General features: G+C 31.7%; 106 protein-coding genes, 1 pseudogene and 2 riboswitches. Of the genes and pseudogenes, 91 read left to right on the top strand and 16 right to left on the bottom strand.

The window, feature by feature from the left end; translation table 11 throughout:
- Positions 1-105 precede the first annotated feature (105 nt).
- Positions 106-981, top strand: coding sequence for an SDR family oxidoreductase (locus tag ACJDU8_RS04020; protein WP_406790867.1), 876 nt, complete (start codon positions 106-108; stop codon positions 979-981).
- A 222-nt stretch (positions 982-1,203) separates the two neighbouring features.
- Here the strand turns inward: ACJDU8_RS04020 and ACJDU8_RS04015 are convergent, their stop codons facing one another.
- From ACJDU8_RS04015 to ACJDU8_RS04005, 3 genes are read right to left on the bottom strand one after another with little or no spacing between them, the layout of a single operon-like run.
- Positions 1,204-1,776: a manganese catalase family protein gene (locus ACJDU8_RS04015; protein ID WP_406790866.1), complete on the bottom strand. Its 573-nt coding sequence runs from the start codon at positions 1,774-1,776 to the stop codon at positions 1,204-1,206.
- Positions 1,777-1,779: 3 nt separating this feature from the next.
- Positions 1,780-2,043, bottom strand: coding sequence for a spore coat protein CotJB (locus ACJDU8_RS04010; protein WP_406790865.1), 264 nt, complete (start codon positions 2,041-2,043; stop codon positions 1,780-1,782).
- A gap of 12 nt (positions 2,044-2,055) precedes the next feature.
- Positions 2,056-2,370 carry a spore coat associated protein CotJA gene (locus ACJDU8_RS04005; protein WP_406790864.1) on the bottom strand — a complete coding sequence of 105 codons (315 nt, stop codon included), beginning with the start codon at positions 2,368-2,370 and terminating at the stop codon, positions 2,056-2,058.
- Positions 2,371-2,659: 289 nt separating this feature from the next.
- Between ACJDU8_RS04005 and ACJDU8_RS04000 the strand changes: the two genes are divergently transcribed.
- Entirely contained in the window at positions 2,660-3,148 is a 489-nt protein-coding gene (locus tag ACJDU8_RS04000) for a spore coat protein (RefSeq protein ID WP_406790863.1), read from the top strand.
- A 73-nt stretch (positions 3,149-3,221) separates the two neighbouring features.
- On the opposite strand, the gene ACJDU8_RS03995 is transcribed toward ACJDU8_RS04000, so the two are convergent.
- Entirely contained in the window at positions 3,222-4,001 is a 780-nt protein-coding gene (locus tag ACJDU8_RS03995) for a lecithin retinol acyltransferase family protein (protein ID WP_406790862.1), read from the bottom strand.
- Positions 4,002-4,159: 158 nt separating this feature from the next.
- Complete coding sequence (locus tag ACJDU8_RS03990) at positions 4,160-4,729, bottom strand: hypothetical protein (protein ID WP_406790861.1); 570 nt, start codon at positions 4,727-4,729, stop codon at positions 4,160-4,162.
- Between the two features lie 162 nt (positions 4,730-4,891).
- On the opposite strand from ACJDU8_RS03990, the gene ACJDU8_RS03985 reads away from it, so the two are divergent.
- Both ACJDU8_RS03985 and ACJDU8_RS03980 read left to right on the top strand, forming a co-directional pair.
- The gene (locus ACJDU8_RS03985) at positions 4,892-5,587 is read left to right on the top strand and encodes a DUF2953 domain-containing protein (RefSeq protein ID WP_406790860.1); all 696 of its coding nucleotides are present in this window, start codon (positions 4,892-4,894) and stop codon (positions 5,585-5,587) included.
- A 4-nt stretch (positions 5,588-5,591) separates the two neighbouring features.
- Positions 5,592-5,948 carry a GerW family sporulation protein gene (locus ACJDU8_RS03980; RefSeq protein ID WP_406790859.1) on the top strand — a complete coding sequence of 119 codons (357 nt, stop codon included), beginning with the start codon at positions 5,592-5,594 and terminating at the stop codon, positions 5,946-5,948.
- A 154-nt stretch (positions 5,949-6,102) separates the two neighbouring features.
- On the opposite strand, the gene ACJDU8_RS03975 is transcribed toward ACJDU8_RS03980, so the two are convergent.
- Together ACJDU8_RS03975 and ACJDU8_RS03970 are read right to left on the bottom strand one after the other, a co-directional pair.
- A complete protein-coding gene (locus ACJDU8_RS03975) occupies positions 6,103-6,780 on the bottom strand; it encodes a response regulator transcription factor (protein ID WP_406790858.1) in 678 nt (225 codons plus the stop codon).
- A 308-nt stretch (positions 6,781-7,088) separates the two neighbouring features.
- Positions 7,089-7,490, bottom strand: coding sequence for a hypothetical protein (locus tag ACJDU8_RS03970; RefSeq protein ID WP_406790857.1), 402 nt, complete (start codon positions 7,488-7,490; stop codon positions 7,089-7,091).
- 331 nt (positions 7,491-7,821) lie between these two features.
- Between ACJDU8_RS03970 and ACJDU8_RS03965 the strand changes: the two genes are divergently transcribed.
- Positions 7,822-9,282, top strand: coding sequence for an aminoacyl-histidine dipeptidase (locus ACJDU8_RS03965; RefSeq protein ID WP_406790856.1), 1,461 nt, complete (start codon positions 7,822-7,824; stop codon positions 9,280-9,282).
- Positions 9,283-9,347: 65 nt separating this feature from the next.
- On the top strand, positions 9,348-9,779 hold the full coding sequence (locus ACJDU8_RS03960; protein WP_406790855.1) for a hypothetical protein: 432 nt from the start codon (positions 9,348-9,350) through the stop codon (positions 9,777-9,779).
- A 98-nt stretch (positions 9,780-9,877) separates the two neighbouring features.
- On the opposite strand, the gene ACJDU8_RS03955 is transcribed toward ACJDU8_RS03960, so the two are convergent.
- Positions 9,878-11,194, bottom strand: a complete 1,317-nt coding sequence (locus tag ACJDU8_RS03955) for an aminotransferase class V-fold PLP-dependent enzyme (RefSeq protein WP_406790854.1) — start codon at positions 11,192-11,194, stop codon at positions 9,878-9,880.
- A 289-nt stretch (positions 11,195-11,483) separates the two neighbouring features.
- Here ACJDU8_RS03955 and dhaL point away from each other — a divergent pair, with 289 nt between their 5' ends.
- A complete protein-coding gene (gene dhaL, locus ACJDU8_RS03950) occupies positions 11,484-12,137 on the top strand; it encodes a dihydroxyacetone kinase subunit DhaL (protein WP_406790853.1) in 654 nt (217 codons plus the stop codon).
- 40 nt (positions 12,138-12,177) lie between these two features.
- Positions 12,178-12,570, top strand: a complete 393-nt coding sequence (dhaM, locus tag ACJDU8_RS03945) for a dihydroxyacetone kinase phosphoryl donor subunit DhaM (RefSeq protein ID WP_406790852.1) — start codon at positions 12,178-12,180, stop codon at positions 12,568-12,570.
- Between the two features lie 109 nt (positions 12,571-12,679).
- On the opposite strand, the gene aspD is transcribed toward dhaM, so the two are convergent.
- Positions 12,680-14,311, bottom strand: coding sequence for an aspartate 4-decarboxylase (aspD, locus tag ACJDU8_RS03940; protein ID WP_406790851.1), 1,632 nt, complete (start codon positions 14,309-14,311; stop codon positions 12,680-12,682).
- A gap of 165 nt (positions 14,312-14,476) precedes the next feature.
- Here aspD and sdaAB point away from each other — a divergent pair, with 165 nt between their 5' ends.
- Positions 14,477-15,160, top strand: coding sequence for an L-serine ammonia-lyase, iron-sulfur-dependent subunit beta (gene sdaAB / locus ACJDU8_RS03935; RefSeq protein WP_406790932.1), 684 nt, complete (start codon positions 14,477-14,479; stop codon positions 15,158-15,160).
- A 3-nt stretch (positions 15,161-15,163) separates the two neighbouring features.
- Positions 15,164-16,036 (top strand): L-serine ammonia-lyase, iron-sulfur-dependent, subunit alpha, encoded by an 873-nt coding sequence (sdaAA, locus tag ACJDU8_RS03930; protein ID WP_406790850.1) that lies wholly within the window; start codon positions 15,164-15,166, stop codon positions 16,034-16,036.
- A gap of 144 nt (positions 16,037-16,180) precedes the next feature.
- Here sdaAA and ACJDU8_RS03925 read toward each other — a convergent pair whose 3' ends face one another.
- Positions 16,181-16,384, bottom strand: coding sequence for a cold-shock protein (locus ACJDU8_RS03925; protein ID WP_406790849.1), 204 nt, complete (start codon positions 16,382-16,384; stop codon positions 16,181-16,183).
- A gap of 309 nt (positions 16,385-16,693) precedes the next feature.
- Between ACJDU8_RS03925 and ACJDU8_RS03920 the strand changes: the two genes are divergently transcribed.
- The 5 genes from ACJDU8_RS03920 (at position 16,694) to ACJDU8_RS03900 (ending at position 25,526) form a co-directional block, all read left to right on the top strand.
- On the top strand, positions 16,694-17,899 hold the full coding sequence (locus ACJDU8_RS03920; RefSeq protein ID WP_406790848.1) for an MFS transporter: 1,206 nt from the start codon (positions 16,694-16,696) through the stop codon (positions 17,897-17,899).
- Between the two features lie 147 nt (positions 17,900-18,046).
- Positions 18,047-19,537 (top strand): threonine synthase, encoded by a 1,491-nt coding sequence (gene thrC / locus ACJDU8_RS03915; RefSeq protein ID WP_406790847.1) that lies wholly within the window; start codon positions 18,047-18,049, stop codon positions 19,535-19,537.
- A gap of 566 nt (positions 19,538-20,103) precedes the next feature.
- Positions 20,104-21,168: a sensor domain-containing diguanylate cyclase gene (locus tag ACJDU8_RS03910; RefSeq protein ID WP_406790846.1), complete on the top strand. Its 1,065-nt coding sequence runs from the start codon at positions 20,104-20,106 to the stop codon at positions 21,166-21,168.
- A 28-nt stretch (positions 21,169-21,196) separates the two neighbouring features.
- Entirely contained in the window at positions 21,197-24,922 is a 3,726-nt protein-coding gene (gene addA / locus ACJDU8_RS03905) for a helicase-exonuclease AddAB subunit AddA (RefSeq protein WP_406790845.1), read from the top strand.
- Positions 24,923-25,403: 481 nt separating this feature from the next.
- Positions 25,404-25,526 (top strand): hypothetical protein, encoded by a 123-nt coding sequence (locus ACJDU8_RS03900; RefSeq protein ID WP_406790844.1) that lies wholly within the window; start codon positions 25,404-25,406, stop codon positions 25,524-25,526.
- Positions 25,527-25,570: 44 nt separating this feature from the next.
- Here ACJDU8_RS03900 and ACJDU8_RS03895 read toward each other — a convergent pair whose 3' ends face one another.
- The 3 genes from ACJDU8_RS03895 to ACJDU8_RS03885 all read right to left on the bottom strand — a co-directional run bounded on the left by ACJDU8_RS03895 (position 25,571) and on the right by ACJDU8_RS03885 (position 30,287).
- The gene (locus ACJDU8_RS03895) at positions 25,571-26,209 is read right to left on the bottom strand and encodes an amino acid ABC transporter permease (RefSeq protein ID WP_406790843.1); all 639 of its coding nucleotides are present in this window, start codon (positions 26,207-26,209) and stop codon (positions 25,571-25,573) included.
- 20 nt (positions 26,210-26,229) lie between these two features.
- Complete coding sequence (locus ACJDU8_RS03890) at positions 26,230-27,036, bottom strand: amino acid ABC transporter substrate-binding protein (protein ID WP_406790842.1); 807 nt, start codon at positions 27,034-27,036, stop codon at positions 26,230-26,232.
- Between the two features lie 188 nt (positions 27,037-27,224).
- Positions 27,225-30,287, bottom strand: coding sequence for an insulinase family protein (locus ACJDU8_RS03885; RefSeq protein WP_406790841.1), 3,063 nt, complete (start codon positions 30,285-30,287; stop codon positions 27,225-27,227).
- Positions 30,288-30,860: 573 nt separating this feature from the next.
- Here ACJDU8_RS03885 and ACJDU8_RS03880 point away from each other — a divergent pair.
- From ACJDU8_RS03880 to ACJDU8_RS03625, 52 genes and pseudogenes are all read left to right on the top strand, one after another.
- Positions 30,861-32,108: a helix-turn-helix domain-containing protein gene (locus ACJDU8_RS03880; protein ID WP_406790840.1), complete on the top strand. Its 1,248-nt coding sequence runs from the start codon at positions 30,861-30,863 to the stop codon at positions 32,106-32,108.
- 320 nt (positions 32,109-32,428) lie between these two features.
- A complete protein-coding gene (locus tag ACJDU8_RS03875; RefSeq protein WP_406790839.1) occupies positions 32,429-33,502 on the top strand; it encodes a uroporphyrinogen decarboxylase family protein in 1,074 nt (357 codons plus the stop codon).
- Positions 33,503-33,546: 44 nt separating this feature from the next.
- The gene (locus ACJDU8_RS03870) at positions 33,547-34,221 is read left to right on the top strand and encodes a corrinoid protein (protein WP_406790838.1); all 675 of its coding nucleotides are present in this window, start codon (positions 33,547-33,549) and stop codon (positions 34,219-34,221) included.
- 30 nt (positions 34,222-34,251) lie between these two features.
- On the top strand, positions 34,252-35,274 hold the full coding sequence (locus tag ACJDU8_RS03865; protein ID WP_406790837.1) for a uroporphyrinogen decarboxylase family protein: 1,023 nt from the start codon (positions 34,252-34,254) through the stop codon (positions 35,272-35,274).
- A 5-nt stretch (positions 35,275-35,279) separates the two neighbouring features.
- Positions 35,280-36,950 (top strand): ASKHA domain-containing protein, encoded by a 1,671-nt coding sequence (locus ACJDU8_RS03860; RefSeq protein ID WP_406790836.1) that lies wholly within the window; start codon positions 35,280-35,282, stop codon positions 36,948-36,950.
- Positions 36,951-37,080: 130 nt separating this feature from the next.
- A complete protein-coding gene (locus ACJDU8_RS03855; protein ID WP_406790835.1) occupies positions 37,081-37,740 on the top strand; it encodes a corrinoid protein in 660 nt (219 codons plus the stop codon).
- 5 nt (positions 37,741-37,745) lie between these two features.
- Positions 37,746-39,137 (top strand): annotated as a pseudogene (locus ACJDU8_RS03850) (monomethylamine:corrinoid methyltransferase).
- Between the two features lie 416 nt (positions 39,138-39,553).
- Positions 39,554-41,500: an ASKHA domain-containing protein gene (locus ACJDU8_RS03845; protein ID WP_406790834.1), complete on the top strand. Its 1,947-nt coding sequence runs from the start codon at positions 39,554-39,556 to the stop codon at positions 41,498-41,500.
- 22 nt (positions 41,501-41,522) lie between these two features.
- On the top strand, positions 41,523-42,359 hold the full coding sequence (pylSc, locus tag ACJDU8_RS03840; RefSeq protein WP_406790833.1) for a pyrrolysine--tRNA(Pyl) ligase large subunit: 837 nt from the start codon (positions 41,523-41,525) through the stop codon (positions 42,357-42,359).
- A 45-nt stretch (positions 42,360-42,404) separates the two neighbouring features.
- Positions 42,405-43,472 carry a methylornithine synthase PylB gene (pylB, locus tag ACJDU8_RS03835; protein ID WP_406790832.1) on the top strand — a complete coding sequence of 356 codons (1,068 nt, stop codon included), beginning with the start codon at positions 42,405-42,407 and terminating at the stop codon, positions 43,470-43,472.
- 26 nt (positions 43,473-43,498) lie between these two features.
- Positions 43,499-44,656 carry a 3-methylornithine--L-lysine ligase PylC gene (gene pylC, locus ACJDU8_RS03830; protein ID WP_406790831.1) on the top strand — a complete coding sequence of 386 codons (1,158 nt, stop codon included), beginning with the start codon at positions 43,499-43,501 and terminating at the stop codon, positions 44,654-44,656.
- Between the two features lie 10 nt (positions 44,657-44,666).
- A complete protein-coding gene (gene pylD / locus ACJDU8_RS03825) occupies positions 44,667-45,521 on the top strand; it encodes a 3-methylornithyl-N6-L-lysine dehydrogenase PylD (protein WP_406790830.1) in 855 nt (284 codons plus the stop codon).
- A 49-nt stretch (positions 45,522-45,570) separates the two neighbouring features.
- The gene (pylSn, locus tag ACJDU8_RS03820; RefSeq protein ID WP_406790829.1) at positions 45,571-45,924 is read left to right on the top strand and encodes a pyrrolysine--tRNA(Pyl) ligase small subunit; all 354 of its coding nucleotides are present in this window, start codon (positions 45,571-45,573) and stop codon (positions 45,922-45,924) included.
- 149 nt (positions 45,925-46,073) lie between these two features.
- Positions 46,074-46,730: a corrinoid protein gene (locus ACJDU8_RS03815; protein ID WP_406790828.1), complete on the top strand. Its 657-nt coding sequence runs from the start codon at positions 46,074-46,076 to the stop codon at positions 46,728-46,730.
- Positions 46,731-46,757: 27 nt separating this feature from the next.
- On the top strand, positions 46,758-47,648 hold the full coding sequence (locus ACJDU8_RS03810) for a uroporphyrinogen decarboxylase family protein (protein WP_406790827.1): 891 nt from the start codon (positions 46,758-46,760) through the stop codon (positions 47,646-47,648).
- A 623-nt stretch (positions 47,649-48,271) separates the two neighbouring features.
- Positions 48,272-48,952 (top strand): corrinoid protein, encoded by a 681-nt coding sequence (locus ACJDU8_RS03805; protein WP_406790826.1) that lies wholly within the window; start codon positions 48,272-48,274, stop codon positions 48,950-48,952.
- A 25-nt stretch (positions 48,953-48,977) separates the two neighbouring features.
- Positions 48,978-50,045, top strand: coding sequence for a uroporphyrinogen decarboxylase family protein (locus ACJDU8_RS03800; RefSeq protein ID WP_406790825.1), 1,068 nt, complete (start codon positions 48,978-48,980; stop codon positions 50,043-50,045).
- 134 nt (positions 50,046-50,179) lie between these two features.
- Positions 50,180-51,133 (top strand): CobW family GTP-binding protein, encoded by a 954-nt coding sequence (locus ACJDU8_RS03795; protein ID WP_406790824.1) that lies wholly within the window; start codon positions 50,180-50,182, stop codon positions 51,131-51,133.
- 93 nt (positions 51,134-51,226) lie between these two features.
- Positions 51,227-51,895, top strand: coding sequence for a DUF1638 domain-containing protein (locus ACJDU8_RS03790; protein WP_406790823.1), 669 nt, complete (start codon positions 51,227-51,229; stop codon positions 51,893-51,895).
- Between the two features lie 36 nt (positions 51,896-51,931).
- A complete protein-coding gene (locus ACJDU8_RS03785) occupies positions 51,932-52,954 on the top strand; it encodes a uroporphyrinogen decarboxylase family protein (RefSeq protein WP_406790822.1) in 1,023 nt (340 codons plus the stop codon).
- Positions 52,955-52,957: 3 nt separating this feature from the next.
- Positions 52,958-54,628 carry an ASKHA domain-containing protein gene (locus ACJDU8_RS03780; RefSeq protein ID WP_406790821.1) on the top strand — a complete coding sequence of 557 codons (1,671 nt, stop codon included), beginning with the start codon at positions 52,958-52,960 and terminating at the stop codon, positions 54,626-54,628.
- Between the two features lie 21 nt (positions 54,629-54,649).
- Positions 54,650-55,726 (top strand): uroporphyrinogen decarboxylase family protein, encoded by a 1,077-nt coding sequence (locus ACJDU8_RS03775; protein ID WP_406790820.1) that lies wholly within the window; start codon positions 54,650-54,652, stop codon positions 55,724-55,726.
- A gap of 38 nt (positions 55,727-55,764) precedes the next feature.
- Positions 55,765-56,607, top strand: coding sequence for an ATP-binding protein (locus tag ACJDU8_RS03770; RefSeq protein ID WP_406790819.1), 843 nt, complete (start codon positions 55,765-55,767; stop codon positions 56,605-56,607).
- Between the two features lie 429 nt (positions 56,608-57,036).
- Positions 57,037-57,219: riboswitch (cobalamin riboswitch) on the top strand.
- Positions 57,220-57,379: 160 nt separating this feature from the next.
- The gene (locus ACJDU8_RS03765) at positions 57,380-58,120 is read left to right on the top strand and encodes an energy-coupling factor ABC transporter permease (protein WP_406790818.1); all 741 of its coding nucleotides are present in this window, start codon (positions 57,380-57,382) and stop codon (positions 58,118-58,120) included.
- A gap of 5 nt (positions 58,121-58,125) precedes the next feature.
- Complete coding sequence (locus ACJDU8_RS03760; RefSeq protein WP_406790817.1) at positions 58,126-58,449, top strand: energy-coupling factor ABC transporter substrate-binding protein; 324 nt, start codon at positions 58,126-58,128, stop codon at positions 58,447-58,449.
- Positions 58,446-59,234, top strand: coding sequence for a cobalt ECF transporter T component CbiQ (gene cbiQ / locus ACJDU8_RS03755; RefSeq protein WP_406790816.1), 789 nt, complete (start codon positions 58,446-58,448; stop codon positions 59,232-59,234). Before ACJDU8_RS03760 ends, cbiQ begins: the two co-directional genes overlap by 4 nt.
- A complete protein-coding gene (locus ACJDU8_RS03750; protein ID WP_406790815.1) occupies positions 59,234-60,088 on the top strand; it encodes an energy-coupling factor ABC transporter ATP-binding protein in 855 nt (284 codons plus the stop codon). The genes cbiQ and ACJDU8_RS03750 overlap by 1 nt, the downstream gene beginning before the upstream one ends.
- A 4-nt stretch (positions 60,089-60,092) precedes the next feature.
- Complete coding sequence (hemB, locus tag ACJDU8_RS03745; RefSeq protein WP_406790814.1) at positions 60,093-61,058, top strand: porphobilinogen synthase; 966 nt, start codon at positions 60,093-60,095, stop codon at positions 61,056-61,058.
- A 37-nt stretch (positions 61,059-61,095) separates the two neighbouring features.
- Complete coding sequence (locus ACJDU8_RS03740; RefSeq protein WP_406790813.1) at positions 61,096-62,163, top strand: pyridoxal phosphate-dependent aminotransferase; 1,068 nt, start codon at positions 61,096-61,098, stop codon at positions 62,161-62,163.
- Positions 62,164-62,215: 52 nt separating this feature from the next.
- A complete protein-coding gene (locus tag ACJDU8_RS03735; protein ID WP_406790812.1) occupies positions 62,216-62,755 on the top strand; it encodes a cob(I)yrinic acid a,c-diamide adenosyltransferase in 540 nt (179 codons plus the stop codon).
- Positions 62,756-62,758: 3 nt separating this feature from the next.
- Positions 62,759-63,781: a cobalt-precorrin 5A hydrolase gene (gene cbiG, locus ACJDU8_RS03730; RefSeq protein ID WP_406790811.1), complete on the top strand. Its 1,023-nt coding sequence runs from the start codon at positions 62,759-62,761 to the stop codon at positions 63,779-63,781.
- A gap of 40 nt (positions 63,782-63,821) precedes the next feature.
- A complete protein-coding gene (locus ACJDU8_RS03725; RefSeq protein ID WP_406790810.1) occupies positions 63,822-64,703 on the top strand; it encodes a GHMP family kinase ATP-binding protein in 882 nt (293 codons plus the stop codon).
- An 11-nt stretch (positions 64,704-64,714) separates the two neighbouring features.
- The gene (cobT, locus tag ACJDU8_RS03720; protein ID WP_406790809.1) at positions 64,715-65,773 is read left to right on the top strand and encodes a nicotinate-nucleotide--dimethylbenzimidazole phosphoribosyltransferase; all 1,059 of its coding nucleotides are present in this window, start codon (positions 64,715-64,717) and stop codon (positions 65,771-65,773) included.
- Between the two features lie 39 nt (positions 65,774-65,812).
- On the top strand, positions 65,813-67,012 hold the full coding sequence (hemA, locus tag ACJDU8_RS03715) for a glutamyl-tRNA reductase (RefSeq protein ID WP_406790808.1): 1,200 nt from the start codon (positions 65,813-65,815) through the stop codon (positions 67,010-67,012).
- Positions 67,013-67,050: 38 nt separating this feature from the next.
- A complete protein-coding gene (gene hemC / locus ACJDU8_RS03710) occupies positions 67,051-67,920 on the top strand; it encodes a hydroxymethylbilane synthase (RefSeq protein ID WP_406790807.1) in 870 nt (289 codons plus the stop codon).
- A 174-nt stretch (positions 67,921-68,094) separates the two neighbouring features.
- Positions 68,095-69,567 (top strand): uroporphyrinogen-III C-methyltransferase, encoded by a 1,473-nt coding sequence (cobA, locus tag ACJDU8_RS03705; protein ID WP_406790806.1) that lies wholly within the window; start codon positions 68,095-68,097, stop codon positions 69,565-69,567.
- Positions 69,568-69,578: 11 nt separating this feature from the next.
- Entirely contained in the window at positions 69,579-70,442 is an 864-nt protein-coding gene (locus ACJDU8_RS03700; RefSeq protein WP_406790805.1) for a sirohydrochlorin cobaltochelatase, read from the top strand.
- Positions 70,427-71,926, top strand: coding sequence for a cobyric acid synthase (locus tag ACJDU8_RS03695; protein ID WP_406790804.1), 1,500 nt, complete (start codon positions 70,427-70,429; stop codon positions 71,924-71,926). The genes ACJDU8_RS03700 and ACJDU8_RS03695 overlap by 16 nt, the downstream gene beginning before the upstream one ends.
- Positions 71,927-71,930: 4 nt before the next feature.
- Complete coding sequence (locus tag ACJDU8_RS03690) at positions 71,931-73,241, top strand: cobyrinic acid a,c-diamide synthase CobB (RefSeq protein ID WP_406790803.1); 1,311 nt, start codon at positions 71,931-71,933, stop codon at positions 73,239-73,241.
- Between the two features lie 32 nt (positions 73,242-73,273).
- Complete coding sequence (locus ACJDU8_RS03685; protein ID WP_406790802.1) at positions 73,274-73,903, top strand: precorrin-8X methylmutase; 630 nt, start codon at positions 73,274-73,276, stop codon at positions 73,901-73,903.
- A gap of 11 nt (positions 73,904-73,914) precedes the next feature.
- Complete coding sequence (cbiD, locus tag ACJDU8_RS03680) at positions 73,915-74,994, top strand: cobalt-precorrin-5B (C(1))-methyltransferase CbiD (protein ID WP_406790801.1); 1,080 nt, start codon at positions 73,915-73,917, stop codon at positions 74,992-74,994.
- 13 nt (positions 74,995-75,007) lie between these two features.
- Positions 75,008-75,622: a precorrin-6y C5,15-methyltransferase (decarboxylating) subunit CbiE gene (gene cbiE / locus ACJDU8_RS03675; RefSeq protein WP_406790931.1), complete on the top strand. Its 615-nt coding sequence runs from the start codon at positions 75,008-75,010 to the stop codon at positions 75,620-75,622.
- Complete coding sequence (cbiT, locus tag ACJDU8_RS03670) at positions 75,619-76,179, top strand: precorrin-6Y C5,15-methyltransferase (decarboxylating) subunit CbiT (RefSeq protein ID WP_406790800.1); 561 nt, start codon at positions 75,619-75,621, stop codon at positions 76,177-76,179. Before cbiE ends, cbiT begins: the two co-directional genes overlap by 4 nt.
- A gap of 13 nt (positions 76,180-76,192) precedes the next feature.
- A complete protein-coding gene (locus ACJDU8_RS03665) occupies positions 76,193-76,858 on the top strand; it encodes a cobalt-factor II C(20)-methyltransferase (protein ID WP_406790799.1) in 666 nt (221 codons plus the stop codon).
- Between the two features lie 15 nt (positions 76,859-76,873).
- Positions 76,874-77,629 (top strand): precorrin-4 C(11)-methyltransferase, encoded by a 756-nt coding sequence (cobM, locus tag ACJDU8_RS03660; protein WP_406790798.1) that lies wholly within the window; start codon positions 76,874-76,876, stop codon positions 77,627-77,629.
- A complete protein-coding gene (locus ACJDU8_RS03655) occupies positions 77,626-78,414 on the top strand; it encodes a cobalt-precorrin-6A reductase (RefSeq protein ID WP_406790797.1) in 789 nt (262 codons plus the stop codon). The genes cobM and ACJDU8_RS03655 overlap by 4 nt, the downstream gene beginning before the upstream one ends.
- Positions 78,415-78,427: 13 nt before the next feature.
- Positions 78,428-79,147, top strand: a complete 720-nt coding sequence (gene cobJ / locus ACJDU8_RS03650; protein ID WP_406790796.1) for a precorrin-3B C(17)-methyltransferase — start codon at positions 78,428-78,430, stop codon at positions 79,145-79,147.
- Between the two features lie 42 nt (positions 79,148-79,189).
- Entirely contained in the window at positions 79,190-79,747 is a 558-nt protein-coding gene (gene cobU / locus ACJDU8_RS03645; protein ID WP_406790795.1) for a bifunctional adenosylcobinamide kinase/adenosylcobinamide-phosphate guanylyltransferase, read from the top strand.
- A 39-nt stretch (positions 79,748-79,786) separates the two neighbouring features.
- The gene (cobS, locus tag ACJDU8_RS03640) at positions 79,787-80,551 is read left to right on the top strand and encodes an adenosylcobinamide-GDP ribazoletransferase (RefSeq protein ID WP_406790794.1); all 765 of its coding nucleotides are present in this window, start codon (positions 79,787-79,789) and stop codon (positions 80,549-80,551) included.
- Entirely contained in the window at positions 80,551-81,129 is a 579-nt protein-coding gene (cobC, locus tag ACJDU8_RS03635) for an alpha-ribazole phosphatase (RefSeq protein ID WP_406790793.1), read from the top strand. The genes cobS and cobC overlap by 1 nt, the downstream gene beginning before the upstream one ends.
- A gap of 442 nt (positions 81,130-81,571) precedes the next feature.
- Positions 81,572-82,717 (top strand): iron-containing alcohol dehydrogenase, encoded by a 1,146-nt coding sequence (locus ACJDU8_RS03630; RefSeq protein ID WP_406790792.1) that lies wholly within the window; start codon positions 81,572-81,574, stop codon positions 82,715-82,717.
- Positions 82,718-82,843: 126 nt separating this feature from the next.
- Positions 82,844-84,493, top strand: coding sequence for a M20/M25/M40 family metallo-hydrolase (locus tag ACJDU8_RS03625; RefSeq protein WP_406790791.1), 1,650 nt, complete (start codon positions 82,844-82,846; stop codon positions 84,491-84,493).
- Here the strand turns inward: ACJDU8_RS03625 and ACJDU8_RS03620 are convergent.
- The 3 genes from ACJDU8_RS03620 to hisC all read right to left on the bottom strand — a co-directional run bounded on the left by ACJDU8_RS03620 (position 84,482) and on the right by hisC (position 89,927).
- On the bottom strand, positions 84,482-87,568 hold the full coding sequence (locus ACJDU8_RS03620) for a YfhO family protein (protein ID WP_406790790.1): 3,087 nt from the start codon (positions 87,566-87,568) through the stop codon (positions 84,482-84,484). The two genes, ACJDU8_RS03625 and ACJDU8_RS03620, sit on opposite strands and share 12 nt — an antisense overlap.
- Positions 87,558-88,532, bottom strand: coding sequence for a glycosyltransferase family 2 protein (locus ACJDU8_RS03615; RefSeq protein WP_406790789.1), 975 nt, complete (start codon positions 88,530-88,532; stop codon positions 87,558-87,560). The genes ACJDU8_RS03620 and ACJDU8_RS03615 overlap by 11 nt, the downstream gene beginning before the upstream one ends.
- Before the next feature lie 324 nt (positions 88,533-88,856).
- Entirely contained in the window at positions 88,857-89,927 is a 1,071-nt protein-coding gene (gene hisC, locus ACJDU8_RS03610; RefSeq protein ID WP_406790788.1) for a histidinol-phosphate transaminase, read from the bottom strand.
- A 943-nt stretch (positions 89,928-90,870) separates the two neighbouring features.
- A riboswitch (cyclic di-GMP riboswitch) is annotated at positions 90,871-90,956 on the top strand.
- A gap of 86 nt (positions 90,957-91,042) precedes the next feature.
- On the opposite strand from hisC, the gene ACJDU8_RS03605 reads away from it, so the two are divergent.
- The 24 genes from ACJDU8_RS03605 to ACJDU8_RS03490 form a co-directional block, all read left to right on the top strand.
- Positions 91,043-91,705: a LuxR C-terminal-related transcriptional regulator gene (locus ACJDU8_RS03605; protein WP_406790787.1), complete on the top strand. Its 663-nt coding sequence runs from the start codon at positions 91,043-91,045 to the stop codon at positions 91,703-91,705.
- 344 nt (positions 91,706-92,049) lie between these two features.
- A complete protein-coding gene (locus tag ACJDU8_RS03600) occupies positions 92,050-92,406 on the top strand; it encodes a DUF5658 family protein (RefSeq protein WP_406790786.1) in 357 nt (118 codons plus the stop codon).
- A gap of 30 nt (positions 92,407-92,436) precedes the next feature.
- The gene (locus ACJDU8_RS03595) at positions 92,437-93,099 is read left to right on the top strand and encodes a sugar transferase (protein ID WP_406790785.1); all 663 of its coding nucleotides are present in this window, start codon (positions 92,437-92,439) and stop codon (positions 93,097-93,099) included.
- A 264-nt stretch (positions 93,100-93,363) separates the two neighbouring features.
- Positions 93,364-93,990, top strand: a complete 627-nt coding sequence (locus ACJDU8_RS03590; protein WP_406790784.1) for a response regulator transcription factor — start codon at positions 93,364-93,366, stop codon at positions 93,988-93,990.
- 14 nt (positions 93,991-94,004) lie between these two features.
- Entirely contained in the window at positions 94,005-94,733 is a 729-nt protein-coding gene (locus ACJDU8_RS03585; RefSeq protein ID WP_406790783.1) for a YveK family protein, read from the top strand.
- 16 nt (positions 94,734-94,749) lie between these two features.
- Positions 94,750-95,511 (top strand): CpsD/CapB family tyrosine-protein kinase, encoded by a 762-nt coding sequence (locus ACJDU8_RS03580; protein ID WP_406790782.1) that lies wholly within the window; start codon positions 94,750-94,752, stop codon positions 95,509-95,511.
- 36 nt (positions 95,512-95,547) lie between these two features.
- The gene (gene gmd, locus ACJDU8_RS03575) at positions 95,548-96,633 is read left to right on the top strand and encodes a GDP-mannose 4,6-dehydratase (RefSeq protein ID WP_406790781.1); all 1,086 of its coding nucleotides are present in this window, start codon (positions 95,548-95,550) and stop codon (positions 96,631-96,633) included.
- 45 nt (positions 96,634-96,678) lie between these two features.
- A complete protein-coding gene (locus ACJDU8_RS03570; RefSeq protein ID WP_406790780.1) occupies positions 96,679-97,620 on the top strand; it encodes a GDP-L-fucose synthase family protein in 942 nt (313 codons plus the stop codon).
- A gap of 248 nt (positions 97,621-97,868) precedes the next feature.
- Positions 97,869-99,011: a glycosyltransferase family 4 protein gene (locus tag ACJDU8_RS03565; RefSeq protein WP_406790930.1), complete on the top strand. Its 1,143-nt coding sequence runs from the start codon at positions 97,869-97,871 to the stop codon at positions 99,009-99,011.
- A 17-nt stretch (positions 99,012-99,028) separates the two neighbouring features.
- Positions 99,029-100,231, top strand: coding sequence for a glycosyltransferase family 4 protein (locus ACJDU8_RS03560; protein WP_406790779.1), 1,203 nt, complete (start codon positions 99,029-99,031; stop codon positions 100,229-100,231).
- A 19-nt stretch (positions 100,232-100,250) separates the two neighbouring features.
- The gene (locus ACJDU8_RS03555; protein WP_406790778.1) at positions 100,251-100,970 is read left to right on the top strand and encodes an acyltransferase; all 720 of its coding nucleotides are present in this window, start codon (positions 100,251-100,253) and stop codon (positions 100,968-100,970) included.
- A gap of 35 nt (positions 100,971-101,005) precedes the next feature.
- Positions 101,006-102,025, top strand: coding sequence for a radical SAM protein (locus tag ACJDU8_RS03550; protein WP_406790777.1), 1,020 nt, complete (start codon positions 101,006-101,008; stop codon positions 102,023-102,025).
- A 21-nt stretch (positions 102,026-102,046) separates the two neighbouring features.
- On the top strand, positions 102,047-103,069 hold the full coding sequence (locus tag ACJDU8_RS03545; protein WP_406790776.1) for a glycosyltransferase: 1,023 nt from the start codon (positions 102,047-102,049) through the stop codon (positions 103,067-103,069).
- A gap of 18 nt (positions 103,070-103,087) precedes the next feature.
- On the top strand, positions 103,088-103,798 hold the full coding sequence (locus tag ACJDU8_RS03540) for a nucleoside/nucleotide kinase family protein (RefSeq protein ID WP_406790775.1): 711 nt from the start codon (positions 103,088-103,090) through the stop codon (positions 103,796-103,798).
- A gap of 73 nt (positions 103,799-103,871) precedes the next feature.
- Complete coding sequence (locus tag ACJDU8_RS03535) at positions 103,872-105,284, top strand: alkaline phosphatase family protein (RefSeq protein WP_406790774.1); 1,413 nt, start codon at positions 103,872-103,874, stop codon at positions 105,282-105,284.
- Between the two features lie 24 nt (positions 105,285-105,308).
- A complete protein-coding gene (locus ACJDU8_RS03530; protein WP_406790773.1) occupies positions 105,309-106,385 on the top strand; it encodes a glycosyltransferase in 1,077 nt (358 codons plus the stop codon).
- Positions 106,386-106,466: 81 nt separating this feature from the next.
- Positions 106,467-107,435, top strand: coding sequence for a glycosyltransferase (locus tag ACJDU8_RS03525; protein WP_406790772.1), 969 nt, complete (start codon positions 106,467-106,469; stop codon positions 107,433-107,435).
- Positions 107,436-107,464: 29 nt separating this feature from the next.
- Positions 107,465-108,610 (top strand): hypothetical protein, encoded by a 1,146-nt coding sequence (locus ACJDU8_RS03520; RefSeq protein ID WP_406790771.1) that lies wholly within the window; start codon positions 107,465-107,467, stop codon positions 108,608-108,610.
- Positions 108,611-108,761: 151 nt separating this feature from the next.
- Positions 108,762-109,748, top strand: a complete 987-nt coding sequence (locus tag ACJDU8_RS03515) for a hypothetical protein (RefSeq protein ID WP_406790770.1) — start codon at positions 108,762-108,764, stop codon at positions 109,746-109,748.
- Between the two features lie 14 nt (positions 109,749-109,762).
- Positions 109,763-110,971 (top strand): protoporphyrinogen/coproporphyrinogen oxidase, encoded by a 1,209-nt coding sequence (locus tag ACJDU8_RS03510; protein WP_406790769.1) that lies wholly within the window; start codon positions 109,763-109,765, stop codon positions 110,969-110,971.
- Between the two features lie 16 nt (positions 110,972-110,987).
- Positions 110,988-112,469: an oligosaccharide flippase family protein gene (locus tag ACJDU8_RS03505; protein WP_406790768.1), complete on the top strand. Its 1,482-nt coding sequence runs from the start codon at positions 110,988-110,990 to the stop codon at positions 112,467-112,469.
- Between the two features lie 88 nt (positions 112,470-112,557).
- On the top strand, positions 112,558-114,354 hold the full coding sequence (locus ACJDU8_RS03500) for a discoidin domain-containing protein (RefSeq protein WP_406790767.1): 1,797 nt from the start codon (positions 112,558-112,560) through the stop codon (positions 114,352-114,354).
- A 259-nt stretch (positions 114,355-114,613) separates the two neighbouring features.
- On the top strand, positions 114,614-114,943 hold the full coding sequence (locus ACJDU8_RS03495; protein WP_406790766.1) for a transposase: 330 nt from the start codon (positions 114,614-114,616) through the stop codon (positions 114,941-114,943).
- Positions 114,944-115,143: 200 nt separating this feature from the next.
- On the top strand, positions 115,144-115,343 hold a 200-nt coding region (locus tag ACJDU8_RS03490; RefSeq protein ID WP_406790765.1), incomplete at its 3' end, for a helix-turn-helix domain-containing protein.

The following is a 115,343-nucleotide window of genomic DNA, read 5'->3' as shown; positions in this document are numbered from 1 at the left end:
TAAAATTATTTAGAAATTAATGGTTTAGGATATTTGATGAATTATAATTTCTATAGTTATCCATACTATTGTTAATTGATTTTAAAGTAGTAGGAGGATTATAATATGAATAATAAATTTTACTTGAACTTTCCCAAATCTGTTCCAGAACAGAAACAAAATAGACATCCAGGAATCGAATCTGAGATGAATCCAATACCTATATTTGAAAGTCCAGATTACATAGGAACTGGTAAGCTAAAAGATAAAGTTGTATTAATCACAGGGGGAGACAGCGGCATAGGAAAAGCGGTTGCTGTGGCTTTTGCAAAGGAAGGTGCCAATTTGGCAATAGTTTATTATGATGAACACAATGATGCAGAAGATACAAAAAAGGTTATTGAAGCCAATGGAAGACAATGTTTATTGCTGTCGGGGGACATTTCAGATAACAATTTCTGTAATATCGCCGTTAAAAAGACCATAGATAAGTTTAATAAGATAGATGTGTTGGTAAATAATGCTGCAGTACAATTTACGCAGAATAGTATTGAGGATATAACAAATGAACAATTGGAGAGAACTTTTAGGACAAATATATTTAGTATGTTTTATCTTACAAGGGCTGTTTTACCTTATTTTAAACCGGGCTGTTCTATAATAAATACATCATCTATAACTGCTTACAATGGTAATGAAACACTTTTGGACTATTCTTGTACGAAAGGTGCAATAGTATCTTTTACCCGTTCTATGGCCTTGTCTTTGATAGACAGAAATATAAGGGTAAATGCAGTGGCACCAGGACCGGTTTGGACACCGCTTATTCCATCTTCCTTTAGTCCTCAAAAGGTAGGCAAATTTGGCTTAAATAGCCCTATAAAAAGACCTGCTCAGCCAGTAGAGGTAGCACCGGCTTATGTATTTCTTGCCTCACCGGATGCTTCTTATATTACAGGTGAAATTATACATGTAAATGGCGGGGAATTTATAGGGGGGTAAATTTTATTATAGTTAAGAGTTAAGAATTAAAAGTGAAAAGTTACGGAGGATTTTTCTCCACTTTGTTACGAAAAATCTTAGATTTGTTATTTATTCAAATATAAGAATTATTAAAGCTTTGCTTTAATAATTCTATATTTTAAATTTTCGGGAGTGTTAACGGAAGAAAATTATCCGTAACTCTTAATTCATAACTCATAACTTTTAATTCTTAATAGTTATTTAGAAGCACTTTTTAGTATCCATAAGATCCTGGACCTGTACAAGAGCTTCTCCAAAACGTTGAAAATGGACAATTTCTCTTGCCCATAAAAATTTTAAAACATCTTTTATGTCGGCATCGTCTGTCAATTTTATTAAGTGTTCATAAGTTGTTCTGGCTTTTTGTTCTGCAGCCATATCTTCATGGAGATCTGTTATAGGATCTGCAGTAGCTTGAATATATGCAGCTGTCCATGGAACACCGTTAGCATCTGTAGGAAAAGTAGCCCGGCCATGTTGGGTATAGTGGGAAGCTAGTCCTGCTTCTTTAAGTTCATCTATAGTAGCATCTTCTAATAATTGATATATCATTGTAGATATAATTTCAACATGAGCTAGTTCTTCAGTTCCTATATCTGTAAGTAATCCTTTAGTTTTACCAGTAGGCATGGTATAACGCTGGTTTAAATATCTAAGGGCAGCACCTAATTCTCCGTCTGGACCGCCGTATTGAGCAACCAAATATTTTGCCATTTGTATATCCTTACATTTAATTTTTACAGGATGTTGTAACTTTTTTTCATAAATCCACATACGTCAAACCTCCTCTATGTCAGATTCCCAAGGCCAGGGTTCATTTGTCCATGTCCAAGGGTACTGGCTTTGAGAAAATCCAAAGTTAAATAGAGCACCAAAGTTTAATTCATATTCTCTTATTAGGTGCATAAGTTGTTTTGAAAGAGTGTTAAAGTCTGACAATGCTTTTTTATTATCGGGAAAGTTGTCTAAAAATAGATTTAAATCTAATGTAGCAAATTCTAGTTGGCGAATTTTATCTAATAATTTTTCGCGAGTATCCATATTTACTTCCTCCTACTTCAAATTTTTATTGTCTTTATTATCTTCATCTTCAGGATAAGGTATGACAAGATTTGGGAATACGGTTCCTTTTTTTAGTGCAACGTTTAAAGGAAGTAAACCTATATATGGTTGCATAGGAACATATGCTCTTGCCAACTGTTTATTTGAAGTATTAGGAAGGACAGGAGAGCGCATAAATTCTGGATTTAAACAGGGAATAAATCTTGAATACAATATTTTCACCTCGTATATTCTCTCTACAATGATAATATATTCACAGCCCTGGATTGTGTTAACGTAAATTTGGTCTTTAAAAAATTTATTCATATAGAGGTTTTAAATATGCTGGTTTAATGATATAATCATGTTAAATGATAATTATATTGGTAATTAGTAAATTAAGTTTATGTAAACTCCCATCAAATGGTTTTACTATATAATTTGTGTACCCTCCAATTTATATATTTATGTGTATCGGGAGTTTACATAGATCTTTCTATAATATTATACGATTAAGAAACTTTTATGGCTTCAAATAAAATTATATTTTTATTTGAAGTATTTTTTATGTATAAATTTGTTTTAAGTATACATAATAATCTTGGAGGTGTTTTTTATGTCTATAAATTTAACCAATTCAGTAAGTTTGAGTAATAAGGAGAGGGCATTATTAGAAGATCAGAAAAGTCATGAAGCTATATGTGTACAAAAGTATACCAACTATGCCAATCAGGCAAAGGATTCTCAACTAAAGCAGCTATTTTTAAATAATGCTTCCATTGAGCGGGAACATGTAAATAGCATTAACTCCATCTTGCAGGGTCAGGTACCTGATACAAATAACAAGCAAAGTGCAGCTGCAAATCCAAGTATGAATAATTTTTCTAGTTCGTTACCAGCAGGTAGCCAGGTTTCTGATGCGGAAATGTGTAAGGATATGCTTATGACAGAAAAGTATATTTCGGGTACATATGATACTTCTATATTTGAATTTAAGGATACAAATGTCCGGGATGTATTAAATCATATACAAAAGGAAGAACAACAGCATGGAGACTCTATTTACAAATATATGGAAAGTAAAGGACTATATAGTATTCAGTAAAAGGGTTATTAAAATTTAAAGCAGTGATTTGATTAAGAGTTATGGAAGACATTTTTCCATAACTCTTAGTTTTTTATTGTAGATTTATTCCCATAGCTGTAAACATTTTTACTTGCACTAATTCTTTTTCAGATAGATTTTCCAGTTGAAGGGATTCTGAATTACCAGTCTTAGCCCAAATTACAAAGTGTTCACAGTTGTTTTGCAGTAGATTATAGCTTTTTTCTCCAAGTCTTGTTTCTGCTCTTTTTACAGTTTCATATGAGTTAAATTCTACAGTGCCTTTTATATTTAAAATAAAGTAATTTTTTTCTTTAAAATAAGGTTCCATATCTGTTTCCTGTATTTCTGCATCTTTTGCATTGCCTGTACTACTGCAATAATGGATGACTTTATTATTTCCTACATATATGCCATAGTGGTCATATTCATATCCCATAAACCTACCGGTAGTTCCTATTATATCTCCATATTCAGGTTTCCTTATACTTTTTGATAGTGTAATTGAATTACCTGTTTTTACTTTAAAATACAGTGTGTCATTTTTATTTATGGTAATCAAAATTTTGCTATTTTCATAAAATCCATCTATGGGTGGATTTATCATTAGAGTTTTACCGCTGGCACTTAAGAAAACATAAGTATCGATGTTGTTGTTATTTTCGTCTTTTATGGAAATATTTTTTAAAGCATTATCATTCTGTGTAATTTTATTATTTAAAGGTATTTGAATTTCACTGTATTTATAAATATTTGTTATTTTACTTTGAAATACATGAATTCTATATATTACAAGTACAGTTGTGATTATTAACAGGACTGATGCTAATTTTATAAAGAAATATTTACCCATTTTCAACCCCTAATTTTTTAAAGTATGATTTTCCCTTTGAGGGTAATACAAATAAGATTATTATAATTTCATAATAATTAAACATGTAATCCCTCCTTGAAGTTTATATGTTATAATGACTTTATATAGCTAAATATTACCTATAGGTTATGTATATTTTATGGTACAATTAGTTTTATTTTATTTGCTACAAGTTTTCCTTCATCATATTGTATATATACATTGGCATAGATATCATTTACTGCGGAGTATATTATATTATTACCTTTTAGTTTTGTTATTTTGTACCTGGCTATTTTCTCGTATTTTGGACTCTCTTTTTTAGTGGATATTACTTCTACAGAGTTACTGCCAAAATCTAGAAGATTTTGCGATTTAATATCTCCTATATTGACAACATAAGTTTTAACATTATTAGTTACTGTCTCTTTTATATACTGATCTTTATTGGAGGAGGAAATTGGGGCTAAGTTTTTAGTTTCTATAATTTTATCAATAATGCCTACTTCTTTAGGGCCTATAAGCCATATTGAAAGTGGAAGAATAAATAACAAAAATATAGACATTATACACATTAACATTATATTTACAATCATCTTTTTTATCCAATATTCTAATATCTGTTTTTCACTAAGGTTTTTAGTTTTTATTTTTTTATTTTGTCTGGAAAACAAAAATGCACCCAATAGAATATTTAAAGTTCCTGATAAGTATAAGAAAAAAAGCATAATTTACCCCCTTTAAAGTAAACTTCATATAAATTTTAGCAGAAACTAGCTTAAAAATATATATAATTGCTTAACTTTTTAAGAGGTATGATATGTTAATGAATAGATGAAAAAGCTCTAGAAATAATATTATGCCAGATTAGAGAAGGAGGTATATCTGTTTTGATTGTTTTGAAGATAATAGGAAGTATAATATTGCTATTTATAATATTTTTAATTCTTATAATAATTAGCAATATAAAATATAAAATTAAACTGATTTATGTAGAATATAAAATTAACTATAATATAAAAGTAAACGCGCTTTTGAATATTATTTCTATAACTGGAAAGGGTAATGATGAAAATATAGAATTATTTATAAAATTGGTATTCTTGAAAAAGAAATTAAAAATAAATTATAAAGAAAACAAGTGTGACAAAAAATTTATTAAAAGTAAATATAAAGAAGAGTATAACACAGATGAATCATCTTTTGATATACTAAATGGAATTAAGAAGGTTTATACATATAAAGATTATTTAATAAAAGTTATTTCAATAATTAAACCTGAACATGTAAATATGGAAGGAATTTATGGATTCGAAGATCCTTACATAACAGGAATATTTAGTGGATTTATTTCAGCCACTTCCTTAATTTTTCCTGGGAATTCTATAAGATTAAGTCCTAATTTTTCTGAGAAATTTTTTGACTTACATATAAAAGTTAATGGAAAATTAAAAATTATGACTTTAATTCTTTTAATATTTAAATTGCTTATACTTGATATATATAGAAATATGATAAGTAAATTAAAAATGAAATTTACAGGAAGATCTAAAACCAGAAAAAATAAATTAGCGAAGGTGAGGTAATCATATGAGTGTTAAAGAAAATACAGAAGTGTTATTTTCAAAATTAGAAAATTTTTTTAAAACAGAAACTGTTGTGGGTAACCCAATAAGTATAGAAGGCATTACTCTGGTGCCATTTATAACTGTTACCTTTGGATGTGGAACTGGTGGAGGACAAGGTTCTAATTCTCAAAATAAGCAGGAAGGTTTAGGTTCAGGCCTGGGAGCAGGTGCAAAAATAAGTCCAGATGCAGTACTTGTAATAAAGGGTGATATGATTAAAATGATTCCTATAAGAGATAAGGCTAATGTTGAAAAACTTATAGAATTGGTACCCGAAATAATCGGTAGAATAAGTAAAAGTAAAGGAAAAGATAAATAAGTGACCCTAAGGTTCAGATGAAGAAAAGTATTTCTCATAAGTAAACTTCACCTGAACCTTAGAATAACTTGATATTTATCATAAATTTGGATATTTAATTATAAAGCTTACACCGTTTGTTCTATTTACTGCTATGATTTTGCCTTAAATACTTTCATTGACTGTTGACCAATTTATAGCCATATCCATATATTGTTTCTATAGTTAATTTATCTACTTTTTTTCTAAGCCTTCTTACGGTATCATCTACTACCCGGTTAGAACCAAAATAGTTGTTACCCCAAACATTTGTTAAAATTTGTTCTCTTAAAATCAAACTATTCTTGTTCTCAGCAAGATAGCTTAATAATTCAAATTCTTTATTGGTAAGTCTCAGTTCTTGGTTTTTAAACAAAACTATTCTTTGTTTCTTATTAATAAGATATTCTCCAATTTGTATGCTTAAATTTTGTGTTATATTAGTATTACCATAAATTTTTGCCATAAGGTTATTAGTCCGTATAACTAATTCTCTGGGCAAAAATGGTTTTGGTAAATAATCATCACTGCCAAGTTCTAACCCCACTACTCTATCAAATTCTTCATTTCTTGCAGATATAAATATGACAGGTGTATCTTTGTTATTTTGCTTTATGTATTTAATTAATACATATCCATTTATATCGGGGAGCATTATATCCAGAATCCAGAGATCCGGCATGTCTTTTATTCTGTTTTTCGCACAGTTTCCATCAGAAAAAGTAGTTACATCATAGCCTTCATTTTTAAGGTACTTCTCAAGTAAAATGTTTAAGTTATATTCATCCTCAACCAAATATATCTTTTTAGACAATTTTATCACCTCAACTTAAATTAGTATTATAGCTGAGTAAAATTCTAAGGCTTTTATTTTCATAGGTTCATAATACTTATAAAAGGTGAATATTGTTAAACTATATGAATATTTCCCTATATTAAAATCATATAGTTATAAATAAAAGTTAGAGAGAAGTTCTTTTATTAACTTCCCCCTAGCTTTTTGTATGCTTTTTGAACAAAACATATAAATATATAAAGTAGTATTTAACTGAAATTTATACATTTACTTAAAATTTTTACTATTTTAATAGATGAGTGTATTATATTTTCTATGGTATAAATTTATTTAGAGGGATTATGCGGTTTTATATTATGTGCTGGTACTTGCCAGCTAGGTCCCCAACCACTAAATGCATTTAAAATGGACACTGCCTGATTTTGTGTTATACTTCCTGCGGCTACTAAAGCATCTAATTGAGCCTTAAAAGTTTCTCTTGTTGTTATTTTATTATTATAATACAGGTTCAATATTATATTTTCTTGGCTTGGACTTATACTTCCTGCTGCTGCTAGACCATCTAATTTAGTTTTAAAGTTTTCAAAAGAATAATGAGATTTATAGACTATATTAGTCTTAACATTATTAGCAGGAGATGCATGTACTGTTGTAGCAATCCCTGTATTTACCAGTAGCGGCACTGTAAGCACTAAAGCTGAAAGCAATTTGTATTTCATTTTTAACATTTGTAATACCTCCTAATTTTTTACCATATGATATGTGGTAAATTGTTTTATTTAACTGTTCCTTTAAAAAAATTATAACTAATGATTATGGGTATAGTATCAAATAGTCATGTGAAATTTGTGTAATTTGATATGCTATATAATTATGGAATAGTTTTTTCTAAGTGATATAATGTAGTTATACTATTACTATATAGTATATATTTCAATTTTATATGAAGGCTATCAGTGCTAAGACACCCCCATTTTTAAAAAAATTGGAGGACCTTCACTTAAGTCTAAGAAGAACTTGATAAAATAATTATCAGTACTCTAGGAAAGGATGATTAATATGATTAGAGTATTACAAGATATTGAACCAGCTGAAGTATTTAAATACTTTGAGGAACTTAGCAGCATACCCAGGGAATCGGGAAATGAAAAAGAAATAAGTGATTATTTAGTTTCTTTTGCAAAACGACATAATTTAGAAGTTATACAGGATAAGGCATTAAATGTAGTTATAAAGAAAAAAGGAACTAAAGGATATGAAAATAGTCCAGGGGTAATATTGCAGGGACATATGGATATGGTATGTGAAAAAAATGTAGGAGTAGAACATGATTTTACTAAAGATCTGTTAAAATTAAGAGTAGTAGATGACATGATATATGCAGCAGGTACAACACTTGGGGGAGATGATGGCATAGCAATTGCAATGGGTCTTGCTATTCTGGCTTCCAAAGATATACCTCATCCTCCAGTGGAATTACTGGCTACTACCTCTGAAGAAACAGGCATGAATGGGGCTATTGCCTTGGATCCTAAAAATATAACGGGGAGAATTCTTGTAAATATAGATTCAGAGGAAGAAGGAGTATTACTTGTAGGATGTGCCGGAGGGTGTTCAGCTAAAGTAAATATCCCTATAAAATGGGATAATATAAATGAAGATGATAAAGCTTTTTTAATTAAAATTACAGGGTTAAAAGGTGGTCATTCTGGTTCAGAAATACACAAGGAGAGGGCAAATGCAAATAAGCTGATGGGTAGGCTGCTTAAAAATTTAACAACTAAAATAGATTTTAAAATAGGCTCAATAGGAGGAGGTTCCAAACATAATGTTATAGCTTGTGAGTCGGAAGCTATTATATTAGTAAACTCTAAATATAATTCTACAGTAAAAGATATTATATCAAATTTAGAAAATGTGCTAAAAGATGAGTTTAGGGCATCAGATCCAGGCTTAAAAATAGAATTGAAAACTGTAACGGAATTACCGCAAAAAGTCATGTCCTATAATACTACGGGAAATGTAATTAATTTTATCTATTTAATTCCCAATGGAGTTCAGAGCATGAGCATGAATATAGAAGGACTTGTAGAAAGTTCATTAAATTTAGGCACAGTTGTAATTAAAGAAGATAGTGTAGAATTTATAAGTTCAATAAGAAGCTCTGTAAGAAGTTTGAGAGATAATATATTTAATATTATAGCCACTATAGGAAGTTTTATAGAGGCTAAAGTAGAAGTTGAATCAAGTTACCCAGAATGGAAATATAAGTCTTATTCCAAAATAAGAGAAATTATGGTAGAGGTATATGAGAAATTATTTGGAGAGAAACCAGTAATAAGTGCAATTCACGCGGGACTTGAATGTGGAATTTTTGAAGAAAAATTTAATGGTCAGTTGGATATGGTTTCCTTAGGACCAGATATTTTTGATATTCACAGTCCTAATGAACATTTAAGTATACCTTCTACACAGAGAACATGGAAGTATTTATTAGAGATATTAAAAAATCTTAGATAAAATTTTATATAAAAGATCATTGAATGTAGAATCTATACAAACTATTGTGAGGGATAGTGTTTATAATGAATAACAAAAGTTTAAATTTTAATATTAAAGTGCTGCTTTTTACAGCAGTTTTGGTTACAGCATATTTTTATATAGATAAGCTGGAAATTATTGCGTTGCTTCCTCTAGCGTTATGTATATATGATGGATATTATATATTTTCTAAAGTTAAGAATAGGGATGGACTTAAAGTATCTTTTTTTATAACTACTGCATTAGCATTAATTTTTATGATTCACACTGTAGTGACATATGGAACTTCAAATCCAGTTCCAATAGTTATTATATTTATTATGACCAATGTGTTTTTTATATATAATTTGATACTATATTTTTACAAGAAACATAGTAAAATAAGTCTTATATGTATATTTTTAGGCTGGATTATATGTGATAGTACTCCAATACTTATGTTGTTTATATTATCTGCAGGGCTTTCTAGTAGATGATTAGTATTACAAAATTATAACATAGGTCAAGTAATTTTAAGGTTCAGATGGAGCTTGCCTATAAGGAATGCTCTTCTCCACCTGACCTTAACATAACTTTATTTTTTAATTTTATTTTTATTTTTAATTATCTCTTCTAAAATATTTATTAAAATATTTACTTCGTTATAAGTATTATATAATCCAAAACTTAACCTAACTATGCCAGGTCGGAAATCATTATAATGATATTTAAAATAATTTATTTCATCTGGAGAGATTTTTAAAAGTCTTTGGACATATGGTTGGGCACAAAAGCACCCGCTTCGTACTGAAATACCTCCTAAATCTGAAAGGAGTTTTGCAGTTGTTTCGTGGTGAATTCCTTTTATGTTAAAAGGTAGGATAGCCACTTTACTGCAGTTTGGTTTTGTATCTCCGTAAAAAATAATATCTGGAAGTCTAAGCATTTTACTCAAGGCATAGTTATAGATCTGCATTTCTCTTTTATCTATGGTATTCATTCCTAGTTTATTTAGAATTTTTATTGCGGCAGTAAGAGCTACAACTCCCAGTACATTAGGTGTTCCAGCTTCATTTTTTTCAGGAGGATCAGCCCAGAGTATATAGTCATCTGTTACTAACCTTATTGTACCACCCCCACTGTATTCCGGGCTCACATTGTGGAAAGTTTTTTTGGGGCCTATCAATACACCTGTTCCAAAAGGGGCGTACATTTTATGGGCAGAAAAAGCTAGGTAGTCGATAGATTCTTCTTTTGAGGGGCCTTTCATATATATAGGACAATGAGGTACAATTTGTGCACCATCAACAAGAATTTGTGCTCCAAAGCTATGGGTAATTTTCGCTATTTCATGTATTGGATTTTTATATCCAGTTACGTTAGAGGCAGCGGTTACACATACAAGTTTAATTTTACCATTATACTTTTTCAATTTGTATTCTAAATCCGATAAGTTTAATTTTCCAAGCTCGTCCAATTCTACATAATTTACTTTAAATTTATGTCTCCAGGGTAAATCATTGGAATGATGTTCCATCCTGGTAGTTAGTATAACTGGATCTTTGTATAGGTAATTAAAAATGTAAGCTAACTTATTTATAGCTTCTGTAGTATTTTTTACATAAATTACTGCATTTTCTTTACTATCGCAGTGGACAAAATCACATATAATATTTCTGGACATCTCGTAAGTTTCAGAGGATAATTTAGATTTAAAACCAGTTCCTCTATGGATTGAGGAGTAATATGGTGAAAAATCATTTATTTTTTTTAAGACATAATTAAAAGGAGGAGTAGTAGCTGCATTATCAAAATTTATGGCAGTTACCAGTTTGCCATTTTGTAAAGGAATTTTTGTATCTACGCCGGTGATAAGTCTTCTGAAGATATAATCTATTTCACCATAGGACAATTAAAATCACTTCCTGTTAGCTTTATTATAATTAAGTAAAAGCGCTTTTGCAGGTGTAATGACATACTTTTACTTTTATTTATATTATGTAGCTGTAATTGTAAATGTACCAAATTATTTTTTAATTTTATGAATAAAATATTGCACATTTTTTATATTTCCTATATATTATATGTAATATATATAAAGAGTATAGAATGCTGATAGGTAAAATGTAACTGTAAACGATAACGTAGCTGCTAAAGTAAATATTTATATAAAATATAAATGTAGAAGGAGATACATATATATGAGCATAAATGTAGTACAAGTAAGAGAAATAATAAATAGTATGGCCACATTAATAAATGAAAATGTAGATTATTTGACTGAATTAGATGCAGCTATAGGAGATGGAGACCATGGATTGAATTTGGACAAGGGATTTACAGCGGTGAAGAGAAAGTTAAAAGACAAGGATCTGAGTGATATAGGATATATTTTAAAAAAGACTGGAATGATTTTAGTATCAAATACAGGAGGGGCTTCTGGGTCTCTTTATGGTACAGCTTTTATAAGGGCGGGTATGGCAGTAGAAGGGAAACAGACTGTAAATATAAATGATTTTTTGAAAATGTTGGAACAAGCCTTAGCTGGAATTAAAATGAGGGGAAAAGGAAGAATTGGAGGTAAGACTATGATAGATGCCATAGAACCAGCGGTGAATTCTTTGAGATGTTCCATAAGTAAAGGATTAGATAGTGTACAATCCCTCGAAAAGGCAAAAAATGCTGCATTTAAAGGTGTGAACAGTACTAAAAGTATAATTTGTAAAAATGGAAAAGCTAGTTATTTAGGAAATAAAAGTATAGGATATCCAGATCCGGGGGCAGCTTCCAGCTATCTTATACTTAATACTATATATGAAGAAGTTAAGAAAATGTGTGAGACAGGAAAGAGTTAATGTAGGTTTATTAAATTTATTATGCCAAGGAGGTATTTTTATGGTTGGAGTTGTAATCGTATCACACAGTAGTGAAATTGCCAATGGAGTAAAAAACCTGGTTGAACAAATATCACCAGGCAGCAGTGTTGCAGCTGCTGGAGGTACAAAGGATGGCAGACTTGGCACTGATGCATGTAAAATAAAGAGTGCTATAGAAAAGGTCTACAGTGAAGATGGAGTACTAATATTATTTGATCTAGGTAGTGCATACATGAATGCAGAGATGGCAATTGAATTTTTAGAACCCAAAATGCAATCTAGAGTACAAATAATAAATGGGGCACTTGTAGAGTCGTCATTGATAGCTGTGGTAGATGCCAGTATAGGTAAGAGTATAGAAGAAATAAAAGAACACTTAAAGTCTATGTGCATTAACAAAATGCCTTCATAAAAAAATAGAGTGTGTCAGATAATACTTATTTAAGTAGATTCCTATAATAGTATAGCTATCTAAGAATCTACTTTCTTGTTTTATCCGAACGGCTACTATTGTAGGTTATTTATTTTTGACCATCTTTCCAATGTTTTACATAATATTTTAAAATATTGTGGAGCACATCACCTATTTTAGAATAGGAATTATCATCTAAGTTTGCTAAGGAGATTCTTATAGACCATTCTGGTGCATAAAATCCTGCACCACCCAGTAGTACTATAGAAGATTTTTCTGCCAATTTAAAAAGAACATCTACTGGTTTATAATTTTTCTTTAAGTATTCTCCAAATTCTTTGCCATAATGGTGTTCTGACCATTCAAGTAAATCGAATTCAGCATAATAAGAGGCATCATACTCATCTTTTTTTAGTTCTATTTCCAGTCCGTGAAATAACAATTTTTTTCGTCTTCGACAAATACTCTTTGTCAAATTTCTATACTTCTTTTCTCTATCTATTAGGTCGAAAACTGCAAAAAAAGCCATTTGTACTTGTTGTGGGGTAGAAAGGCCTGCAGTATGTTCAAGTGCCACTTGACGGCTATCAGCTACAATTCTGTCGATGAAGTTGATTTCTTCTGGATTGATTGAAAGGGCCTCGTAGCGTTTTTTCAGGGATTTCTTTTTATCTTCTGGCAGTGATTTTAAAAGTTTATCAAATACATTATCTTTATGAAGAGCTATTGTTCCTAAACGCCAACCAGTTACTCCAAAGTATTTCGAAAAAGAATAGACTCCTATGGAATTAGAAGGTAAAATTGATACTATGGAATGAAAATTATCTACAAAAGTTCCATATACATCATCAGAAATTATCATTAAATTAGGATTATGTTTCTTAACGATCTGTACTAAGTGTTCCATAGACTCAGGTTTCATGGCCACTGAAGGCGGATTGCTGGGATTAACTAAAAATAAAGCTTTAATAGTTGTATCACACAGTTTTTCTAATTCGGTTTTAGGATATTGCCAGGTGTGAGTGCCGTCTTCCAAGGATTCAGATGCCATAATCTTAATTGGATTAAAATTATATCTGGGTATAGTAGGAATTTCAAGATAGGGAGTAAAAATTGGAGTCATAAGTGCAATTTTATCTCCCTGATGCAGCAATTCATTAGCTATTAAAGAGTCAAATATGTAACACATTGCCGCAGTAGCACCTTCTACTGCAAATAATTTAAACTCCATGGAAGGATCTTTAATATTGTATATTTCTTCAATTAAATATTGATGAACTATTTTTTCTACATGAGTTAACATTCTATCAGGGGTAGGGTAATTGTCTCCTATAATTCCATCTGCCAGTTCATAGATCCAATCTTCAGCGTTGAATCCTTGAGAATGGATGCCATAACTTATAATATTTTTAAGTAATTCTATTCCAGGAGCATTCTTGTGATTTTCTACATACGTGTAGAATCTTTTATCAATGCCTTCTTTCTTTGGCATTCCTCCTAAGTCATTCTGGTTCCAGGATATTCTAGATTCCTCTGAGGCAAACTGTCCGAAGGTAAAAAAGGCTTCTCTAGGTGTAATTGCTACCCAATTAGGATTACCTCTTCCGGCATCTAGAAGGGTGCGAACACTTTTTTTCTTTTGATTTTTAGCAAGATCAATTAGTTTATCTTTTAGTTCGAAAGGGCTAATTTTGCCATAAATACGTTGTAATTCTAACAGTTGAATATTTTTACTATTCATAGTTAATCCTCCCTATATAATTTTTTCAATAATTATGTTATAATTATAAAATTTATGGTGTGTAAATTTATGATGCAATATTCTAATTTTTAATATAATAATAGTATTTGTTTTAATGTATATATTTTATAATATAAAATTGTTGTAAAGGATTGGTGTTAATTGATGAGGGAATATGGTGTTTTTGATATTTTAGGACCTATAATGATAGGGCCTTCAAGTTCCCACACAGCAGGGGCTGCAAGACTAGGTAAGATTGCGGAAGTTATTGCGGGAGGTAAAATTTTAAAGGTACAATTTTTACTTCATGGTTCTTTTGCAAAAACCTATAAAGGTCATGGTACCGATAAAGCGCTAGTTGCTGGAATACTAGGTATGAACCCCTGGGATGAAAATTTGAGAAACTCCATAGAAATAGCAAAAGAAAAAGGGATTGATATAGAATTTATAGAAAAAGATTTGGGAAATGTACATCCAAATACAGTTAAATTTATTATAACCAAAGATAATGGTGAAGTATCAGAAATAATGGGTTCATCTATAGGCGGGGGAAATGTGGTGATAAATGAAGTAGATAAGGATAAAATAGAATTTACAGGAATTTATCCTACTATATTGATAAATCATTTAGATATGCCAGGTATGGTTGCCAGAGTATCGGAAATACTTTATAGATATAAAATAAACATAGCTTTTATGAGAGTATATAGAAAAAGTATAAAAGGCTCCAGGGCAGCTATGGTATTTGAAGTAGACGATTTTGTTTTACAAGATGTGATAGATGAAATAGGTAAAGTACCTAATATATATAAGGTAAGTGCTATAAATCCTGTAGATGAGGAGGAATAATATATGGTTAATACAGGTAGTGAATTGATAGAGATCTGCAATAAAAAACACATGAAAATATGGGAATATATAGTGGAAGAAGAGATGAAATCTGAAAATAAGGGCAGGGAAGAAGTTTTAAAAGGTATGAGAAAAAATTTTTATGTAATGAAAGATTCTGCAGAGCATGGATTAAATCATAAAATGAAATCTATCAGTGGACTTACAGGAGGAGATGCCTATATATTAAATGGATATTATGAAAGGGGCGAAACCCTAACAGGTAAATTTATGGTAAAAGCTATGGCAAGAGCCTTATCTTGTTCAGAGGTAAATGCTGCCATGGGAAAAATAGTGGCAGCACCCACAGCAGGTTCTTGTGGCATAATTCCTGCAGCAATAATAACTGCAGGAGAAAGACTGAACAAAGATGAGGAAGAATTAATTAGGGCTTTATTTACTGCTGCTGGAGTAGGAGTAATAATAGCTAAAAATGCCAGTATGTCAGGAGCAGAAGGTGGATGTCAGGCGGAATGCGGATCTGCAGCTGCTATGGCAGCGGCAGGAATAGTGGAAATGATGGGTGGTACTCCAGAACAAGCATTGGATGCTGGTGCCATAGTAATAAAAAATATAATGGGGTTAGTTTGCGATCCGGTGGCTGGCCTCGTAGAAATTCCTTGTGCTAAGAGAAATGTATCAGGAACTGTAAACGCCTTAACTACAGCAGATATGGTTATGGCAGGAATTTGCAGTAAGATTCCATTTGATGATACGGTTTTGGCTATGTATAAAGTTGGCAGGCAGATTCCATGTGAACTCAGAGAAACAGCCCTTGGAGGACTTGCAGCTACAGAAACAGGTCTTAAATTGAAGGAAAAAGTAATGGGAAAATAGTACATAAGTGTTTTTTTATAATAGTATATTTTAAATAATAACTTTAAAAGTTACTCTATGAAAATGAAAAACCACCTTTTAAAATAAAGGTGGTTAAAATATTCTGTTCATTTATGTTAAGATGTTTTAACATTGTAAAATATATTATAGTTTTACAACATTAGCAGCTTGAAGACCTTTTGGTCCTTCTTCAACATCAAATTGAACTTTCTGACCTTCTTCCAAATTTTTTCTTGGTTCATTGCTCTGGATTGCAGTGAAGTGTACGAAAACATCATTTTCGCCTGGGACTTCAATAAATCCGAATCCTTTTTCAGAGTTAAACCATTTTACTGTTCCTGTTTTCATTTATTATCCTCCTAAGATAAAACACTTATAATTGATATATCTTAATTTTGTATATCGGTGTTTATTAATTATTGATTATATTAGTATACCATAAAGAAATAAAATTAACAATGTATTTTAAGTATTTATTTCTATTATTATTATTTATCGAGAACATTATACATTAAATTTATGATATAATCAAAATAAATTTTGTGAACATCTATCCGAGTGTTACCAGTGCTAGTACGCTCATATTTTTTTAAGTGGGAGATAAGCACTGTTGTGTGCCTGGACCTTAGGAGAACTTGATTGGAGGAATGAGCATTTGTGGAAAAACCTTTTATGAGACATAAAAAAACATGTAATAAAAATATAGATTCCGGACTTGTTTGGATTATGGCTATAATCTGTGGAATAACAGTGGCAAACTTATATTATAATCAGCCCTTACTTGGTGATTTATCCCGAAGTTTTAATGTATCTACAAAAACTATAGGTTTGGTATCTACATTTACCCAAATAGGCTATGGAATGGGAATGTTTTTTATAATACCATTGGGAGATATTGTAGAAAGAAAAGGAATGATTTTGAAACTGTTATTGGCTTCTGCAGTATCTTTAGTATTATTTGGTGTCTGCGGCAGTTTTAGATCTCTTCTAGGGTTTAGCTTTTTAGTTGGATTTACAACAGTAATTCCCCAGGTTATAGTGCCTTTTGCAGCAGAACTTTCTCCACCTAAGAAGAGAGGAAAGGTATTAGGAACTGTTTTAAGTGGACTTTTAGCAGGTATTTTATTGGCCCGTACTGTAAGCGGCTTTATAGGTTCTTTCTTAGGGTGGAGAAGTATGTATTATATTGCAGCTGTACTTATGGTTATTTTATATATAGGAGTAATTAAATTTTTACCTAAAAGCCAGCCTGCATCTAAAGAATCTTATAAAAATATAATGATTTCTTTAAAGGATATAATTAAAAAAGAGCCATTGCTTAGAGAAGCGTCTTTAAGTGGGGCTATGATGTTTGGAGCTTTTAGTATATTTTGGACAACTATCATATTTTTTTTGGAATCTTCAAGCTATAATATGGGAAGTGAAACTGCAGGATTGTTTAGTTTAATTGGAATAGCCGGGATAATTGCAGCTCCTGTTATAGGAAATTTTAGCGATAAAAGAGGAACTAAGTTTGCTGTGGGACTTTCTATTTTTTTTGCTACAATGGGCTTTGTAGTATTTCTTATATTTGGCTATACAATTATAGGGCTTATATTTGGATTGATATTATTAGATCTTGGTACTCAGTCGGGTCAGGTTTCAAATCAAACCCGTGTACACAGCCTCTCACCGGAGGTTAGAAATAGATTAAATACAATTTTTATGGTTGCTTATTTTATAGGGGGAGCCATGGGATCTTTTGTAGGAACTTACAGCTGGAATTTATATGGCTGGCCAGGTGTTTGTATATCAGGATTAATTTTTTTATTTATAGCTGTAATCAACCATATAATTACCATAAAGCATATAAATTCACATTAATATATTTTAATTATAATTTTCAAGTTATATGTCATATGTTATTATATATTTATTAATACCATAAATGATATAGGTAAAGATTAATAAATTTGTGCTTGAATAAATGTGTTAATATATGGTGTTACAATTTTAGAAGGAGTGATATATTTGAAGGAGATTTATTACAATAGTACTAGAGGTTTAAATAAAGATTTTACTGCATCCAGAGCCATATTAAACGGAATATCAGAAGACGGGGGATTATTTATTCCAGATACTATACCTTTTATAAATGAAGAGGATTTAAAAAAATTTAAAGATATGACTTATAAAGAATTAGCTTTATGTATAATTGGAAAATTTTTTACAGACTTTAGTAAAGACGAATTAAAGGAATGTATAGATTTAGCTTATGATAATAAATTTGAATCGAATAAAATAGTTCCTGTAAAAAAAGTGGGAAATGTGTTTTATTTAGAATTATTCCATGGCCCAACTTTGGCTTTTAAAGACATGGCATTGTGTCTTCTTCCCCATTTAATGAAGACAGCTTCAAAAAAGCAGGATTTACATAAAGAAATAGTAATACTTACTGCCACTTCTGGAGATACTGGAAAGGCTGCTTTAGAAGGCTTTGCAAATGTAGAGGGAACTAAAATAGTGGTGTTTTTTCCAGAACAAGGAGTAAGTAATATCCAGAAAAAGCAGATGGTTACTCAACAAGGGGAAAATACAAAGGTTGTAGGCATAAGAGGAAATTTTGATGATGCCCAAAGTGAAGTAAAGAAAATCTTTAATGATCATGAGTTAAAGGAGGAGTTGAATCAGAAATCCTATATGTTTTCTTCTGCAAATTCCATAAACATTGGAAGGCTTATACCTCAAGTAGTGTATTATTTCTATGGATATATGGAACTTTTAAGAAGAGGAGAAATAGAATTTGGAGATAAGGTAAATTTTTCAGTTCCTACAGGAAATTTTGGTAATATACTTGCAGCCTATTATGCCAAGAAGATGGGACTTCCTATTAATAAGCTAATATGTGCTTCAAATGAGAACAAGGTACTTTATGATTTCTTTAAAAGTGGAACTTATGACAGTGAAAGGGAATTTGTGGTAACTATATCTCCTTCTATGGATATACTCATATCCAGTAATCTTGAAAGACTTATATATGATATAAGTGGCAGGAATGCGTCAGTTGTAAATGAGTTAATGAGTAATTTAAATTCACGCAATAAATATACAGTTAGAGAAAATATGAAAGATGAATTGAAAATATTTTATGGTGGTTTTGCAAGTGAGGCAGAAACACTTCAATCTATAAAGGATACTTTTAATACACATCAGTATCTTATGGATACTCATACTTCCGTTGCGTATTCGGTTTATAAGAATTATTTGAAAGATACTTCTGATGATACAAAAACTATAATAGTTTCTACTGCAAGTCCGTTTAAATTTACCAAATCTGTAATGAGCGCCTTGGATAAAAAATATAGTTTTATGGAAGATCTAGAACTTATAGAAATAATGAGTAAAATTGCAGAAGTTAAAATTCCAGGACCTATAAGAAAGTTGAAAGAAAGTAAAGTTATTCATAATACAGTATGTGAAAGAAAAGAGATGAGAGAAGAAATTAGAAAATTTTTGCTATAGCATATTGTATGTCAAGTGATTCTTAAATTTAGGTGGAGGTTGCTTATAAGGAATGCTTTTCTTCACCTAAAAATATTTCCATTCAAATATTACATTACAAATACTCTATCAATTTAATATAAAAAAGCTATTATGTATCTATAATAAGTAGTATAATAGGAAACTAGGAGGTGTAATTGAAATATAAATTTGATTTTATTATACATAAACGGTAATTAGTAATATTTATAAATGTTAGGCTATTCAAAGTAATTTGAAGGATGTTACATATAATTATAAGGAAAAATTTTCTTGTAATTATGTACTTTTATAAGTATAATTATAAAAATATATATTAATTTTTATTAGTATGTAACTTGTTTCAGGTATCCTTATTTTAAGAAAAATAAAATCTTCTGTCTTTCATTTGTTGTTTATTTTTTAATATATTAATGAAAGTAGGGAAGATTTTTCACACAATTGTATTAATTATTCCATGGCCCAATTTATAAAAAATATTTTATGTGTTATAAGAATATTTTTTAATAAACTATAAATATAAATAGTTTTAAATAGAGGAGAATTTTATGTTAGTGTCATTATTAGAGAAATATAATCAACTAAAGTGTGATTATGAAGGTTATCAAAAAGTGGCTGAAGAAACTATACAAAGGCAAAATGCAAAAATTGTAGAGTTGGATAAAAAGCTAGATATGTTGTCTCTAATAGTTGAGATAAGTCAATATATAAACAAATGCCTTGGTAGTGGGGAGATACTTTCTAAAATACATGATATAATGATAGGAATTTTAGGAGTGACCTATTCTACTGTGTATATTTTAGAAAATAGAAAGCTTAAATTAAAGTGTACCAATTTAATTAGTACAAAACATCATAAAAGTATAAATGATTACAATAATAAATTAGTGCACAATCCGGATATTAAATTAGTCAATTCTTTTGACAATATATGTAAAGGTGGTAATATTCAAATCCATTCTGCCATATTCATGCCAATATATTTAAAGCAAAGTCTTCTTGGGGCAATCATAGTAGAACATAATATATATAATTATTTAAATGAAGAACATATTAAGCTTTTAACTGCACTTAGCAATCAAATTGCCATATGTATAGAAAATAATAGACTTTATAATAAGATAAAAGAGAATTCTCAAAAAGATTTTTTAACAGGTCTATTTACTAGAAATTACTTTTTTTCTGTTATAAAAGAAAAAATAAATAACTGCGGTAGTGGTTTTGCCATTATAATGGTGGATATAGATAACTTTAAAAGGTTTAATGATACCTTTGGTCATCAATATGGGGATGTAGTGCTTAAAAGTGTAAGTGGTATTATAAAAAGCAGCCTTAGAAAAGAAGATTTGGTGGCTAGGTACGGTGGTGAAGAAATTATAATATACATGTATGATATTAAAGGAACCTTAGATGTTTATAATAGAATGACCACTATAAGAAAGAATATAGAAAATAGGGTTATAGAGTATAATGAGAACTCGTCTCATGTTACGGTTTCTATGGGAATAAGTATATCTCATAATAAAGACGAGGATATTGAAGCTATGATAAGGAAGGCGGATACGAATTTATATAAAGCAAAAAATACTGGGAAAAATCAGGTAGTATGCTAATAATTATAGAATCAGGCAAGGTGATAATGTGAATACAAAGTGGACAGAGACTCAGAGAAAAGCTATTTTTACTCAAAATTCCAACTTGTTAGTAGCAGCAGGAGCAGGAACCGGTAAAACCGCGGTGTTAGTGGAAAGGATACTACAAAAAGTAACAAGTAGCGATTCAGAAGTGGATATAGATAAATTGCTGGTGGTTACATTTACAAATGCAGCAGCCTCTGAAATGAAAGAAAGAATAGCAGAGGCACTTTCTAAATTATTGGAATTAAACTGTACTTCTAAAAATCTTCAAAGACAGCTTGCACTGTTGAACCAATCTAATATAATGACTATACATTCCTTTTGTCTTAAAGTTATAAAAAATAATTTTCATATGATAGATTTAGATCCTAATTTCAGAATATGTGACAGCACAGAATCTAAGTTATTAAAGCAAGATGTTGTTTTAGAACTTTTTGAAGAAAAGTATGAGGAAGAAGATTTAGAATTTTTAGATTTGGTAGATGGATATGGCGGAAAAAATGATACTAAGCTTCAAAATACCGTACTTTCTCTATATGAATTTTCACAGGGCAGTCCATGGCCTAAAAAGTGGCTGCAAGAGGCTTTGGAAGATTTCAACGTAGGGGATGATTTTGATTTTGGATATACTAAATGGGCCAGTGTGCTGGTTCGCAATATAAATGTAGAACTTAAAGGGTGTAAGGATAAAATGGAAAATATCCTGAAGACAATTGAAAATGTGGAAGGATTGACATATTATTTAGAGCCTTTTAAAAATGATATTGAAAATATAAACAGGCTAATAAGTACTAATTCATGGAATGAAATGAGAGATGAATTTATTAAACTAAGTTTTGATAAACTCTCTTCTAAAAGGGTAGACTCTTCATTAAAGGAGTATAGGGAAAAAGCTAAAAATACAAGAGATGAAGTAAAAAAGAAATTAACTAGTATAAGAGAAGATATACTGGTATGTACGAACAATATATATGAAAATATGAAAGAAGTATATCCTATAATGAAATGTTTAATTTCCCTTGTTCTCAATTTTTATAAAAAATATCATGAGAAGAAAATGGAAAGGAATATGGTTGATTTTAACGATATAGAGCATTTTTGTCTTAGAATATTAGCCAGTGTAGATGAATTTGGCAATATAATTCCCTCAGAAGCTGCTTTAGAATATAGAGAATATTTTGAAGAAATATTCATAGATGAATATCAAGACAGCAATGAAGTTCAAGAAGCTATAATGAATATGATAAGCAGAAAAGATAAATATGTAAATTTGTTTATGGTGGGAGATGTAAAACAAAGTATATACAGATTTAGACAGGCAAAGCCGGAATTGTTTTTACAAAAGTATAATACTTATTCTGAAGAAGAAGGTAGTAAGAATAAAAAAATAAAACTATCTGAAAATTTTAGAAGTAGAAAAGAAGTAATAGATGCCATAAATTATATATTTAAGCAAATAATGTGTGAAGAAATAGGAGAACTTAATTATGGTGAGGAGGAATGTTTAAAAAGTTCAGCTGATTATGTTCTTTGTGAAGAAAATTGCGGCGGAGATGTGGAACTTCATATAGTGGATAAAAAGGAAAGTGAAGATAAGTTAGAAAGAGATGAAGATGAGGAAGAGCTGCTGGATATTATCCAGGTAGAAGCACGATTAGTGGCAGAAAAAATAAATGAATTGGTAAATCCTCCATCTAAATGTGATGGTTTTAAGGTATATGATAAAGTTATAGATAGCTATAGGTCTGTAATGTATAAAGATATAGTGGTATTAATGCGTGCTACTCAAAAATGGGCGCCTACTTTTGTAGAAGAACTGAACAACTCTGGAATACCTGTATTTGCAGATACATCTGTGGGATATTTCCAAACTATTGAAATAAAAACTATAATATCTCTTCTTGAAATAATAGATAATCCTCAGCAGGATATTCCTTTTGTAGCGGTACTTCGTTCTCCAATAGGAGGATTTTCTCCAGAGGATCTTATAGACTTAAGGGTGGTAAACAGAGAAATATCTTTTTATGAAGTATTAAAAGCAGTAAAAGAAAACAATTCACAATTAAAATATTCTTTAGATCATATAGATGAAAAATTAAAACACAAATCAGAAGAATTTTTAAAAAAACTTTATGTTTGGAGGAGAAAAGTCATATATATGCCCATAGATGAATTTATATGGCATATTTATATACAAACGGGTTATTATGGTTTCGTAGGTGCCATGCCTGGAGGTATCCAAAGGCAGGCGAATTTAAGAATGTTATTCGAAAAAGCTAAACAGTATAAAAGAATTAGCTACAAAGGGCTTTTTAATTTTGTGAATTTTATAAATAAACTCAAAAGCAGCAGCACGGACATGGGAAATGCAAAAATACTTGGGGAAAGTGAAAATGTAGTTAGGATAATGAGTATACATAAAAGCAAAGGTCTTGAATTTCCTGTAATAATACTGGCAGCAGCAGGGAAAAAATTTAATTTCATGGATATGAATAAAAGTATTTTGTTTCATAAAGAATTAGGACTTGGACCGGATTATGTAAATGCCAAAAGACATATTTCATATCCTACTATTATTAAGCAGGTATTAAAGAGAAAATTAAAAGCTGAGACTCTTTCAGAGGAAATGAGAATACTTTATGTAGCTTTTACCAGAGCTAAAGAAAAACTTATAATAACGGGAATGATAGATAATATTGAGCGTACATTTCAAAGATGGTGTGAAATTGCTTCTTGTGAAGGTGATAAGCTGCCGGAATATTCACTTATAAATGCCAAAAATTTTTTAGACTGGATAGGACCGTCAGTGGCAAGACACCATTGCGGAGGACTTATTAGAGAAGTGTGTAACTGTGAAAATACTTCAAATTGGATAATGGAAGATAATTCTAAATGGAAAGTATTCCTATATAGCAAAGATGATTTTAAAAATACATTTGGGGAGAACATAAATGAGGACATAATTGATCAGATTGAAAATTTAAGGCTGAATTATACTGAAGGAATATATGAAAGTGAAGTGAATAGAAGGCTTAATTGGAACTATAAATATGAACAATCTTCTAAAATACCTGCCAAATTTTCTGTATCAGAGTTAAAAACAAGATTTAGATTAATAGATACGGAAAATAGTGTACAGTTTATAGAACCAATATATTTAAAAAAACCACTTTTTATGAAAGAAAGTAAGGCTCTTACTGCAGCAGAAAAAGGAACTATTATGCATTTGGTTATGCAGCATATGGATATTAGTAAAGTTAATTCCTATATGCAGATAAAGGAGCAAATAAATAAACTAGTATTTAGAGAATTTATAACTGAGGTAGAAGCCAAATCTGTATCTATATACAAAATATTAAAATTTTTTAATTCTGAAATCGGAATGAGAATGAAAAAGTCAAATGATATATACAGAGAAATTCCGTTTTATATGGAAATAAAAAGTACAGAATTGTATAAACAGCTGCCAGAGCATACATATAAAGATGAAAAAGTATTGATACAGGGAATAATAGATTGTTATTTTGAAGAAAATGATGAATTAATACTTATAGATTATAAAACAGATTACGTAGAGAATATGGATGAAATAAGAGAAAAATATAAAATTCAAATTTATTATTATGGAAGAGCGCTGGAAAAGTTAACAGGTAAAAAAGTTAAAAATAAGTATTTATATTTATTTTCCAAGGATTGTGTACTAGATTTATCCGGAAATACGTTGGAGTAACAATTACAAATATAATTTTAGTTAAAGTATAATTTTTAGTAACCTTTTTAAAGGTTTTTAATAATATGTAAATATAGTACCTTTTAATATATAGAAAGTTTTTGGCTGTATTTTATAATAAATAGCATTTATTATTATATAGCCAAAAAGTTTTATTTAAATTATGGTTTATTTGCTGCTCTGAGAGTTAAGAAAACTTTCAAGTAGGCATATGGAAATATAAGTTATGTATACGTTTTTTTATCTGAAGGAGTTAACATAAAGTGATTCTTAGATTCAGGCGGAGTTTGCTTATGAGAAATGCTTTTCTCCACCTGAACCTTATTAACAGTATTCTTAGTGTCTTTAGCACTTAGAATACGTTATCCTTTAGGGGAAGAACTTATCCAGGTGCGCAGCACCTCTTATCTTCCATTTTAAAGAAAGTGGGAGTATTAGCAAATGGCAGCGTTGGGATAAATTTTAAAATAGGAGGGATAAAGTGAAAGATATTAAAAAGTTTAAAATAACTATGGAAGTAATAGAGGAGTGCTTGGAAGAGTGTCTGGAAAATGACAATATATATAAGAATAAGAAAAAGTCAAATTTTGTTAGCAGTAGATAACAGAACTTGACTTCTCACATCCAATTTAATAAAGTTATTTAAAATTAATTTATTGAATATTTTTTTTCTAATTGTCTAAATCCAATAATTAAAAATGAAGTTATAATAAGGTATAAAGCGGCAGCTATGAAAAAAGGAGTAATTGTAAAATCACGGGTTACCACTTCTTTTGCCGCTCTTAAAAGATCACCAACTCCAATAGTGGCTACCAAAGCTGAATCTTTCACTAAGTTTATACTTTCATTACACACAGCAGGTAGTACATTTCTAATGGCTTGAGGAATTATTATCTTTGTTATAGTCTCATAGTAATTCATTCCTAGAGCTTTAGCAGCCTCAAATTGTCCTTTATCTATAGATTCAATGCCTGCCCTAAATATTTCTGCTAAGTATGCAGCATAATTTATGGTAAAAGCTATACCTGCAGCAGCTAATGGTGACAATCTTATGCCAATTACAGGAAGACCAAAGTATGTAAAAAATAATTGTAAGAGTAAAGGAGTTCCCCTAAAAGCCCAAGTATATAAACTCAATATGGTTTTTAAAGGTTTAATTTTAGATATTTTTCCTATGGCAACTATACCTCCGAGGGGTATAGAAAAAATAGCAGTTATAAAAAATAATTCTACAGTTATTAAGCTTCCCTTTAGTATAAATCCTGTAATGTCCATAAGTTCAGACAAATAAATCACATCCTAACTAATTATTTTGTAACTATATTTTCACCAAACCACTTTTTAGATATTTTATCTGCTGTTCCGTCACTTTTTATAGTGTCTAAAGCCTCATCTAATTTTTCTCTAAAACTTGTATCAGTTTTTCTTATACCTACACCATAATCTTCTTTGCCAAAGTTATCATCTAGTATTTTATATAATCCAGGTTTTTTTTCTATATAGTATCTTCCTACAACTTCATCTACTACAACTGCGTCTATACGTCCTTGGTTTAAATCTAATAGTGCTTCTGTATTATTTGAATATTTTCTAACTTCTTTTAAAGACTTAGAAGTAGTAGTATCGGCGTTTAATGCAGTTTCACTGCTGCTTCCCAATTGAATTCCCACTCTTTTACCGGATAGATCCTTTTTGCTTTTTATAGCAGAGTTATTTTGTACTACAATTATCTGTTTATTTTGAAGGTATACTTTTGAAAAGGCTATTTGTTTTTTTCTATCCGCAGTTATAGTTAAACCATTCCATATGACATCTATGTCTTTGTTATTTAAGCTGAGTATAATTCCATCCCATTCAACAGGTTTAAATTCAACTTTTACTCCTAGTTTTTCCGCTGCGGCTTTAGCCATGTCTATGTCAAATCCAACTATTTGGCCCTTCTCATCTCTAAATCCCATTGGAGGGAAACTGTCATCCAGCCCTACTACGAATTTACCTTTTGCTTTTATATCGTCCCAGGATTTATCTCCTGACTGCTGGGTTTGTCCACATCCTGTAAGTAATATTCCCAGCAAGAATATTACCATAGTTAAAATTCCAAACTTTTTTTTCATTTTACATATCCCCCTATTTATATGAATTTATAATCACAATAAACATTATAATTTACTGTATTAAATTTGTAAACCAATAAATTAGCATATATACAATTGATATGTAATAATTTGTAAAAAGATCAATCCCTTAAAGTGAGATTAAATATTTTAATATACTAATGCACTTTAAGGGATAACTTGAAATTTTATTTTCCCACATCTATAATTTCATTGAACAATTTTTTGTTTTCTTGAATTTTGTCACAGGAACCTTCTATAAAATAAATATTTTCATTTAAAATTTTATTTAGCATGTTTCCATAATTTCTTATATCTTCTGCTGTAGTTGAAAGAGCTTCTTTTTCATATTGCAAAAGATCCTGGGGAGAAAATTGCGTAAGGTACATTGCATCACAAAGGGCACTTTCTATAAGAGGACCGTTGGTCTTTAAATTCACAAAATCTTTAACGGCACCTATAATATACTTTGTCATTTCAGTATCTGTTGCATTAAAATTTTTAAGGTAATTCACTGCACCTTTAAAGGTGTCTAAGGTTTCCTTAAGGTTTGGATCTCTTATAGATGCAAGTATGACTTTTCCATCAGAGGAAATGGAAAATTGAACTCCATAGGCGCCTCCTGCTGTTCTTATTTCATTCCATAAATATTCAGTGTTTAATATGTTTTGGAGTACCATCATCTTTCCGCTATAAGTATATCCTGTACCTTTCAAAGTTCCACCTTGTAATATAGTCTGTACTTTAGCAGAGGAAGAGAAAGCTGTATTTTTATTGGTTCGGATAAAATTATATTTTTGCTTTGGGAGAACATGGGCATTAATTTTAGAACTTATACGGCTTAATTCTGTTTTAAATATCTGGGTAGAAGTTTTATCTCCGCTGCAGCTTGCTATAAGACCATTTCGATTAAATGCAAGTTTACATGTATCATTTAGATTTTTATAAATATCATCCCATTTTGAATCAAAATTAGCATCTAAGTCCTTCAGGAATCTATAGTATGAAATACCTGAAAGTTCCTCGTTGTATTTTCCTCCTTCACTAATGTAGGAATTCATTTCCATAAGGGCTGCAGTTCCAGAGCCTGAAGTAAAAATTGACTGAAGAGTTGATTCATTCTGTTGAATAATTTGTCTTATCTTTTCTTTATTGTCAAATTTACTTTCATTTATGATTTCTTTGATTATGTCAAGTGATTTTCCAATATTATCTTTAGGGACTAACATAGATGTTATTAGTTTAGGTGAATATTTAGTAAAGTTTTTACTATCTGCTACTGCAGCAGGAATAAAACTTACTGGACTACCTATATTCTGTAGCATTTCATTTGAAAGTTCTTCATAACTGTATTTTTGGGTGTCTACATTCCCCAGTAAAGATGATAGTAAACTCAAGTAATATAATTTATCTTGAGGAACTTTGGACGTATCAAAGTAGAGGTTTATAGTAGAGAGTCCGTTTAAGTTTGCAGTATGTGTAAGAACTTTTACACCGGATTGATTTTCAACTTTATAGCTTAAGTCGGGAAGTTCAAGTTGAATATCTTTTAAAGAAAGTTTTGGTAAAGTATCTAGTGTTCTTTTGGAATCTTCAGTTTTTTGCCATGTATTAAAATCTTCTGTACTTTTTACTAGAGAGTTAACAGAGGCCTCATCTAATCCATGTTTATAAGATGTAAGATTTTCTGCTAAGGATTCTGAGTTTTTGTTTTGGAGACCTGGCTCAGGTTTCAGTATAACTAGTGAATAATGGTTGTTTGAAAGAAAATATTTATTAATTAAATTCTTGAAATAATCATTTGCATCTGTTTTTTGGATTTTTTTCATTATATCATCGGTATCAAAGTACATAGTAGGATCTTTATCGTATACCCAGGTAGTTAATGCGTTTTGGGATAGAACAAGACCTGTTCCACCTAGAATAGGTATTATAAGTTTTTCAGAATTAGCATTTATATTATAAGATGCTAGAGCAGATTTAAGAAAATTTTCATCAAATCCATTTTTCGAAATTTCCCTTAAAGTATTAAAAATAGTTTGTTTAAAAACTTCACTGGAAGATTCATTGGAATTAGAGGCATTAATTGAAAATATAGGTTGAATGCCTTCCATGTTAAATGAAGAAGTTACACTTAATGCAATGCCTTTCTCTGTAAGTGCCCTTTTTAGTGGTGCGTTATCAGTACCCATAAGCAGATGATTCAAAAATCCTAGTGCTATATTTTCCTTCTTATTATCTATACTTCCGGTAACAAAATTTAATGAAAGATATGTTTTGTTTTTTGTATTACTGTTTTCTGGTATAGAATAATACACTGTTTTTACCGGTATATTGGATAGAGGCTTTTGTGCTTTTATGGAAGTATCTACTTCTGACTTATTAAATTTACTTAAATAGTTTTTGTCGATAAATTCCAGATAGTCTGATATATTTAATTTGCCATACAAATATATGTAACTATTTGAAGGTGTATAATTTTTGCAGTATGTGGATACTAATTGCTCCATTGTAAGCCTTGGAATATCTTCTGGATTTCCTCCTGAATCCCACTTGTAAGAAGTATCAGGAAAAAGAGACTGAACTGCTGCGTTACGTAAAAGCCAATCAGGATTCGAGTAGTTGCCTTTCATCTCATTGTACACTACACCATTAATTGAAAGCTTGGAATCTTTCGATGGAAGTTCATATCTCCAGCCTTCTTGTTTGAATATATTGGGATTTGAAGTAAAGTTAGGATAAAACACTCCATCTAAATATACGCTCATTAGATTTTTGAGATCCTTCTCATTTGTACTTGCTACAGGGTATGTAGTATAGTCACTATTTGTCATGGCATTAATAAATGAACCTAAAGAGCTCTTTAGAAGTTCTGTAAATGGAGATTTAACAGGATAATTTTTAGAACCATCAAGAACTGAATGCTCAATAATGTGATTTACACCAGTATTGTCTAAAGTAGGTGTACGGAAACTAATATCAAAAACTCTCTGAGTATCCTCATTTTTAATATACATAAGTTTTGCACCGGTTTTTACATGGGTAAATAACATAACAGAAGAATTAATTTTTGGTATATTCTTAACTGAATTAAGTTTAAAACCGTAGTAGATTTTTCCCACTTCACCATGTCTGGTAATATCTGTATTAGCTGAGTAAACAGTCTTACTGTCAAATATAATGTTAGATGAAGAGAACAACATAAAAGATATTAGTATAGCTGCGGTTATTTTTTTCATAAGTATTGTCATTATATAACGTCCCCCTTATATTTTTATATACATATTATTTGACTTTTTGAGGAATTTAATGATTTATTATCGTAAAAAAATTTTAACATGTGAAAAAGTTTGTTTTTATATGAAGTTTTAGATGTTGTTTTGGCAGCAATTATGAGTATAAGTAATAAAAATCTTAATACTAATCAAATGTTTTTGAAATTTTAAATCAATTAACTTGCAAAAATGCGATTAAAATTTTATGTGTAATATAAATAAAAATATTATTTTTACTTGACTAATAATTCTGTAAAATATAATATTATTAAAAATACACTTTTTAAATAATTAATATACCAAATATATTGCGGAATAAACAATAAAGAATCAATATAGTTGTACTTGGACTACAAAAAAGTTTGTTGTATAGAAACATATATAGATATAATGAATTGTGCTATCATATGCAATAAGGGTATGGATATAATTCAAAATATATGTCCGTGTTTAAAATTATTGGTTGACTTTCGTGTTTTCTACTATTGAGTTAGTACTTTTAGGTTGGATGGCCGTTGGAGGTACATGCCTATTTGGGAGGTGATGCATATGGCACTTTTTTGTTGTGACTTATTTAAACTTCACTGTCTAAAAGATTTAAAAAAAATAGGTGAAGAAAATGAAAATAGTCGTCCCATAAAGTGGGTCTATAAAGTGAATTATATTCAATTTACTAAAGACATTTATCTAAACATACAAAGTGGAGATTTAGTAATTATTTCCGGAAGAAATAATTATTTCAATATTGATAGAATTATTGAGTTTATAAAAGAAATAAATAGTTTGGGAGCAACAGGTTTGATAATTTGTTCAAATAAAAATATTGGCTATTTGACTTATGAGGTAATTGAAATAAGTAAAAAGTTAAGATTGCCGCTTTTTTACCTTCCTGTGAATTTGAATAAAGAGAGTGAAGTGGTAAGAGAGATATGCAAAGCTATTATAATTGACCATATAAATAAACTGTCAGAAAAAGGTATACTGGAGGATATTTTAGATAATAAAAAATTAGAAATTGAATTTGTTCAGGAAAAGTTTAAATCCTTTGGCATGAATATAAATGCCTTAAATCAAATTGGCATTATAGTTATAGACAGATTTGAAAATTTAGAAAAAGAAAAATATTATAGAAAAAAAGAAAAAATAGATAAAGTACATAATGAAATCAAACATGTAATTAAGAATGTTTACTTAATTAATACCAGAAATGTAATAACTGTAACTAAAAATGATTCTATAATTTTTCTAACACAAAAATTTAAGGATATAACAAAATTTGAGCAAATATTATACGAAATTGATACAAATATAAAAGAAAAAATTCCTGGAATAATTCTTAATTTTGGCCTTGGAGGAGCCTATTCCGGTATAAAGGGAATAAACAAAAGTTATTATGAAGCACAGCAAATGTTAAAACTTAAACGAATTGAGGGATTGTCAGGAATTACTCTATCCTTAAAGAATATGGACGTATATCTTTTTTTAATTAGAATCAATGTTAAAAATAGGGAATTATTAAATATTTATGTAAATCATGTTTTGAAAGATCTTATATCTTACGAAAAAACAAATCAAATAGATTTAATGGAAACCTTAGATGCTTATTTAAATGAAAATGCAAATATCATAGAGGCATCTGATAAGTTATTCATTCATAAAAATACTTTAAAATATAGATTAAATAAAATTGAAAATTTGTTAAATGTAAATTTGCATTCCCTGGAGGACTGTCTCAGGTTGCTCTTAGCTATGAAAGGTTATAAGATACTAAAAACTATGTCAGATAATGAAAGTTAATATAACCCTCAGATTTAAAAGTTTTTATTGAGATGTGAAATATTATGTTTGCGAAAATTGCAAAATCCATAAAACTATTTATTGTTGGTATTTATAATTTTAACTATGATCATTATAAAAAAATTTATATATTAATAAATCACTGGCCAAATAATGTTATATAATTGCTGAAACTGGGCGTATCTTAATAATTTCACAATTGAATTGTACTTTGATGACAATAAAGTTTGTAGTGCCAAAACATAGGCTAAGCTAATTTTATGTGATAACATTGCATTAAATAAAAATAATCCATGCAAAAATATATGGAGATTTTGAATTTGATAAGTACAATTAAAATAGCAAAAGGAGGAAGCAAAGTGGAGGCTAAAGAGATTGTGAAGAGAGCATTAAAAAGAGAAAAAACACCTAGAATACCAGTGACTATTTTATCTGGTGGTGCTTGGTGTTTCAATAGCAATGGATATTCGTTGAAAGAGGCATTGGAGATGGAGCCTAAGGCAGCAGCAAATATAATAATAGAAACTAATGAAAAAGTGAATTCTGATATTGTATGGGCAGCATCAGGTTATAATAACTTAATTATAGGAGCTATTGGAGGAAAACTTAATTTTAGAGAAAAAGGAGTACCTGATATTGTAGAACCTTTGATAAAAGATTTGTCCCATGTTGATAAATTGGATTTAAGTGGTATAGGAGAGGATAAAGGAATACAAAATTTATTAAAGGTTACGGAAATATTAAAGGATAGAATTGGTGATAAGACAATGATAGGTGTAAGCCAATGGGGACCATTGACTTTGGCAGGACAAATTGTTGGAATTGAAAAATTGATGATGGGCATGATAAAGGACAAGCAAGCTGTCAAAGAATTAATAGATTTTACATCAGAATTATGTTATAGGTATTTGGCATTGTTTGTAGATGCTGGAGTAGAAATAGTATCTATGTCTGATATGTCTGCCTCCGGGGATATGATATCAAAGAAATTTTTTGAAGAATTTGCAATTCCATGCCTTACAAAGGTAACAGACAAGATAAAAAAGAAAAAGGCTGATATATACATCATGACCCATATATGCGGAGATGTAACAAAATTTTTAGATTTATATCCAACCATTGGCGTAGATTTAGTTTCACTAGATGCCAAAGTGGATTTAAGTAAAGCAAGGGAAGTTCTCCATGGCAAGATGGCCTTTGGTGGAAATATGGGACCGGTTGATGTAATGAAAGATTCCACTCCTGAAGGTGTTAAGAAGGCTTGCAGTGATTGTATAAAAAAATCTGGTGAAAAAGAGGGTTATGTTATGATGCCAGGATGTGATCTGCCGCCAGATACACCCTTAGAAAATGTAAAGGCAATGGTAGAAGCAGCTCATAATTATAAATTCTGACATAATAAATTAAATTATTAAATATTAAGGGGAGTGTATTTAAAATGTTGATTGATAAAGAACAAATTTTTAAGAACCTATCAGATTCAGTTGTCAATATGGAAGAAGAAGAAACTTCTATGCTGGCTAATAAGGTTGTAGAAGAAAAAATTGATGCTTATGAGGCAATAGAAAAGGGACTTTCAGATGGAATGAATAGGGCAGGTAAGCTTTTTGAAGAAGAAGAATATTTTGTTCCAGAGCTTTTAATGTGTTCAGATGCCATGTATGCAGGTTTAAATATTTTAAAGCCTTATTTAAAAAAAGCAGAGAATGAAAATAAATATAAGGTAGTTATAGGTGTTGTGGAAGGAGATACCCATGATATAGGAAAAAATCTGGTAAAGCTTATGCTTGAAACTGCAGGTTTTGAAATAATTGACTTAGGAAGAGATGTACCAGCTCAAAAATTTATAGACGAGGCTAAAGATGCTGGTGCAGATATAATAGCAATCTCAAGTCTTATGACAACCACAATGGATACTATGGAAGAAGTTATAAAGATTCTCAAAAAAGATAATATGAGACATAAGTTCAAAGTTATGGTTGGAGGAGGTCCTGTATCTCAAAACTTTGCAGATAAGATTGGAGCAGATGGATATTCTATAAATGCCTCTGAAGCAGTGAGATTAGCTAAACGTTTGGTTGGGGCTGAGATTATTAAAGAGGTTATAGCTTAAGGTTTGGGAGTATAAAATGAGGTGATTTTAATGAATGATTTAAGTCCTAAAGAACGCATATTACGTGTATTAAATAACAAAAGTGTTGATAGGTCCCCTGTAATTTGTCCGGGAGGAATGATGAATGCGGCCATTGTGGAGATTATGAATAAAACAGGCAATAAATTACCAGACGGCCACCAGGATAGTGATATAATGACTAAAATTTCTAATGATGTTTATGAAAATACTGGATTCGAAAATTTTGGTATACCTTTTTGTATGACAGTGGAGTCAGAAGTGCTTGGCAGTGAAATTAATTATGGAACTCTTGCATGTGAACCTAAAATACAAAAAGAAGCTTTTTCTTCTGTATCAAGTGTAGTGTATAAAGAATTGGGATCCATGGGGAAAAATCCCAGGGTTAAAGCTATTATTGAATCTACTTATGAACTGTCAAAGAAATATCCGGATGTACCTGTTATAGGTAGTATTACAGGACCTGTGAGTACATCCGCATCAATTGTTGATCCTATAACTTTTTTAAAAGATTTAAGAAAAAAATCCAGTGAGGCACATAAAGTGATTGAGTATACTGCTGATCATATTATTGAACTTTCCAAGCTTATGATAGAAAATGGAGCTTCGGTAATTTCAATAGCGGATCCTACAGCAACAGGAGAAATTTTAGGTCCAAAAATGTTTAAGGAATATGCGGTAAGGTATCTTAATAAGGTAGTTGATGCCATTCATGCTATGAATACTCCCGTTATTATTCACATATGTGGGAAAATGAGTTCCGTAAAAAAATATATCCCGGAATTCAGGTCTGATGCTATAAGTGTGGATGCATTTGTAAACTTAAAACAATTAAAGGAGGAGTATCCTAAATTAACTACTATGGGAAACTTGAGCACATTCCTGCTGGAATTTGGTGATGAAGAAAAAGTATCTATGCATACGAAAAGATTAGTTAAAGAAGGCATAGATATAATATCACCTGCTTGTGGACTTAGTACGTCAACTCCATTAAAAAATATAACTTCAATGACAGAAGTGGTAAAGGGGTCATAATTTTTATGGTAAGAGTAAATTTTATAAACAATAAAAGTGTAGAAGTTGAAGAAGGCACTACTATTTTGGAAGCTGCTAGAAAAGCCGAAGTACTTATAGAATCTCCTTGTAATGCTGTTGGTACTTGTGGAAAGTGTAAAGTAAAGATTTCAATGGAGGGTATAAAAAATATAATTGAAAGTGATGGACAACATCATGTCACAGATCAGGAAAAATCAGAAGGCTATGTTCTGGCCTGTCAGTCAAAGGTGATAGGAAATATTGATGTAGAAGTAGTTTCAAAAGATTTAAATAAGACATTAAAAATACTAAATCATGGTAAGATATTTGATATTAAAATAGACAGTTTTATAAAAAAGAAGTATGAGAAAGATGGAAAAACTTATATATATGCAGGAGAAAGAGTTTTAGGAGAAGAGGTTGGAAATACCTGTGAGCTAAATTATGGAATTGTTGTGGATATAGGGACAACAACTCTGGTAGCATCATTAATAAATGTAAATACTGGAGAAGAGCTGGATTCAGTGTCTTCCTTAAATCCCCAAAGTGTCCATGCTCAGGATGTATTATCCAGAATAAAATTTGCTTCTGAAGAGAAGGGGCTGCATATTATGTATTCTGGAATTATAGAAGAGATCAATAAAATGATAGAAGAAGTTTCAGTAAAATCTCATGTGGATAAAAATAGTATATATGAAATGATTTTCAGCGGAAATACATGTATGATACATCTTGCCACTAATGTAAATCCAAATTCTTTGGGAAAATATCCCTATACACCAGAAATAAGGGGAGGAAGTTATTTAAGTGCAGCGGATCATCATTTGGATATTTCTAAAATAGGGCTAATATATTTGCCTCCTATTATCTCATCTTATGTAGGACCTGATATAACATCAGGAGTATTGGCGTCCAGGCTTCAGGATGAAAACGGAACAACTTTGTTTGTTGATATTGGTACAAATGGAGAAATGGTTATAGGGAAAAGTGGAGAATTGACGGCTACTTCTACAGCGGCAGGACCTGCCTTTGAAGGTATGAATATTACTTATGGAATGAGAGCTGCAATGGGGGCTGTGGAATATTTTAATATAGAAGAAGATGGCTCTATTGAAATTAAAACTATTAATAATGGTAAGCCAATAGGAATTTGTGGAAGTGGTCTTTTGGATATTGTAGGAGAACTTGTGGCAAGTGGAGTAATAAGAAAAAATGGTAAATTTGAATCAATTCATAGTGAGGTTTTGCCTGAAACATTGAAAAGTAGACTAATTGAAAAAGAAGGTAAAACTGTATTTAAAATAGCTGAAGATGTATTTTTATATCAGAAAGATATAAGGCAGGTTCAATTAGCCAAAGGTGCTGTAAGATCGGGAATTGAATTTTTAATGAAAAGTAAGGGTGTAGCAGCAGAAGAAGTTGATAAAGTATTAATAGCAGGATCTTTTGGATATCATTTAAGGGCAAAAAGTCTTTTAAATATAGGATTATTACCCAAGGGATTTGAAGGGAAAGTAGACTTTATTGGCAATACATCTAAATCTGGAGGAAGGGCTTTTTTGTTAAATAAAGGCTACAGAGAGGAAATGGAGAAACTTGTGGGCAAAATAGGAGTAATTGAGTTATCAAACGGTGAAGATTTTGATAAAGTTTTTGTTAAATGTCTATCTTTTTAAAATAATGCTGCAATTAGTAAATGTTAATTTACCTATAAAGAGAGTAAAAAAGTTGAAGATAAAATATTTTTATTATCTTTGTGGAGAAATTATAGATTTAAATTATTTAAAGTTTAAAGGAGGTAATTAAATGGATCCCAAAGTGATTTTAGACAAACTCCAAAAATCAATTGAAGAAATGGATACTCAGATGGCAGAAGAAAGTGCCAGAGAAGCAGTTGAAGCAGGTATAGATCCATTAGTTGCAATTAATGATGGATTATCTAAAGGAATGGAAACTATGAGTGATCTCTTTGATGAAGGAGAAGTATTTGTTCCACATCTATTAGTTGCTTCAGAGGCATTTGAAGGAGCTGTAGCTATTTTGACTGAATCAATGTCTGATGAAATGAAAAACAGTGTTTCACAAGGAAAAGTTCTTATTCATACTGTTCAGGGAGATATACATGATATAGGAAAAAACATTGTTAAGACTATGTTATCCGCAAGTGGATTTCAAGTAATTGATATGGGACGTGATGTTCCGGTGGAAGATGTAATTGAAAAAGCAAAAGAATGTAAAGTTGACATAATTGTTGGTTCTGCACTAATGACAACAACAATGCCGGCACAAAGAGATATAATTAATTTATTGCAAGAAGAAGGCATACGTGACCAATTTATGTGTATGTTTGGGGGTGCGCCTGTGTCTTCTGAGTGGGTTGAGAAAATTGGAGCCGATGGATATTCAGAAAGTGCTTCAGGAGCTGTAAAAGCTGCAAAAGAATTAATGGTTAAGAAAAGGGGGTAAAATTTATGACTATTGGAAAGAAAGTTACTGTATTTGATGTTTTTGACAGAGCAAAAACCGGACAAAAAATGGAAGAAAAAGAATGGGATTCAAAAGTTATACCGCAGACAGCTGCTAAATTAAAAAATAAATATGGCATAAAGATGGATAAGAATAAAATCATTCCTACTGATGAAAATTTAATTAATAATCTCTTTAAAGCAGGACTAGACATGTTAGTAGAATGCGGAATATACTGTATGGATACAAAACGAATAATAAAATATACTAGAGAAGAAGTGTTAACTGCCATAGAAGGGGCACCATCTAGGGTAACATATGGAGAGGGAAAGGATGCTGTGGAATTAGCTTGTCGAAGTTATAAGGATACTAAACCCCCTATTATACAAGGAGGACCTACAGGTGCACCTTGTAGTGAAGAGCATTTTCTGGCAATACATCAATCATATGCACAAGAATCTTTAGTTGACACTATAGTTGATGGTGTATTACAAACAATTAATGGACACGATCCTATACCAGGAAGCCCTTGGGAAATTGCTGCAGTTAAATCTGAAGCAATTATGGTAAGGACTGCACAGCTAAGAGCTGGCAGACCTGGAATGGGATTGTAGGGAAACGAAACTTCACTTTCGCCAGCTGGAGTAATTGCAGCAGATTTTCCAGGTGGAATGAGAGCATCTGACAGTCATGAAATATCCCAGTTAAATGAGTTAAAAATTGATGTAGGTGCATTGGTTTTTAATGCTCATTATGTATTGGCTGGAAATATTATCATGAGTGAACAGATGCCTATATATGGTGGATATGCAGGTGGTTTAGAAGAAACTACAATTGTAGATGTGGCATCCACTATAAATGCGTTTATTATGACCCAGGCAACATGGCATTTAGATGGTCCTATCCATGTACGTTGGGGTATAACTACTGCTAGAGAGGCTTTAGCTGTAGCTGCCCATTGTGCAATGGCAATAGAGGCTAATACACATTTGATATTGGGAAATCAATATTATACCTTAGCTGGGCCGTGTACTGTTATGTGCCTGCTTGAAACAGCAGCACAGGCTATTACTGATACTGCAAGCGGCCGTGAAATTTTATCAGGGGTTGCATCTGCAAAAGGTGTAGCTACTAATTTTACTACTGGCTTAGAGGCAAGAATGATGGCACAATCGGCTATAGCAGTTGCGGGAATGGACACTGAAAAAGTAAATGAAATTTTAAACAAACTTATAGCATTATATGAGAAAAATTACAAAACAGCTCCAAAAGGCAAACCTTTTGAAGAATGTTATGATGTTGTAAACTTGGTTCCTACTAAAGAGTATATAGACATATATGATGAAGCAGTAAAGATTTTGACTGATTTAGGGCTTACTTACTGGAATAAGTTATAGGATCCTGGAGCAAGATTCCGGGGTTCTAAAGACCCCGGGTTTCATTTTCAAGTTAGTAGTTTGATGCGTAAAGTGCAAACCTGAAGTAATTGACATTATAACCAGGTAAGTGATAAAATACAATATAATATTCCTAAAATAGTCAAGGTACTCTTTTTATCATGGAGGGTGGATCGGAAGGATCACATGGACTCTAAATCCGTGTAGCCGGGTGTGACTCCCGGACTCTTCGCCATTATATAATCTTGACTATTTTTCTGTTGAAAAATAATTGTGAATTATATAGATTATTATTTGTGGATTTTTTGATAGGATTCCATTATTTGTTTAAATTTTTATGCTGCTTTATAAAAATTTTAATAAGTAATGGGATTTTTTGATTTTCAAATTTAAATAAATTAGAAGAGGTGGAATTAATGCAGGTAAATGTTATTTTTCAGCCTATAGGACGTAGAGGTATTGTATGTTCAGGTGAAACTATTTTAGAAGTATCCCGGAAATTTGGTGTCGATTTAGAATCACCTTGTGGTGGTAATGGGACTTGTGGAAAATGTAAAGTTAAATTAGAAAAAGGATTTTTTGAGAAATACGGGATTAATTCTGATACTAACAATGTATCACCTATTACAGAAAAAGAAAAAGAAATACTAACCAAAGAGGAACAGTTACAAAATTATAGATTAGCTTGTTGTACTAAAATAACTGGAGACATAGTGATTTCTGTTCCAGCTGAAAGTGAGCGGGGAAAACAAGTAATTCTTGAAGCTTCCAAATCAAAATTATTTAATTTAAATTCTGCAGTGAAAAAATATTATATAGAATTGGAAAAACCAACACTTCAGGATTATAGAGATGATTTTACTCGTGTTAGAGATGCATTAGTTTATACATATAAACATTTAAAAGAAGACATAGTTATTGACTACAGAGTGCTGACAGTTTTATCTTCTATACTTAGAAAACAAAAGTACAAAATAACTGTGGCATTGTGGATGGATAAGGAGATTATATCTGTAGAGCCAGGATTAAATGAGGAAGTATATGGAGTTGCCATAGATATAGGCACCACAACTATTGCAGCTAGCTTATGTGACTTATCTACTGGTGAAGTCCTAAAGCAGGCTTCAAGTTTGAATCCTCAGATTAAATATGGAGATGATGTACTCTCCAGAATTTCATATTGTGTTATGAACAAAAATGGACTTGAAGAAATGCATACTTTAATTATTAAAGAAATAAATAAGCTTTTGGAACAAATGGTTACTTCAATACATGCAAGTGTTACTCAGGTATATGATATGGTACTTGTGTTTAATACTGCTATGCACCATATAACTTTAAATATAGATCCTGAGTATCTGGGACAGTCTCCTTTTCCATCTGCAGTAAAACATGGATTAGATATTAAATCAAGAGAACTAGGTATAAATATTTGTAAAGGTGCTTATGTTTATAGTTTGCCAATTGAAGCTGGCTTTGTAGGTGCTGATAATGTTTCTGTACTAATTTCAGAAGAGCCCTATAAACAGGATAAATTGCTTATGGCAATTGATATTGGGACAAATGGTGAAATAGATTTCGGAAATAATGAAATGTTGTTTTCAACTTCCTGTGCCACAGGACCGGCGCTTGAAGGGGCACAAATCAAATATGGAATGAGGGCAGCTTCTGGGGCAATTGAGAAAGTAAAAATAGATCCTATATCCTTAGAACCTGATTTTAAAGTAATTGGAGAAGATCACTGGAATACTATAAACAGTATGCAAAGAGCAAAAGGAATATGTGGATCGGGAATAATTGATGCCATTGCAGAGATGTATAAAACAGGGATAATTGGAACTGATGGTGCATTTAATAAAAAGATAAAATCTCATAGAATACGTAGAGACGAGGAAGGCAGAATGGAGTATGTTCTTGCATGGAAACAGGACACGTATATAGGAAAAGACATTTCTATTACACAAAAAGATGTAAGGGCGGTTCAGCTTGCTAAATCTGCACTATATGCAGGAGCGAAGATTCTAATGAGAAAAAGGGGTGTGGACTTTGTAGATGGTATCATATTAGCTGGTGCCTTTGGCAATTATATCAATAAGGAAAATGCCCTTGTTATAGGACTGTTTCCAGATTGCGATTTGAAAAATGTTATAAATGTCGGAAATGCAGCAGGTGAAGGGGCAAAAATGGCTCTTTTAAACATAAGTAAAAGAGTTGAAGCTGATGAAATTGCTAAAAATATTCAGTTTGTTGAATCTGCAGCAGAAGAAGATTTTCAAATTCAGTTTTATGATGCTATGAATTTTCCCCACAGCAAAGATGAGTTTCCGCATATTAAACATATTCTTGATAGTATTCCCAAATAATACGAAAGGTTGGTGATATAAAATGAATTTTAAATGGACAGAATTGCAGCTGAAGAGATTGAGTGAATTGAATGTTCCAGAAGATAAAAAAGATGTAACTTTTTTAAGTGAGGAAGAACGTAATGCTGTTTTTAAAAAATTTGAAAAGATATTTGTAAAAGAAAATAGAGCTGAACTTAATATACTAAAAAATGAGACCAAAAGGCCTGTACTATGCCGCTTAACCAGTAAGCTTATACAAGCTTTAATAAATAATGATTTCGTTCAAGTGGCTACACCAACTATTTTGTCTAAAGGACTGTTACAAAAGATGAGCATTGATGATGAACATGAATTATATTCTCAGGTTTTTTGGCTGGATGATAAAAAGTGTTTAAGACCTATGCTGGCTCCTAATCTGTATTATATATCTAAAGATCTGCTGCGTATATGGGAAAAGCCTGTAAGAATATTTGAAGTTGGTTCGTGCTTTAGAAAGGAATCACAGGGAAGTCACCATTTAAATGAATTTACAATGTTAAATCTAGTAGAATGGGGGGTACCTATGGATAAACGACAACAGAGGATTGAAGAAATGGCATCTATAATAATGAATGTAGTGGGAATAGAAGGCTATAGTCTGGAGAAAACTTCATCTGTGGTATATGGAGATACAATAGATATCATGTATGGAGATACGGAAATAGCATCTTGTTCCATGGGACCTCATTTTTTAGATGAAAATTGGGGAATAACTGACAGTTGGATAGGGATTGGATTTGGTTTGGAACGTATTTTGATGATTACGGAAAATTCACCTAATGTAAGTAGAATGGGTAGAAGTTTAACTTACTTAAATGGCATTAGACTTAATATATAGATGAAATGTAGAAATAATTGATGAAATTATGAGAAGGGGTATCTTATGAAAAGTTTAAATATTGATAACGTATTGGAAAAAGCCAGATGTGAGTTGGAATTGTCTAAAGAAGAGATAATATATCTACTCAGTTTAACAAAATCAGAAGAAAGATGTGAGGTTTTTAAAGTATCAAAAGAGCTTAGAAAAAAATATTTTAACAATAAAGTGTTTTTGTATGGATTTGTATATTTTTCTACATACTGCAAAAATGACTGTACTTTTTGCTTTTATAGAAAATCTAACCACTACTGTAAAAGATACAGAAAAACAGAAAAAGAAATTGTAGATTTGGCAGAATCCTTAGGGGAATCTGGTATTAACTTAATAGATTTGACTATGGGGGAAGATCCAAAGTATCATTGCAATAATGAAAAGGGTTATGAAAAATTAATTAAAATTGTTAGTTCTGTAAGGGATAAAGTTAAATTGCCTATAATGATCTCTCCAGGGGTTGTTCCCCAAAATGTTCTTATGGGCTTAAAAAAAGCAGGTGCTGATTGGTATGCATGTTATCAAGAAACACATAGTAGAGAGAAATATGAAAAACTGAGAATAAATCAAAGTTATGATGAAAGGTGGAATACAAAAATTTCTGCCAAAAATCTGGGACTGTTAATTGAAGAAGGGTTATTAGTAGGATACTGGAGCAGCTTAGATGATATTGCAGATTCAATGTTTCAAATGAAAAAGTTAGGTGCCCAGCAAGTTAGAACTATGAGTTTTGTACCTCAGAAGGGAACACCGCTTTTTAGCCAAAAAATAACAGATGATTTGCTGGAACTAAATATTATTGCAGTGATGAGGCTTTTATTTCCTGACAAGTTGATACCTGCATCCCTTGACGTTGAAGGTATTATAGGATTAAAAGAAAGATTGGAGGCGGGTGCTAATGTTGTAACTTCTATAATTCCACCTAAAGGAGGACTAGTAGGTGTTTCACAGAGCACATTGAATATTGATGATGGCAATAGAACTGTTAAAGGTGTAATTCCTATTTTAAGAGAAAGTGGTTTAATTGGAGCTACAAAAGAAGAGTACATGCAGTGGGTAGATAAAGCAAAGAAGCATTAGTGCTATATATTTTAGGAGGGGAAATTATGAGGGTTGCAGTGATAGGCGGAAGACTTCAAGGAGTTGAAGCTGTATATTTATCAAAAAAAGCTGGATGGGAAGTTGTCTTAATAGATAAAGATTTAGATGCACCGGCGGTTTTACTTTGTGATTATTTTTATAAGCTTGATGTGTTGGAAAAAACAAAACTTAGTAGGGTATTGAAAAATATACAATTTATTATTCCGGCACTAGAAAATAAATTGGTTTTAGATGCCTTAAATGAATATGCATTGGAAGCCGGCATACCTATTGTTTATGATGGCAATGCATATTCCATATCATCATCTAAAATTATATCGGACAAGTTGTTCGATAAACTTAGTATACCTGTTCCAACGGTTTGGCCTTATACTGATTTTCCTGTTGTTGTAAAACCTTCAGGGGCCAGTGGAAGTGAAGGTGTACATAAAGTAGAAAATGAAACACAATTTAATCAATTTATTAAATCAGGTGAGGATTTTCATGATTTAGTTATACAGGAGTTTTTAGAAGGACCATCTTATTCTCTGGAAGTGATAGGATATGAAGGTAATTACCGTGTACTTCAAGTTACGGAATTGGAAATGGATGAAGTATATGATTGTAAAAGAGTCTTAGCCCCTGCTAAATTGGATAAAAGAAAAATAGAAGAGTTTGAGGAGATTTCTGTTAAAATTGCCAGAGAACTTAATATAACAGGAGTATTTGATGTAGAGGTAATCCTGCATAAAGGCAAAATGAAGGTTTTGGAGATAGATGCACGATTGCCAAGCCAAACACCAACGGCAGTGTACAATTCTACAGGTATTAATTTGATGGAATGTCTCTGGTATGTTTATTCAAATCATCAAAGATTCAATTCTTTTGTAGTAAATGAAAAAAGAGGTACAGTATATGAGCATATAAAAGTTGACAAGGGTGAGGTTAAGGTATGTGGTGAACATATTATGGGTAAAGCCGGTCATTTAAAATTTTATAGGGACTTTTTTGGAGCAGATGAGGCAATTTCAAATTATGAATCAGATAAAGAAGAGTGGGTGGCTACTCTAATAATAAATGGAAAAAATCCCAAAGAGGCATGGCGTAAAAGGTGTGAAGTCATAAATAATATTAAACAAAAAGTGGATATTTTAAGCTATAAACATTCTTTACCACTTAGGTGAAAAGAAATATGTGCTTGTAACTATAATTGAAGTGGAGATGATGTACAAAATGACGTTACTTAAATCAAATGATATTTCAGGAATTTCAGAAAATTTATGTAAATACAACAAATCTATGTTTAATAAGTTAGGAAAATCCTTAGCAGAAGTAGCAATGTACGCCGTTGACTGGGAAAAAGAGAGTTATGAGGATTATATAAAAAATGATTTAATTGCAATTGTGCCAATTACTAGTGGTAATGGAATTATAGATGGATTTTCCGAGACTATTAAAAATATTATAGAAATTACAGGATTCAAAGCTTTTATTACAGATAATAGTGATGTACAAGGTTTAGAAGAAGCTTATAAAAGACATGCAAAAATTATTTTTATTGCGGATGATGACAAATTTATTGCAATCAATACTTGTAATTATAATATAGCTGACAATAGTTTCGATACAGGAAGAGGTTATGCGGCTGCACTAGATTTGATGTCAGGAGGATTAAGAAATAAGACTGTATTACTAATTGGTGCAGGTCCTGTGGGGATTGGGGCAGCATCCTTTATGACAGCTCATGGAGCTAAAGTTTTAGTATATGATATCTTGAGACAAAAGGCTGAAAGACTAAGAGATTTATTTCCAGAAGTTGAAATATTGACGGAATTTCATACTTCTTTGAAAAATAATAATTTGATATTTGACGCTACTCCTGCAAAAAATATTATTATGAAACAATATATAAGTGAAAGCACACTAATATCGGCTCCAGGTATACCGCTAGGATTGGAAAAAGACTGTATGCCAATAATCAAAGATCGATTAATACATGATGTGCTGGAATTGGGTGTAGTAACAATGCTATTTCATGCTTTATCCTAATATGAGTATATAAATTTTTAAAGTGAAAATTCTGAAAGGGGTTTTAAAAGTGAATACTATAAAAAACACGCAAATAAGTACTGAAACCAAACAAAATAAAAAGAAAAAATATTATAGAAAAAATGTAAACTTTTTTAAGTTGATTGAAAAAATCAAGCTTTGGCCTTCACGATCAGGTGTACTTCATGGAATTAAGTCCATAGAAATCCAGGGCAATCGCTGCAAAATAGTTACCCACTGTAACATGGAGTTTCAGGTGTGGAGTTCTAAAAAGAGTAGGGCAGCCAGATGGCTTAGAAATAAGTGGGCTTTTTGTGCCTGTGGCAAATGTGGTATTCCAGATTGGAAATTAGAAAAATATTCTTCAACTGTAATGACACAAAAATGGGGTTCAGGGTTATAAGTTTTGTACTAATAATTTTGTAACAATAAAGTTTGTAGAATGGAAACATATACAGAAATATTTATTTGTATTATCATAGAAATTAAGATATTATTCAGTTATTAGAGAATGACTACAATTTGGATAATAACATGGAGAGGAGGACATAAGTGTCAATTAAAAAACATGAGCTTTTCAAGAAAATATCAGATGCAGTGGTTGAGATGGACGAGGATACTGTAATTTTACTGTCAAATCAAGTGATTGAAGAAAAACTAGATGCTTATGAGGCTATAACAGAAGGGCTTTCCCAAGGAATGGAGAGAGCTGGAGTTCTTTTTGAAGAAGAGGAGTATTTTGTTACAGAACTTCTTATGTGTTCAGATGCCATGTATGCCGGGATTGATGTTTTGGAACCGTACTTAAATAAATCAAATAAAAGCAGTAAATATAAAATAGTTATAGGTGTAGTTGAAGGAGATACCCATGACATAGGAAAAACTCTTGTAAAACTTATGTTGGATGCAGCAGGATTTGAGGTACTGGATATAGGCAGGGACGTTCCTCCAATAAAATTCTATGAAGAGGCTAAAAGAATAAATGCAGATATTATAGCAGTGTCTAATTTGATGACAACTACTATGAAACGTATGGAAGAGGTTATTGGCATTTTGGAAGAACAAAATGACAGAGGAAATTTCAAGGTTATGGTTGGCGGTGGCTGTATATCTCAAGATTTTGCAGATAAAATTAAAGCTGATGGATATTCTGCAAATGCTGTAGAAGCAGTTAGACTTGCTAAAAGTCTAGTGGGATATGAGGATTAATTAAAAGTGAAAGGGGTGGGATAAATAATGAATTTTGATATTGACTCCATATGTAAAGGTGAAAGTATAGAACAAATTCCAACAGCAATTTTAGATAAAACAGACATACATTTTGGAGATGCACATTTTAAAAAAGATTATATGGCTGTTGTTTCTGAAAAAATAAAGGAAGTTGATAAAAATTGTATCTGCTACATACCCTTTTCTGTAACTGCGGAAGCAGAAGCTTTTGGTGCCAAGGTGAGGTTAGATGAAGATAGCAATGGAATTTTAATAGATGGTTTTAAGTATGCTAAAATTGAAGAGCTTTCAGATGTCCATGAATTTGATACGGATAAGGGTAGGATAAAAGAAATACTGGATTGTATTGAAATATTGAGTAAAAAGGGAAATATTGTGGCACTTAATGTAGAAGCTCCCTTTACTATATTGACTTTGTTAATAGATAACTTAGCTATTTACAGGGGATTAAGACGACAAGGTGATATTATTTATAATGCACTTTTAACTATACAAAATAGTATTAGAAAATATATCATTAAAGCTTTAGAAAGAGGTGCCAGAATAATATCCTATGCAGATCCCAGCGGTGATATTGATATTATAGGTCCTAAAATTTATAAAAAATTCAGTGGCGAGATATCTTATAGTCTTATAAAAAGTTTAGAGGACTATATTGATAACTCTATAATACATCTTTGTGCAAGGACTTCTTTACCTTTTGAAAAATCAGGTTTCTGTGAATCAAGTCCTATAAAAATAAAAAAGGACATTAAATATGGAGAAGCTATTTGCAGTTTATTGGATGAAAAAAATGTTAAGATTTTAGGACATAAATGCATGAATTGTAGTAATAAAATGGTGGAAGACTCCTGCGTGTGGAAACTTGAGCTAAATAATAACTACACCTTTATTTAATTGAAAAAATATTATTTTTTTATTGACATATTAGAAAATAGTGCATATAATAACATTAAATCAAAGTTAATAAATAGGAATAGTAATAAAAGCGAAGATGAGAAGAAGTAAATTCATGGAAGCTGTCAGAGAGAAATCTCCATTGGGTGTAAGAGATTTTGAGTGGAAATTGATTGAAGTGCGTCTCGGAGTTCTGAATTGAAATGTTAGTAGACTTCAGTGGGTACGCCCGTTAAAGCGTTGAGGTATTATTGTACCAATATTTATGAGTTATTATGTACTTTGTTTTTAATACATAATAAACAGAGTGGAACCGTGGAAGTTAACTTCTGCCTCTGTATTGAGGCGGGAGTTTTTTTATTTTTCTAATTATGACTTATAACAATCTAAAAAGACGTCTATAAATAAAATTAATATGTACTTATGCATAAGTATTTTAAAACAATGTCTAGAATGTGTTGCCCTTTTTCAGAAAAATATTCTAATTCTGGAAAATATCATATAATAATCGAAAAATTGAATTATAGTGCCAACTGAATCTAAGAATCACTTTGATATGTTGTGATTAAAGAAGTGTATACAAAAAACATAGCAAGTATAAATGATAAAATGGAGGTTAAAAAATGTCAGTTAATAGAGATGAATTATATAGAAAGTTAGCAGATTCTGTATTGAATATGGATGAGGAGGAAGCAGTAAATATTTCTAACCAGGTTATTTCTGAAAAATTGGATGCATATGAGGCCATAGATAAAGGGTTGTCAGCAGGTATGGATGAGGCAGGAAAACTTTTTGAAGAGGAAGAATATTTTGTTCCCGAACTTTTGTTGTGCTCTGATGCAATGTATGCAGGTTTGGATGTGTTAAAGCCCCATATAAAAGCTAAAGATGATGAGATAAAACACAAAGTAGTTATAGGTGTAGTTGAAGGGGATACCCATGATATAGGAAAAAATCTTGTAAAGATTATGCTTGAAACTGCGGGTTTTGACATTATTGATCTTGGAAGAGATGTTCCACCTTCAACCTTTGTGGAAAAGGCAAAGGAAGAGAATGCTGAAATTATAGTACTTTCTACTTTGATGACTACTACAATGGAAGGAATGAATGAAGTCATAGAGCTTCTCAATAAAGAAAATATAAGAGAGAATTTCAAAGTTATGATAGGAGGAGGTCCCGTATCTCAAGGATATGCAGATAAGATTGGGGCTGATGGATACTCCATAAATGCTGCAGAAGCTGTGACACTTGCAAAAAGATTGATTGGAGACAAAGAGCTAGAGAGTATTTTAATTGAAGAATAGTTTAAATAAAAAGGAGGTAAAGGGTATGTCACTGATACAAAAAAAAGATGAATTAACTTCACTTGAAAGGGTTGTTCTTACTCTGCAGCATAAAAAAGCAGATAGGGTTCCGGCTGTACCACTAGTTTGTGGTGCTTCATACAGGGTTACAGGTACAAGATATGATAAATGGTCTAATGATGCAGAAATAGCAACTAAAAGTTTATTGGCAGCTCAGGAATTGATAGGACATGATGCATTTTTATTACTTGTGGATCTCTCAGTAGAGGCTGCTGATTTTGGACAAGAATTGATTTTCCCAAAGCATAGTACGGCGTATCCCGATTTTAATAATCAATTAATTGCCACTGTTGATGAATATAATAAAGTTAAAAAAATAAATCCTAGAGAAACAAGGCGTATGAAACAAGTTGTTGATACAATAAAAGGTCTTTCAAAGGCAAAGGGAAATGAAGTGGCCATCCTTGGATTTGTATATGGTCCGTTAGGTGTATTGTCTCAAATGAGAGGACACAAAAATTTGTTTGTAGATCTTATTAAGCATCCTGAAGAGGTTCTGGAAGCAGTAGATATTATAACTGATGTACTTGTAGAATATGCTAAAGCTCAAGCAGAGGCAGGAGCTCATTCAGTATGTATAGATCCTTTGTATTCTTCAGGAACGGTACTTAGAAATACAACATGGGAAAAATTTGAGGGCCCATATCTTAAACGTATTGCTGATGCCATTCGTGAGACAGGTGCAGCAGTATCAATACACAATTGCGGAGACGGAGTGTATTTTGAAGAGGTAATAAAATGGTCAGATCCTGTGGCAATATCTGTAGCACATCCTGCCCACGGATCTAAAACCTGGGAAGAGCATGCTAAAACTTGGGGAAAGAAAGTAGTTACTATTGGATATTCAGATCCTGCTGATACAGGATTGGTTATGTCTGCTGATGAAATATTAGAAGACTGCAAAAATCAAATTGATTTATTCAGAAAAAATGAAGCTGGATTTATTCTTTCTACAGGCTGTGAATTCCCTCCTAATGGAAACCTACTTAGTGCAGCAGCAATGGTTGAAGCATCTAGAAGATATGGGAGATAGAGTAACTAATATATAGGAACATATTTAGGTCTAATTCAGGTCTTAAAAAATCTGAATTAGACATCTTCAAACAACTATCCAGTATTTTACATATAATTCTGCAGCGATTATCAGTAATTTTAGGAAGTGAGACAATGAAAATAAAAATTGATATTTTTTCAGGCTTTTTAGGTGCAGGTAAGACCAAATTAATAAAAAAGTTAATAAATGAAAATTTCTATACTGAGAAAGTTATTGTTGTTGAAAATGAGTTTGGTGAAGTTAGTATTGATGATAAATTTTTACAGAAGTGTGATGTGAAAGTTAAAGAAATAAATGCTGGATGTATTTGCTGTTCAATCCTTAATGATTTTAATAATGCACTTCAAGAAATTATTAGTTCACAGGAAGCAAAAAGAATTATTATTGAACCTTCGGGAGTAGGCAAACTTTCTGAAATAGTTAAAATTGTAAAAAAACTTGAGGCAAATAATGAAGTGCTTCTTAATATGATAATTACAGTTGTTGATATTACAATGTATGAAGATTTTATTGATTTTTTCAGTGAATTTTATAAAGATCAAATTATTTATGCCAATACAATTGTGTTAAGCAGGACACAAAATGTTGATTATAAAAAATTACAGAGTGTAGTTTCAAAAATAAGAGAGCTCAACAAAAGGGCAAATATTATAACCACGCCTTGGGATGATTTAACAGGAGATAGTATCGTTAAAGTTGGAGAAAAGGATGGTGAGAAGGATTTATTTAGAAAAGTAAATATAATTAAAAGGCCAAAGGTAGAAACAAAATTTAAAACCATAAGAAAAAATTCAGCCCCAAATATATTTAGCAGCTGGGGAATTGAAACACCTAAATTATTTTCAGTAGAAACTTTAAAATATATATTTAGTAATTTTAAAAATGAACAGTTATACGGCAAAGTATTGAGAGCAAAAGGAATAGTACAGACAGATAGAAATCATTGGGTTGAGTTTGATTTTGTACCAAATGAATTTGAAATAAGAGACACAGAACCTGACTATACTGGACAGGTGTGTGTAATAGGAGTTAATTTAAATAAAGAAAATTTGATAAGTCTTTTCTAAAAATATATTTGGTTTGAAAATTAGTAGTTATATCATTAGCTATAATAGTTTGTTGAATTGAAGTTTAGTTATGTGAAATAGCAGGGAGATATAATGATGAAGATAAAAGTAATAGCTTGTGAGGTTATGAAAGAAGAAATATTATCAATAGAGCCATTACCCCATGAAGAATTTGAGTTTATATCTATGGATTATCATCTTTATCCTAAGAAGCTTGGCAGGGAACTTCAAAATATTATTGATAAATCTTTAGGTTATAGCAGAATTATTTTGGCTTTTGGTTTGTGCGGAGGTGCTGCCAGGGACTTAAAGGCAACTAATTGTGCACTTACAATACCAAGGGTTCATGATTGTATTTCTGTATTTCTTGCTCCAGATAAGGGTTATGTGTGTGATTTTGAAAAAGAAAAGGGAATATTTTATTTAACTTGTGGGTGGATGATTACAGAGAAATCAATACTTTCTGATCACCATCGTATTCTTGAAAAATATGGTGAAAAAAAGGCATTAAGCGTATTGAACAGAATGTATGATAGTTATAAAAAAGTTTTATTCATACACACAGATCGTCCTTCTCAAGATGAAGAAGTATTACAATCAAAACAAATAGCCAGCTTGCTCAATGTTAAATATGAGGAAATTAAAGGGAGAATTGATTTCATTAAAAAGATCGTAAGAGGACCTTGGGATGATAAAAATTTTATAAATATAGACCCTTTGGGAGTTATTACTGAAGAAGGCTTTGGGATTAGTGCAAAGTGATTGCTAATATACAAAGCAGAAGGAGAGATATTTATTATGAATGATTTAAGTCCAAAAGAACGTATAATTCGTACATTTAAAAAGGAGACCACAGATAGACCGCCTGTAATTTGTCCAGGAGGAATGATGAACTCAGCTATTGTAGAGGTAATGAATAAAACTGGACATAAGCTTCCAGAAGGTCACCATGATGGCAAACTAATGGCTGAAATTGCAAGTGATGTACATGAGAATACTGGTTTCGAAAATTTTGGCATACCATTTTGTATGACTGTTGAAGCGGAAGTATTGGGGAGTGAAATAAACTATGGAACTCTTTCCTGTGAACCCAAAATACAGAAAGAGGTATTTTCTTCTGTATCAGATGTAATATTTAAAGAATTGGGTGCAATGGAGAAGAATCTCAGGGTTAATTCAATAATTGAAGCTACCTGCGCACTTTCAAGAAAGTATTCAGATGTACCTGTAATAGGGAGTCTCACAGGACCAGTCAGTGCGTCAGCATCAATTGTAGATCCTATTTCTTTTTTAAAGGAGTTAAGGAAAAAGGCAAACGATGCCCATAAGGTAATTGATTATGCAAGCAATCATATTATAGAACTGGCAAAATTAATGATAGAAAATGGGGCAAGTGTAATTTCTATTGCTGATCCAACTGCAACTGGAGAGATACTGGGACCAAAGATGTTTAAAGAATATGCAGTTAGATATATAAATAAAGTTGTTGATGCAATACATGCAATGAATACACCAGTTATTGTGCATATATGTGGAAAAATGAATGCTGTAATGAAGTATATTCCAGAAATCAGGTCTGATGCCATAAGTACAGATGCATTTATCAATTTAAAGGCATTGAAGGAAGAGTACCCTGAGCTTACTACCATGGGAAATCTTAGTACAATTCTTTTAGAGTTTGGAGATGAGCAAAAAGTTGTCAATCAAACAGATAGGCTTGTAAAAGAGGGCATTAACATTATATCACCAGCTTGCGGACTTAGTACATCAACCCCGTTAAAGAATATAGTATCAATGACAAAAGTGGTAAAGGAGTCATAATTTATGGTAAAAGTAAATTTTGTTACAAATAATAAATCAATTGACGTGGAAAAAGGAACTACAATTTTAGAGGCGGCAAGGGAAGCCGGAGTTATTATAGAGTCTCCTTGTAATGCAGTAGGTGTATGTGGTAAATGTAAGGTAAAAGTTGTTAGTGATAATTTACAGGACATAGTGCAGGAAGGTAAGCATCATTTATCAGAGGAGGAGAAGTCCCAGGGTTTTGTATTGTCCTGCCAGGCCAGGGTAATGGCAGATATAGATGTACAGGTGGTATCAGAGAATTTAAATAAGACCCTAAAAATATTAAATCACGGTGAAAGTTTTAATATAGAAGTAGATAGTTTTATTAAAAAAGAATATAAAGATACAGGAAAGACTTTTATATATGCAGGAGAACAAATAATAGGAGAAGAAGAAGGGGATACTACAGCATTGAACTATGGATTGGTTGTGGATATTGGAACTACAACATTAGTTACATCACTGGTTGATATTAACACAGGTAAAGAAATTGATTCAGTTTCTGCATTAAATCCACAAAGTTTACATGCCCAGGACGTTTTATCCAGGATAAAATTTGCCTCTGATGAAAAAGGCTTAGATATAATGTACTCTGAAATAAGCAAAGAATTAAATGGCATGATAGAAAAAATTACAAAAAAAACTGAAATAGATAGAAAGTATATTTATGAAGCGGTTTTTAGCGGTAATACATGTATGATTCATCTTGCAGCTAATGTGAACCCATATTCTTTGGGTAAATACCCCTATATTCCAAAAGTGGTGGGAGGAAGTTATTTAGATGCTAAAGATCATAAATTGAATATATCAGATAATGGACTGATATATTTACCACCTATTATTTCAGCATATGTAGGACCAGATATAACGTCTGGTATATTAGCTACCAGGCTTCAAGATAGAAAAGGTACTACGCTATTTGTAGATATTGGAACAAATGGAGAGATGGTAATAGGACGAGATGGTGAATTATCCTCCACATCCACTGCAGCAGGTCCAGCTTTTGAAGGTATGAATATTACTTATGGTATGAGAGCTGAAAGAGGTGCTGTAGAATATTTTAATATAGAAGAAGATGGCTCTATAGAAATCAGAACCATTGAAGATGGAGAACCTATTGGAATTTGCGGCAGCGGCCTTTTAGATATTGTTGGAGAGCTGGTTTCTAGCGGAGTTATTGGTAAAAATGGCAGGTTTGTATCACCTGAAAAATCCAATTTGCCAGAGGTATTGAAGAAAAGGCTGATAAAGTTAGATGGAAAAATTGCTTTTGAAATAGCAAAAGGCGTATTTCTCACCCAAAAAGATATAAGACAGGTTCAACTGGCAAAAGGTGCAGTAAGATCGGGAATAGAATTTCTTATGAAAAGTAAAGAAGTACAGTCAGATGAAGTTGATAAAATACAAATAGCCGGATCATTTGGCTATCATCTAAGAGCAAAAAGCCTCATAAATATAGGCTTATTACCAAAGGAGTTTGAAGATAAGATAGATTTTGTCGGTAATACATCTAAATCTGGAGGGCGTGCATTTTTATTAAATAAAAAATACAGAAAAGAAATGGAAGATACAGTAAAAACAATTAAAGTAGTTGAATTATCAAATGGTGAGAATTTTGATAAGATTTTTGTTAAATGTTTATCTTTTTAAAGGTAAGGAGAAAGTGAAAATATGAGTGAATTTTTATTAAAGGATGAAATGACTCCAAAAGAAAGAATTGAAGCTATGATTAATGGTAAGCCTTTTGACAGAGTACCTTGTAATATTTTTATAGGTGATCATGCTGCAACTATAATAGGTGTAAAAGTATCTGATCTTCATTTTTTCCCGGAAAAGGTTGTTGAAGGGCAATTAGCAGCAAATGAAAAATATGGAATAGAATCAACAGGAGTTAGTCCAGGGCTTGCAGGAATTGCTGAAGCATTAGGAAGTAAACTTGTTTTTCCTGATCATGGTGCTCCTTATGTTTCAGAATATGCAATAAAGGATGATTCTGATTTGGAAGAATTAAGTGTACCTCATCCTGCAAAAGCAGGAAGGTTTCCATTTGTGCTGGAGACTGCAGAAAAGCTTGTAGATGAATTTGGAAAAGAAATACCAGTTTCAGTGGAAGTGCCTGGACCATTTACCTCCGCTGGAAATCTTATGAGAATAGAAAAATTTTTGCGTGATACAAGAAAAAATCCTGAATTTGCCCATAGAATCCTTCGCCTTGTAACTGATACCACAATTGCATTTATAAAAGAAGCTGCAAAACTTGATGTAAGTATGGGTATAGCAGAACCATCCGCTTCCGGAAGCTTAATAAGTCAGAATATGTTCAGGGAGTTTACCCTTCCATATTTAAGAGAAATAGTTGATTCTATTAAAGCTTCAGGCAAGGGAGCTCCGTACCTTCATATCTGCGGAAATACCAAAAAAGTTTGGACACTGATGGCAGATACGGGTGCAGAATCATTGAGCCTTGATGATGTTATAGATCTGGAAGAGGCAAAGAAGATTGTAGGAGACAGAGTAGTGTTGATTGGCAATGTAAAACCTACGGAAACTATGTATTTAGGAACACCAGAGGATGTGGAGAGAGATGCTAAAGAATGTCTTAGAAAAGCCTATGACAATCCTAAAGGCTATGTACTTGCGTTAGGATGTGGTTTTCCAATTGATACGCCTCCTGAAAATGTTCATGCTTTGCGTAAAGCGGCAATAAAATATGGCAAGTATCCATATGAACCAGAGCTGTTTAGCTAGAAATATTTAGAATTCAATAAAATATAGGAGGAGTAGAAATGTCTCTTAGAAATGAAAATAACAATGAGTTTAACTTTGAGAAAAGGGCAGAACGCTATGAAGTCAAAGAGCCAAAATGGGATTTTAAAAACTTGATTTTAACTAAAAATGTTTTAGAGGAACTTGAAATTTCCTTAAGTATTATAGAAAATGAAACCTTAGTTTTTGATACTTGGGGTTTAAGAACCTTCGAGCCTCATCCACGATCTGCTTTGAATTTTTATGGACCTCCTGGAACAGGTAAAACTATGGCTGCTCATGCCATAGCAAATAAGCTGGACAAAAAAATATTAATAGCTAGTTATGCACAGATAGAAAGTAAATATCATGGTGAAGGCCCTAAAAATGTGGAAGCTTTATTTATGGCAGCCCAAAAAAATGATGCTGTATTATTTATTGATGAAGCTGACTCAATGTTATCTAAGAGACTTACACATGTAACTCAAGGCTCAGAACAAGCTATAAATTCCATGAGAAGTCAACTGCTTATCTGTCTTGAAAAATTTAAGGGTGTAGTAATATTTGCTACTAATTTGGTAAAAAATTATGATTATGCTTTTGAAACAAGAGTTAAAAACATTAATTTTACCATGCCGGATGAAGAATGCAGAGAGAAAATTTGGGAGGTACACCTACTGCCCAGCATACCTAAAAGTTATGATGTAAACACTAAAGAACTGGCAGAAAAATTTACGGATTTTTGTGGAAGAGATATAAAAAATGCGGTTATAGATGCCTGTCTTTTTGTTGCAGTAAATAAAAAAGATGAATTAAATCAAAATGACATAATAAAAGCTTGTGATAGAATACTTGAAAAAAGAAACAATCTTCATGTTTCATGAAGTAAAAGATATACTTTTTAAATTATATTTGCTAGAATAATAGAAATGTTGTATAATGAACTATAATTAGGAAAATTTTATAATTTATATTTATAGGCGTTAAAATTGTAAAAGAGAAACGAGCTTCACAATCTGTTATGCAAAATTAATTTTAAAAGTAATGTTTCTAATAACAGATGTGAAATATATGTTTCTTGGGGGTAGGTAAAAGCGACGAATATCCTGGCTATTAACCGAGTGAATAAATGTTAAAGTTTTGTTATTTAATAATAGCCATAAAAAACATCGTAAAAATTGATAAATTATTAATATCAGTTGTAATTTACTAATAATAAAATTTGTCACATAAGCACATACATATAAGTATCAATTTATGGTACTATATATGAAATATGAAATTATCTATTCATGAAGCAATATAAGTAAAATTTAATATTAAAAAATATAGGTTTAATCATTAAGCGATTAATTAAAGAGGAATCAGGTTCAATTCCTGAACGGTCACGCCACTGTAAGAAATGAGTTTAAGTACCTTAGCCACTGGGAAACTGGGAAGGCGTACTTAGATGTAGATTTTCAAGTCAGGATACTTGCCTATATTTGTGTAATATTTTTTTCTACGAGTGATAGGAGGAAATAGCATTATGGAATGTATAGAACAATATATCCATTTATGACCTTTTAACGCTTTGTTAAAAGGTTTTTTATAAGTTTGAAGAAACAACCTGATATTAAAATTTATATAAAAAATATTAAGTGATGAGGTGTTCTTATGTCAAAAAAATATCAGATTTCATTGGGGATTTTTCTTGGATTATTGTTTATTCCTAAAAGTGTATCTGCAATGCACATTATGGAAGGATTTCTTCCGGCAAAATGGTGTATAGCATGGGGGGCTATATGCATACCTTTTATAGTTATAGGCTTGTTTTCCATAAAAGAAAAGATAAAATTAAATCCTAAAATAAAGATGTTAATAGCAATGTCAGGTGCATTTGCATTTGTGCTTTCTGCTTTAAAAATTCCATCAGTGACAGGAAGCTGTTCACATCCCACGGGAGTAGGACTTGGAGCCATACTTTTTGGGCCGGCGATTATGAGCGTATTAGGTGTCATAGTTCTTATATTTCAAGCACTTCTTCTTGCGCATGGAGGAATCACAACTCTTGGCGCTAATACTTTTTCCATGGGAATAGTTGGACCTTTAGTATCTTATTTTCTGTACAAGCTTTTAAAGAAGAGAAATGTGTCATCATCTGCAGCGGTATTTACAGCAGCAATGCTTGGAGACTTAATGACTTATATTACAACTTCAATTGAACTTGCGCTGGCCTTTCCTGATGCCACCGGTGGAGTTTTGGCCTCTATGATAAAGTTTATGGGTATATTTGCAGTAACCCAGATTCCCCTTGCCATAAGTGAGGGAATACTGACTGTTGTGGTTTTCAATCTTTTAAATAATTACGACAAAGAAGAACTTATACAGTTAAATGTTATATCAAAGGAGGCATAATAAGAATGAATATAGAAGGCAAAAGTAAAAACAACAGTGTGTTTAAGAAAAATTTGATATTGTGTTTTCTTGTAATAGTTATTGCGGTTATTCCTCTAATATTTTTAAAAAATGCCAAGTTTGCAGGTTCTGATGACAAGGCTGAAAAGGCAATTACACAGATTGATAAAAGTTATAAGCCGTGGTTTTCTTCCATCTGGCAGCCGCCAAGTGCTGAAATAGAAAGTCTCTTATTTTCATTACAGGCTGCTGTGGGCTCAGGGATTGTGTGTTATTATTTCGGATACTTAAAGGGCAAATCAAAAAAGGATGAAAGTGAAAAATCATGATTTCTATAGATAAACTGGCATATGTATCTCAGTTAAGAAATGTTAATCCTGTGGAGAAGTTTGTATTTTCTATTTTAACTATGATACTTTGTATACTTCTAGATAACATAGTATATTCAATAATGGTAATATTTTTTATGGGTATCATAACTGTTTTCAAAGGGAAAATACCCATTGTATCCTATATAAAATTAATGTCAGTTCCACTAGTATTTTTGGTTATTGGAACTGTTACCATTGCAATAAACATAATTGGAAATACTAATGATATATTGTTCAGTTTTAGTATATTAAATGTTACACTTGGCTGTACAAAAGATAGTATTTTGATGTCTTCAAAAATATTTTTTAAGGCACTTGCCTCGGTTTCCTGTTTATATTTTCTTACTCTGTCAACTCCTATTTTTGAGGTTTTGATGGTACTTAGAAAGATGAGAGTACCTAAATTATTTGTTGAACTGATGGGACTTATATACAGATTTATTTTTGTACTTTTAGATACAGCCAATATGATTTTTATTTCGCAAAATTCAAGGCTTGGATATTCAACAATTAAAACCGGGTATAATTCATTAGGAAAATTGGTTACCTGCCTGTTTATAAGTTCACATAAAAGGTCACAGGATATTTATACTGCCATGGAATCCAGGTGCTATGATGGTGAAATAAATTTAATAGAAAATAGTTATGAAATTTCATATAAAAACATTTTATTGATGATTATTATACAAATAGTGTTCATACTTATAACTTTTGGTAAAAGCATTTTTGGGGGAATTCTATAATGAATAAATATATACTTGAGGTAAAGAATTTAAGCTTTCAGTATCCAGATGGAACTAAAGCATTGAATAATATAAACTTAAAAATAGAAAAAGGGAAAAAAATATCATTTATCGGAGTTAATGGTTCTGGAAAATCCACGCTATTTTTAAATTTTAATGGTGTTTTAAAACCAACTAAAGGCAGTATGGTATATAAGGGAACTGAGATGAAATATAATCAAAAATCCTTGATGGAATTAAGAAAAAATATCGGAATAGTTTTTCAAGATCCGGAAAATCAACTATTTTCAGCAAGTGTATATCAGGAAGTTTCTTTTGGAGCTGTAAATTTAAAACTCAGTGAAGCTGAGGTGAGAGAAAGGGTGGATATGGCTCTGGAGAATATAGGCATGTATGACTATAGAGATAAGGCTGTGCATTTTTTAAGTTATGGACAGAAGAAAAGGGTGTCAATTGCAGATATACTTGTTATGAATCCAGAGGTAATAGTATTTGATGAACCTACTTCAAGCCTTGATCCTAAACATGCAAGGCAGATTATTGATATATTTAATGATATTAATGAAAAGGGTATTACTGTTATTTTATCAACCCATGATGTAGAGCTGGCATATTCCTGGTCGGATTATATTTTTGTTATGAAAAATGGGGAAATAGTTAGAGCGGGAACACCTTATGAGATTTTTTCTGATAATGATTTAATAAATGAATGTTATCTTGAGAAGCCTCTGGTTCTTGAAGTTTTTGAGTACTTATATAGAAATGGACAAATAAGTTCTCGCAGCAAAATACCAAAAAACAAACAGGAGCTTTTTGAAATGATGATTAAGACAAATAACACAAAATGGAGGTAATAGAATGTTTAGTAGACATAGAAGACTTAGAAAAAATCCTACAATAAGAAGTATTGTAAGAGAAACAGAATTAAATCCAGAAGACTTTATTTATCCTTTATTTGTTGTGGAAGGAGAAAATATAAAAAAAGAAATAAAATCTCTTCCAGATAATTTTCACTGGTCTGTGGATAGGCTTACTGAATTGATTGATGACATAGTTCAATCAGGTGTGAAAGGTATAATGATTTTTGGAATTCCAGATTATAAAGATGATATAGGCAGTGCTGCTTATGACTGTGAGGGCATAGTTCAAAAAGCAGTGAGAAGAATAAAGGAAATTGCACCTAAGCTTTGGGTTATTACAGATGTATGTATGTGTGAATATACAAGCCATGGGCACTGCGGCATAGTTGTAGATAATAATGTAGATAATGATGAAACATTAAAATACATAGCAAAAATAGCACTTTCCCATGCACAGGCAGGAGCTGATATGGTGGCACCTTCAGATATGATGGATGGAAGGGTAGAAGCAATTAGAAATATATTAGATGGCAATGGATATAAAGATGTAAGTATTATGGCATATAGTGCAAAATATGCTTCGGCCTTTTATGGACCATTTAGGGAAGCTGCGGATTCATGTCCGCAATTTGGAGACAGGAAAGGCTATCAGATGGATCCAGCCAATGGCAGAGAGGCAATGCTTGAAATTGAAGAAGATATTGCTGAAGGGGCTGACATAGTTATGGTAAAGCCGGCTTTATCTTATCTTGATGTAATAAGGATGGCACGAGATAAATTTAATCATACCATAGCAGCCTATAGCGTAAGCGGAGAGTTTGCCATGGTTAAGGCCGCAGCATCTATTGGAGTTATAGATGAAAGGTCCATAGTACTTGAGATGCTTACATCAATTAAAAGGGCAGGTGCAGATATAATAATAACTTATTATGCCATGGAGGCCGCCAGGTGGACAAAAAAATGATTGCAGCTTTAAGGCTGCTGTGAAAGGGGGATATAGAATGCTTCATGGAGGAGATATTTATACTGATGGAGTTTTTAAACAAAGGAAATTGTTAGATTATAGTTCTAATATTAATCCTCTTGGACTTCCTAGAGTTTTTTCGAAAAATATACAAGAAGCTTTAAAAAATGCAGTGGTTTATCCTGATATTCACTATAGAAATTTGATAAAGTATATAAAAGAATATATTGGCCAGGAAAATGTAAATATTGTTTTAGGTAATGGTGCTTCTGAAATTATTGACATTTCAATAAGTCTGTTTAAAAGTATACTTATTGTTGTGCCTTCTTATGTAGAGTATGAAATGGATGCAAAAAGGTGGAACTGTAGAATTGAATTTTCTTATTTGTCTTCTAATATGGAAATTGATTATAACGACATAATGTCTAAACTCACAGGAGTAGATTCCATTATAATTGGAAATCCCAATAATCCAAATGGCGGAGTAGTTGATAAGAATAAATTTCAGCCTATACTGGATTTTTGTGAAAAAAATGGTAAGACAATTATTTTAGATGAAACTTTTATAGAATTTACAGGAAAACCTGAATTTAGTTTTATAAGAGAAATTGAAAAATATAAAAGTCTTTTCATAATAAAGGCAATGACCAAGTTTTTTGCAATGCCGGGTATACGATTTGGATATGGCATAAGTAAAGATGACAGCACTATAAATAAAATAAAGACTAGGCAGAATCCCTGGAATATTAACTGTTTTGCGGAAGTGGCTGCTAAATATTGCTTAAGTGATAGGGATTATATTAATGACTCAATTGTCTGTATTGAAAAAGAAAGAGAATTTATGGTGGAGGAGCTTGGAAAATTATATTTTATAGAAAAAGTATTTTTGACTTACGCAAACTTTGTATTATGTAAGATAAGAAATATAAGCTTAAATCAGGTATATGATTACTGTCTTCATAGGGGAGTAATTATAAGAAAAGCTGACAATTTCAGGGGACTTGATAAAAACTTTATAAGGTTTGCAATAAAAGATAGAAGTTCCAATGAAAAGCTGTTAGCTATTTTAAGGCATCTTCAAAGAAACAGCCAGCCGGTATGCTAGCATATTGACTTGTTATTTATAAAATAATCCAGATTTAAAAGGAGGTAAAAATATGGGTAAATTAAAAAAGGGTTTTGTTCAGGTATATACGGGAAACGGAAAAGGTAAAACTACAGCAGCTTTAGGATTGGCATTAAGAGCTGTAGGAAATAACCTTAAGGTATATATGGTTGAATTTTTAAAAACTTCTAAATCAGGCGAAATTGAAAGTGCAAAAAAACTAGAAAGTAATTTCAAAATATATAGGTTTGAAAAGAAAAAAGGTTTTTTTTGGACATTAAATGATGAGGAAAAAGAAGAACTAAAAAAAGAAGTAGAGAAAGCCTATGAGTTTTGTTTAAAAACTCTTGAAAATAATGATTGTGATATTTTGATAATGGATGAGGTTATGGGGACACTTTCAAATAGGCTGCTTTCTGTAGAAAAAATCATTAAACTTATTGATAAAAAACCAGACAATATGGAACTTGTATTCACCGGGAGAAATGTACCTAAAGAAATTTTAGAAAGGGCTGATCTTGTAACAGAGATGAAAGATATAAAACATTATATGGATAAAGGGGTACCTGCAAGAGAAGGCATAGAGTATTAGAATATGAATATAGCACTAATTAGCTTGAATAAATATGGTGATATAATTGGTGAAAAAATAAATGGTGTTATACCGGTAAATATATTTTCAAAAAGTAAAATTAAAAATTTTAAAATTACAAAGCTTGCGGAAGAACTTATAAAAAATTATGATGTTATAATCTTTATTTCTTCTACAGGTATAGCCGTTAGGGCCATTGCCCCTTTTATAAAAAATAAGACTGAAGATCCTGCTGTTATTGTAGTTGACATACTGGGGAAATATGTTATAAGCCTTTTGAGTGGACATTTAGGTGGTGCCAATGAGTTTTCAGAAAAAATAGCAGAGATAATAAATGCAGAAGCTGTAATTACCACTGCCACAGATAATTTGAATTTAGAATCCCCAGATATTATTGCAAAAGAAAATAAGTTAATAATAGATAATATGAAAGAAGCCAAATGTATTTCAGCTCTTATGGTAAATGGTGAGAATATTGGCTTTGAAGATGAAGAAAATCTTATTCAGCTTCCAAAAGGATATACAACTGATTTAGAAATTGCCAGAGGAATTGTATATGTAACAAATAAACTAAATTATCTTAAAGGTTATGATAATACAGTTAAACTTAAGCTCATAAGGAAAAATATCATTATTGGAATTGGCTGCAGAAAAAATTATTCAGCTGAAACAATGAATGGTATAGTAAGAGAAAAACTTAAGGAACATAACATAGATGAAAGGGCCGTCAAGATAGTTGCTTCATCCAGTGTGAAAAGTGAAGAGAAGGCAATTGTAGAACTAGGGGAATTTTTAGGGGCGCAATTTAGGACCTTTAGCAATGAGGATATAAAAACGGTGCAGTATAAGTATAAAGGCAGTAAATTTGTAGAAGAACATATTGGTGTGAAGGCTGTATGTGAACCCTGTGTTGAACTCTCAGGAGGCAAAATTCTAGTTAGTAAACTAAATTTATCTGGAATGACCCTATGCATAGGAGTGGAGGTAATCCACAATTCACAATGCACAAATTACAATTCACAATAGTGGTAGTTGTTGTTGGGATGAGCCAGAAAAGAGGGGAAATATGAAAGCTGCTGCAAGTTATCCGGGGAGTATAGGTGAAATGATTCAGGGCAATTTTAATGGAAAAGATGTATTAATATCCTGTCCGGTGAATTTTTTTACTAGAGTAAATTTATTTGAAAGTATTTGTCCAGTATTTAAGTATAATTACACAAAAAGTATGGAGTTTATGAATAATATCCTTAAAAAATGGAGTTATGCGGGTTATGAAAAAAATATAGACATGGTTATAACTTCCGAGATTCCAAAGGGAAAAGGATTTGCAAGCAGTACCGCAGACCTTTGTGCTACTTATTATGCACTTTTAAAGCTTTTTAATAGATCATTTAATGAAGAAGAATTAATAAGATCATGTATTCAAGTTGAGCCTACAGACAGTATAATATTTAATTCAATGACTATATTTGATTATAAGAAAGGTGTATTTAAAGAAAACATAGGGGAATATATTAAATTTTATATGTTAGTCTTTGAAGGAAGCAAAATAGTAAACACTGTGGAATTTAATAATAAGGAACTTAAACCCTTAAGTTCAGTAGATGATTTAATTAAAATATTTAAAAATGGATTAAGAAAAAAATCTCTGGCAGATATGGCCTTAGCATCAACGGAAAGTATATTTAGAAATCAGATTAGACTTAAATATGATGTATTGCCGCAGATTATGAAGATCAAGACTTCAACAGGAGGACTTGGTATTGTAGGTGCTCACAGCGGTGATACACTTGGTATAATTTATGAAGATTTAGAAGCTGTAGACAGGGCTGTAAAAAACCTTCAGAATATTCATAGTTATAAGGTATATAAACTTGAGACAATGGATAAAAATGAAATTTATCATTGTATACAAAATGAAAGATTATTTGAAGATGCATTAGGATAGGGGGGAAAACTATGAATTTGGAAAATGCAGTAAAAGGGATTAGGGGAATAGACAAAGAAGTAACTGAAAAAATTCAAAAAAGATTGGACAATTTAACAAAACCTCTGGGAAGTCTCGGAAGGTTAGAAGAAATAGTAAAACAAATTGGTGGAATTACAGGAGAGGTATTTCCAAGTGTTAAAAATAAAACTGTAGTTATTATGTGTGCGGATAATGGTGTGGTAGATGAAGGAGTAAGCTCATGTCCTAAAAGTGTTACATCAACAGTTACTAAAAATTTCATGAAGGGTTTTACCGGAGTTAATGTATTTAGTAGACATGCTGGGGCAAATATAAAGGTAATAGATATTGGTGTAGATGATGATATATTTGAAAAGGGAATAATAAATAAAAAGATTAGAAAAAGCACGTGGAATATGGCAAAAGGACCTGCTATGAGCAGAGAAGAGGCGATAAAGGCTATAGAAGTGGGCATTGAAACAATAGAAGACTTGAAGGAAGAAAAGGTTAATTTAATAGGAACAGGTGAAATGGGTATAGGTAATACAACTACAAGTAGTGCAGTAGCGGCAGTACTTACAGGGTGTAATATAAAAGGTGTAGTAGGTGTGGGTTCAGGATTAACCAAGGAAGCTTTTAAGAACAAGATAAGGATTATAGAGCATTGTATAGATATAAATAAACCTAAGCACTGGGATCCAGTAGATGTGATTGCAAAAGTTGGTGGTTTTGATATAGCTGGTCTTGTGGGATGTTTTTTAGGAGCTGCACTATACAGGATGCCTATAGTAATCGATGGTTTTATATCTGCTGCAGCAGCCCTTGCTGCAGTTAAAATAAAACCAGAAGTAAAAGAGTTCATATTCCCATCTCACGGTTCTGCAGAACCTGGAAGCGAGGAGATTATGAAAGAACTGGGCTTAGAGCCTATGTTAAAGCTTGGCATGAGACTAGGCGAAGGTACTGGTGCAGTACTTGGTTTTCAGCTTATTGATATGGCAGTTGCGGCTTATACTGAAATGGGAACCTTTCAAGCAGCAAATATTGAACCTTATAAGCCGCTAGACTGATAGTACATAATAACATTTATATTATTTGGAGATGATTACATGCTACAACTAATAGGAGTAAAAAGTAATTATGATATTGAAATCAGACAAAAATTTTCAATTGTACCTTCAAGATTTGAAAGTAATCTTAAAAGATTTAAGGAAATAGTTGATGAAATTATAATTATTAGTACCTGCAATAGAACGGAGATATATATTAATTCTCAAATGTCCTATGATGAGTTAATTAATTATGTATTTTATAATTTCAATTGGGATAAATACCTAATTTCATATACATTTTATAAAGAAGGAAAAGATGTGGTGACACATCTTATGGAGGTTATTTGTGGATTTGATTCAAAAATACTGGGTGAAGAGCAAATTCTTGGCCAAATAAAAACGGCATATACTTTAGCCTTGAAAAATAATTCCATAAAAGGCGAGCTGCAGAGATTATTTCAAGAGGGAATAGCCTGTAGTAAAAATTTCAGACAGTATTGTGAAATATACAAGATACCTGTATCGTCTGCTTCTATAGTAGTTAAGGAAGCTTTAAAGGAAGACATTAAAAGGTTTATGATAATAGGATTTGGAGAAACAGGAAGGTTGGTTTTAAAGTATTTACTCAGTTATGAAATTGATATAGTTTATGTAGTAGTTAGAGATAAAAATAATATTAAAAATAATAGCATCATAGATGAAAAAGTAAGATTTATAAATTTTGAAGATAAAAATAAATTTTACAATGAGGTAGATTCCATAGTAAGCTGTACCTCAGCGCCTCATACCATAATACATAGAGAGGAACTGCCTGGGCAAAAAAGTATACTTATATTTGATTTAGCGGTTCCAAAAGATGTAGATAAGGAAGTGGTAAATCTAAGAAATATCAGGGTGCTGGATATTGATGATATAAGCAGCATGGATAATAACAATAAGATTATGAGAAGAAAAAAGATGGAAAAATATAAATATATTTTAGATGAGCATATAGATAAGTTTATCACATGGCAGAGTATAAATGAACTTTCACCTGAAATCCAATATATAAAAAATTTTGGTGAAGAGGTTAACCGAGAAAGGATTAAAACTTTTAAAAATAAAAAGAATACTAAAGATCATGAGGAACTTGCTGAAACGTTAATTAAAAGTACTTCCAAGGTATACATCAACAGATTTATAGAAGTATTAAAGGAGGAAAAGTTAGAGGGAAGAGAAAAGTATTGTCTGGAAATAATGAAGAAAATTTTTTGTTAGGTATCTGAAAATAATAAATGGAAGATGGGGGTATTAATTTGAGTTTTAAAATTGCTACAAGAAAAAGTAGGCTAGCATTAGTACAAACTGAATATATAATAAACTTATTAACTGAAAATTTTGGAATTGAATGTGAAAAAGTTTTAATAAAAACAGAAGGTGACAGAAAACTTAATGTATCTCTTGATAAGATTGGAGGGAAAGGTCTTTTTGTAAAAGATATTGAAAAGGCATTAATGGAAAAGCATGCTGAGGCAGCAGTACACAGCATGAAAGATATGCCAAATGAGTTATTAGATTTATTTGAAATAATTGCAATGCCAGTAAGAGAAGATGTGAGAGATGTTTTTATATCCCGTGAAGGTATGAAATTTTCGGAGCTTCCTAAAGATGCGGTAATAGGTACTAGCAGTAAAAGGAGGGCAGTTCAAATAAAAAGTCTGAGAGATGATATAAAAATAGTACCTGTAAGGGGAAATATAGAAACTAGAATAAGAAAAATGGATGAACAAAAATTAGATGGTATAGTGCTTGCAGCAGCGGGAGTTAAAAGATTAAATATGACAGAGGTTATAACGGAATATTTTGATCCTTTCAAGTTTGTTCCGGCAGTTGCTCAGGGAGCAATAGGAGTAGAAGCCTTAAAAAGCAGTGAATATGCAAGTGTCTTAAAAAAGATTGATAATGAGGGTGTAAGAATAGGTGTTGAAGCAGAAAGAAGTTTTTTGAAAAAGTTAGGGGGAGACTGCCATACGCCTGTAGGGGCATATTCTATAATTGAAGGTGAAACTCTTAATATAACTGGCATTTTTCAAATTGGTACTGAACTCATAAAAAAAGATATCTGCGGCAGTAAGTGGGATTATATTAGCTTGGGAGAGAGATTAGGAGAGAAGATCATCAAGTGATTCTTAGGTTCAGGTGGAGTTTGTCTCATGAGAAATACTATTCTCCACCTGAACCTTAGAAGAACTTATCCAGGCGCGTAGTAGTGCTTATCCCCCACTTTGAAGAAGCTGGGGTTTAGCAATGGTAGCGTTCGGATAAGCAGCTGTGTGTAATGAAAGGAGATAAAGAACACTATGGGAAAAGTATACTTAATAGGTGCAGGACCTGGAAATGAGGAATTAGTTACACTAAAGGCAATAAGAGTTTTGAAGGAATGTACGGTAGTACTCTATGATAGGCTTTCAGGAGAGGGCTTACTTAAATATTTAAATAAGGACTGTAAAATATTTTACTGTGGAAAAGAACCAGGATGCCATTATAAATCTCAAAATGAAATAAACAATATGCTTGTTAAGCTTGCAAAGGAAGGTCATACAGTAGGAAGAATAAAAGGTGGAGATCCTTATGTATTTGGAAGAGGAGGAGAAGAGGGTATTAGACTGAGTGAGGAGGGAATTTCCTTTGAGAGTATTCCTGGGATCACATCTGCCATAGCTGTTTTAAATTATGCAGGAATTCCTGTTACCCATAGGGGAATTGCCAGGAGTTTTCATGTTTTTACAGGTATGAGCAGAGAGGGACTAAGTCTTCAATGGGAATATATTTCAAAATTATCAGGAACCTTGATTTTTCTTATGGGTATGGAACATATAGAAGAAATATCTGAAAATCTTATAAAAAACGGAAAAAGTGAGAATACACCTGCAGGAGTAATAATGAGGGGAACCACTTCAAAACAAAAAATAGTAATAGGTAATTTGGAAAATATAGCACAAAAGGCACAAGACGAAAAGCTTAAGGCACCTTGTATTATTGTGGTGGGGGAAGTAGTATCTTTCAGTAAAACCTTGAATTGGTATAATAAAATGAAATTATCTGGTACTAATGTATGTATTACAAGGAGCAGAGAACAGGCTTATGAGGTTAGAAACAAGCTTCTTAAATTAGGTGCAGAGGTTACGGAAATTAATGCAATAAAGATTTTAAGTACCACTGAGAATATGGAACAGTATTTAGATAGACTCCATACTTATGATTTTATAGTCATGAGCAGTGTAAATAGCGTAAATATATTCTTTAATTATTTAAAAGAAAAAAGGTATGATGTTAGAAATGTAAAAGGGAAATTTGCAGTAATCGGCACTGCTACGGAAAAGGCTTTAATGGAAAGAGGCATATATGCAGATATCAGGGCTAAAGAATTTGTAAGCGAAAACTTGACGGAAGAACTTATGAAGAAAGTAAAAAAATCTGACAGAATATTAATACCCTGTTCAAAACATTCAAGAAGAAAAGTAGCCCAAAGTTTAATTGATTTTGGTTGTATAGTAGACGAAGTTTACATTTATGAACCGGTGCAGGGTGACATATCCAATAAAAAAGCCTTTGATGAGGTGGATGTTGTATTTTTAACCAGCCCTTCTACAGTGAGAAATATGATAAATATTGTAGGCTTGGATAAGCTTCGTGAAAAAATCAATGTAGCTATAGGTCCTATTACTTTTAAGGAACTAGAAAATCACAATATATCTGGGGTTATGAGCGATGAATTTACAACGGATGGTATGATTAATAAGCTTATAGAATTAAAAAGCAATAAAGATTAGGAAGTGATTATGTGAAAAAGGCAATTTTAGTTGTTAGTTTTGGAACAACTTATGAAAGTACAAGAAAACTTACAATTGATGTTATTGAAGATAAAATAAGAAAAAGATTTAGTGATTATGAAATCAGAAGGGCATTTACGGCTTATAAAATAATAAACGTATTAAAAACAAGAGATAAAGTAATAGTAGATACACCTGGAGAAGCTCTGGAAAAATTAAAAAATGAGGATTTTGAAAAAGTAATTGTGCAGCCACTTCATATAATACCTGGAGAAGAGTATGAATTCATTGCAAGAATAGTCCAAAAATATAATAAAAGTTTTAAAGAAATAAAAATAGGGAGACCTGTATTATTTTATAAAGGAATAAATGAAGAAATTCCAGATGATTATGATGTGATGGTAACTGCAATTAAAAAAATACTCCCCAAAGATACATTAAGCATATTAATGGGTCATGGCAGTACCCACTGGGCTAATGCCTGTTATTCCTGTCTGCAGCTTGTTTTAAGAGAAAATGGGTTTAATAGTTGTTTTATTGCTAATGTAGAGGGTTATCCGGATTTTAATAATGTAGTACAGCATATTAATAAAAATTTTGTTTTTAACAAAGAATCAGATAAAAAAATTACATTAATTCCACTAATGTTGGTGGCAGGGAATCACGCCCTAGTAGATATGGCGGGGGAAGAAGAGGAATCTTGGAAAAATATTTTAATGAGACTTGGATTTAATGTAGAAACTTATATTCATGGGCTTGGAGAAATTGAAGAATTTCAAAATATTTACATAGAACACATACAAGACGTTATAGATTCAAAGTATGATTATACATCTCATAAAAAAGAGGAGGAATATGAATGTCAAAAATTATGATTCAGGGAACGGCTTCTTCTGTTGGCAAAAGTATAATTGTTACGGCTTTATGCAGGATTTTTAAGCAGGATGGGTTTAAAGTTTGTCCTTATAAATCACAAAATATGTCATTGAATTCCTATATTACACTGGATGGTAAGGAGATGGGAAGGGCACAGGTACTGCAGGCCTATGCGTCAGGTTTGGAACCGGAAGCTTATATGAATCCTATACTTTTAAAGCCTACTACAGATAAAAACTGCCAGGTTATTGTAAATGGTGAGGTGTATTGTAATTCCAGTGCCCAGGAATATTATGATATGAAGAAAAAATTTGCACCCATGCTAAAAGAGGATTTTAAAAAACTAGAGGATAACTTTGATATTGTTGTAATTGAAGGAGCAGGGAGCCCTGCCGAAATAAACTTAAGAGATAATGATATTGTTAATATGGGGTTGGCAGAAATGGTGGATGCTCCTGTAATTTTAGTAGGAGATATAGATAGAGGAGGAGTATTTGCTTCCCTGGCAGGTACTATGCTGCTTTTAAATGAAAATGAAAAAAAACGGGTGAAGGGAACTATTATCAATAAGTTCAGAGGAGATGTGGAAATATTAAAGCCTGGACTATCAATGCTAGAAGAAAAAATAACAGTGCCTTGTATGGGAGTAGTTCCATATTTCAGATTGGCTTTAGAAGACGAAGATGGTGCAGTTGATTTTAATACTAAAATTAATGCACCCATTGATATAGCTGTTATAAGACTGCCTCATATCTCTAATTTTACAGATATTGATGCGCTAAAAATTGAAGAAGATGTATCCCTGCGTTATATAACAAGTGCAGATAATTTTGGAAATCCAGATTTGCTTATAATACCAGGAAGTAAAAATACCATAGGTGATTTACTTTACATAAGGAAAATAGGTATAGAAAATGAAATAAAGAAATATTCAAGTAAAAATGGACTTATTATTGGATTGTGCGGAGGATATCAAATGTTAGGTAAGTCTATAGAGGACCCTTATGGAGTGGAGACAAAGCTTAAAAGTGTGGAAGGCATTGGCATTCTAGATATAAGTACTGTCTTTGAAAAAGAAAAAGTAACAACAAGAGTTAATGGTATAGTTTGTGGGCTGTCTGAAAAGATTAATATCTATGGCTATGAAATCCATATGGGTATATGTAATTATGGTGAAAATGCAAAGCCTCTCATTGAAATAACTGATAAAAATGGACAAGAAGTTAGCTTAAAAGACGGAGCTGTTAACTCCAGTGGAAATGTTATGGGCACATACATTCATGGAATTTTTGATGGAGCTGAGCTTAGACAGTATATAGTTAATTTGTTGAGGGATAGGAAGGGACTAAAAAAGAGAGAGGCAAGGGTGTATGAAAACTTAAGGGATGTGGAAATTGATAAATTAGCTCATATTGTAAGGTCTAATTTGGATATGGAAAAAATATATGAACTGTTAAACATTGAAAGTAAAGTTATGAGGTAGCAATATGAAAAGCATAATTATATCATCTAATAGCAGCGGAGGTGGAAAAACCACGGTAACTTTGGGACTTATGAAAGCCCTTATAAATAGAGGCATTTCAGTGCAAGGATATAAAGTGGGTCCGGATTATATAGATACGGCATTTCATGAACATATTACGAAAAAGGCCTCTAGAAATTTAGATTTATATTTAATGGGTGAAAAAGGATTAAAAGCTTCCTATGCAAGAGGTGAGGGACAATATGGAATAGTTGAAGGTGTAATGGGTCTGTATGACGGTAAAGGAATAACTTCAGAATACTCTACAGCGGCTGTAAGCAAACTTTTAAAGCTTCCGCTTATATTAGTTCTTACACCTAAGGCCCAAAGTGTTACATTGTGTGCAGAAATAAGCGGCCTTATAGATTTTGAACAAATAGATGTGGCAGGAATTATTTTAAATAATATAAATGAAAATTACTATAAACTTTTAAAAACTATAATTGAAAAAAATTTTTGCGGAAAAGTTAAGGTATTTGGATACCTTCCTAAAGATGAAAGCTTAAATTTAAAAAGCCGGCATTTAGGGCTTGTTCAGAGCAGTGAAGTAAAAGACCTGGATGAAAAAATCCAAAAATGCAGTGAATTGCTTGAAAAATATGTACAAATTGATGAATTATTAAGGTATTTTTCAGAAACACAAAAGTTTGAAGATTCTTATCATTTAGAAAACAGAAAACTAAAAATTGCTGTGGCAAAGGATAAAGCTTTTAGTTTTTACTATAAAGAGAACTTAGAATTATTAGAAGAATTAGGAGAAGTCCAATATTTTAGCCCTTTAAAGGATAAGGCATTACCGGAGAATATAGATTTTTTATATTTAGGAGGTGGTTATCCTGAAATATTCAGGGAAGAATTAAGCAGTAATAAAACTTTGCTCTCCAGCATAAATAATGCACTAAACAAAGGGACAAAATGTTATGCAGAGTGCGGGGGACTTATGTATTTAATGGACAGTATAGAACATAAGGATATGGTAGGATTTTTAAAGGGAAGTGCTTATATGGGGACAAAACTTTATAATTTTGGATATGCAGAAATTGAAGTGGAAGTTGATAATCATATAATACCTAAAGGTATAAAAATAAATTGTCATGAATTTCATAAGTCGTATATAAAAACAGGGGAGAGAAGAATATATAAATTAATTAAAGACACATATAGCGGAGAACAAAAAAAATGGAAATGTGGTTACTTGAAAAATAATACTCTGGCAGCCTATGCCCATGTACATTTTTTCGGAAATGTAGATTTTATAAGGCATTTAATTACTTAGGCATATTTAAATAAAAAGGAAGTGACATTTTTATGGATTATATTAAAAATCCTATGATGATTGAAAAAAAGAGTTTTGAAATTATTGAGGAAGAATTAGGGGCTAATAATTTTACTGATAAGGAACTTTTAGTAATAAAGAGGGTAATACATACTACTGCTGATTTTGAATATAAGGATTTATTATATATTAGACCGGGAGCAATAGATACTGCACTAGGGCTGTTAAAAAAAGGGGGAACTACAATTTACACAGATACAAATATGATTTTGGCGGGAATAAATAAAAAAGCACTGAAGGCTTTAAATTGTACAGTAGTTTCCTATGTGGGAAGTGATGAAATAAGCCAAATTGCAAAACAAAAAGGTATAACCCGTTCTATGGCGTCAATAGAAAAGGCTTCAGGGGAAGGAATAAATTTTTTCGTATTTGGAAATGCTCCAACTGCATTATATAAGCTGAAGGAGTTAGTGGAAGAAGACAGGTGTAAACCGAATTTTGTAATAGCTGCTCCTGTGGGTTTTGTTGGTGCGGCACAATCAAAAGAAGATTTCGAAAAGTTGCCTTTGCCAATGATTACGGTAAGAGGGAGAAAAGGAGGCAGCACAGTAGCGGCGGCAATTGTTAATTCACTTTTATATATGCTTATAAATAGGGAATAGGGAGTGTAAGGATGCTTGAACTATATGTAAATTGTGAAGGAAAAAAATTAAGATGTGGTTATACAACGGGTTCCTGTGCTGCAGCTGCTGCAAAGGCTGCTGTAAAAATGCTTTATTCACCAGCGGATTTAGATTATATAGACATAGATACACCTAAAAATATTGAACTTAACTTGCATATTGAAAGTGTGAAGAGAGGACTAAATTACGTGGAATGCTGTATAATAAAAGACGGCGGAGATGATCCTGATGTGACAAATGGAATTGAAATATGGGCAAGAGCTGAAAAAAGTAATAGAGAATACAGCTTAAAGGCTGGTGTTGGGGTGGGAATAGTTCAAGGTGAAGGATTATATGTTAAAAAAGGTGACTTTGCCATAAATCCCGTTCCTAGAGTTATGATTGAAAAAGAAGTAAGGAAAGTTCTGCCCCAGGGAAAAGGGGTTACCATAACCATATTTGTTCCAGATGGTGAAAAAATTGCAGAAAAAACATTTAATCCAAGATTAAATATAATAGGCGGCATATCTATTTTAGGCACCACAGGGATAGTAGTACCTATGTCAGAAGAGGCACTAAAGGAATCAATAAAACTTGAAATTTCTCAAAAAGTTGCAAGTGGACATAAAGATTTAATACTCCTATTTGGAAATATGGGAGAGGATAAGGCAAAAGAACTTGGACTTGATATGAAAAAATCCGTAATAATATCCAATTATATTGGATTTGCTTTAAATTGCTGTGTGGAAAATAATATAAGTAAAATACTGATAGTGGGACATATTGGGAAACTTTCCAAAGTTGCTGCAGGGTGTTTTAATACCCACAGCAGGGTATGTGATGTAAGAATGGAGGTTCTGGCCCTTGAACTTGCACTTATGGGAGCAGGTAGAAAAATTGTAGAGGCTGTATATAATGAGAAGACCACAGAGGGGGCAGTAAAAATTATAAGCCCTGAGTATGGAGATATATATGAAAGAATTGGAATTAAAATAATAAAAAGAATAGAACAATTTACCTATGGAACTTTAAAAGCTGAGGCAATTATGTACTGTATGGCAAGTGGAGTTCTGTGGGATGGAAGAAAGTGAGAGAATAAACATTATGGTGTATATTGTTGGCATTGGGCCTGGTGCGGCGGATTATATAATACCTAAAGCAGAAAAGACTATGAAAAATTCCGATGTAGTTATTGGCTTTGAAAGAGCTATAAAAAGTCTGGATTATATAAATCAGAAAAAAATTATAGTTGATTCATTTTCTAAGATACTTGAATTTATAAAGCATAACAGGGATAAAAATATATCTGTTGCAGCTTCAGGAGATCCTTGTTTTTATGGTATAACAGATTATTTTAATAGAAATTTTCATGGGGAGTTTGAAGTAATTTCGGGCATAAGTTCTTTCCAGTATTTAATGTCAAAAGTGGGTAAGTCATGGCAGCATGCAAGATTATACAGTCTTCACGGCAGAGAGGAGAAATTAATTGAGCGAGTTAGAAATAATAAACTGACCATATGGCTTACAGATAAAAACAACACTCCTAATTATATTTGTAATGAATTAATGAAAAACCATATTAACGCCCAGGTATATGTAGGTGAAAATCTGTCTTATGAAGATGAGAAAATTTCAAAAGGAACTGCAGAGGAAATGCATAAAAAAAATTACAGCAGTTTATGCGTAGTAGTTATTGAAAATGGAGATGACTTAGCATGATATATATAAAAGATGAAGAATTTGTAAGGGGAAATTGCCCTATGACAAAGGAAGAAATTAGAATATTAAGTATAGCAAAAATGGAAATCAAAGATAAGGATATTTTACTAGATATTGGTGCAGGAACAGGTTCCCTCAGTATACAAATGAGTAAATGCAGCCCCTTAGGTAAGGTAATAGCTGTGGAGAGGGATAAGGAAGCACTTGAAATACTTGAGAAAAATAAAAAGAAATTTGCGGCAGACAATCTCTATATAGTAAAAGGAGAGGCACTTCAGGTAGAATCTGACATAGAAAAATTATTTGATGCTATTTTTATTGGTGGAAGTGGGGGAAATATTGAAGAAATAATTAGAAGATACTCTTTAAAACTGAAAAAGGGTGGAAAGATGGTAATGAATTTCATAACTATTGACAATCTATATAAGGCTATGGAAGCTCTAAAGGCACTGGAATTTGAAACAGAATGCACCCAAGTAGGAATAAGTAAAACAAAAAATAAAGGGTATATGTTATTTTCCAATAACTCGATTTATATATTAAGTGGAAAAAAATAATGGAGGTTATAGTATGGCTAAGTTATATGGAGTAGGAGTAGGACCAGGTGATAGTGAATTATTAACATTAAAGGCAATAAAGGTAATAGAAAAGTGCCAGGTTATAGTGGCACCAAGTTCCATGGCAGGCGGCAGGAGTATTGCACTTGATACGGCAAAACAGTTTATAAAAGAAGGTTCAGAGATAATAGTAAAGCATTTTCCAATGGGGGGAGAACATCAGGAAGGAAAAATATATGAAGCTTTTCAGGTTATAGAGCAAAAAATACAAGAAGGAAAAAATGTAGCCTTTTTAACCATTGGAGATCCCCTCATATATAGTACTTATATTTATTTGTTAAAATATATTGAAGAAAAAGGATATGATACGGAAACAATTCCTGGAATTACATCTTTTTGTGCTTGTGCCAGTGTGGCAAAGGAAGCTTTAGTTATAGGTGACGAACCTCTTTTAATAGTTCCTGGAAACAGGCTGGATGCTATAAAGGATGAAAAAAATGTTGTAATAATGAAAGTTTACAAAAGAGAAGAAGAGATAATAAATTATTTGGAAGAAAAAGAATTTACCTATGTATGTGTAAAAAAAGCTGGCAGGGAAGGACAGAAAATTACACGAAATAGGGATGAAATATTAAATGAAAAAGAGTATATGTCTATAATAATAGCTCATAGAAAATGAGAGGAGGATTTTAATATGGTTTATTTTATCGGTGCCGGACCTGGGGATGTGGATTTAATTACAGTGAAGGGAAGAGAAATTTTAAAAAAGGCAGATGTAGTTATATATGCAGGTTCCTTAGTAAGTAGTGATCATATGGATTTCTGCAGAGAAGGGACAAGCATATATAATTCAGCTTCTATGAATTTAGAACAGGTACTTTGTGTAATAGAAAAGGCTGAAAAGGAGAACAAGCTAACAGTAAGACTTCACACAGGAGACCCTTCCATTTATGGTGCCATTAAAGAACAGATGGATGAGTTGGATAAAAAAAATATTAAATATGAAATTATCCCAGGGGTGAGTTCTTTTACAGCAGCTGCTGCAGTTATAAAAAAAGAATTTACTTTACCGGAGGTAAGTCAGACTGTAATTCTTACAAGAATAGAAGGAAGGACGCCGGTACCGGGAAAAGAAGATATAGAAAAATTAGCTGGTATTGGAGCATCCATGGCTATATTTTTGTCAGTTGGTATGATTGACAAGGTGGTGGAAAGGCTGAAAAAAGGATATGGAAGGAATGTACCAATTGCGGTAGTTGAAAGGGCCTCATGGGAGGATGAAAGGGCCATAATTGGGACTCTTGAAGATATATGTGAAAAAGTAAAGGAGGCTAATATTACAAAATGTGCACAAATACTTGTGGGGGATTTTATAGATTGTGAATATAAGAAAAGTTTACTTTATGATAAAAATTTTACACACATGTTTAGAAAAGGTGAAAGTAAATGATTGGCCTCATACTAGGAACTTCTGAAGGAAAAAATATAGTTGGAGGATTAAATAGATTTACTGACAATATTTTAATTTCAACAGCTACAACTTATGGCGGTGAATTATTTAATGAATATAAATATAAGTTTTTAAATACAAAACCGCTGAGTTTTGATGAATTAGGACAAATGTTCCTAAAGAATAATATATCAGTTTTAGTGGATGCATCTCATCCCTATGCTGTAGAAATATCTTGTAACTGTGAGAAGTTATGTGAGAAGTTAAATGTAAAATATCTAAGATATGAGAGAGCTTCTGTATGTGATAAATATAAAAATAAAGATAAAGTAATCTTTGTTAAAGACTATAAGGAACTGATAGATAAGATAAAAAGTATTAAAGAACTTCATAATAAGAATGCTACTATTTTAAATACTACAGGAAGTAAGAATGTAGATAAATTTATATGTTCAGGTATTTTAAATAGGATTGTTCATAGAATTCTACCTTCTGTAGAGGTAATGAAACAGTGCTTTAAATTAGGCATAAACACAGAAGATATTATTGCCATAAAAGGTCCTATAGGATATAAGCTTAATTTAGGGTTTATAGAGCAGTATAATGCAAAAGCAATAATTTTAAAAGATAGCGGAATTCAAGGGGGAACAGAGGAAAAAATTGAAGCGGCCTTATATAAAGATATATATGCTTTCATAATTGAAAGAAAAAAGAAAGTATATCAAAATATTTTTTATAATGAGGAAGAAGTGGTTAAATATATAAAGAATAAAAAACTCTATTGAGGGGGAGGAAAATTTGGGCAAATTATATGTAGTAGGAATTGGACCTGGAGGCATAGACCATATGACCTTAAGGGCAAAGCAGGTTATAGAGGAAAGTGAAGTTATTGTTGGCTATACAAAATATATTAAGTTAGTTGACACTTTAATTGGAGGAAAAGAAATATTTGCAACAGGAATGAAGGCTGAAGTAGAGAGGTGTAAAAAAGCTTTAGAATTATCCCATAATAAAGTAGTTTCAATAATAAGCACAGGTGATGCAGGAATATATGGTATGGCTGGTTTGATTTTAGAGATGAAGCAGGAAAAGGAGACAGTAGAAATTATACCGGGTGTAACGGCAGCTACGGCAGCGGCTTCATTATTAGGTTCTCCCCTTATGCATGACAGCTGCAATATAAGTTTAAGTGATTTAATGACACCCTATGATTTAATAAAAAAAAGAGTTGAACTTGCAGCACAAGGTGATTTTGTGATATCATTTTATAATCCAAGGAGCAATGGAAGACCGAACTATTTAAGAGAATGTACCGACTTAATAAGAAAATACAGAGATGGAAATACACCAGTAGGTGTAGTGAAAAATGCTTTACGACATGGGGAAAGAGTGAAATTGTATACTTTAGATACTTTTAGTGACAATGAAGTTGACATGTTGTCTATTGTGATTATTGGAAATAGTAATACATTTATAAAAGAAGATAAAATCATAACTCCAAGAGGATATGTATTGTAGGAGTTTACAATGTACAATTACAGTCCGGAAAGGAAATAGTTAATGGGAAAGTTGATTCTTATAACAGGCGGTGCAAGAAGTGGGAAGAGTTCTTACGCAGAAAAACTGGCAAAAGAACTTAAAGGTGATATTTTATATGTGGCTACTTCTATTCCTTTTGATGAGGAAATGAAGCTCAGGATAAAAAAACATGTAGAAAGAAGACCAGAAAGCTGGGAGACTTTAGAAGCCTATAAAGATTTTCATAGTAAATTAATACCTATGTTAAATGGAAAGTCAGGGGTGCTTTTGGATTGTATTACAAATTTGGTTTCAAATTTATTGTTAGAAAAATCTGAAGATACTAAAAAAATTAAAACTGCCAGAGTATTAGAAATTGAAAAATATATTAAGGTAGAAGTATCAGAAATTATAAATATTTCAAAAGAGGCATCTATTCCTTTTATTATGGTTACCAATGAAGTGGGAATGGCACTAGTGCCAGAATATCCTCTGGGAAGGCTATTTAGAGATTTGGCAGGCAGTGTAAATCAGATGATAGCAAAAGAAGCAGAGGAAGTGTATTTTTGTATTTCTGGTATACCTCTAAAAATTAAATAAAGTGGTGTAATTTTTGTATAAAAGTTGGGGATGATAAGAGTGGTATTTTTAAAAAGATTAATTCTAATGATTCAATTTTTTACTTCAATACCTATTAAATCTGAAAGTGATATTGGCAGTGAGAATTTTGGAAAAGCATTGGCATTTATACCGGTGGTAGGATTAATTATAGGAATAATAATGGGTATTTCTTATATGATTTTACTTCATGTGTTTTCTGTAAAGATTAGTACCACACTGGTATTAATAGAATATATTTTTCTTACGGGGGGGATTCATTTAGATGGTTTAGGAGATACTTTTGATGGGATATTTTCAAATAGGACAAAGGAAAGAATACTTGAAATCATGAGAGATAGCAGGGTGGGAACAAATGCCGTACTTGCTATAGTGTCACTTTTAATTCTTAATTCAGTTATTTTATCTGAAATTAATCCTTTATATATGGTTAAAATACTTATTCTTTTTCCTGTTGCAGGTAGGGTTGGCTCTATAATTGCTGCCAGTTTGTCTAAATATGCAAGAAGCAGTGAAGGTATGGGAAAGTCATTTATTGACTGTTGTGGAATTAAAGAACTGGTGGTGGGAGTAATATTATATTTAATAATATTTTGCTTAACAAATTTATATAGGGGATATATAATTATGTTTTTTCCAATTGCCACGGCAATAATACTTATCAAATTTTTAAGTAGGAAGATAAATGGTGCCACAGGTGATGTGCTGGGTGCAGTATGTGAATTAAATCAGACACTTTTTATAATGATTTCATATATTATTTTGAATTATGGGGGGAACTTATAATGTTAGAGTTGGTTATGGTAAGACATGGTGAAACTGACAGTAATAAAAATGGAAAATACTTGGGATGGACAGATGTAGAGCTTAATAAATATGGAATTAGCCAGGCTGAAAAAGCAAGAGATAGATTAAAACATATTAGTTTTGATGTTGTAATATCCAGCCCTCTTAAAAGAGCAAGAGAAACTGCTGAAATTATCAGTGAAGATGTAATCTATGATAGTGAATTAAAGGAAACTAATTTTGGGTTATGGGATAACCTTTCTTTTCAAGAGATTAAAGAAAAATATCCACAAGATTATAAATTGTGGATGAAAGATTGGGGAGGATTTATTTTCCCGTCGGGAGAAAGTGTTATGGATATGCACAAAAGGGCAGTAAATTTTGTTGATAAAATAATTAATGAAAAGCAAGAAGGTACTGTTCTAATTGTAACCCACGCAGGATTAATAAGAAGTATTATAGCATATTTGCTTGGTATGGGAATAGCGGGGGCATGGCATTTCTGTATAGACAACTGTAGTATAACTAGAATTCAAATAACAGATGGTTATTCTGTCTTGACTGAATTAAATGGTTAATAAATAAAATAACGCTAAAACAAAAATAGGGGCTACTTTGCAGCCCCATAACTAAGAATTTTCCTTCAAAGTGATAATTATAGTCTTAAGTTCTTTTCTCAGTCCTCTTATAGAATTTCCTATAGTGCCAATTTTATCTTTATATTTTAAGATGTAACTATAGTATGATACCTTCTTTATTGAAGTTTGGATTAGTTTGTAGAGCATCTGCAATATCATCTAAAAATTTTCCCTGTACACTTAACCAATTATTTATAATTTCAGAATATTTTTCAGATGTAACAAGTGTTTTATCTGTAATTTCTTTAAATATAAAAATTTTCTTTATTTTTTTAAAATATTCATATATAATCTATTCTAATATTAAAAATCTATTATAATAAATAATAGTTTAATATTAAATTACTAATAATGTGTTGCTTTAGAAAGGTGGATGAATAGAATGAAAGAATTGGTATTTCACGGTGCTTCTATTATTATAGGAAAGGGTTCTTTAGAGTGTATAAAAAACTTAGAATTTAAGAAAGCTTTTATTATAACTGGCGGACAGTCTATGCTTAAAAGTGGGGTTATTCGTAAGGTGAAGGATATGATAGAGAACACAAATAGGGAGGTTTTTATATACTCTGGTATTACCAAGAACCCGGATACGGAAATAGTATTAAAGGTTCTTGAAAAGGTAAAAGAATTTAAACCTGACATTGTAATATCTATAGGTGGAGGTTCTTCTATAGATGCCGCAAAAATTATAACATTATTTTATGAATATGAGGATTTGAATTTTAGTAATTTATTTGAAAAAGAGCTGCCTGAATATAGAAGTAAAGTTAAACTTGTAGCTGTACCTTCTACTTCTGGTACAGGTACAGAAGTTACAAAGGTATCTGTTATTACATTTAAAGAAAGAAATTTAAAAATAGGCATAAAATGTGGAGCTTTAGTACCAGATGTGGCTATACTGGATCCAGATTTAACCATGACTATGCCAGATAATATAGTGGCTGAAACAGGAATGGATGCTTTAACTCATGCCATAGAATGCTATACAAATAATGCTTTAGATGATTTTACTGAAGCCATGGCAAAAGGTGCTATAGAAGGGTTGTTTAAGTATTTGCCATATTCTTATAAAAACAAAGATATAATAAGCAGAGAAAAAGTTCACAACTTTCAGTGTATGGCAGGCTGTGCTTTTTCTAATGTGGGATTAGGTATGGTTCATGGAATTTCTCATGCTTTTGGCGGTAAATATAATATGGCACATGGACTTGCTAATGCTATTGTTCTACCTTATGTACTGCAATATAATTCAAGAGATAGATTAGTAGCACAGAAATTGAAGTATCTCTCAAGAATAATTGATAAAGAGGATATAGTAGAGACAGTAAAAGAACTTAAGAGGGAATTAAATATTCCGCTGTCTTTTAAAGAAGCTGGTATATTAGAGGAAAATTTTAAAAAGGATTTTCATCTTTTAGTTGATAATAGTTTATTAGGATCAACTAGAGTAAATCCTATTTTAGTAACTAGAGAACATATGGAATATATTGTGAACAGCATATATGAAGGAAAAGATATAGATATATAGAGGTGTCCGATTATTAAAAAAATGTATAAATTAGTTGTAGGTAGTTAAAATAAATTTTAGTAGAAATTTTATTATAAATCAAGAGATGTATACAAACACAAATATTTTATAAAGAAGGGGTTTTGGTTGAACGATTTGTTTAAGGAAATAGAAAAGTTAACTTTAGATCTGGTTAATATACCAAGTATCAATAATTCTATAGGAGAAAGAAATATATGTAATAGAATAAGCCAGTATATAAATAATATAGAATACTTTAAAGAACATAAAGACTATACTTTTCAAGTTTCTCTTAATCAGGATCCTTATAAAAGGGTTAATGTTTTTGCATTATTGAAAGGAGAAAAAAACTCTTCGAATAAAACCATAATTTTGCATGGACATATAGATACTGTGGGTGTAGACAATTTCGGAGAACTGGAGGAATATGCTTTTGACAGTAAAGTTCTTAATGAAAAATTGAAGGAAATGTATTTACCAGAGGAAATAAAAAATGATTTAAATAGCGGTGATTGGATATTTGGCAGAGGAGCTGCAGATATGAAAAGTGGAGTAGCTGTGCACCTTGTGATTCTTAAAGAGCTGAGTAAAAATGTTAAGAATTTTAGTGGCAATATTCTGTTTATGGCAAATCCTGTAGAGGAAAATCAGCATACGGGTATTATCGAGGCTTTAGATACTTTGAATTATTTAAAAGAAAAATACTATTTAGAATACAACTTAGCTATAAACAATGACTATATTTGTCCTTTGTATCCAGGAGATAACACCAGATATGTTTATACTGGTGCAGTGGGTAAAATTCTCCCATGCTTTTATATTGTGGGAAAAGAAACTCATGTGGGACAATATTTTGAAGGTTTAAATTCTAATTTGATAGGGGCAGAATTAATAAAAAATATAGATTTAAATACAGATTTATGTGATGAATATAGAGGAGAACATACCCTTCCACCTTCTGTTTTAAAATGTAAAGATTTAAAAGGAAGTTATGATGTACAGACTCCCTTTACTACATTTATTTATTTTAATTATTTTGTTCATAATTCTTCTGTGAATAAAGTAATAGATAATTTAAAACATATAGCAGAAAAATCCTTTAATGCTGTGATATCCAAGGCCGATACAGAATATAAAAAGTTTTGCAAATTAACAAAGGAAAAATATAGTCCTTTACCATGGAAAAGTAATATTCTTACTTATGGAGAATTATATGAAGGAGTAAAAAATAGATATGGGTATAAACTGGATGAAGAAATAAGCAATTTAACTAAAACCTTAACAAAACAGGACATGGATATGAGAGAAATCTGTCTTAACATAGTAGAAAAAGTCTGGAAGTTAAGCAATAATAGAGATCCTTCTGTTGTATTATTCTTTGCCCCTCCTTATTGTCCGCACAATATTTTAAAAAGTAAAGATAAAAGTGAAAGTAATGTTATAAAAAAGATAGAGGAATGCGTAGAGGAAATCTCTAGGGAAAGCAATGAAGAATTTAAAATGCTGCAGTTTTTTCCCAGTCTATCAGATAGCAGCTACTTTAAGATAGACGATGATTTTAGTTCTTTGGAAAATTTAATAGATAATTTTCCAAATTGGAAGGAAATATATAATATACCTGTGGATAAAATAAAGAAATTGAATATACCTGCAGTTAATTATGGATGCTATGGTAAAGACGCGCATAAGTGGACGGAGAGAGTATATAAGCCCTATTCTTTTAATATACTGCCTAAACTAATATTAACTACGGTTCATAAGCTTTTAAATGAATAATGTAAAATAAATAATTATACCTAAAATGAATATTACACTAATAATTGCTCCAGGAATGAAACCAGGTGTAATATATGAAAGTTTAATATTATGAACACCGGGTTCCAATACAATACCAGTAAAAACCACATTAACCTTTATCAATTGCTGCTTCTTGCCATCCACTCTTGCAGACCAACCTGAACTGTAAGGAATGTTCAGAGCAAGGATACCCTTTTCATTATTCTTAATATTCCCGCTTATAGTACCACCGTTTACATATAAATTCTCTAAGTTATATTTGTTAAGGTCTTTGACACACTCTGTATAATAATTGTATGAGTTAAACCAGGCATGAGCACTACTAATGACATACTTTCCCTCTGATATTTGTATTTTCAACATTTTAGTGCTATCATCAAGCCTGAAAGTAAAATTGTTAATAGGATATATATATGGATATGTATCTTTCATTTTAGTTGTAGATTTTCCATTAACGGTTAACTTAATCATCTGTCCATTCACAGGTTTTATATTCATTGTAAATAATATTTCCCCCTCAGTTCCCTTTAAAGTATTTGTAATTGGAACATTTACAATTGCACCCTTCTGAGCTGCTAGTACTCCATTCTCATATTTTGCATTTACAGTATATGCATTTTTCCAATCAATAGCTAGCTCAGATGTTGAACTATCTATAGACTTGTTTTTTATTCCCGGTATAACCTTATCAGCTACAGCCGTTTGAAGAAGTGCCGCATCACGCTCTGCTACATTCATCTCATCATAGCTACTCTTACCTGTAGTATTTGAATACCATAAATCAAAACCTACATTATTTTTATTTTCAAATATATTATAATTTTTTGTCTTTTCAATCAGCTGATAAAAATTTGGAGGAGTATAATTATCATTTTTGTATGTGACTAGGTATTTCACCCCAAAAGCTGTTTCTATGAACAAGCGGTCATCAAAATTTTCATATCTACTGGGAGTAACAGAAGGATATAGAATGTTATGATCAACCTTTAACCATTTATGAAGATTCCCATCAATCATACTGTTATACGCACTGGTACCATAATAATTATAGCTCATTGGTGTATTCTCCATTATAGAATTTCTGAAAAGTGTTCTGTAAAATTCACTGTTTGATGGAGTTAATTTACCAAAAATGTAACTTTCTTCTTTATTCTCCATACCAGATTGAGTTTGTAGTATTGCACGACTCACATTAGGTTGCACCAAATAAAGATAAGCATTGGAATTAAGCATGAGTGAAGTTCCTACGCACAAAACCACTGTATAGCTTAATATTTTATTTGTGAACTTCTTTGAAATGTATTTCTTGAATGCCACCATCCATAAAGATATTAAGCCAGCTCCGAGAATTGAAATGTTCAAAATATTTGTTGCCTTTTTACTGTGAATTACATGATCAAATCCTCTTTGTACCCTTGTATAATAAAAAAGTAAGGCTAACAATGTAACGCTTGAAACAAAGTACGCTCCTATTTGTTTCAATCTGTCATTTTCCTCCAACCAATCTGGTACTGCATAGGCTATTGAAAAAATGAGCAGATAATACCATCTTTTAACTGAATATGAAAAACCATTAAAGAAACTTCCAGAATAAGGTGTTAAATACAAAACAAAAAATATACCCACAAGCACTATCTTCCTCTTTGTGATTAATGTGAGTTGTTTCCATGGTAATGCAAAAATAACTAAAAGTATAAGTGGCAGTCCCAAAATACTTGAATAGAAAAACAGTTGATCAGGTAATGAAAGAATATACTTGCTATCATAAAAAATAGGGGTAATTGACGGATTGGAAAATCTGTCTGTTTTTAAAAAGGCTGAAACTGAAGGTACAAAGGCTGTTGCAGCGATTCCTAATGCTAAAATAGCAAATAAAACATACCTTGAAACAGAACTGAGAAATGAATATATCCTTTCTTTAAAGTTCGTTCCTTTTATATTAATAAAAACTATAATAAATATGGCATAAAATATAAAGCTAATAAAACCAAAGTAGAAACTATTTCCAACGGTTAATGCAGCACTTAAAATAAAGAGAAGGGATTTACCGGTCTTTTCATATCTTCTGATACCTAAAATTGTGAGAGGTAACCAAATATATGCATCTGCCATAAAGTCAAAGAAGAGAGAAAACCATATAAAACAAATACAGCCGCCATATATCATTGCCCCAATAAGTGAGCTATATCTTTTCTTGCCTTCATATCTCAAAAGTGCATAACAAATGGACATGGCCAGAAACTGTTTAAATATACTAAATAACAGTTTGAATTCAAGTGTGTTTTCCAAAGTCCAACTTCCTATGCCCAAAGTTTTTAAAAGTAGTGATAAGTAGAAAAATGGACTGGTAGTATAATAATAACTAAATTGTCCAAAAATATCTCCACCAAGCCCATAGCTCCATGACCAGAAGGGCTCTCCTGAAGAAAAGGCCTTTTGAAGAAAAGGCATAAAGTACATGAATTGAGATATACTATCTGTGTCAAATTTTCCAAAAAGTACTCTACTATATAGGATATACAGATGACATGCTATTGAAAACATCAGCAAAAAAACATATGCAAAAAGGTTCTTCAAATTTCGCTGAAGCTTTATTTTGGAGTTCTCCTCAATAATTGTGTCTTCATCAGTTTTTTTAAGTACATGGTGTGTTACCATGAACGTTATAGGTATTGGCAATATTGATGCCAAAAGTGCTGCTACTGAACTAGCAATATTAAATAAGTTCACTAGCAATACTAATGAGACTGTAGATATTATGTAATTGGATAATGTAGTCAAGGGATAGCTTATGAACTTTCTAAAAGTTGGCTTTGTCCTAAATGTAAAGAAACAATTAAGAAAGTATGATCCAATCATGCTTATTATAAATGCAATTGTATGACTTAGTACATATGGTATTTGCAACCATAATAATATACGATACCATACATAATAATGGATGGTATTTATTACACCTATTACAGCAAATCTCATAAAATTAAAAAATCCACTTTCTTTATTTATGAATTTATCAAAATATTGTTTTATAAATAAATATGTGTTATTTTTCATTATCATCTCTCCACTTATGCTGATATTTTGGTGTTTGGATATTTGTTTCATCAACAATAAAATGAGGTCTTCTCTTTACTTCGTAGTAAATTCTGCCGATATATTCACCTATTACTCCCAATGAAATAAGCTGCACTCCACCCATGACCAAAATAGAAGTGATTGTTGTGAAATATCCCGGCATATCTATTCCAACCACAAAAACGTGAATGAGAGAATAAAGTACATAGGATATCCCTAATACTATCATCAGCAAGCCTAAATACAATGTTGATCTCAAAGGCTCATTATTGAATGATATTATGCCATCAATTCCATAATGCACTAGTTTCTTAAAACTCCATTTGCTTGTACCACTTACCCTGTTCTGATTTTCATATTCTATTACTTTCATTTCAAAACCAATCCAGCAAAACATTCCTTTTGAAAATCTATTGTATTCCTGCATAGATAATAATGCATTAACTGCTCTTCTGCTTAAAAGACGGAAATCTCCAACTCCATTTTCTAATTTGACATCAACCATTTTATTTACTATCTTATAATATAATCTTGAAAGGATAGTTCTTGTTTTTGAATCACCGCTCCTATTTCGTTTTGTAATCACCTGATCGTACCCATTATAAAAGTGCCTAATCATCACTGGAATTAATTCCGGTGGATGCTGTAGGTCCGCATCCATAAGTACAACTGCATCTCCTTTGGAATATGATAACCCGGCTAAAATCCCCGCTTCTTTGCCAAAATTCCTTGTAAAAGAGATATATTTAACACGAATATCATCCTTCTGAAATTTTTTGATCACATTAAGTGTATCGTCTTTACTTCCGTCATCAATAAAAATAAGTTCATAATCATAGTTTTGAACAATACTATCGGTTTCGAGTACCTCAGTTAATTTTTTATATGTCATTTCTATTCCACTACCCTCATTATAAGAAGGTACAACTACAGACAATATCATAGCCTCACCCCTCAACATATTATTATTGTTCTCATTGAACTTCTACACTTTGTGATGTTATTCTTTACAATAAATGCATCATTTAACATTATAACATCGAATTAACAATTAATCTATTGTCTAACTGACATGTTTATGTAAGATAATCCATAAAGCATAGAGCATAGAGCATAGAGGCTTTGGGATATGTTTTTCTGTTGGCATTAATGGTTTATGCTGCAAACGGAGCCTGTTTTCTCATGTTTTGTAAAATAACTATAGCATCTTTGACTTGTTATTTATTTTTATATACTTAAATACTATTAATTTTTTCAAATTAGCACATTATAAATATGTTTTTGAGATAATGTTTTTTAATTTGTTTATAAGTATGTCCATTTCTTCATCAGTTCCTATGGTTATCCTGAGAAAGTTATGGGTTCTTGGTTTGTCAAAATGTCTAACAAGAATTCCATCATTTTTTAATTCTCTAAATATTATTTTAGCATGGGTTTTGTTGTGGCTGACAAATAAAAAATTGGTTTTAGATTCTAACACCTTAAATCCTAGAGCTTTAAGATAGGGTATTACTTTTTTTCTCGTATTTATAATTTTTGAACTAATGTTTTTAAAATAAGGTTCATCTTCAAAAGCTGCTTTTGCTCCTGCTAGGGAAAGGCGGTTAACTGTATATGAATTTATAGAATTTTTAATTCTGTTTAAGCCTTCTATTAGATCTATATGGCCAAAAGCAAAGCCAACCCGTAGTCCTGCTAATGCTCGTGATTTAGAAAGGGTCTGTACAACCAATAAATTTGGATAATCATTTACAAATCTAGCTAGAGATTCTCCACCGAAATCTATATATGCCTCGTCAATTATAACAACACTTTCCATATTACATTCTACAATTTTTTTTAAACATTCAATAGACATATATCTAGTAGTTGGTGCATTAGGATTTGGAATTACAATTCCACCATTTTTAATGCAAAAAGAATCTATAGGGATATCAAAATTATCATCCAAAGGAATTAATTTATATTTTAGCTTAAATAACTCAGCATAAACCTCATAAAAACTATATGTTATATCTGGAAAAAGTATAGGTGTTCCTTGATTAAAGAAAGCCATAAAAGAAAATGCTAATACTTCATCAGAACCATTACCTATAAAGACTTGATCTGAGGATAACTCGTAATAATTGGCTAAAGTATTTCTCAGGTCATCACAATTGGGATCAGGATATAACTGAAGGTTGTTATTAGCTGCTTGTTCTATAGCGTTAATCACTTTAGGAGAAGGCGGATATGGATTTTCATTAGTGTTTAGTTTAATGTATTTTTTATTTTTAGGCTGTTCTCCTGGAACATAGGGTTCAATGTTTTTGGCAATTTCGCTCCAATATTTACTCATATATAATACTCCCTTCTATTTGTGCACTTTTAAATTTATGTATGTTATAATATTATTTCAAATTGTATAAATTATCAATGTAGTTTTTAAATATTAACTAAGTAAATATCATCCATGGATAGGACTACTAATCTACTTAAACATAATATATCTAAATCACTGTCCGTACTTCAGGACATCCATTTATTCCATTAGAGAATAATAATTAGTCAAAAAAACAGACTTTAGGCTATTTTTTTGACTAATTAATTATAAAATTTATAAAAAGTAGAAGGATTTTTATACCTTATATAGAATAATGTTATAATATAAATACTAGCTGTAAAAGTTGTAAAAATAAATATATCTTTGCAAAAGGAATTATTAAAATTTATTAACAGAAATATTTTTACTTATGAGATTAAAGGACATTTAAAAACTATTACAATCATCATGTTTCAACAGTTCAAAGATCTTATTTCAATAAACTTGTTAGTTATAATAGATTTGCAGAATTAATGTAAGAAATGTTAGTTCCATTACTATTATGTATGACTAAATTTAGGTTTGGCAAGTGCATAGGAATATCTTTTCTAGATCCTAATACATTGGATGTACATTGGATGTACGTGACAATAGAAGGGTACATTCACATATCATTTTACAGGTAACACAGATGATAAAAATCAAAACTTGACAAAGGATTTATTTAGTAAGTTATTCGGATATAAAGTACCCCTGAATTAGGATAAGGTGTAAAGATTGAAGATAAGGTTCAGAAGGTAAAAGACTTAGTGGAAGAGCCTAAATGGAGTAAGCTCCATCTGGCATGGATATTTTTAGGAAGATATATAGTAATTTCAAAGATACTCAAAATTCTTGAAAAAACAGAAAATAGATATATTCTATAATAAAATGAGAGGAGTTGTTAAGTATTATATAAGCATTATTTGGAATAAAATATAGGAAATAAGGAGACAAAGAAGTATGTTTTATATTTGGGCACTTTTAAGACATATGGAGTCAATGGTGCAACCGGCCTAAGTTTACCGTTCATATGGTTAAACTGGGTCTTTTTATTTTATATAGAGAATTAAGTGATATTATTGTTGGAGAAAACAGGGGGAAGATACGTTATGAAGGTTATTATTTTATCAAGATATGCTTTAATAAGACAGGGTATATATTCAATTATATCAAGGCGTAATTATGCTGACATAATGCTTATTGCAGAAACATTAAAAGAGGCAGTTCCGTTAATTAAATCAAATAATATTAATATTGTTTTATTTGATCTACATCAACAAAATAAAGATGAATTGCTGTTAATTAAAGAAATGAAAGAATGTGGTGTTAAAAGTAAATTCATAATGTTAGATTTTAATAAAGATAAAAATATCTTTGTAGAAGCCATTAGGTGTGGCGTAGAAGGATACATATTAGGAAAATCAGATGAAATGGAACTTTTATATATCATAGATCAAATTTACAAAGGGAAAAAATACTATGACTCTTATTTTATAGACTGTTTGGTCAGAGAAAATGCCATCCAACCCGAAAAAATGGAACAGCTCACTCCAAGAGAGAAAGAAATTTTATGTGAAATAGGAAAAGGTTTGAGTAATCAAGAAATATCACGAAAACTTCATATTTCTGAAAATACAGTAAAAAAACATAATAATCATATATTTGACAAACTGAATATAAGAGATAGAACACAGGTGGCTTTGTATGCTAACAGATGCGGAATGTTAGAGGTTAATGATGATTCTGTTAATGATAATTCTAATGTATGTTAAATGTGTGCTGCTTTAATAGAGTGAAATATTCATGGCAGTATGTGTTAGAGTTTTAATTAAGTTACTTTAAAAATAACTATAGTAGATAGACAGTATTATATTGTTTATGTACTATAGTTATTTTTTTGTTTTTATTCATGGTAACTTAATATTTTATACTACCCCAATAATAAGACTATATAATGCTTAATCATAGCAGATGGATTATACGGACTATTACACATAGTATAAAAAAATTAAACTACAGTATGATGGGTAAAAAATATAAAAATAGTAAAATAACAATAATAAGTTTATCAATTTATAATTTTTGTTTTATTAATTTATTATTGGAGGTATGATAATTGCTTGTATTTATAAGAAATTACAGTTTGAGTAATATAAGAAATAAATTTATTATTTTATGTCTGTTGAACATAAGTGATATGTTCTTTACTCGAATGCTTTTAAATACCGGATATTTTATAGAAGCAAACCCTTTAATGGTAAGTGTAGTGCACAATTTAAAAGTTGGTTTTTGGATCAAAATTGTACTGCCGACAGTACTTTTATCTTTTTTATATTTTAGAATGCAAAAGGCTATAGAAGCACAGTTAAAAAAAAGTAATTTTATAATTAATGGGATTGTTTTAATGTATATAGCTATTAATATCTTTCATTTAATTTGTCTTGCTATATATATTTGTATGTATAAATTTTAATGTGATAAACCATTTTTAAGGGGGAGAATTATGGAAAACTTAAAATTGTCACAAGAGTATGTGGAATATTCGGTGGAGTATAAAAAGAGTAAAGTCTATGTGGTAACTAAACGGCTTATAGATATTTTAGGAGCTCTGATAGGAATAATATCTCTTAGTCCTTTGATGATTATTGTAGCCATATTAATAAAGGTTAATTCAAAAGGGTTGATAATATTTTCACAAGAAAGAGTCGGTATAAATGGAACAATATTTAAAATGTATAAATTTCGATCAATGGTTGCTAATGCAGAACAGATATTAGATAAGTTGAAAGATAGAAATGAAATGTCCGGACCCATGTTCAAAATTAAATATGATCCTAGAATTACAACAGTTGGCAGATTTATCAGAAAAACTAGTATCGATGAATTGCCTCAACTTTTCAATGTTTTAAAAGGAGACATGTCCTTGGTGGGACCAAGACCTAATTTACCCAGGGAGGTTGCTGAATTTTCGGACTATCATAGAAAAAAATTATTAGTGAAACCAGGCTTAACCTGTTATTGGCAGGTAATGGGCAGAAATGAGATTGGATTTGAGGATTGGATAAAATTGGACATTAGATATTTAAAGGAAAGAAATTTATGGATTGATATAAAACTCATAATGAGAACAGTTTTTATCTTATTTGGAGATAAAAATGCAAGATAAGAGGAATATCAATGTAAGATGTAAAACCTTATGATTCAATACTACTTAAGGGTAACTACTTATATTAGAAATTTATACTACTTTCATAGTATAAGTGTACTATACAAGATATGCCACTTGGTAATAAAAGATTAGACCGGGGTATGATGGAATATAATGAAATTAGTAGTAATATAGGAATATATTAAAACTTGGCCAAGCTATTTTGCAGAATTCCTAGTTTTCTGGGGAGATTACATTAAAAGTAAGGAATTGAGAAGTATTATGAAAGTTATAGTTATATCTAATTGTTCTGTTATAAGAGAAGGAATAGTAGCCCTTTTGTCTAGGTATGATCACATATCCATACAGTTTATTGGCGAAACAATAAAAGAAGCAATGCTTATGATAAAAGGTAATATGGCTGATATTTTACTGTTGGATATTCATAAGGATAACGAAGAAGAATTAAACATAATTAATGAATTAACCACTGCACAGGTGGATATTAAACTAATAGCAATAGACTTTAATGGTGAAAAAGATATCTTTGTTAAGGCATTAAAGAGTGGAGTTCAAGGGTACATATCAGGCAAATCAAATGAGGAAGAAATAATGTATGCAATAGAACATGTATATAAGGGAAAAAAATATTTTGATTCATATTTTGTTGACTCTATGATAAATGAAAACATTGAGTTACCAAATGGATTGGAGCTGTTAACCAATAGAGAAAGTGAAATATTGATAGAAGTGGCAAAAGGATTAAGCAATCGTCAGATTTCTCAGGAGTTTTTTATAACAGAGCATACCGTAAAAAAGCATATTAATCATATATTCAATAAGTTAAATATTAAAGATAGGACAGAGGCAGCACTCTATTGGAATAAATATGGGATGGCAAATAGGTAGGAGGAATAAAGCTCATGGAAAATAAAAACAGTGCTGAAGATTTATCACTAATAGATATTATAAAAATCTTGAAGAAGAAAGTAGGGTTTATTGTACTTATTACAGTATTGTGTACTAGCGTTATGGCAGTAAAAGTCACACTTCTCTCAACACCAATGTATGAAGCACATACCACTGCCATAATAGTCAAGGGGGATACAAGTATTGTACAAAGTTCAAAGAATCAACCACAGTATACACAGGATGATATTTTGTTATATGAAAAAATGGTAGATACCTATGCGCAAATAGCTCAATCAAATTTAGTAATAGATAAGACTGCGGAAGTATTGAAGAACTATTCATCCTCGCAAATAAAAGCAATGGTGGCAGCTGCCCCAATATCTTCTTCAACATCTTCTTCAACAAATGGTACAGGCAATACACAAATAATTCAATTAAATGCAGTAAGCAGCAACAAGGATGAGGCTGCGAAAATTGCAAATGTATATTGTAGAAGCTTTATTGAACAAAGCATGAGTATATTGTCAGTGGGAAAAATTCAAGTATTAGATGAGGCAAAGCCGCCAATTAGTCCAATACCAGCAAATAAATCTAAAAAGATCCTTGAGGGATTCTTATTTGGATTACTTTTATCAGTTGTTATAGTACTGTTCAAGAATTATGTGGATAGCTTAAAGATAAGAAATGAAAATCAAATTACTAATATATTAAATATGCCAGTATTAGTTGTTATTGAATAATAAGGCAGGTGTAATAATGAAAAAGGATAATAGGAGAAATCACGTTATGGAAAAATACAGAATATTACGCAACATTATGGAGAATCATAACAAAGATAATATTAAGTGCATTAGTATTACCAGTAATAGTGATAATGAAGGAAAAACAACTGTAGCTAAAAATTTAGCAATGTCATTGGCCATATATGGTAGAAAAACATTATTTCTTGATTGTAGCTTAGGGGACAATACAAGAATTGAGAGCTTTGACGCAGACAGTACTAGAGGATTAATTGGCATATTGAGGGATATAGGTAAATTAAAAACTCAGCAGTTAGATAGAGAAAAAACTAATGAAGTATCCTTAAAAAGCTATATAAAAGAAACTAAATATGAATATTTATCAATAGCATCATTAGGTGAATACAACCTAGATAGCTATAGTTTAATATTTAAAACAGAGTATTTAAAGGTTGTTATGAAAATTCTAAAGAAAAAATTTGATTACATAATTATTGATGCACCTTCCTTTTCTAATTTAAGTTATACACAGATTATCACGGGGGCCACTGACGGATGCTTGTTTGTTTTAAAAGAGGGTGCTAATGCAGTGACAGAAGGTGGAGCAATCAAAGACAAAATAAATACTGTAGGTTGTAGGATATTAGGTTGTGTATTAAATAAAGAAAAAGATTCAACTAAACTATTTGGTGATAAGAATAACAGCTTTGTTGATGTTAAGTATCCTGGTAGAAAGAAAAAAGTGATTATGGAAAAAGGTGCTGAAATAGAGGCTTAAAAATCATTAAAAAATGGGAGATGAGGAGAATTTAATATGATAAAGAGGGCATTAATTACAGGTATAACAGGACAAGATGGATCATATTTAACTGAGTTGTTATTATCAAAAGGTTATGAGGTACACGGATTAATTAGAAGAGCAAGTACTTTTAATACTAAAAGAATAGATCATTTATTTGAAAACCCTGAAATAGGCAATAAGAAATTATTTCTTCATCACGGAGATTTAACAGATTCAAGCAATTTAAATAGAGTGATAGAAAAAATTCAGCCAGATGAGATATACAATTTAGCAGCTCAAAGTCACGTGCAAGTTTCTTTTGAAGTTCCTGAGTATACTGCTGAAACAGATGGTATAGGAAGTCTTAGAATACTGGATGCTATAAAAGTGAGTGGCTTGAAATGTAAGTTTTATCAAGCATCAACATCAGAGTTATTTGGAGGGCTACCAGAAACAGCGCCACAAAGTGAAGAAACTCCGTTCTATCCCAAGAGTCCATATGGAGCGTCAAAACTTTATTCGTATTGGATAACAGTTAACTATAGGGAGTCATACAATATATTTGCATGTAATGGAATATTATTTAATCACGAATCTCCAAGAAGAGGGGAAACCTTTGTTACAAGAAAAATTACAAGGGCCGTGGCTAGCATAATGGCAGGGAAACAAGAAAAATTGTCTCTTGGAAACTTAGATGCAAAAAGAGACTGGGGGTTTGCGGGAGACTATGTGGAGGCAATGTGGCTTATATTACAGCAAGAAAAGCCTTATGACTTTGTTATAGCTACTAATGAAACTCATACAGTAAGAGAGTTTGTGGACTTATCCTTTAAGGAAGTCGGGATTGACATAGAGTGGGAAGGTACTGGGGTAGAAGAAAAAGGATATGACAAGGTTACGGGAAAACTTCTTATAGATGTTAATCCAAGATATTTTAGACCTGCAGAGGTTGAACTCTTATGGGGAGATTGTAGAAAGGCTGAAATGGAGCTTGGGTGGAAACGAAAAGTTGATTTTCCTGGGTTAGTGAAAATGATGATAGATGGAGATATGAGGGAAATTGCTGGACTAAGTACTGAAGAATTCTTAACACAAAATGAAGCAGCCATAACAAAGTAGTAATGAAGACGGTAGAGTTTGTTCTAATCTTAAGGAGTGAAGAAAATGGAAAAGAACAGCAAGATATATGTAGCGGGGCACAAGGGATTGGTTGGTTCTGCTATAGTTAGAAAGCTAAAAGAAAAAGGTTACGAAAATATAATTGGGAAAGCTCATAATGAACTTGATTTAATAGATTCAGCTGAGGTTGAAGAATTCTTTGAAACAGAAAAACCTGACTATGTATTTTTGGCAGCAGCTAAGGTAGGGGGAATTCTTGCAAATAGCACTTATCCTGCGGATTTTATATATGAAAACTTACAAATACAAAATAATGTCATAGGAATGGCCTATAAGTATAAAGTGAAGAAGTTAATGTTCCTTGGAAGTTCGTGCATTTATCCTAAAATGTGTCCTCAACCAATAAAGGAAGAGTATTTGCTTTCAGGATATTTGGAAGAAACAAACGAAGCATATGCATTAGCAAAAATATCTGGGCTTAAAATGTGTCAATTCTTTAATAAACAATATAGGACAAACTATATAAGTGTAATGCCTACAAACTTATATGGACCTTATGATAACTTTCATCCACAAAATTCTCATGTAATGCCAGCATTAATTAGAAGATTTCATGAAGCAAAAGAAAACAATATTCCAGAAGTTGTGGTATGGGGAAGTGGAACTCCGCTCAGAGAATTCTTATATTCGGAGGACATGGCAGACGCTTGCGTTTATTTAATGGAAACATATGAGGGAAATGATTTCTTTAATATTGGTACCGGTAAAGAAATTACTATAAGAGAACTTGCTGAAATGGTTAAGGAAGTTGTGGAATATGATGGAAAGTTAGTATTTGATGCTAGTAAACCAAACGGAACGCCCAGAAAGCTTCTTGATGTAAGCAAACTTGAAGAAGCAGGATGGACCTATAAGACTGAGCTTAGAGATGGTGTTGAGAAGGCTTATGAGTGGTTTAAGAGGAATTATTTTAATAATTATAAATAAACATAATACAAAAAATGTTAACTCCACATCAGGATAAAGCAAATTGAATATGTTTTTTAGAAAGGGACATATATTAATTGGTTAAATATTTAACAATGTGTTGCAAATTTGGCTACATGTTAAATATTAAAAATAAAAAAGTATTTTGAATTAAAACGTGGATTTGAAAGGAAGTAATTAATTTGAGGAAGGTGAAAAAACGGATTAATTGGCAGGATAATGAAGCTGACAAAAAACTGAAAATTGCAATGATTGGCCATAAGCGTATTCCATCGCATGAAGGTGGTATTGAAATAGTTGTTGAAGAATTGTCCACAAGGTTGGTTAAACATGGACATACAGTTCACGCTTATAACAGAAAAGGTCACCATGTTTCAGGAATAGAGTATGATAAATTGCATAACAAGTTGAAAGAGTACAAAGGCATAAAAGTGATTACGGTATTTACTGTGAAAAGAAAAGGTTTGGCAGCATTGACATCATCCTTCTTTGCAACTCTAAGAGCTTTATTCGGTGGATATGATGTAATACATTTTCATGCAGAGGGACCAAGTGCAATGCTGTGGTTACCACATTTGTTTGGTGTTAGGGTCGTAGTTACAATTCATGGTCTTGACTGGCAAAGGGCAAAGTGGGGTAAATTTGCTACTAAGTATCTGAAACTTGGAGAGAAAGTTGCTGCTAAGTTTGCTGATGAGATTATTGTTTTATCGAAGAATATACAGCAGTACTTTAGAGATACCTATGGCAGAGAAACAATGTTTATACCAAACGGTATTGACAAGCCTGAAATTGTAGGAATTTCTGCAATCGAACAGAAATGGGATCTTAAAAAAGATGAATACATACTGTTCCTTGGCAGAATTGTTCCTGAAAAAGGTCTTGGCTATTTAGTTGATGCTTTTCGCAAAATAGATACTTTAAAGAAGTTGGTTATCGCCGGTGGATCAAGTGATACAGATGACTTCATGGTTGAGATCAAGAATAAAGCAAAAGCAGATAATAGGATTATATTCACAGGTTTTGTTCAGGGTGAATCATTAGAAGAACTTTATAGTAATGCTTATGCCTATGTTCTACCAAGTGATCTTGAGGGAATGCCAATTAGTCTTCTTGAAGCGATGAGTTATGGAAACTGCTGTATCGTTTCAAATATCCCGGAATGTACAGAAGTTGTTGAGGATAAGGCGGTAGTTTTTAAGAAAAGTGATGTTCAGGATTTAAGTGAAAAGTTGGAATGGATTTGTGCGAATCCAGATATAGTTGATAAATATAAAAAAGAAGCAAGTGGATTTATTTGTGGCAAATACAACTGGAATAGCGTAGTTGAAGATACCATTGAGTTGTATCAGAAACAACGTGAACCTGTTAGAAATTCAATTTTAAGATAATTAAGAAGGATAGTATTATGAAAATATTAATGGTCAATAAATTCCTCTATCCGAATGGCGGATCAGAAACTTATATGTTTAAGTTAGGACAATACTTAACCTCATTAGGGCACGAAGTACAATATTTTGGTATGGCAGATGAAAAAAATATTGTAAGCAATAGTGCTAATAGCTATACCTCAAATGTTGATTTTTACAATGGGAAAAAGCTAAGCAAACTGACATACCCATTTAAGATTATATATTCGAGAGAAGCACGAAAGAAAATCGCCGTTGTGTTAGATAATTTTAAACCGGATATTGTCCATATGAATAATATCAACTTTCAACTGACACCTTCAATTTTTTATGAAATCAAAAAGTGTGATATAGCACTAGTTCAAACAGTTCATGATTCACAGATTGCATGTCCAAATCATCGTCTCTATATCGAGTCCAAAGGAACTATTTGTGAAAAGTGCCTTAATGGCAAGTATACGAATTGTCTGAAAGAAAAGTGTATGCAATCTTCATCGCTTAAGAGCGCTATTATGATGTTTGAATCAATCTATTATCACAAGAGAAATACATATAATTTAGTTGATAAATATATTTGTCCAAGCAATTTCATAGCTGAAAAGATTAGACAAGGTGGAGTTGAAAAGGATAGAACCACAGTTCTTTATAACTTTTCTGATAAAATTGAAAAAACTCCTGGCAAAATTGATTCACAACCTTATGCTCTATACTTTGGAAGATTAAGTAAGGAAAAAGGAATTCTCACTTTAATTTCTGTATGTAAGGAACTTTCAAAGATTAAATTTGTATTTGCGGGAGTTGGCCCGTTAACTGATGAGTTAGAAGGAATAGATAACATTGAATTTGTGGGATTCAAGAATGGCAGTGAGTTACAAAGTCTAATCAGTAATGCTGAATTCTCTTTATATCCGTCTGAATGGTATGAAAACTGTCCATTGTCAGTCATTGAGTCGCAGGCTCTTGGAACACCAGTAATTGGCTCAGATTTAGGTGGTACTAGGGAATTGATTGAGACTGGAAAGACTGGGCTGATTTTTGAGGGCTGTAGTAAAAGTGGATTAAAGGATGCAATATTAAAGCTGTGGGCCGACAGAATTTTATGTAAACAAATGAAAAATGAGTGTCTATCAAGAAAAAGCAATACTATTGATATATATACAGAAAAACTTATGAAGATTTACAAATCAGTTATATCTAAATGATAATGTGGAGGATAGAGAAGTGATTAAATTAGTATCATGGCTAATTAGTAAAATTAAACATCGTGAATATAAGGTAGACGAAAGAATTACATCTGGCGATTTAATAATGATTATTATTGGTCGAACTCTTATGATTTTAAGAGGAATCCATCATAAAATTTTATTTAAGAAAGCGCCAGGTGCTATATTTGTTGGAAAAAATGTGAATATTTACTCTCATAAGAATATGGAATGTGGACGCGGTATTACCATTGAAGATGGTTGCTTTATTAATGCCTTATGTAAAAATGGTGTTCATATTGGTAAAAACTTTTCTTTAGGAAGAAACAGTATTATTGAATGCACAGGAGTTATTCGCGAACTAGGTGATGGACTGTTTATCGGTGATGATGTAGGGATTGCTGCAAATGCATTTATTTCTATGAGAGGTAAAGTTGAGATTGGTCGTAATACAATTTTTGGACCAGGAGTAAAACTATTTGCTGAAAACCACAATTTTGCTGACCTAGAAATTCCTATTTTCTTGCAGGGTGCAACCCGGAAGGGAATTAAAATTGGAGAGGATTGTTGGATTGGCGCCAATGCTGTAATTCTAGATGGCGTTCATATTGGCAATAAAGTTATTGTAGCTGCGGGTGCAGTTGTCAACAAAGATATACCGGATTATTCGATAGTTGGCGGTATTCCGGCTAAAGTAGTGAAAATGCGCTATGCTGAAATAGAAAAAATAGGATCTTGATAATGCTTGATTGAATAAATTGGAGGATAAAAATCATGAATAGAAGAACATTATATGGAACAGTTATTGTTACATATCGCTGTAATGCACGTTGTAATATGTGTAACTGTTTTAAAGACCCAACGAAACCAAGTGAAGAAATCACACTTGAAGATATCAAGAAATTGCCGGAAATGGCTTTCACAAATATTACTGGTGGTGAGCCTTTCATTCGTAAAGATATTCCTGAAATTGTAGAAGAACTTTACAAGAAATCTGATCGTATTGTTATTTCTACAAACTGTTACTTCACAGATCGTATTATCAACCTATGTAAGAGATTTCCGAAAGTTGGTATCCGTATCTCTATTGAAGGACTTGAAGAGACTAACAATGCTATACGTGGACTACCTGATGGCTTTGACCGTGGATACACTACACTTAAGACTCTTGTTCAGATGGGGCATCCGGATGTTGGTTTTGGTATGACTGTACAGGATATGAACTGTAAGGACTTGGTACCGCTCTACAAATTATCTGATGAATTGAACATGGAATTTGCAACCGCAACACTCCACAACAGTTTCTACTTCAGAAAGACTGATAACAAGATCAATGATAAGTATCATGTGGCTCAGTGCTTCGAAACTCTGAACAATGAATTATTGAAGTCCAAGTCTCCCAAAAAGTGGTTCCGTGCATATTTTAACCATGGTTTGATTAACTACATATATGGAAACAAGAGACTTCTTCCTTGTGATATGAGTAACAATGCTTTCTTCATCGACCCATTTTGTGATGTCATTCCCTGTAATGGTATGGCAAAGAAGGCCGTTATGGGTAATCTACGTGAGGCTAAGTCTTGGGATGAGTTGTGGAATTCTGAACAGGCTAATAATGTTAGGCAGTGTACTAAGAAGTGTGATAGAAATTGCTGGATGATTGGTTCTGCTTCTCCGGCCATGCATAAATACATCTGGATTCCTGGATTGTGGGTAATGAAACACAAGTTCTTCAAGGGCGGTAAGTACAGCCTGGGCGAGAACAAGTTTATCCCAGAAGCCCAGAATAAATAGGAGAGGTTGGTTGGACAGTACATGATTATAATATCCGATTGTTTTACCTCCAAAGTTGATGAAGGCTGCCTTAAAGTCGCCAACAGTTTGGCGAAGAAAATGAAAACGAAAAATAAGAATACTGTAATAGTCTCATACGATAGAAGACCGAATTTTTCAGATAAGCATTTGGAACTCAATAAGCTTTTCTTGAATAGAAAGTTATTTTCAACAATTAACAAAAGTAACAGTTCTGTTCTGTATATTCCGTTTGCTTCTAACACACTGGGAAGTGTGTTACGAGTATTGCTCCTTTCGTTTTGCAGCAGGAAAAGAGTAAATGTTATATTTGTTCTTCGCACCAATATGAATGAGGTGTCAAAACTTCTCCTTAAAATGAGTGGTGCTAATGTAATAGCTTTATCCAATGATTCTTACAGCTTCTATACAGGTATCGTTGGGAAAAGGACGTTCTATTTAAAAACAGGCATTGATACAGAAAAATTTATTCCCGTAGATGCTGACCGTAAGATGGAGCTTAAGAATAAGTATGGAATTCCTAATAGAATGAAGGTTGTTCTTCATGTAGGGCACCTAAAAGGTGGTAGAAATGTAGATAAGATGCTAAATATTGATGAAAAGTACTTTGTATTGCTGGTAGTTAGCTCAGTTACTCAAAAGGAGAAAGATGCAACTATAAGCAATCAATTGGAGAATCGCCCAAACACAAGAATAATTGATGCCTATATAGAGAATATTCAGGAGATTTATCAACTGTCCGATGTTTATCTTTTTTTGGTACAGGCTGTGAAAAATTGCATTGATGTACCGCTATCTGTATTAGAAGCTGCCGCATGTAATATTCCGATTGTGACTACGGCTTATGGTGAACTAAATAGTTTTGTTGGATGTGAAGGGTTTAACTTTATAGAGCTTTTAGATAAACGTGAATTAAACAGGCAAATTGATGCAGCTGTGGGACAGAAGGTTGATACAAGAAAGACGATACTTCCGTATGACTGGCAGAGGTCGATTGAGGAACTTGAGAATATAGTTGATGAATAGGGACAGGAGAGTCTAGAGATGGGGTGTAAAAAGTATAAGAGAGTTGCGCTGATTGGATTAGATGGTTCTGGAAAGTCAGCTAATATAGATAAGATGAAAAAAGATAAGGATTATACAAACTACAATTTTGTTTGGGTCCGCTGGAAGCCAACACTGTTGAAGCCGACTTACTGGTTGCTCGAAAAAAATATAAATAAGAAAAGTACTAGTTCTAACAATGAATTTACAAGCTTCATTCCTTCAAAAAATACACCAGATCAGGTGAAACTGAATTCAGATTATAATACCAAATCAGGTATGAAAGACAAGATTTTTAAGAATCCAGTTATCAAAAATATTTGGATGATTTTAGCAATTGTGGATTACGTTATTCAGTTCCAGTTAAAGACAATCGCACTGACATTGGGTAAAAAAAATGTTATTTTTGATAGATTTTATTTTGATTTATTTGTTGATCAGGGCATCAATTTTGGATATACTCCTGCTCAGATTGAAAAAGAAATTAGGAGGTTTCAATGGCTATTTCCGAAGATGGATCAGATTGTTTATATCAGAGTCTCACCGGAAACATGCTTTAAGCGTAAAGACGATATTCCTAATATGGTTTATTTGCTGAAACGGTATGATATCTATGAGCATCTATCAAAAGGAGGCATTTGGACTTTCGTAGATGGGGAGGAGGCATTTAAAACTGTTAATGGAAACATAAAAAAAGAGATTCTCGGCTAGTTGCAGTAGTATCGATAGAACATAGTTGAGAACAGAGAAATGCTGCGAATTAAGTGGCATCAAGAGGAGAAGTATGATGAATTTACAGAAAAAGAAAACAATAATGGTTATATTGGATGGATTAGATTATTCATATATTAAAAATAATCTTAGTAGCTTTAAATTCTTCAAGAGTTTATTTGAGAGTAGGCGACTTGCTTCGCTTGAGTCTGTGGTTCCTGCTGATTCGATTCCTTCCTGGACGACTATCTATACTGGCCTTAATCCGGCAGAACATGGTGTTATTGAATCAATAGATTATTTGAATTTTAAGAATAAAGTAAAAGGCGACTATTCCGTGATTAAAGACAAATCTTTCTGGGATGTCCTCGGTAGACAGCATAAGAAAGTGTTTGTATTTAATCCGTTTATGGCATATCCAGCATGGAATGTAAATGGTCTGATGATTTGTGGTCCTGTTTTTGAGGGGGGAGACACCAGTACAAATAGACCTGACTTAGTTGATGTGACAGCACTTCCACCCTTAGGCGGTTTGGTTGATCATCCAACCGATAATACAATGCCACAGTTTTTTCAGGACAACTTGAAGCTAACACAGGACCAGTTCAATTCCTTCCACAAGTATTTCAAGACGGATCAGTATGATTTTGCTTTTCTTGGTATTCTGACTTTAGATAGAATGCAGCACTTTTTATGGAAATATACTGACACAGAAGATAGATGCCACAAGAAGGGTAACAAACTGCAGAATGCAATTCTTGAAACTTATCAATTGATGGAAAAGAATGTTCAGAGGATCATGGATGAATATGACGATGAGTATAATGTTGTGGTTATAAGCGACCATGGCCATGGTCGTAGATGCCAGAAGACCTTTTATGTCAATCAGTGGCTTATTAGTGAAGGCATTATTAATGATAAGAGCAAAAAGAAGCGTATGATTGAATATGCCAAGAATTCAACACTTGAAACATTTGCAAAGTTTGGATGCGCAGAATCTGGAACGAGATTTCTAAAGAAATTCAAGTTTGCCCACAAGGTTAAAAATGCAGATTATGTATTTAAAGATAAAGGTAAGGTTTATGCACCAAAATTTGATGGTTGCAACCCATTCGGCGGTATTGGTGTCAATAGAAAGGCATTTGTTTCGAATTGTGAATACGAAGCCATGCGTCAGAAGATCATCGACGGCTTGATCAAAATTAAAGATAATGGAAAGTCAATTATGTTGTGGGCAAAGCGTAGGGAAGATATTTATTCCGGAGTCAAAGTTCAAAATTATCCAGATATTGTTTATTGTATGGATAGTGACTATGGTGTTGACCGTGGTTTGTATGGTAAGAGGCTATTTGGTATAAATGCAATGCATGAAATCATTTCCGGTGGTCATAAATTTGAAGGGATTATTTTAGGAAATCGCGATGATGTGAAGGATGTTAGGACAGTTCTTAATGTCCATAAATATGTTGTAGGAACAGTAAAATAAAATATTTTAATGAGGTTGTTATATATGATTAAAGTTGCTGTAATTTTACCTTCGTTTAATATTGGAGGCACAGAAAATATGGTAGCACAATTGGCTACATACGTTGATAAATCAAAGTTTCGTATGCATATAATATCTTTAAATGGCTATATGGATACTTCGGTTCAGAGTATGGTGGAAGAAAGTGGAGTTGATGTGACTTACTGTGATAGAATTCAAAAAAATGATATTAAGGTTTGGATTAAAGTTTATAGAAGTCTGTCAAAATTTAAGCCTGATATTATTCATTCCAATATGTATCCTTTTTTATATACAGTACCATATTTATTAACTCATAAAGTGAAACTGTTACATACAATCCACAATAAACCGGTGAATGAGTTCAAGGATGTGTACAAAAAAGTTATACGGATTTTATACAAAATGGATAAAGCTATTCCAGTTGCAATTTCCCATACTGTTGAGAAGGAAATGAGAGAATTATATTCATTAAGGAAGATAGAGCGAGTTTATAATCCAGTCGACTTGAAACGTTTTGATTGCGATAGAACTATCAACACTAGCGATGAAATCGAGCTAATTACGGTTGGCAGGCTGATGAAACAAAAGAACCAAGCGTTGTTATTTAAGGCATTTACAGATGCACGTCAAAGAATTTCTAATATAAAATTGAGTATTTTAGGAGATGGAGAATTAAAAAACGAGTTAGTTGCACTAGCAAAGAAATTGAACATTTTAAATCATATAACATTTTATGGAAATGTGTCTAATGTTGAGTGGTATCTGGCTAAAGCAGATGTCTTTGTATTGTCATCTGACTATGAGGGGTTACCATTATCCATATTAGAAGCGATGGCTTCCGGGCTTCCTATTGTAGCAACAGATGTAGGAGGTGTTGCTGATGTTGTAACAGATAATGGATTTCTTATTAATAAAGGCAATCAAGTGGAATTAGCAAATAAGATTGTAGAATTGGCTCAATCTACTGGTAAAAGGTACTTATTGGGAAGAAAATCTAAAATTAATTCTAAACAATTTGATTCACATATTTTTGCAAAGCAATACGAAGTTCTATATGAAAAATATTTAGAAAAGAGTTAAGAAATATCAAGTATTTAAATACTCTTGATGAAATGTATAATCATTGCTATAGTTATTTTCCAATAAAGTGAGGAGAAATAAATGAGTGTAAAAGTGAGTATTATTGTACCAGTTTATAACTCGGAAAAATATATAGAAGAGTGCGTGAATAGTTTATTAAGTCAGACATTAACATATATAGAGATAATCTTAGTTGATGATGGTTCAGAGGATAAATCTCTAGCTATTTGTAGAAATTTAGGAAAAAAAGATCTTCGCATTAAAGTAATTTCGCAAGCAAATGAGGGAGTTTCGTCTGCAAGAAATTCAGGAATGGAGATAGCTAGTGGAGAATTTATTGGGTTTGTAGATTCAGATGATAAGGTACTTCCTGATATGTACGAAATAATGGTTAATAAAGCGAGTGAAGAGAATGCCGAGGTTGTTTCATGTGCATATTGTGTTATTAAAGATGGCAAAATTGAAATCATATGTTCAGGGAATGATAGCAGGGTTCTTTCAAGCGAAGAATCTGTTCGATGTGTTCTCTTAAATGAGCGATTCGGAATGAGTGCTTGCAATAAAATATTTAAAAGGGAAGTCATTGGTGAAACACGATTTCATGTAGGAAAAAGAATAAATGAGGATAGATTTTTTGTTTTTCAAGCATTAATGAATTCAAATAGGAACGTGTGCATAAACGACGCTAAATATTTGTATTTGATACACGAAAATTCAACAACGACATCTCAATTCAATGGCAGGTGGTTTGATAGTATATTTTTTGCAGAGAAAATGCAGAAGATTGTTTTAACTCAATTTCCTAAATTGGCAGATGAGGCTCTATATAATGTTTTGGTGACTAGTTATAGAGTAACTACAAAAATAATTGATTCAGGAGAAAAAGACAAATATATTGAAAAATATTGTGAACTTATTGGGAAAATAAAAGAAGTAGATTTAAAAAGAATAGATCAATTTGCCTCAAGGCAGTTTATGATTCAATGCATTATTGTGAAGTATTGTAATTGGATGCTAAGGTTTGTAAGGAAGGCTTTTGCCAAAAAGTGATTGGTTAAATAAAGAAGGGAGTGGTAAAGATGAAATTTAGGCGTAATGAACTACTATTTTTCATAGGACAATTATTATTCATGATTCGAATTATATGTGTGTATTCATCCCTAATAGAGCTGTCTTCTACAACTCAGAATATTATTTTATTTGTAGCAGAATTCCTTTGGACTATTTGCATTATAAAGAATGAAACAAATTACGCTTCATTGATTAAAAAATTGGTTATTATAAGTATTCTATTTGTTAACTATCGAGTAGCTCATGCAACATCTTTGTTAATACTCTTTTCCATGTTATTTGCTTCTGAAGGGATAAATGAAAGGAAGATTATAAAATTTTTATTTACATTCAATTCAACAATATTAGCATTGCTTATTACAATGTACTTATTAAATTTTTATATGGGAAATGCATTGACATTTACTACTTATCGGGTACTTGATAGCGTAAAAGTAGCAAGGCATAGTTTCTATTTTAATCAGCCCAATGGATTTTCAATGGCACTTTTCTTTACTTGCTTAATATATGTTTATTTGAATTACGATAAAGTTCGAAAATGGAAGCTATACGCAATTATAATTGGAGCTTCTACTTTCATCTATATTTATCCTAATACAAAAACTATTACGTATATAGGACTTCTATTTGTAGTATTAGATATATTAAAAGAAGTGCCGTTTGTTAAACCATTCTATTGGCTAAGAAAGTACATTCCTATGTTGTGTATGATAATAAGCATTGCTGTTTTATTGTTATTAATTAGAAACCCACACGGAGCAATTGGAAGTTTAAACATATGGCTCAGTGGAAGGATTTCAGAAGGTGCTATTGCACTGCGAAATTTAGGTGTTCCGTTATTTGGACAAATTGTAGAGAACAAGAGTAATTATTCACCGGTATTTGGATATTATACAATTTATCTTGATAATCTATACTTCAAGTTACTCATACAATATGGAATAGTTCCTACGGTAATATTTATTTATTATTCTTGTAAGGCTTTTAAATACCATTCTAAGGACCTAATAAAACTACTTTTTTTAACCATAGTATTTATTTTCGGGTTTACTGAAGCTACCGCAATTGAAATATTTTTTACTTTTCCAATGCTATTTATTAGGGATAGTATAGATATGAATCTGAATCTGCTTAGTAAGCAGAAACAAGTGTGAAAAAGTAAATTCTTTTTCAAAGTATCAAAATTAAGAGTGGAAGAGTATTTTGGTAATTTAACTTTAGCTAAAATGTGTCTTAGTAAAGGTATGTATCTTAAATTATTATGTATAGTATTATAAGAAATAGTTTATTACAAGGAGAGCATTGATGTTAAAAGGAATTATAACATTGAGAAATGTTTGTCATGAGACATATTACGATATAGTGTATGAGTGGGAGGATTGCATATGCGATAACTTAAATTTGCAATTAATATCTATTAGTGATAAAGTCTATAAATCTTCAGAAAAATTAAAATATAGGATTATAAGTAAGTTAAAGCGTAATATGAAAATTCCACTTCATAAGTTTTCAATAAATAGGGATTATTACTTAGCTTTTATTATGAACATATCTCATTTTAAATATTATAGTGAATATAATATTATTCCTATTTTCTTGGATACGTGGAAATGTGACACACAATTTCTATTTAATAATTTTAGAAAACTCAATAAAATAAAATACTATGTAACTAATTATCAAATGTTTTGTTTATTAACTGGAAAGGGTGCAAAAAATGTTGAGTATATTCCATTATCAATAGCTGATAAATGGATATTATCTGATTGTCCGCGAAAACAAATTGATGTGATTCAAATGGGGAGAAAAAACTCAATCCTGCATGAGTATATGTTGAGGTTTTGTAGTGAATTTCCTGATACAGAGTATGTGTACCTTGATTTGATAGGAAGACAAAAGGGATACTTATCTACAACTCGGGGATTTATTGGAGATTGTAAAACAAGAATATCTATGATGGAATTATTAAGAACAGCAAAAGTAAGTTTAGTCTCATCTCCAGGAATTGACGCCAAAGAAGGCGATAAGAGCTATGGTATAGATTTTCCAACACCGAGATTTTATGAGAGTGCAGTAAATTACTGCTATATGATTGGCAGATATTCTCCAAAAATTGAATTCGATAATTTAGACATTCCTTCTGTTTGTCCTAATGTTGATTCTTATGATGAATTTAAAAAGTGTATGATTCGATATTTAGAAAGTGACTCATTTAATAAAAAAGTATTTGATAATTTTATTAAAAGAAACACAACTATAGCACGGTTAGGCCAGATAGAAAAGTTAATGTAAAGAGGTGATGTATCATGAAATACTTGATCTTAGGAGCCGGTCCTGCTGGGATTACATTTGCAAATAAACTAAGAGAAAGAGGAGAAAAATCTTTTCTAGTTCTAGAGCGCGAAGCTACAGCTGGTGGTCTTTGTCGTTCTGAGAATGTTGATGATTCCCCATTTGATATTGGTGGAGGACACTTTTTGGATGTTCGCCGCACTAAGGTTAATGAGTTCCTATTTAAGTTCATGCCTGAAGAAGAGTGGAACAAGTATGATAGAGATAGTCGTATCGAAGTGAATGGCAACGTAATTAATCATCCGATTGAAGCAAATATCTGGCAGATGGAGATTGAGGACCAAATCGAATATCTAAAATCTATCGCTGTTGCTGGATGTAATCTTGGCACACCAATTCCTAAAGGATTTATAGATTGGATTTACTGGAAGCTTGGTAGCAAAGTAGCAGATGATTATATGATTCCGTATAATCAGAAAATGTTCGGCAAAGAGTTAAATGGACTTGGTACATATTGGCTTGAAAAGCTACCAAACGTATCATTTGAAGAAACGTTATTGTCATGTCTTACTAAAAAAGCTTATGGTACACAACCTGGACATTCACAATTCTATTATCCGAAGAAGTACGGCTATGGTGAGCTGTGGTTGAGGATGGCAGAGGAGATAAAGACTAATATTGAATACAAGAAGAGTATAAAAGCTATTGACTTTAGTAGCAGAACGGTGACAACTTCAGATGGTGAAAGATACCAGGCAGATATCATTGTTACAACAATTCCATGGATGGAATTTTATAGCATTGATGGCATGCCACAAGACATAAAAGAAAGTATTGGTAAGCTAAAATTCAGTTCTATTGAAACTCGATACTATGAGCAAAATTTAGATACTACCGCTCATTGGATCTACTATCCAGATTGCAAATTACCTTATCATAGAATTCTTGTCCGTCATAACTTTTGCCCGAATAGTAAGGGATATTGGACAGAGACTAGAAACGAGCGTGTGTATATGATTTCCTCTTTAGAGAAGGATAGCTTTCATTATCTTAATCAGTATGCGTATCCATTAAACACTATAGATAAGCAGGAGATTATGAAAAAGCTACTGACATGGTCTGGGAAACAGAGAGTTTATGGACTTGGGCGTTGGGGAGAACATCAGCATTATAATTCAGATGTGACTGTTGAATTGGCTATGAGGATGAGTGAGAGAATATAATGGAGGATTAGAATCTATGAAAGAAAAGTCTTTAAAAGGGAATATGGCGTTAAGTGCAATCAAAAGTCTAATGTCGGTAGTTTTTCCACTAATAAGTTTTCCGTATGTATCAAAAGTATTGCAAGTTGAGAATGTCGGAAAATATAATTTTAGCAATTCAGTAATCAGTTATTTTATACTAATTGCAGGCTTAGGTATTTCATCATATGCCATTCGTGAAGGAGCTTCATTTCGAGAAGATAGAAGTAAATTTGGTAAATTTGCGAATGAAATGTTTACGATTAGTATAGTTTCCACATTAGTAGCGTATTTCCTTCTAATAGTTTGTGCGATATTTGTGTCTAAGTTTCATTCATATTTTTTACTGCTAGCTGTTTTATCTTTACAAATCATATTTAAAACTACAGGAGTTGAGTGGATATACTCAATCTTTGAAGATTATAAGTATATAACGATACGGAGTATAGTATTTCAAGTGATTTCAATTATTTCATTATTCATTTTTGTTAAAAGTAAAAATGATTATTTAAATTATGCAGCAATAACAGTATTTGCGTGTGGTGGATCAAATATTTTAAATTATATTCACGCAAAAAAATATTGCAAAGTAAGAATTACTTTAGAGATTGATTGGAGAAAACATCTTAGACCAATAATGGTTATTTTTTCGAGCATAGTTGCTACAACCATTTACGTGAGTGCTGACACAACTATACTAGGATTTATGCGGGGAGATTATTCAGTTGGTCTATATAGTGTTTCTGTGAAAATATATTCAATAATTAAAACTGTGTTAAGTTCTGTTTTGATTGTTTCTATACCAAGATTGTCAGCATACTTTGGACAAAAAAAGATGGAATTATTTGAGCAAACCGCAAAAAACATTATGGATATATTGATAACTATTATGCTGCCTGCAATAATTGGTTTACTAGTGTTAAGTAGAGAAATAATTCTTTTCATTTCAGATGTTAGTTATGTAGAGGCTACAAAATCTTTTCAATATTTATGTGTTGCGTTAGGATTCTGTATGTTTGCGTGGTTTTGGGGACAATGCATATTATTGCCTCTAAAGAAAGAGAAGGTTATTTTAGTTGCAACTATAGTAAGTTCAATAGTTAATATTGGTTTGAATTTTATATTAATACCAATTTGGTCACAAGATGCAGCGGCCATTACAACTATTATAGCTGAAGGAATAGCTATGTGTATTTGTATGCTAGAAGGTTATAAATATATAAAAATCAAGGGAACAGCTCAAACTTTTATTAAAGTTACAATTGGATGTATAGCTATAGTTGCAGTTGTAATGGCTTTGCGAACTATTAAAATTTCTACAAAACCATTTTTATTTGTTTCTGTAGTATGTTCAGTAGTTATATATTTTTTCACTCAAGTTATTTTGAGAAATGAGGCAATTTTATCACTCATTTCCGAGATAGAAAGTAGAAAAATGCGTAAAAAATATGGCGTGGATTTTGAATTAAAATCAGACTGATAGGAATAAAAAATAATAGAAACCAAAGCAATGAATTGGATTGCATGTATAATTACAAACATCACTGATATGAAAGGCTAAGGCGATTATGAATAATATAAATACATTAGATAAAATAGGACTACGGCTAGTATGTAGTATTATTTTGATGATTAGTATCTCAAAAGCCTCATTTGAAGTGCATAAAAACATAATAACAGTCTATCCTACAGAAAATAATTCTATACTTAAAAACCCAGGTAAAGGATTTGTTTTTTATAGTGGTCATGCTATTAATGATGAATCTGTAACAAACAGTATATGGAGTATAGCATCAATAGGATTTTTACGTATAGATTGGAAACTGTTAGAGCCGACTGAGGGAAATTATAATTGGGGCTTAATAGACAATAGTATACAGACATGTACAAACAAAGGAATTAAGTTTGCTTTAGGAATAATGCCTGTGTGCATTAATTCGGATATTAGTTATTCACAATCAACACCTAATTGGGTATTTGATGCAGGTGCTAAATATACTGTGGAGACTTTAAATAATGATAGAGTTAATTTAAAGGTACCTGTTTGGAATGATCTAACATATATTGCTAAATTTAAAGATATGATTACAGCAATAAATAATAGATATGGTAATGATTCGAGATTTGCATTTATGGATGTAGGCAGTTACGGCAATTGGGGTGAGTTCCACTTAAGGAGTCTACCACATAGTGTAGCTTTAACAGATTTTCAACTGCATAAGTTAGTAGACATATATAAGGACTGCACTATGCAGTTATTTTTGGCAAACAACAGTTCGGTAATATCTAGTATAAATGTATATGCTCAGAATACTTATAGAATTGGAGTAAGACGAAATGGTTGTGTAAACCCTTTTTCACCAAACGAACATTTATCATTGCTTTATAGCTATGATAAATCTCCAGCAGTAGCAGAATGGTGGTATCAATACAGTACTATGAGGGACAACGGTATGTGGAGTAAACTATTGTTTGAAAGAGTAATAAGAGAAGGAAAACCATCTTATATGGCACTTAGTCAATTGGACGAAAGCACTTTTTACACTGAACAAAAAAATTTAGTAGATAGATGGGTAAATAGACTAGGATATTGGTTGAAGTTAACTGAAGCTTCATACTCAGCTAACCTAGGAAATGGCTCTATTGGAACACTAAAATTTAGAGTTAAGAATGATGGAGTGGCTCCATTGTATCCCAATAAATCAAATATAGGATATGTAAAGGTAGCGCTAATGGATTCAAAAAATAATATACTAGATGCGAAAGTGTTATTGGGAATTAATCCATTTAATTGGAAACCAGGTGTGTATACTAATGAATCAACTAAGTTTTATTTCAATTACAATAGGAAAGGAGTAAAAATTGCAATAGGAGTATTTACAGATAAATCGCTAGCCTACCCAGATATAAAATTAGGTAACAATAGTGGGTTAGCTAATGCCTGGTACGTTTTAAGTGATATGCCCAAAATAGATGGGATTAAAATATCTGACAATAAAATATACAAGGCTTCAAGCACTTTAGCAGATGAAACCTATGGATATCGAGAAGCCAGATATGCATTTGATAATAATCCAAATACTAAATGGGTAGCGGACACAGAGGGAAGTGCCAGCTTAGAAGTAGATTTTGGCGAATCTAAATCCTTTTCGAAGGTATATTTAAAAGAAGATATTCCAGCTATAACAAGTTATAGCATTGATTATTTTGATGGCATTGCGTGGAAAACTGCATATAATGGAACTACAATAGGAGCTGTAGGGACAGTTATAAGTTTTTCAAAAGTAGTTGGTAGTAAGGCTAGGCTTTATATTACAAAGCATATTGGTGAAGCAAACATAGCTGAATTTAGTGTATTAAAATAATAGCATAATTGAACAATCTATTTATGTAGATATTCATATATCTGTACTATATAAATTCCATTAGTAGGTAGCTGCTAAAAATTCCTTAAAGTTCTACTGCATAAAAAAGGACAATAGTAAGTTATATGATAGGATTAAGAGGTTCTAAATATGACAACGAAGCTAAATATGTAAAAGTACTCGTCTCTTAAGCCCCTAAATAGGTTTGGACAATTACATCTGTATTTATTATAATGTAGAAAGTGATTGGAGGTAAACTATGAAAGGAAAAAGTTATACAAAAGAATTAAGAGAAGAGGTATTAAGAGAAGTGAAAGAAGTAGGAAATGTTTCACTGGTATCAAGAAGGCATGGGATCTCAAAATCAACTATATTTACGTGGATAAAGAATTCTAATGATAAGAATGAGATTAAAGTTAAGCCTGGTAGAAAAGCTTTAGTTGAGGGAGAAAAAGAACTTGAAAATGAGTTAACAGAAGTAACAAAAGAGAATGATCATCTAAAAAAATTGTTAGGAGAAAAAGATTTAGAAATAGCAATTCTTAGAGACTTAATAAAAAAATCAAACCCTCAATTAAAGAAAAAGTAGAAATAGCCAAAAAGTATATAAATCAAGGATATAATGCGGTATTTGTACTTAAAGTAGTTAAACTCGGAAGATCAACATATTACTATAATTTAAGCGTAGAAGGCAGAGAAAAGGCTAGACCTAAGGGTGGAAAGCCAAAGGGATACAGCATAAACGGAGATGGTGAAAAGGTATGCGATGATCAGATTAAGGAATTTATTTTGGAGGCCATTGACGGGGATGCTATTAACTATGGATATAGAAAAATAACTTACCATTTAAGAAAATATTATAATCTTGTGATTAATCATAAGAAGGTTTATCGGCTTTGCAAGGAGCTTAGGATACTTAAAGACCAGAGAATAATTAAAGCTAAAATAAAGAGAAATATTGCAGTTAACAGAACTATAACAGGCTCAAA

The sequence above is a fragment of the Candidatus Clostridium eludens genome, from assembly GCF_045310515.1.
Lineage (GTDB): Bacteria > Bacillota > Clostridia > Clostridiales > Clostridiaceae > Clostridium_B > Clostridium_B eludens.
This window is presented reverse-complemented; position numbering and strand designations above follow the sequence as displayed.

Excerpts from the sequence above, each read along its gene's own strand:
- ACJDU8_RS04020 (WP_406790867.1), top strand. The coding sequence starts at position 106 with ATGAATAATAAATTTTACTTGAACTTTCCCAAATCTGTTCCAGAACAG.
- ACJDU8_RS04015 (WP_406790866.1), bottom strand. The coding sequence starts at position 1,776 with ATGTGGATTTATGAAAAAAAGTTACAACATCCTGTAAAAATTAAATGT.
- ACJDU8_RS04010 (WP_406790865.1), bottom strand. The coding sequence starts at position 2,043 with ATGGATACTCGCGAAAAATTATTAGATAAAATTCGCCAACTAGAATTT.
- ACJDU8_RS04005 (WP_406790864.1), bottom strand. The coding sequence starts at position 2,370 with ATGAATAAATTTTTTAAAGACCAAATTTACGTTAACACAATCCAGGGC.
- ACJDU8_RS04000 (WP_406790863.1), top strand. The coding sequence starts at position 2,660 with ATGTCTATAAATTTAACCAATTCAGTAAGTTTGAGTAATAAGGAGAGG.
- ACJDU8_RS03995 (WP_406790862.1), bottom strand. The coding sequence starts at position 4,001 with ATGGGTAAATATTTCTTTATAAAATTAGCATCAGTCCTGTTAATAATC.
- ACJDU8_RS03990 (WP_406790861.1), bottom strand. The coding sequence starts at position 4,729 with ATGCTTTTTTTCTTATACTTATCAGGAACTTTAAATATTCTATTGGGT.
- ACJDU8_RS03980 (WP_406790859.1), top strand. The coding sequence starts at position 5,592 with ATGAGTGTTAAAGAAAATACAGAAGTGTTATTTTCAAAATTAGAAAAT.
- ACJDU8_RS03970 (WP_406790857.1), bottom strand. The coding sequence starts at position 7,490 with ATGTTAAAAATGAAATACAAATTGCTTTCAGCTTTAGTGCTTACAGTG.
- ACJDU8_RS03965 (WP_406790856.1), top strand. The coding sequence starts at position 7,822 with ATGATTAGAGTATTACAAGATATTGAACCAGCTGAAGTATTTAAATAC.
- ACJDU8_RS03960 (WP_406790855.1), top strand. The coding sequence starts at position 9,348 with ATGAATAACAAAAGTTTAAATTTTAATATTAAAGTGCTGCTTTTTACA.
- dhaL (WP_406790853.1), top strand. The coding sequence starts at position 11,484 with ATGAGCATAAATGTAGTACAAGTAAGAGAAATAATAAATAGTATGGCC.
- dhaM (WP_406790852.1), top strand. The coding sequence starts at position 12,178 with ATGGTTGGAGTTGTAATCGTATCACACAGTAGTGAAATTGCCAATGGA.
- aspD (WP_406790851.1), bottom strand. The coding sequence starts at position 14,311 with ATGAATAGTAAAAATATTCAACTGTTAGAATTACAACGTATTTATGGC.
- sdaAB (WP_406790932.1), top strand. The coding sequence starts at position 14,477 with ATGAGGGAATATGGTGTTTTTGATATTTTAGGACCTATAATGATAGGG.
- sdaAA (WP_406790850.1), top strand. The coding sequence starts at position 15,164 with ATGGTTAATACAGGTAGTGAATTGATAGAGATCTGCAATAAAAAACAC.
- ACJDU8_RS03925 (WP_406790849.1), bottom strand. The coding sequence starts at position 16,384 with ATGAAAACAGGAACAGTAAAATGGTTTAACTCTGAAAAAGGATTCGGA.
- ACJDU8_RS03910 (WP_406790846.1), top strand. The coding sequence starts at position 20,104 with ATGTTAGTGTCATTATTAGAGAAATATAATCAACTAAAGTGTGATTAT.
- ACJDU8_RS03890 (WP_406790842.1), bottom strand. The coding sequence starts at position 27,036 with ATGAAAAAAAAGTTTGGAATTTTAACTATGGTAATATTCTTGCTGGGA.
- ACJDU8_RS03885 (WP_406790841.1), bottom strand. The coding sequence starts at position 30,287 with ATGACAATACTTATGAAAAAAATAACCGCAGCTATACTAATATCTTTT.
- ACJDU8_RS03880 (WP_406790840.1), top strand. The coding sequence starts at position 30,861 with ATGGCACTTTTTTGTTGTGACTTATTTAAACTTCACTGTCTAAAAGAT.
- ACJDU8_RS03870 (WP_406790838.1), top strand. The coding sequence starts at position 33,547 with ATGTTGATTGATAAAGAACAAATTTTTAAGAACCTATCAGATTCAGTT.
- ACJDU8_RS03865 (WP_406790837.1), top strand. The coding sequence starts at position 34,252 with ATGAATGATTTAAGTCCTAAAGAACGCATATTACGTGTATTAAATAAC.
- ACJDU8_RS03860 (WP_406790836.1), top strand. The coding sequence starts at position 35,280 with ATGGTAAGAGTAAATTTTATAAACAATAAAAGTGTAGAAGTTGAAGAA.
- ACJDU8_RS03855 (WP_406790835.1), top strand. The coding sequence starts at position 37,081 with ATGGATCCCAAAGTGATTTTAGACAAACTCCAAAAATCAATTGAAGAA.
- ACJDU8_RS03845 (WP_406790834.1), top strand. The coding sequence starts at position 39,554 with ATGCAGGTAAATGTTATTTTTCAGCCTATAGGACGTAGAGGTATTGTA.
- pylSc (WP_406790833.1), top strand. The coding sequence starts at position 41,523 with ATGAATTTTAAATGGACAGAATTGCAGCTGAAGAGATTGAGTGAATTG.
- pylB (WP_406790832.1), top strand. The coding sequence starts at position 42,405 with ATGAAAAGTTTAAATATTGATAACGTATTGGAAAAAGCCAGATGTGAG.
- pylC (WP_406790831.1), top strand. The coding sequence starts at position 43,499 with ATGAGGGTTGCAGTGATAGGCGGAAGACTTCAAGGAGTTGAAGCTGTA.
- ACJDU8_RS03810 (WP_406790827.1), top strand. The coding sequence starts at position 46,758 with ATGAATTTTGATATTGACTCCATATGTAAAGGTGAAAGTATAGAACAA.
- ACJDU8_RS03805 (WP_406790826.1), top strand. The coding sequence starts at position 48,272 with ATGTCAGTTAATAGAGATGAATTATATAGAAAGTTAGCAGATTCTGTA.
- ACJDU8_RS03800 (WP_406790825.1), top strand. The coding sequence starts at position 48,978 with ATGTCACTGATACAAAAAAAAGATGAATTAACTTCACTTGAAAGGGTT.
- ACJDU8_RS03795 (WP_406790824.1), top strand. The coding sequence starts at position 50,180 with ATGAAAATAAAAATTGATATTTTTTCAGGCTTTTTAGGTGCAGGTAAG.
- ACJDU8_RS03790 (WP_406790823.1), top strand. The coding sequence starts at position 51,227 with ATGATGAAGATAAAAGTAATAGCTTGTGAGGTTATGAAAGAAGAAATA.
- ACJDU8_RS03785 (WP_406790822.1), top strand. The coding sequence starts at position 51,932 with ATGAATGATTTAAGTCCAAAAGAACGTATAATTCGTACATTTAAAAAG.
- ACJDU8_RS03780 (WP_406790821.1), top strand. The coding sequence starts at position 52,958 with ATGGTAAAAGTAAATTTTGTTACAAATAATAAATCAATTGACGTGGAA.
- ACJDU8_RS03775 (WP_406790820.1), top strand. The coding sequence starts at position 54,650 with ATGAGTGAATTTTTATTAAAGGATGAAATGACTCCAAAAGAAAGAATT.
- ACJDU8_RS03770 (WP_406790819.1), top strand. The coding sequence starts at position 55,765 with ATGTCTCTTAGAAATGAAAATAACAATGAGTTTAACTTTGAGAAAAGG.
- ACJDU8_RS03765 (WP_406790818.1), top strand. The coding sequence starts at position 57,380 with ATGTCAAAAAAATATCAGATTTCATTGGGGATTTTTCTTGGATTATTG.
- ACJDU8_RS03760 (WP_406790817.1), top strand. The coding sequence starts at position 58,126 with ATGAATATAGAAGGCAAAAGTAAAAACAACAGTGTGTTTAAGAAAAAT.
- cbiQ (WP_406790816.1), top strand. The coding sequence starts at position 58,446 with ATGATTTCTATAGATAAACTGGCATATGTATCTCAGTTAAGAAATGTT.
- ACJDU8_RS03750 (WP_406790815.1), top strand. The coding sequence starts at position 59,234 with ATGAATAAATATATACTTGAGGTAAAGAATTTAAGCTTTCAGTATCCA.
- hemB (WP_406790814.1), top strand. The coding sequence starts at position 60,093 with ATGTTTAGTAGACATAGAAGACTTAGAAAAAATCCTACAATAAGAAGT.
- ACJDU8_RS03740 (WP_406790813.1), top strand. The coding sequence starts at position 61,096 with ATGCTTCATGGAGGAGATATTTATACTGATGGAGTTTTTAAACAAAGG.
- ACJDU8_RS03735 (WP_406790812.1), top strand. The coding sequence starts at position 62,216 with ATGGGTAAATTAAAAAAGGGTTTTGTTCAGGTATATACGGGAAACGGA.
- cbiG (WP_406790811.1), top strand. The coding sequence starts at position 62,759 with ATGAATATAGCACTAATTAGCTTGAATAAATATGGTGATATAATTGGT.
- ACJDU8_RS03725 (WP_406790810.1), top strand. The coding sequence starts at position 63,822 with ATGAAAGCTGCTGCAAGTTATCCGGGGAGTATAGGTGAAATGATTCAG.
- cobT (WP_406790809.1), top strand. The coding sequence starts at position 64,715 with ATGAATTTGGAAAATGCAGTAAAAGGGATTAGGGGAATAGACAAAGAA.
- hemA (WP_406790808.1), top strand. The coding sequence starts at position 65,813 with ATGCTACAACTAATAGGAGTAAAAAGTAATTATGATATTGAAATCAGA.
- cobA (WP_406790806.1), top strand. The coding sequence starts at position 68,095 with ATGGGAAAAGTATACTTAATAGGTGCAGGACCTGGAAATGAGGAATTA.
- ACJDU8_RS03695 (WP_406790804.1), top strand. The coding sequence starts at position 70,427 with ATGTCAAAAATTATGATTCAGGGAACGGCTTCTTCTGTTGGCAAAAGT.
- ACJDU8_RS03690 (WP_406790803.1), top strand. The coding sequence starts at position 71,931 with ATGAAAAGCATAATTATATCATCTAATAGCAGCGGAGGTGGAAAAACC.
- ACJDU8_RS03685 (WP_406790802.1), top strand. The coding sequence starts at position 73,274 with ATGGATTATATTAAAAATCCTATGATGATTGAAAAAAAGAGTTTTGAA.
- cbiD (WP_406790801.1), top strand. The coding sequence starts at position 73,915 with ATGCTTGAACTATATGTAAATTGTGAAGGAAAAAAATTAAGATGTGGT.
- cbiE (WP_406790931.1), top strand. The coding sequence starts at position 75,008 with ATGGTGTATATTGTTGGCATTGGGCCTGGTGCGGCGGATTATATAATA.
- cbiT (WP_406790800.1), top strand. The coding sequence starts at position 75,619 with ATGATATATATAAAAGATGAAGAATTTGTAAGGGGAAATTGCCCTATG.
- ACJDU8_RS03665 (WP_406790799.1), top strand. The coding sequence starts at position 76,193 with ATGGCTAAGTTATATGGAGTAGGAGTAGGACCAGGTGATAGTGAATTA.
- cobM (WP_406790798.1), top strand. The coding sequence starts at position 76,874 with ATGGTTTATTTTATCGGTGCCGGACCTGGGGATGTGGATTTAATTACA.
- ACJDU8_RS03655 (WP_406790797.1), top strand. The coding sequence starts at position 77,626 with ATGATTGGCCTCATACTAGGAACTTCTGAAGGAAAAAATATAGTTGGA.
- cobU (WP_406790795.1), top strand. The coding sequence starts at position 79,190 with ATGGGAAAGTTGATTCTTATAACAGGCGGTGCAAGAAGTGGGAAGAGT.
- cobC (WP_406790793.1), top strand. The coding sequence starts at position 80,551 with ATGTTAGAGTTGGTTATGGTAAGACATGGTGAAACTGACAGTAATAAA.
- ACJDU8_RS03630 (WP_406790792.1), top strand. The coding sequence starts at position 81,572 with ATGAAAGAATTGGTATTTCACGGTGCTTCTATTATTATAGGAAAGGGT.
- ACJDU8_RS03620 (WP_406790790.1), bottom strand. The coding sequence starts at position 87,568 with ATGAAAAATAACACATATTTATTTATAAAACAATATTTTGATAAATTC.
- ACJDU8_RS03615 (WP_406790789.1), bottom strand. The coding sequence starts at position 88,532 with ATGATATTGTCTGTAGTTGTACCTTCTTATAATGAGGGTAGTGGAATA.
- hisC (WP_406790788.1), bottom strand. The coding sequence starts at position 89,927 with ATGAGTAAATATTGGAGCGAAATTGCCAAAAACATTGAACCCTATGTT.
- ACJDU8_RS03605 (WP_406790787.1), top strand. The coding sequence starts at position 91,043 with ATGAAGGTTATTATTTTATCAAGATATGCTTTAATAAGACAGGGTATA.
- ACJDU8_RS03595 (WP_406790785.1), top strand. The coding sequence starts at position 92,437 with ATGGAAAACTTAAAATTGTCACAAGAGTATGTGGAATATTCGGTGGAG.
- ACJDU8_RS03590 (WP_406790784.1), top strand. The coding sequence starts at position 93,364 with ATGAAAGTTATAGTTATATCTAATTGTTCTGTTATAAGAGAAGGAATA.
- ACJDU8_RS03585 (WP_406790783.1), top strand. The coding sequence starts at position 94,005 with ATGGAAAATAAAAACAGTGCTGAAGATTTATCACTAATAGATATTATA.
- ACJDU8_RS03580 (WP_406790782.1), top strand. The coding sequence starts at position 94,750 with ATGAAAAAGGATAATAGGAGAAATCACGTTATGGAAAAATACAGAATA.
- gmd (WP_406790781.1), top strand. The coding sequence starts at position 95,548 with ATGATAAAGAGGGCATTAATTACAGGTATAACAGGACAAGATGGATCA.
- ACJDU8_RS03570 (WP_406790780.1), top strand. The coding sequence starts at position 96,679 with ATGGAAAAGAACAGCAAGATATATGTAGCGGGGCACAAGGGATTGGTT.
- ACJDU8_RS03565 (WP_406790930.1), top strand. The coding sequence starts at position 97,869 with ATGATTGGCCATAAGCGTATTCCATCGCATGAAGGTGGTATTGAAATA.
- ACJDU8_RS03560 (WP_406790779.1), top strand. The coding sequence starts at position 99,029 with ATGAAAATATTAATGGTCAATAAATTCCTCTATCCGAATGGCGGATCA.
- ACJDU8_RS03550 (WP_406790777.1), top strand. The coding sequence starts at position 101,006 with ATGAATAGAAGAACATTATATGGAACAGTTATTGTTACATATCGCTGT.
- ACJDU8_RS03545 (WP_406790776.1), top strand. The coding sequence starts at position 102,047 with ATGATTATAATATCCGATTGTTTTACCTCCAAAGTTGATGAAGGCTGC.
- ACJDU8_RS03540 (WP_406790775.1), top strand. The coding sequence starts at position 103,088 with ATGGGGTGTAAAAAGTATAAGAGAGTTGCGCTGATTGGATTAGATGGT.
- ACJDU8_RS03535 (WP_406790774.1), top strand. The coding sequence starts at position 103,872 with ATGATGAATTTACAGAAAAAGAAAACAATAATGGTTATATTGGATGGA.
- ACJDU8_RS03530 (WP_406790773.1), top strand. The coding sequence starts at position 105,309 with ATGATTAAAGTTGCTGTAATTTTACCTTCGTTTAATATTGGAGGCACA.
- ACJDU8_RS03525 (WP_406790772.1), top strand. The coding sequence starts at position 106,467 with ATGAGTGTAAAAGTGAGTATTATTGTACCAGTTTATAACTCGGAAAAA.
- ACJDU8_RS03520 (WP_406790771.1), top strand. The coding sequence starts at position 107,465 with ATGAAATTTAGGCGTAATGAACTACTATTTTTCATAGGACAATTATTA.
- ACJDU8_RS03515 (WP_406790770.1), top strand. The coding sequence starts at position 108,762 with ATGTTAAAAGGAATTATAACATTGAGAAATGTTTGTCATGAGACATAT.
- ACJDU8_RS03510 (WP_406790769.1), top strand. The coding sequence starts at position 109,763 with ATGAAATACTTGATCTTAGGAGCCGGTCCTGCTGGGATTACATTTGCA.
- ACJDU8_RS03505 (WP_406790768.1), top strand. The coding sequence starts at position 110,988 with ATGAAAGAAAAGTCTTTAAAAGGGAATATGGCGTTAAGTGCAATCAAA.
- ACJDU8_RS03500 (WP_406790767.1), top strand. The coding sequence starts at position 112,558 with ATGAATAATATAAATACATTAGATAAAATAGGACTACGGCTAGTATGT.
- ACJDU8_RS03495 (WP_406790766.1), top strand. The coding sequence starts at position 114,614 with ATGAAAGGAAAAAGTTATACAAAAGAATTAAGAGAAGAGGTATTAAGA.